Origin of the sequence: Streptomyces sp. NPDC093064 (assembly GCF_044754605.1) — a bacterium.
Lineage (GTDB): Bacteria > Actinomycetota > Actinomycetes > Streptomycetales > Streptomycetaceae > Streptomyces.
In genome coordinates this window covers 76,705-188,393 of record NZ_JBIVPK010000004.1, presented here as the reverse complement: position 1 = coordinate 188,393, position 111,689 = coordinate 76,705, and the positions used below count along the sequence as shown (strand labels likewise).

General features: G+C 72.0%; 100 protein-coding genes, 1 tRNA gene and 5 pseudogenes (1 of these 106 running past the window's edge). 41 read left to right on the top strand and 65 right to left on the bottom strand.

The genetic code is table 11. The features are described from left to right. Nucleotides 1-397, top strand: the 3' end of a protein-coding gene (locus ACIQFZ_RS07320) for a TDT family transporter (protein WP_402690797.1). 776 nt of this gene lie to the left of the window's left edge; the window shows 397 of its 1,173 coding nt (coding positions 777-1,173); its start codon lies off the left edge, out of view; its stop codon occupies nucleotides 395-397. On the opposite strand, the gene ACIQFZ_RS07315 is transcribed toward ACIQFZ_RS07320, so the two are convergent. From ACIQFZ_RS07315 to ACIQFZ_RS07300, 4 genes are all read right to left on the bottom strand, one after another. Continuing rightward, entirely contained in the window at nucleotides 309-1,028 is a 720-nt protein-coding gene (locus ACIQFZ_RS07315) for a helical backbone metal receptor (RefSeq protein ID WP_402690796.1), read from the bottom strand. The two genes, ACIQFZ_RS07320 and ACIQFZ_RS07315, sit on opposite strands and share 89 nt — an antisense overlap. Next, entirely contained in the window at nucleotides 1,028-1,594 is a 567-nt protein-coding gene (locus tag ACIQFZ_RS07310; RefSeq protein WP_365418497.1) for an XRE family transcriptional regulator, read from the bottom strand. Before ACIQFZ_RS07310 ends, ACIQFZ_RS07315 begins: the two co-directional genes overlap by 1 nt. Nucleotides 1,595-1,869: 275 nt before the next feature. Beyond that, nucleotides 1,870-4,491, bottom strand: a complete 2,622-nt coding sequence (locus ACIQFZ_RS07305; RefSeq protein ID WP_402690795.1) for an ABC transporter permease/substrate binding protein — start codon at nucleotides 4,489-4,491, stop codon at nucleotides 1,870-1,872. Then, on the bottom strand, nucleotides 4,484-5,572 hold the full coding sequence (locus ACIQFZ_RS07300) for a glycine betaine/L-proline ABC transporter ATP-binding protein (protein ID WP_365418492.1): 1,089 nt from the start codon (nucleotides 5,570-5,572) through the stop codon (nucleotides 4,484-4,486). Before ACIQFZ_RS07300 ends, ACIQFZ_RS07305 begins: the two co-directional genes overlap by 8 nt. Nucleotides 5,573-5,776: 204 nt before the next feature. On the opposite strand from ACIQFZ_RS07300, the gene ACIQFZ_RS07295 reads away from it, so the two are divergent. Next, entirely contained in the window at nucleotides 5,777-6,706 is a 930-nt protein-coding gene (locus ACIQFZ_RS07295) for a 5'-3' exonuclease H3TH domain-containing protein (RefSeq protein WP_383058831.1), read from the top strand. Between the two features lie 103 nt (nucleotides 6,707-6,809). Next, nucleotides 6,810-7,655: a siderophore-interacting protein gene (locus ACIQFZ_RS07290; protein ID WP_365418489.1), complete on the top strand. Its 846-nt coding sequence runs from the start codon at nucleotides 6,810-6,812 to the stop codon at nucleotides 7,653-7,655. A 52-nt stretch (nucleotides 7,656-7,707) separates the two neighbouring features. Here ACIQFZ_RS07290 and ACIQFZ_RS07285 read toward each other — a convergent pair whose 3' ends face one another. The 4 genes from ACIQFZ_RS07285 to ACIQFZ_RS07270 form a co-directional block, all read right to left on the bottom strand. Continuing rightward, on the bottom strand, nucleotides 7,708-8,484 hold the full coding sequence (locus ACIQFZ_RS07285; protein WP_141362569.1) for an ABC transporter permease: 777 nt from the start codon (nucleotides 8,482-8,484) through the stop codon (nucleotides 7,708-7,710). Continuing rightward, nucleotides 8,481-9,509: an ATP-binding cassette domain-containing protein gene (locus tag ACIQFZ_RS07280; protein ID WP_376651666.1), complete on the bottom strand. Its 1,029-nt coding sequence runs from the start codon at nucleotides 9,507-9,509 to the stop codon at nucleotides 8,481-8,483. Before ACIQFZ_RS07280 ends, ACIQFZ_RS07285 begins: the two co-directional genes overlap by 4 nt. A gap of 194 nt (nucleotides 9,510-9,703) precedes the next feature. After that, nucleotides 9,704-10,351, bottom strand: coding sequence for a PadR family transcriptional regulator (locus tag ACIQFZ_RS07275; protein ID WP_141362565.1), 648 nt, complete (start codon nucleotides 10,349-10,351; stop codon nucleotides 9,704-9,706). A 105-nt stretch (nucleotides 10,352-10,456) separates the two neighbouring features. Beyond that, nucleotides 10,457-11,038 (bottom strand): GNAT family N-acetyltransferase, encoded by a 582-nt coding sequence (locus ACIQFZ_RS07270; RefSeq protein WP_402690794.1) that lies wholly within the window; start codon nucleotides 11,036-11,038, stop codon nucleotides 10,457-10,459. A 78-nt stretch (nucleotides 11,039-11,116) separates the two neighbouring features. Between ACIQFZ_RS07270 and ACIQFZ_RS07265 the strand changes: the two genes are divergently transcribed. Beyond that, nucleotides 11,117-12,067, top strand: coding sequence for an RluA family pseudouridine synthase (locus ACIQFZ_RS07265; RefSeq protein ID WP_402690793.1), 951 nt, complete (start codon nucleotides 11,117-11,119; stop codon nucleotides 12,065-12,067). Nucleotides 12,068-12,885: 818 nt separating this feature from the next. Here ACIQFZ_RS07265 and ACIQFZ_RS07260 read toward each other — a convergent pair. From ACIQFZ_RS07260 to ACIQFZ_RS07205, 12 genes and pseudogenes are all read right to left on the bottom strand, one after another. Next, nucleotides 12,886-14,421 (bottom strand): annotated as a pseudogene (locus ACIQFZ_RS07260) (ATP-binding protein); the annotation flags it as partial. Nucleotides 14,422-14,677: 256 nt separating this feature from the next. After that, nucleotides 14,678-17,530: a DEAD/DEAH box helicase gene (locus ACIQFZ_RS07255; protein WP_365774368.1), complete on the bottom strand. Its 2,853-nt coding sequence runs from the start codon at nucleotides 17,528-17,530 to the stop codon at nucleotides 14,678-14,680. Between the two features lie 77 nt (nucleotides 17,531-17,607). Further along, the gene (gene tatC / locus ACIQFZ_RS07250; protein WP_383060033.1) at nucleotides 17,608-18,549 is read right to left on the bottom strand and encodes a twin-arginine translocase subunit TatC; all 942 of its coding nucleotides are present in this window, start codon (nucleotides 18,547-18,549) and stop codon (nucleotides 17,608-17,610) included. 49 nt (nucleotides 18,550-18,598) lie between these two features. After that, nucleotides 18,599-18,904 (bottom strand): Sec-independent protein translocase subunit TatA, encoded by a 306-nt coding sequence (gene tatA / locus ACIQFZ_RS07245; protein WP_365425455.1) that lies wholly within the window; start codon nucleotides 18,902-18,904, stop codon nucleotides 18,599-18,601. 258 nt (nucleotides 18,905-19,162) lie between these two features. Beyond that, nucleotides 19,163-19,357, bottom strand: a complete 195-nt coding sequence (locus ACIQFZ_RS07240; protein WP_365425453.1) for a hypothetical protein — start codon at nucleotides 19,355-19,357, stop codon at nucleotides 19,163-19,165. A 9-nt stretch (nucleotides 19,358-19,366) separates the two neighbouring features. Continuing rightward, the gene (locus ACIQFZ_RS07235) at nucleotides 19,367-19,660 is read right to left on the bottom strand and encodes a hypothetical protein (RefSeq protein ID WP_376651675.1); all 294 of its coding nucleotides are present in this window, start codon (nucleotides 19,658-19,660) and stop codon (nucleotides 19,367-19,369) included. Next, nucleotides 19,657-20,742 (bottom strand): helix-turn-helix transcriptional regulator, encoded by a 1,086-nt coding sequence (locus tag ACIQFZ_RS07230; protein WP_383060039.1) that lies wholly within the window; start codon nucleotides 20,740-20,742, stop codon nucleotides 19,657-19,659. Before ACIQFZ_RS07230 ends, ACIQFZ_RS07235 begins: the two co-directional genes overlap by 4 nt. Nucleotides 20,743-20,761: 19 nt before the next feature. Next, nucleotides 20,762-21,814 carry a helix-turn-helix transcriptional regulator gene (locus ACIQFZ_RS07225; RefSeq protein ID WP_402690792.1) on the bottom strand — a complete coding sequence of 351 codons (1,053 nt, stop codon included), beginning with the start codon at nucleotides 21,812-21,814 and terminating at the stop codon, nucleotides 20,762-20,764. A gap of 139 nt (nucleotides 21,815-21,953) precedes the next feature. Further along, nucleotides 21,954-22,325, bottom strand: coding sequence for an FKBP-type peptidyl-prolyl cis-trans isomerase (locus ACIQFZ_RS07220; RefSeq protein ID WP_361412844.1), 372 nt, complete (start codon nucleotides 22,323-22,325; stop codon nucleotides 21,954-21,956). A gap of 91 nt (nucleotides 22,326-22,416) precedes the next feature. Then, a complete protein-coding gene (locus ACIQFZ_RS07215) occupies nucleotides 22,417-23,418 on the bottom strand; it encodes an FKBP-type peptidyl-prolyl cis-trans isomerase (RefSeq protein WP_365425445.1) in 1,002 nt (333 codons plus the stop codon). A 141-nt stretch (nucleotides 23,419-23,559) separates the two neighbouring features. Next, nucleotides 23,560-24,921, bottom strand: a complete 1,362-nt coding sequence (pafA, locus tag ACIQFZ_RS07210) for a Pup--protein ligase (protein ID WP_365425443.1) — start codon at nucleotides 24,919-24,921, stop codon at nucleotides 23,560-23,562. A 9-nt stretch (nucleotides 24,922-24,930) separates the two neighbouring features. Next, the gene (locus ACIQFZ_RS07205) at nucleotides 24,931-26,199 is read right to left on the bottom strand and encodes an MFS transporter (RefSeq protein WP_365425441.1); all 1,269 of its coding nucleotides are present in this window, start codon (nucleotides 26,197-26,199) and stop codon (nucleotides 24,931-24,933) included. A 120-nt stretch (nucleotides 26,200-26,319) separates the two neighbouring features. On the opposite strand from ACIQFZ_RS07205, the gene ACIQFZ_RS07200 reads away from it, so the two are divergent. Further along, entirely contained in the window at nucleotides 26,320-27,339 is a 1,020-nt protein-coding gene (locus ACIQFZ_RS07200) for a LacI family DNA-binding transcriptional regulator (RefSeq protein ID WP_365774373.1), read from the top strand. An 82-nt stretch (nucleotides 27,340-27,421) separates the two neighbouring features. Here ACIQFZ_RS07200 and prcA read toward each other — a convergent pair whose 3' ends face one another. The 6 genes and pseudogenes from prcA to arc form a co-directional block, all read right to left on the bottom strand. Then, nucleotides 27,422-28,174 (bottom strand): proteasome subunit alpha, encoded by a 753-nt coding sequence (prcA, locus tag ACIQFZ_RS07195; protein WP_361412848.1) that lies wholly within the window; start codon nucleotides 28,172-28,174, stop codon nucleotides 27,422-27,424. A 61-nt stretch (nucleotides 28,175-28,235) separates the two neighbouring features. Continuing rightward, the gene (gene prcB / locus ACIQFZ_RS07190) at nucleotides 28,236-29,081 is read right to left on the bottom strand and encodes a proteasome subunit beta (RefSeq protein WP_365425437.1); all 846 of its coding nucleotides are present in this window, start codon (nucleotides 29,079-29,081) and stop codon (nucleotides 28,236-28,238) included. Beyond that, a pseudogene (locus tag ACIQFZ_RS07185) lies at nucleotides 29,033-29,224 on the bottom strand (endonuclease domain-containing protein); the annotation flags it as partial. The pseudogene ACIQFZ_RS07185 and the gene prcB, both read right to left, overlap by 49 nt. A 252-nt stretch (nucleotides 29,225-29,476) precedes the next feature. After that, a complete protein-coding gene (locus tag ACIQFZ_RS07180) occupies nucleotides 29,477-29,695 on the bottom strand; it encodes a ubiquitin-like protein Pup (protein ID WP_225076130.1) in 219 nt (72 codons plus the stop codon). A gap of 180 nt (nucleotides 29,696-29,875) precedes the next feature. Further along, a complete protein-coding gene (dop, locus tag ACIQFZ_RS07175; protein ID WP_365425434.1) occupies nucleotides 29,876-31,387 on the bottom strand; it encodes a depupylase/deamidase Dop in 1,512 nt (503 codons plus the stop codon). Nucleotides 31,388-31,620: 233 nt separating this feature from the next. Further along, nucleotides 31,621-33,387, bottom strand: coding sequence for a proteasome ATPase (gene arc / locus ACIQFZ_RS07170; protein WP_361412851.1), 1,767 nt, complete (start codon nucleotides 33,385-33,387; stop codon nucleotides 31,621-31,623). Nucleotides 33,388-33,630: 243 nt separating this feature from the next. Here arc and ACIQFZ_RS07165 point away from each other — a divergent pair, with 243 nt between their 5' ends. Then, nucleotides 33,631-33,936, top strand: a complete 306-nt coding sequence (locus ACIQFZ_RS07165) for a ferredoxin (protein WP_361412852.1) — start codon at nucleotides 33,631-33,633, stop codon at nucleotides 33,934-33,936. Nucleotides 33,937-33,993: 57 nt separating this feature from the next. On the opposite strand, the gene ACIQFZ_RS07160 is transcribed toward ACIQFZ_RS07165, so the two are convergent. The 3 genes from ACIQFZ_RS07160 to ACIQFZ_RS07150 form a co-directional block, all read right to left on the bottom strand. Then, on the bottom strand, nucleotides 33,994-34,572 hold the full coding sequence (locus ACIQFZ_RS07160; RefSeq protein WP_365425430.1) for a hypothetical protein: 579 nt from the start codon (nucleotides 34,570-34,572) through the stop codon (nucleotides 33,994-33,996). Nucleotides 34,573-34,746: 174 nt separating this feature from the next. Further along, on the bottom strand, nucleotides 34,747-35,649 hold the full coding sequence (locus ACIQFZ_RS07155) for a tRNA (adenine-N1)-methyltransferase (RefSeq protein WP_365434771.1): 903 nt from the start codon (nucleotides 35,647-35,649) through the stop codon (nucleotides 34,747-34,749). 50 nt (nucleotides 35,650-35,699) lie between these two features. After that, nucleotides 35,700-37,385, bottom strand: coding sequence for a site-2 protease family protein (locus tag ACIQFZ_RS07150; RefSeq protein ID WP_383060047.1), 1,686 nt, complete (start codon nucleotides 37,383-37,385; stop codon nucleotides 35,700-35,702). Nucleotides 37,386-37,928: 543 nt separating this feature from the next. Between ACIQFZ_RS07150 and ACIQFZ_RS07145 the strand changes: the two genes are divergently transcribed. After that, complete coding sequence (locus tag ACIQFZ_RS07145; RefSeq protein ID WP_365774409.1) at nucleotides 37,929-38,825, top strand: RecB family exonuclease; 897 nt, start codon at nucleotides 37,929-37,931, stop codon at nucleotides 38,823-38,825. A gap of 14 nt (nucleotides 38,826-38,839) precedes the next feature. Next, on the top strand, nucleotides 38,840-39,511 hold the full coding sequence (locus ACIQFZ_RS07140) for a response regulator transcription factor (RefSeq protein ID WP_225076125.1): 672 nt from the start codon (nucleotides 38,840-38,842) through the stop codon (nucleotides 39,509-39,511). Nucleotides 39,512-39,606: 95 nt separating this feature from the next. Here the strand turns inward: ACIQFZ_RS07140 and ACIQFZ_RS07135 are convergent, their stop codons facing one another. The 3 genes from ACIQFZ_RS07135 to metH form a co-directional block, all read right to left on the bottom strand. After that, the gene (locus ACIQFZ_RS07135) at nucleotides 39,607-41,211 is read right to left on the bottom strand and encodes an ABC transporter substrate-binding protein (protein WP_383060048.1); all 1,605 of its coding nucleotides are present in this window, start codon (nucleotides 41,209-41,211) and stop codon (nucleotides 39,607-39,609) included. Between the two features lie 420 nt (nucleotides 41,212-41,631). Then, nucleotides 41,632-42,333: an HAD family hydrolase gene (locus tag ACIQFZ_RS07130; protein WP_376651680.1), complete on the bottom strand. Its 702-nt coding sequence runs from the start codon at nucleotides 42,331-42,333 to the stop codon at nucleotides 41,632-41,634. Between the two features lie 233 nt (nucleotides 42,334-42,566). Further along, nucleotides 42,567-46,085, bottom strand: coding sequence for a methionine synthase (gene metH, locus ACIQFZ_RS07125; RefSeq protein WP_402690791.1), 3,519 nt, complete (start codon nucleotides 46,083-46,085; stop codon nucleotides 42,567-42,569). Between the two features lie 301 nt (nucleotides 46,086-46,386). Here metH and ACIQFZ_RS07120 point away from each other — a divergent pair, with 301 nt between their 5' ends. The 7 genes and pseudogenes from ACIQFZ_RS07120 (at nucleotide 46,387) to ACIQFZ_RS07090 (ending at nucleotide 54,398) form a co-directional block, all read left to right on the top strand. Beyond that, complete coding sequence (locus tag ACIQFZ_RS07120) at nucleotides 46,387-47,151, top strand: IclR family transcriptional regulator (protein WP_365432216.1); 765 nt, start codon at nucleotides 46,387-46,389, stop codon at nucleotides 47,149-47,151. Nucleotides 47,152-47,595: 444 nt separating this feature from the next. Further along, nucleotides 47,596-47,715 (top strand): annotated as a pseudogene (locus tag ACIQFZ_RS07115) (IclR family transcriptional regulator); the annotation flags it as partial. Between the two features lie 611 nt (nucleotides 47,716-48,326). Continuing rightward, complete coding sequence (locus tag ACIQFZ_RS07110) at nucleotides 48,327-49,121, top strand: MIP/aquaporin family protein (protein WP_376399200.1); 795 nt, start codon at nucleotides 48,327-48,329, stop codon at nucleotides 49,119-49,121. Between the two features lie 96 nt (nucleotides 49,122-49,217). Further along, nucleotides 49,218-50,777: a glycerol kinase GlpK gene (glpK, locus tag ACIQFZ_RS07105; RefSeq protein ID WP_365425688.1), complete on the top strand. Its 1,560-nt coding sequence runs from the start codon at nucleotides 49,218-49,220 to the stop codon at nucleotides 50,775-50,777. A 19-nt stretch (nucleotides 50,778-50,796) separates the two neighbouring features. Next, nucleotides 50,797-52,428 (top strand): glycerol-3-phosphate dehydrogenase/oxidase, encoded by a 1,632-nt coding sequence (locus ACIQFZ_RS07100; RefSeq protein ID WP_365425690.1) that lies wholly within the window; start codon nucleotides 50,797-50,799, stop codon nucleotides 52,426-52,428. Nucleotides 52,429-52,578: 150 nt separating this feature from the next. After that, nucleotides 52,579-53,228: pseudogene (locus ACIQFZ_RS07095) on the top strand (FadR/GntR family transcriptional regulator). Nucleotides 53,229-53,408: 180 nt separating this feature from the next. Beyond that, nucleotides 53,409-54,398 carry a PAC2 family protein gene (locus ACIQFZ_RS07090; protein WP_365425692.1) on the top strand — a complete coding sequence of 330 codons (990 nt, stop codon included), beginning with the start codon at nucleotides 53,409-53,411 and terminating at the stop codon, nucleotides 54,396-54,398. A gap of 61 nt (nucleotides 54,399-54,459) precedes the next feature. Here ACIQFZ_RS07090 and mshC read toward each other — a convergent pair whose 3' ends face one another. From mshC to ACIQFZ_RS07070, 4 genes are all read right to left on the bottom strand, one after another. Then, entirely contained in the window at nucleotides 54,460-55,689 is a 1,230-nt protein-coding gene (mshC, locus tag ACIQFZ_RS07085) for a cysteine--1-D-myo-inosityl 2-amino-2-deoxy-alpha-D-glucopyranoside ligase (RefSeq protein WP_402690790.1), read from the bottom strand. A 74-nt stretch (nucleotides 55,690-55,763) separates the two neighbouring features. Then, nucleotides 55,764-56,594 (bottom strand): SCO1664 family protein, encoded by an 831-nt coding sequence (locus ACIQFZ_RS07080; RefSeq protein ID WP_376651683.1) that lies wholly within the window; start codon nucleotides 56,592-56,594, stop codon nucleotides 55,764-55,766. Continuing rightward, on the bottom strand, nucleotides 56,558-57,148 hold the full coding sequence (locus ACIQFZ_RS07075; protein WP_361412867.1) for a DUF3090 domain-containing protein: 591 nt from the start codon (nucleotides 57,146-57,148) through the stop codon (nucleotides 56,558-56,560). The genes ACIQFZ_RS07080 and ACIQFZ_RS07075 overlap by 37 nt, the downstream gene beginning before the upstream one ends. Before the next feature lie 79 nt (nucleotides 57,149-57,227). After that, nucleotides 57,228-57,914 carry a histidine phosphatase family protein gene (locus ACIQFZ_RS07070; RefSeq protein WP_402690789.1) on the bottom strand — a complete coding sequence of 229 codons (687 nt, stop codon included), beginning with the start codon at nucleotides 57,912-57,914 and terminating at the stop codon, nucleotides 57,228-57,230. Between the two features lie 61 nt (nucleotides 57,915-57,975). Here ACIQFZ_RS07070 and corA point away from each other — a divergent pair, with 61 nt between their 5' ends. Beyond that, complete coding sequence (corA, locus tag ACIQFZ_RS07065) at nucleotides 57,976-58,974, top strand: magnesium/cobalt transporter CorA (RefSeq protein ID WP_402690788.1); 999 nt, start codon at nucleotides 57,976-57,978, stop codon at nucleotides 58,972-58,974. Nucleotides 58,975-58,989: 15 nt separating this feature from the next. Here the strand turns inward: corA and ACIQFZ_RS07060 are convergent, their stop codons facing one another. Next, a complete protein-coding gene (locus tag ACIQFZ_RS07060) occupies nucleotides 58,990-59,778 on the bottom strand; it encodes a ferritin-like domain-containing protein (protein WP_402690787.1) in 789 nt (262 codons plus the stop codon). A 284-nt stretch (nucleotides 59,779-60,062) separates the two neighbouring features. Further along, entirely contained in the window at nucleotides 60,063-61,118 is a 1,056-nt protein-coding gene (locus ACIQFZ_RS07055) for an LLM class F420-dependent oxidoreductase (protein ID WP_365425702.1), read from the bottom strand. Between the two features lie 176 nt (nucleotides 61,119-61,294). On the opposite strand from ACIQFZ_RS07055, the gene ACIQFZ_RS07050 reads away from it, so the two are divergent. Next, nucleotides 61,295-62,278, top strand: a complete 984-nt coding sequence (locus ACIQFZ_RS07050; RefSeq protein WP_402690786.1) for an aldo/keto reductase — start codon at nucleotides 61,295-61,297, stop codon at nucleotides 62,276-62,278. Next, nucleotides 62,275-64,806 carry a helix-hairpin-helix domain-containing protein gene (locus ACIQFZ_RS07045; RefSeq protein ID WP_402690785.1) on the top strand — a complete coding sequence of 844 codons (2,532 nt, stop codon included), beginning with the start codon at nucleotides 62,275-62,277 and terminating at the stop codon, nucleotides 64,804-64,806. The genes ACIQFZ_RS07050 and ACIQFZ_RS07045 overlap by 4 nt, the downstream gene beginning before the upstream one ends. Nucleotides 64,807-64,917: 111 nt before the next feature. Here the strand turns inward: ACIQFZ_RS07045 and ACIQFZ_RS07040 are convergent, their stop codons facing one another. Beyond that, complete coding sequence (locus tag ACIQFZ_RS07040) at nucleotides 64,918-65,637, bottom strand: hypothetical protein (protein ID WP_365437506.1); 720 nt, start codon at nucleotides 65,635-65,637, stop codon at nucleotides 64,918-64,920. 47 nt (nucleotides 65,638-65,684) lie between these two features. Between ACIQFZ_RS07040 and ACIQFZ_RS07035 the strand changes: the two genes are divergently transcribed. Beyond that, on the top strand, nucleotides 65,685-65,873 hold the full coding sequence (locus ACIQFZ_RS07035) for a DUF5703 family protein (protein WP_030244084.1): 189 nt from the start codon (nucleotides 65,685-65,687) through the stop codon (nucleotides 65,871-65,873). Between the two features lie 77 nt (nucleotides 65,874-65,950). On the opposite strand, the gene ACIQFZ_RS07030 is transcribed toward ACIQFZ_RS07035, so the two are convergent. The 3 genes from ACIQFZ_RS07030 to ACIQFZ_RS07020 all read right to left on the bottom strand — a co-directional run bounded on the left by ACIQFZ_RS07030 (nucleotide 65,951) and on the right by ACIQFZ_RS07020 (nucleotide 68,686). Beyond that, nucleotides 65,951-66,769 (bottom strand): chaplin, encoded by an 819-nt coding sequence (locus ACIQFZ_RS07030; RefSeq protein ID WP_383060062.1) that lies wholly within the window; start codon nucleotides 66,767-66,769, stop codon nucleotides 65,951-65,953. A 190-nt stretch (nucleotides 66,770-66,959) separates the two neighbouring features. Next, nucleotides 66,960-67,193, bottom strand: a complete 234-nt coding sequence (gene chpH / locus ACIQFZ_RS07025; RefSeq protein WP_365435683.1) for a chaplin ChpH — start codon at nucleotides 67,191-67,193, stop codon at nucleotides 66,960-66,962. 167 nt (nucleotides 67,194-67,360) lie between these two features. Beyond that, on the bottom strand, nucleotides 67,361-68,686 hold the full coding sequence (locus ACIQFZ_RS07020; RefSeq protein ID WP_383059410.1) for a M20/M25/M40 family metallo-hydrolase: 1,326 nt from the start codon (nucleotides 68,684-68,686) through the stop codon (nucleotides 67,361-67,363). A 227-nt stretch (nucleotides 68,687-68,913) separates the two neighbouring features. Between ACIQFZ_RS07020 and ACIQFZ_RS07015 the strand changes: the two genes are divergently transcribed. Then, nucleotides 68,914-69,001, top strand: a tRNA-Leu gene (locus tag ACIQFZ_RS07015). Between the two features lie 77 nt (nucleotides 69,002-69,078). On the opposite strand, the gene ACIQFZ_RS07010 is transcribed toward ACIQFZ_RS07015, so the two are convergent. Further along, a complete protein-coding gene (locus ACIQFZ_RS07010; RefSeq protein ID WP_402690784.1) occupies nucleotides 69,079-70,371 on the bottom strand; it encodes a phosphoribosyltransferase family protein in 1,293 nt (430 codons plus the stop codon). 12 nt (nucleotides 70,372-70,383) lie between these two features. Next, on the bottom strand, nucleotides 70,384-70,695 hold the full coding sequence (locus tag ACIQFZ_RS07005; protein ID WP_361412877.1) for a dsRBD fold-containing protein: 312 nt from the start codon (nucleotides 70,693-70,695) through the stop codon (nucleotides 70,384-70,386). Nucleotides 70,696-70,872: 177 nt separating this feature from the next. Between ACIQFZ_RS07005 and ACIQFZ_RS07000 the strand changes: the two genes are divergently transcribed. Further along, nucleotides 70,873-71,250, top strand: a complete 378-nt coding sequence (locus ACIQFZ_RS07000) for a YchJ family metal-binding protein (RefSeq protein ID WP_365774383.1) — start codon at nucleotides 70,873-70,875, stop codon at nucleotides 71,248-71,250. A 12-nt stretch (nucleotides 71,251-71,262) separates the two neighbouring features. Here ACIQFZ_RS07000 and ACIQFZ_RS06995 read toward each other — a convergent pair whose 3' ends face one another. Then, on the bottom strand, nucleotides 71,263-71,967 hold the full coding sequence (locus ACIQFZ_RS06995) for an FCD domain-containing protein (protein ID WP_365436458.1): 705 nt from the start codon (nucleotides 71,965-71,967) through the stop codon (nucleotides 71,263-71,265). 142 nt (nucleotides 71,968-72,109) lie between these two features. Here ACIQFZ_RS06995 and ACIQFZ_RS06990 point away from each other — a divergent pair, with 142 nt between their 5' ends. Together ACIQFZ_RS06990 and ACIQFZ_RS06985 are read left to right on the top strand one after the other, a co-directional pair. Further along, the gene (locus tag ACIQFZ_RS06990) at nucleotides 72,110-72,649 is read left to right on the top strand and encodes a gluconokinase (protein WP_365436461.1); all 540 of its coding nucleotides are present in this window, start codon (nucleotides 72,110-72,112) and stop codon (nucleotides 72,647-72,649) included. A 79-nt stretch (nucleotides 72,650-72,728) separates the two neighbouring features. Beyond that, nucleotides 72,729-74,126 carry a gluconate:H+ symporter gene (locus ACIQFZ_RS06985; protein ID WP_402690783.1) on the top strand — a complete coding sequence of 466 codons (1,398 nt, stop codon included), beginning with the start codon at nucleotides 72,729-72,731 and terminating at the stop codon, nucleotides 74,124-74,126. A 76-nt stretch (nucleotides 74,127-74,202) separates the two neighbouring features. On the opposite strand, the gene ACIQFZ_RS06980 is transcribed toward ACIQFZ_RS06985, so the two are convergent. From ACIQFZ_RS06980 to ACIQFZ_RS06965, 4 genes are all read right to left on the bottom strand, one after another. Continuing rightward, nucleotides 74,203-74,829, bottom strand: a complete 627-nt coding sequence (locus tag ACIQFZ_RS06980; protein WP_383059414.1) for a cytochrome b/b6 domain-containing protein — start codon at nucleotides 74,827-74,829, stop codon at nucleotides 74,203-74,205. Beyond that, complete coding sequence (locus ACIQFZ_RS06975; RefSeq protein WP_383059452.1) at nucleotides 74,813-75,502, bottom strand: molybdopterin-dependent oxidoreductase; 690 nt, start codon at nucleotides 75,500-75,502, stop codon at nucleotides 74,813-74,815. The genes ACIQFZ_RS06980 and ACIQFZ_RS06975 overlap by 17 nt, the downstream gene beginning before the upstream one ends. A gap of 141 nt (nucleotides 75,503-75,643) precedes the next feature. Next, a complete protein-coding gene (locus tag ACIQFZ_RS06970) occupies nucleotides 75,644-77,209 on the bottom strand; it encodes an APC family permease (protein ID WP_376412177.1) in 1,566 nt (521 codons plus the stop codon). Nucleotides 77,210-77,264: 55 nt separating this feature from the next. Further along, nucleotides 77,265-78,215 (bottom strand): hypothetical protein, encoded by a 951-nt coding sequence (locus ACIQFZ_RS06965; protein ID WP_365431620.1) that lies wholly within the window; start codon nucleotides 78,213-78,215, stop codon nucleotides 77,265-77,267. Between the two features lie 467 nt (nucleotides 78,216-78,682). Between ACIQFZ_RS06965 and ACIQFZ_RS06960 the strand changes: the two genes are divergently transcribed. Together ACIQFZ_RS06960 and ACIQFZ_RS06955 are read left to right on the top strand one after the other, a co-directional pair. Further along, a complete protein-coding gene (locus tag ACIQFZ_RS06960) occupies nucleotides 78,683-79,576 on the top strand; it encodes a DMT family transporter (protein ID WP_365774386.1) in 894 nt (297 codons plus the stop codon). Between the two features lie 88 nt (nucleotides 79,577-79,664). Then, a complete protein-coding gene (locus tag ACIQFZ_RS06955) occupies nucleotides 79,665-80,180 on the top strand; it encodes an NUDIX domain-containing protein (protein ID WP_365431626.1) in 516 nt (171 codons plus the stop codon). 75 nt (nucleotides 80,181-80,255) lie between these two features. Here ACIQFZ_RS06955 and ACIQFZ_RS06950 read toward each other — a convergent pair whose 3' ends face one another. Together ACIQFZ_RS06950 and ACIQFZ_RS06945 are read right to left on the bottom strand one after the other, a co-directional pair. Then, nucleotides 80,256-80,849, bottom strand: coding sequence for a TetR/AcrR family transcriptional regulator (locus ACIQFZ_RS06950; RefSeq protein WP_365431629.1), 594 nt, complete (start codon nucleotides 80,847-80,849; stop codon nucleotides 80,256-80,258). 139 nt (nucleotides 80,850-80,988) lie between these two features. Beyond that, the gene (locus ACIQFZ_RS06945; RefSeq protein WP_383059415.1) at nucleotides 80,989-81,753 is read right to left on the bottom strand and encodes an SDR family oxidoreductase; all 765 of its coding nucleotides are present in this window, start codon (nucleotides 81,751-81,753) and stop codon (nucleotides 80,989-80,991) included. Between the two features lie 192 nt (nucleotides 81,754-81,945). On the opposite strand from ACIQFZ_RS06945, the gene ACIQFZ_RS06940 reads away from it, so the two are divergent. Further along, nucleotides 81,946-83,187, top strand: coding sequence for an exo-beta-N-acetylmuramidase NamZ domain-containing protein (locus ACIQFZ_RS06940; RefSeq protein WP_402690782.1), 1,242 nt, complete (start codon nucleotides 81,946-81,948; stop codon nucleotides 83,185-83,187). 85 nt (nucleotides 83,188-83,272) lie between these two features. Further along, nucleotides 83,273-84,589, top strand: a complete 1,317-nt coding sequence (locus tag ACIQFZ_RS06935) for a serine-threonine protein kinase (RefSeq protein ID WP_402690781.1) — start codon at nucleotides 83,273-83,275, stop codon at nucleotides 84,587-84,589. A gap of 42 nt (nucleotides 84,590-84,631) precedes the next feature. Here ACIQFZ_RS06935 and ACIQFZ_RS06930 read toward each other — a convergent pair whose 3' ends face one another. Continuing rightward, on the bottom strand, nucleotides 84,632-87,445 hold the full coding sequence (locus ACIQFZ_RS06930; RefSeq protein WP_402690780.1) for a penicillin acylase family protein: 2,814 nt from the start codon (nucleotides 87,443-87,445) through the stop codon (nucleotides 84,632-84,634). Nucleotides 87,446-87,537: 92 nt separating this feature from the next. Here ACIQFZ_RS06930 and ACIQFZ_RS06925 point away from each other — a divergent pair, with 92 nt between their 5' ends. Continuing rightward, complete coding sequence (locus ACIQFZ_RS06925) at nucleotides 87,538-87,681, top strand: hypothetical protein (protein ID WP_376651695.1); 144 nt, start codon at nucleotides 87,538-87,540, stop codon at nucleotides 87,679-87,681. A gap of 15 nt (nucleotides 87,682-87,696) precedes the next feature. Then, on the top strand, nucleotides 87,697-88,299 hold the full coding sequence (locus ACIQFZ_RS06920) for a hypothetical protein (protein ID WP_361416451.1): 603 nt from the start codon (nucleotides 87,697-87,699) through the stop codon (nucleotides 88,297-88,299). A gap of 199 nt (nucleotides 88,300-88,498) precedes the next feature. Here the strand turns inward: ACIQFZ_RS06920 and soxR are convergent, their stop codons facing one another. Then, nucleotides 88,499-88,975 carry a redox-sensitive transcriptional activator SoxR gene (soxR, locus tag ACIQFZ_RS06915; RefSeq protein ID WP_361416454.1) on the bottom strand — a complete coding sequence of 159 codons (477 nt, stop codon included), beginning with the start codon at nucleotides 88,973-88,975 and terminating at the stop codon, nucleotides 88,499-88,501. A gap of 111 nt (nucleotides 88,976-89,086) precedes the next feature. Between soxR and ACIQFZ_RS06910 the strand changes: the two genes are divergently transcribed. Then, a complete protein-coding gene (locus ACIQFZ_RS06910; RefSeq protein WP_376651697.1) occupies nucleotides 89,087-89,548 on the top strand; it encodes a MaoC family dehydratase in 462 nt (153 codons plus the stop codon). Here the strand turns inward: ACIQFZ_RS06910 and ACIQFZ_RS06905 are convergent. Together ACIQFZ_RS06905 and ACIQFZ_RS06900 are read right to left on the bottom strand one after the other, a co-directional pair. Next, the gene (locus ACIQFZ_RS06905) at nucleotides 89,545-90,189 is read right to left on the bottom strand and encodes a TetR/AcrR family transcriptional regulator (RefSeq protein ID WP_365434258.1); all 645 of its coding nucleotides are present in this window, start codon (nucleotides 90,187-90,189) and stop codon (nucleotides 89,545-89,547) included. The two genes, ACIQFZ_RS06910 and ACIQFZ_RS06905, sit on opposite strands and share 4 nt — an antisense overlap. 96 nt (nucleotides 90,190-90,285) lie before the next feature. Then, complete coding sequence (locus tag ACIQFZ_RS06900) at nucleotides 90,286-90,573, bottom strand: YiaA/YiaB family inner membrane protein (protein ID WP_365434255.1); 288 nt, start codon at nucleotides 90,571-90,573, stop codon at nucleotides 90,286-90,288. Between the two features lie 150 nt (nucleotides 90,574-90,723). Here ACIQFZ_RS06900 and ACIQFZ_RS06895 point away from each other — a divergent pair, with 150 nt between their 5' ends. From ACIQFZ_RS06895 to ACIQFZ_RS06885, 3 genes are all read left to right on the top strand, one after another. Continuing rightward, nucleotides 90,724-91,365: a TetR/AcrR family transcriptional regulator gene (locus ACIQFZ_RS06895; protein ID WP_376651698.1), complete on the top strand. Its 642-nt coding sequence runs from the start codon at nucleotides 90,724-90,726 to the stop codon at nucleotides 91,363-91,365. A gap of 46 nt (nucleotides 91,366-91,411) precedes the next feature. Further along, nucleotides 91,412-92,146: an ArsR/SmtB family transcription factor gene (locus tag ACIQFZ_RS06890; protein ID WP_402690779.1), complete on the top strand. Its 735-nt coding sequence runs from the start codon at nucleotides 91,412-91,414 to the stop codon at nucleotides 92,144-92,146. A gap of 75 nt (nucleotides 92,147-92,221) precedes the next feature. Further along, a complete protein-coding gene (locus tag ACIQFZ_RS06885) occupies nucleotides 92,222-93,148 on the top strand; it encodes a DMT family transporter (protein WP_402690778.1) in 927 nt (308 codons plus the stop codon). A 21-nt stretch (nucleotides 93,149-93,169) separates the two neighbouring features. Here the strand turns inward: ACIQFZ_RS06885 and ACIQFZ_RS06880 are convergent, their stop codons facing one another. The 6 genes and pseudogenes from ACIQFZ_RS06880 to ACIQFZ_RS06855 form a co-directional block, all read right to left on the bottom strand. Beyond that, a complete protein-coding gene (locus ACIQFZ_RS06880) occupies nucleotides 93,170-94,252 on the bottom strand; it encodes a Zn-dependent alcohol dehydrogenase (RefSeq protein ID WP_365434243.1) in 1,083 nt (360 codons plus the stop codon). Between the two features lie 14 nt (nucleotides 94,253-94,266). After that, nucleotides 94,267-95,655: an aldehyde dehydrogenase family protein gene (locus tag ACIQFZ_RS06875; protein ID WP_383059420.1), complete on the bottom strand. Its 1,389-nt coding sequence runs from the start codon at nucleotides 95,653-95,655 to the stop codon at nucleotides 94,267-94,269. Nucleotides 95,656-95,806: 151 nt separating this feature from the next. After that, nucleotides 95,807-97,183, bottom strand: coding sequence for an ABC transporter ATP-binding protein (locus ACIQFZ_RS06870; RefSeq protein WP_402690777.1), 1,377 nt, complete (start codon nucleotides 97,181-97,183; stop codon nucleotides 95,807-95,809). A 187-nt stretch (nucleotides 97,184-97,370) separates the two neighbouring features. After that, nucleotides 97,371-97,538: pseudogene (locus ACIQFZ_RS06865) on the bottom strand (class F sortase); the annotation flags it as partial. 51 nt (nucleotides 97,539-97,589) lie between these two features. Then, the gene (locus ACIQFZ_RS06860) at nucleotides 97,590-98,207 is read right to left on the bottom strand and encodes a TetR/AcrR family transcriptional regulator (protein WP_365420966.1); all 618 of its coding nucleotides are present in this window, start codon (nucleotides 98,205-98,207) and stop codon (nucleotides 97,590-97,592) included. A gap of 67 nt (nucleotides 98,208-98,274) precedes the next feature. After that, complete coding sequence (locus tag ACIQFZ_RS06855; RefSeq protein WP_383059422.1) at nucleotides 98,275-98,844, bottom strand: hypothetical protein; 570 nt, start codon at nucleotides 98,842-98,844, stop codon at nucleotides 98,275-98,277. Between the two features lie 143 nt (nucleotides 98,845-98,987). Between ACIQFZ_RS06855 and hmgA the strand changes: the two genes are divergently transcribed. From hmgA to ACIQFZ_RS06840, 3 genes are read left to right on the top strand one after another with little or no spacing between them, the layout of a single operon-like run. Next, nucleotides 98,988-100,304 (top strand): homogentisate 1,2-dioxygenase, encoded by a 1,317-nt coding sequence (hmgA, locus tag ACIQFZ_RS06850; protein WP_383059423.1) that lies wholly within the window; start codon nucleotides 98,988-98,990, stop codon nucleotides 100,302-100,304. A 27-nt stretch (nucleotides 100,305-100,331) separates the two neighbouring features. Beyond that, entirely contained in the window at nucleotides 100,332-101,081 is a 750-nt protein-coding gene (locus tag ACIQFZ_RS06845; protein WP_365420974.1) for a GntR family transcriptional regulator, read from the top strand. A gap of 26 nt (nucleotides 101,082-101,107) precedes the next feature. Beyond that, the gene (locus ACIQFZ_RS06840; RefSeq protein WP_383059425.1) at nucleotides 101,108-102,280 is read left to right on the top strand and encodes a type ISP restriction/modification enzyme; all 1,173 of its coding nucleotides are present in this window, start codon (nucleotides 101,108-101,110) and stop codon (nucleotides 102,278-102,280) included. Between the two features lie 7 nt (nucleotides 102,281-102,287). Here ACIQFZ_RS06840 and ACIQFZ_RS06835 read toward each other — a convergent pair whose 3' ends face one another. After that, nucleotides 102,288-103,001 carry a TetR/AcrR family transcriptional regulator C-terminal domain-containing protein gene (locus ACIQFZ_RS06835; RefSeq protein WP_402690776.1) on the bottom strand — a complete coding sequence of 238 codons (714 nt, stop codon included), beginning with the start codon at nucleotides 102,999-103,001 and terminating at the stop codon, nucleotides 102,288-102,290. A 64-nt stretch (nucleotides 103,002-103,065) separates the two neighbouring features. On the opposite strand from ACIQFZ_RS06835, the gene ACIQFZ_RS06830 reads away from it, so the two are divergent. From ACIQFZ_RS06830 to ACIQFZ_RS06820, 3 genes are all read left to right on the top strand, one after another. Beyond that, complete coding sequence (locus ACIQFZ_RS06830) at nucleotides 103,066-104,034, top strand: ATP-binding cassette domain-containing protein (protein WP_376651706.1); 969 nt, start codon at nucleotides 103,066-103,068, stop codon at nucleotides 104,032-104,034. After that, nucleotides 104,031-104,813 (top strand): ABC transporter permease, encoded by a 783-nt coding sequence (locus ACIQFZ_RS06825; protein WP_376651707.1) that lies wholly within the window; start codon nucleotides 104,031-104,033, stop codon nucleotides 104,811-104,813. The genes ACIQFZ_RS06830 and ACIQFZ_RS06825 overlap by 4 nt, the downstream gene beginning before the upstream one ends. A gap of 377 nt (nucleotides 104,814-105,190) precedes the next feature. Further along, the gene (locus tag ACIQFZ_RS06820) at nucleotides 105,191-106,387 is read left to right on the top strand and encodes a CaiB/BaiF CoA transferase family protein (protein ID WP_402690775.1); all 1,197 of its coding nucleotides are present in this window, start codon (nucleotides 105,191-105,193) and stop codon (nucleotides 106,385-106,387) included. Nucleotides 106,388-106,429: 42 nt separating this feature from the next. Here the strand turns inward: ACIQFZ_RS06820 and ACIQFZ_RS06815 are convergent, their stop codons facing one another. From ACIQFZ_RS06815 to ACIQFZ_RS06805, 3 genes are all read right to left on the bottom strand, one after another. Further along, nucleotides 106,430-106,696 carry a hypothetical protein gene (locus ACIQFZ_RS06815; RefSeq protein ID WP_141362413.1) on the bottom strand — a complete coding sequence of 89 codons (267 nt, stop codon included), beginning with the start codon at nucleotides 106,694-106,696 and terminating at the stop codon, nucleotides 106,430-106,432. A gap of 115 nt (nucleotides 106,697-106,811) precedes the next feature. Then, entirely contained in the window at nucleotides 106,812-107,624 is an 813-nt protein-coding gene (locus tag ACIQFZ_RS06810; protein ID WP_402690774.1) for an anti-sigma factor domain-containing protein, read from the bottom strand. Then, entirely contained in the window at nucleotides 107,621-108,163 is a 543-nt protein-coding gene (locus ACIQFZ_RS06805; RefSeq protein ID WP_365420993.1) for a sigma-70 family RNA polymerase sigma factor, read from the bottom strand. The genes ACIQFZ_RS06810 and ACIQFZ_RS06805 overlap by 4 nt, the downstream gene beginning before the upstream one ends. A 208-nt stretch (nucleotides 108,164-108,371) precedes the next feature. Between ACIQFZ_RS06805 and ACIQFZ_RS06800 the strand changes: the two genes are divergently transcribed. Next, nucleotides 108,372-109,931 (top strand): DUF4331 domain-containing protein, encoded by a 1,560-nt coding sequence (locus ACIQFZ_RS06800; RefSeq protein ID WP_402690773.1) that lies wholly within the window; start codon nucleotides 108,372-108,374, stop codon nucleotides 109,929-109,931. Between the two features lie 138 nt (nucleotides 109,932-110,069). Beyond that, entirely contained in the window at nucleotides 110,070-111,650 is a 1,581-nt protein-coding gene (locus ACIQFZ_RS06795) for a tetratricopeptide repeat protein (RefSeq protein WP_402690772.1), read from the top strand. The last annotated feature ends 39 nt before the right edge of the window (nucleotides 111,651-111,689 follow it).

Genomic DNA, 111,689 nt, shown 5'->3' with positions numbered 1-111,689 from the left:
TGTCGTACCGGCCCCGTACGCCGGCGGTTTCGCCGTGCTCGCCGTGCTGTACGGCGTCCCGGTCATGGGCTTCGCGCTGATGTGGTTCGCCTTCGCCGCCGCCCATGTGCTGCGCGCCGCCCGCCAGGGCATGGGCTTCGCCATGACCTGGTGGTCGTTCACCTTCCCGGTGGGCACCTGCGTCACCGGCGCCGCGGCCCTCGCCCGGCACACCCACCTCGCCGCCTACAGCGCCCTCGCGGTCGGTCTGTACGCCGTCCTCGTGACCGCCTGGGCCGCCGCGGGCGTGCACACCGCCCGCGGGCTGATCAGCGGTGCGCTGCTCGCAGCGCCTCGCCCAGCACCCGTGGAGCCCGCGCCAGTGACGGCCCGTACCACGTCAGGTGCCGCCCGCTGACCAGCGCGCAGGGCAGTCCGGGGAAGGCCTCGGGACCGTCGTCGGCAGCGAAGCGGTACGGCTCGTCCGGCAGTACGACGACGTCCGGGGCCGCCGCCCTCAGTTCTTCCAGCGGGACACGCGGATAGCGCTCGGCGTGCCGGGCGTAGAGGTGGTCGACGCCCAACCGGGCCAGGACGTCGCCCGCGAAGGTGTCCCGGCCCAGCACCATCCAGGGCCGCCGCCAGATCGGTACGACGGCCGTCGTACGGCGCGGGGGCACGGGCGGTGACGACCAGGCCGCCTCGGCCTCGTCCAGCCAGCGGGGCCGGCCGGTCCCGCCGCACGCGCGCAGCACCCGCGCCAGTTCCAGGAAGGCCTGCGGCAGGTCCCTGATCTCGGTCACCAGGACCTCCAGGCCCGCCGCGCGCAGGGCGTCGAGGTCCGGCGCCCGGTTCTCCTCCTCGTTGGCGATCACCAGGTCGGGGGCGAGGGCGGCGATCCGGTCCACCTTGGAGTTCTTGGTGCCGCCGACCCGGGTGACGTCGAGGTCCGCCGGATGAGTGCACCAGTCGGTGGCGCCGACGAGCACACCGGGCAGGGACACGGCCACCGCCTCGGTGAGCGAGGGGACCAGCGAGACGACCCGCATCAGCGCGACCGGTCCTGTACCGCCTCGATGTGCTCGGCGACCGCGACCACGATCACCCGGGTGTAGGGCACGGTCGCCCGCCACCGGTGGCGGACCCCACCGGTGAGGTACATCGTGTCGCCGCGCACCAGCCGGTAGGCCCGGCCCTCCGCCTCGATCTCCACCGCTCCGTCGGCGACGTACATCAACTCGTCGTTGCGGTGCTGGAATTCACGGCCGGCGTCGTGGTCCCCGGTGAACTCCGAGGCGTGCAGCTGGTGGTGGCCGCGCACCAGGGAGCGCACCAGGGGTTCGGGTTCCAGCTCGGTGACCTCGGCGCGCACGACGTCGACGCTGCACGCCGGGTCGGCCGCCGCCAGCAGCTCCACGGCGGTGGTGCGCAGTGCGTCGGCGACCTTCTCCAGGGAGGTCTGGCTGGGCCGGGCCCGGTCGTTCTCGATCTGGCTCAGGAAGGGGACCGACAGGCCGCTGCGGTCGGCCACCACGGCGAGGGTGAGCCCCAGCGCGCGGCGGCGCCGCCGGACGGCCGCGCCCACTCGAAGGGGCCGCTCTTTGTTGTCGCCCATCGCTCCGGCTCCCTCCTTCGCTCGTCGGTCCGCTGCTCGTGGGCCCGGTTCCGGGCGCACTCCTTCTGATGAGTTCTCTGCACCCTATGCATGTCCGGCAAACAGTTTCCTGTCGTCGTCACGTACCTGTAAGGATCGCGCGGGCCCGGGGCGCGTGGGGGTGGCTCTGCGTGGTTGGCCGGATTCCTTCTGTGGACAAGCGTGGGCGGGCCCGTTCCACGCATCGCAGAGCGATGCGGGCGGGCCCGCCCCTTCGGCGGTTTCCGGGTCGGCGGCTACTGCGGGGTCATCCGCGCCGGGACGTCGGGGTGCTGCTTCAGCCAGGCGGTGACGGCCTCGGCCTCGTGGCCCTGACCGTGCTGGTTCATCTCGCTCTCCAGGCTGCCGAGCTCGTCCTCGCTCATCCTGAAGTTCTTGATCCACTTGGTGAGCTGCGGGTACTGCTCGGGGAACTTGGCGCTGGAGATGGTACGCACCGTGTTGCCCTCGCCGAAGAGCTTCTTGTCGTCGGCGAGCTTGGTGAGGTCGTAGCGGCTGTACGCCCAGTGCGGCGACCACAGCACCACGGCCACGGGCTGCTTCTTGGCGTACGCGCGCTTGAGCTCGGCGAGCATCGCGGGCGTGGAGCCGTCGACGACCTTGTACTCCTTGTCCAGGCCGTAGCCGGGCAGGACCTTGTCCTTCAGCAGGGTCATCTCGCCGGTGCCCGGCTCGATGCCGATGATCTTCCCGTTGAAGGTGGACGCCTTGCCCTTGAGGTCCTCCAGGGACTTCACGTCCTTGACGTAGGACGGCACGGCGATCTCCAGGGAGGTCGGCTCGTACCAGGTGCCGAGGTCCCTGAGTCTGTCCTTGTTCTTGTCCCAGTAGTTCTTCTGGGCGTAGGGCAGCCAGGCGTCGAAGTTGAGGTCGATGTCACCGCCGGCCAGGCCGGTGTAGACCGGGCCCACGTCCATCTGCTTGAGGTTCATCCGGTAGCCGCGGCGCTCCAGGACGTTCTTCCACAGATAGGTGACGGCGATGTCCTCGTCCCACGGGAACCAGGCGACGTTCAGGGTGCGCTTGGCCTCGGCCGGCTTGGCGGCCGAGTCCCCGCCGGGCAGCGGGGCGATCTTGTCGACGACGTCCGGGTTGTCCTTCAGCCAGGCGCGGACGGCGTCCTGCTGCCGGCCCTTGCCCGCCTTGTTGATCTCGGCCTCGAGGCCGGTGAGCTGCTTCTCGGCCAGCTTGAAGTTCTTCAGCCACGTGCCGACGACGGGGTCGTCGTTCGCGAAGCCCTTGCGGGCCAGCGTGTGCACGCCGTCGCCCTTGCCCCAGGAGCCCTTGGGGTCCTTCAGCTTCTTCAGATCGAAGTCGCTGTACGCCCAGTGCGGTGACCAGAGCGTGACGACGATCGGTTCCTTCTTGCTGTACGCGCGCTTGAGCTCGGCCAGCATGGCGGGCGTGGAGCTGTCGACGACCTTGTACTCCTTGTCCAGGCCGTAGTCCTTGAGGACCTTGCTCTTGAGCAGGGCCATCATGCCGGCGCTGGACTCGATGCCGGTGATCTTCCCGCCGAACTGGCCCGCCTTGCCCTTGAGGTCCTCGAGCGAGTTCACGTCCTTCATGTACGAGGGGACGGTCAGCTCCAGGGACGTCGGCCCGTACCAGGAGCCGAGGTCGTCGAGCTTGCTGCCGTACTTCTTCCAGTACTCGGCGTGGGTCGTCGGCAGCCAGGAGTCCGTCTCGAAGTCGACGTTGCCCTGGGCGAGCGCGGTGTAGAGCGGTCCGGCGTCGAACTGGCGGGCGTCGACCTGGTAGCCGCGCTGTTCGAGGACCTCCTTCCACAGGAAGGTGGACGCGACGCCCTCGTCCCACGGGATGTATCCGATGGTGATCTTCTTGCCGCGGCCGACGTCGCTGCCGTCGCCGGCGGCCGTCGCACTGCCGCCGCCCCCCGCGAAGAGGCCCATGCCGCCCGCGACCAGGGCGAGGATCACCACGCCGATGACGGCGATCTGCGGCTGCGGCCGGTAGGACCAGATCTTCAGGCCCTTGGCGGCCCGCGCCTTGGCGGCGGCGCGCCGGCCCAGCGGTGAGACCTCGGTGCCCAGGGCGCTGGTCATGCGGTCGAGGTAGATCGCGAGGATCACGATGGCGATGCCGGCCTCGGAGCCGAGGCCGACGTTGAGCTGGCCGATGGCCTCGTTGACGTCGCCGCCGAGGCCGCCGGTGCCGACCATGCCGGCGATCGCGGCCATGGACAGACCGAGCATGATCACCTGGTTGACGCCGGCCATCACGGTGGGCAGCGCCAGCGGAAGCTGGACACGCAGCAGCGTGTTGCGGGGCGTGGTGCCGAACGCCTCGGCCGCCTCGACCAGTTCCTTGTCGACCTGGCGGATGCCCAGCTCGGTCATGCGGACGCCGGGCGCGAGGGCGAAGATCAGGGTGGCGACGATGCCCGCGGAGGCGCCCGTGCCGAAGAACAGGATGGCCGGGATGAGGTAGATCATCGCGGGCAGCGTCTGCATGAAGTCCAGGACCGGCCGGACGAAGGCGCTGACCCGGTCGGAGCGGGCCGCCCAGATGCCGACCGGCACCGAGATCACCAGCGCGATGATCGTGGCGACGAGGACCAGCGACAGGGTCACCATCGCGTCCGACCACAGTTCCATGGAGTCGATGAAGGCGAACCCCACGAAGGTGAGCACTCCGGCGAAGGCGCCGCGCAGCCACCAGGCGAGCACGGCGAAGATGCCCGCGAGCAGCAGCGGCTCCGGCGCCTGGAGGACGGCGTTGATGCCGTCGTAGGTGCCGGTGAACACGGCCTTGAAGAAGTCGAAGAGCCAGGACATGTGGCCGAGCAGCCAGTCGACCGCGGAGTTGACCCAGTCGCCGAGCGGGATCCTAGGCACGGGCCACCGCCTTGTCGCCACCCTTGTCCCGCGGCGCGTCGCAGCTCACCTGGGAGCTCTGCTCGTCGCCCAGGAAGCCGACGAGGCGCTGGCGCGGAACGATGCCGACGATGTCGCGGTGCTCGTCCAGCACGGCGACCGGGTGGGGCACGCGGGCGCTGATCGCGCACAGCTCGGTGAACGGGGTGTGCGGGGTCGCGGTGTCGCAGCCGCAGTCCGCCTCGTCACCGCGTACCTCGCGGTCCATGACCGACTCGGCGGTCAGCACCCGGGACCGGTCGACGTCCTGGGTGAAGGAGGCGACGTAGTCGTCGGCGGGGCGCAGCAGGATGTCCTCGGCGGTGCCGGTCTGCACGATGCGGCCGTCGCGCATGACGGCGATCCGGTCGCCCAGGCGCATGGCCTCGTTGAGGTCGTGGGTGATGAAGACGATGGTCTTCTTGAGCGTCTTCTGGAGCTGGAGCAGCTGGTCCTGCATGTCGCGCCGGATCAGCGGGTCCAGGGCGCTGAAGGACTCGTCCATCAGCAGCAGGTCGGCGTCGGTGGCCAGGGCGCGCGCCAGGCCCACCCGCTGCTGCATGCCGCCGGAGAGCTCGTCGGGCCAGGAGGACTCCCAGCCGGCCAGACCGCACAGGGCGAGCGCCTCGTCGGCGCGGCGTTCGCGCTCGGCGCGGGGCACGCCCTGCACTTCCAGACCGTAGGCGGCGTTCTCACGGACGCTGCGGTGCGGGAAGAGCGCGAAGTGCTGGAAGACCATGCTGATCTTCCTGGAGCGGACCTCGCGCAGCTCGCGGTCGCTGAGCGCGGTCAGGTCCTGGCCATCGAAGCTGACGCAGCCGGCGGTCGGCTCCAGCAGCCCGTTCAGCATCCGCAGGAGCGTGGACTTGCCGGAACCGGACAGGCCCATGACGACGAAGATCTGGCCGGGATCGACGCTGAAGGACGCGTCGATGACGGCGGCGGTGGTGCCGTCGGCGCGCAGGTCCTCGCGGTCGGCACCCTGCCGTAGCTTTTCGACTGCCTCGTCCGGTCGTCGGCCGAACACCTTGAACAGGTGCTGGGCCTGAAGTCTTGAAGACACGCGTACCTCTTGTCTCGGGGCCAGGAACGGGATGCGGAGGGCCGCTAACAGTTGAAGAAAGCAACCACCTTCGATCCGAGGCGCGCCTGCCCAGACCCATTTGGCTCAAACCAAACGTGGCCTGCTTCACATTGCCCTCGTCTTCCGTTCACGTGGAATCCACGGTTCCCGGCCTTCCGGTGACTGTCGGTGCCGTACGGCATGATGCGAGACGTGACCGGACGACTGATGCTCCTCGACACCGCCTCCCTGTACTTCCGCGCCTATTTCGGCGTCCCGGAGTCGATCAAGGCCCCCGACGGCACGCCGGTGAACGCCGTGCGCGGGCTGCTCGACTTCATCGACCGGCTGGTCAAGGACCACCGGCCCGATCACCTGGTGGCCTGTATGGACGCCGACTGGCGGCCGGCCTGGCGGGTGGAGCTGATCCCCTCCTACAAGGCGCACCGGGTGGCCGTGGAGCACACCGGCGGTCCGGACGAGGAGGAGGTGCCGGACACCCTGTCCCCGCAGGTCCCGGTGATCGAGTCCGTCCTGGACGCGGTGGGCATCGCGCGCGTGGGCGTCGCGGGGTACGAGGCGGACGACGTGATCGGCACGTTCACCGCGCGGGCGATGGGCCCGGTCGACATCGTCACCGGCGACCGGGACCTGTACCAGCTGGTGGACGACGCCCGCGGGATCCGGGTGCTGTACCCGGTCAAGGGCGTCGGCACGCTCCAGGCCACCGACGAGGCGGCGCTGCGGGAGAAGTATGGGGTCGACGGCCCGGGGTACGCGGATCTGGCGCTGCTGCGCGGCGACCCGAGCGACGGACTGCCGGGCGTGCCCGGCATCGGGGAGAAGACGGCGGCCAGGCTGCTCGCCGAGTTCGGCGACCTGGCCGGGATCATGGCGGCCGTCGACGACCCGAAAGCGAAGCTCACGCCGTCGCAGCGCAGGCGGCTCGACGAGGCGCGGCCGTATCTCGCGGTGGCGCCGAAGGTCGTGCGCGTCGCCGCCGACGTCCCGGTGCCGGACGTGGACACGGCGCTGCCGCGCGCCCCGCGCGATCCGGCGGCGCTCGAGGAACTGGCGGCCCGCTGGGGCCTGGGAGGTTCGCTTCAGCGGCTGCTCGCCACGTTGCCGGCGTGACGGCTGTGGCGACGCGCGCGGGCGGCGGCCGGACGGGAGAGGAACTCACCGGGGCGAGGTGTTAGCTTAGGTAAACCTAAGCGAGGGGAACAGGGAGGCCGTCATGGCAGAACGTCCGGCGCGCAAGCCGCGCAGGACCCACTCCGCGCAGGTCGTCCGGACCGAACGGCTGACCCCGCACATGCAGCGCGTGGTGCTCGGCGGGGAGGGCCTGGCCGGCTTCTCGGCGGACACCTGCACGGACCACTACGTCAAGCTGCTGTTCCCTCCCGACGGGGTCACCTATCCGGAACCCTTCGACCTTCAGGGGATCCGCGAGGAGTTGCCGCGCGAGCAGTGGCCGGTGACCCGGACGTACACGGTGCGCGCCTGGGACCCCGGCCACCGCGAGCTGACCCTGGACTTCGTCATCCACGGCGACGAGGGGCTGGCCGGCCCCTGGTCGCTGCTGGCGCGGCCGGGCGAGACCGTGCACTTCCTGGGTCCGGGCGGCGCCTACGTCCCGGACGCGAGCGCCGACTGGCATCTGCTGGCCGGTGACGAGAGCGCCCTGCCGGCGATCGCGCGCTCCCTGGAGGCACTGCCCGAGGGTGCGACGGCCCACGCCTTCATCGAGGTAGCCGGTCCCGAGGAGGAGCAGAAGATCGACTCCGACGTGGAGGTGGTCTGGCTGCACCGCGGCGAGCGGCCCGTCGGCCGGGCGCTGGTGGAGGCCGTACGGGCGCTGCCGTTCCCCGAGGGCCGGGTGCACGCGTTCGTGCACGGCGAGGCCGGGTTCGTGAAGGAGCTGCGCCGGCTGCTGCGGGTCGAGCACGCCGTGCCCCGCGAGGACCTGTCGATCTCCGGCTACTGGCGGCTCGGCCACGACGAGGACGGCTGGCAGGCCTCCAAGCGCGACTGGAACGCCCGGATCGAGGCGGAGCAGGAGGGCTCGGCGCCGGCCGCGTGAGCGACGTACGAAAGCGGCGGTACCCGGGTCGGTACCGCCGCTTCCGCGTGGCTCAGACCGACCGCTGGTAGGAGCGGAACGTCCGTATCGACAGCCACACCGCGGCCACCGCCAGGGCCAGCAGCGCGCCGCCCCGGCTCCCCACGACACTCCAGTCGGGATGCGCGGACATCGCGGAACGGCCCGCCACCATCGCCCAGTTGAGCGGGTTGAAGTCGGCGATGTGGCGCATCCAGGCAGGCATCTGCGCGGGCGCCATGAAGGCGGAGGACAGGAACGTCAGCGGCAGCAGCAGGAAGGTGTTGATTCCGATGATGGACTCCCGCTCCTGCACCAGCATGCCGAGCGCGTTGGACAGTGCCCCGAAGACCGTGCCCAGCAGGACCGAGGCGAGCACCAGGATCAGGACACCGCCGACGCCGCCGGGGTAGTCGGCCCCGCCCAGCAGGCCGAGCAGCACGATGACGACCGACTGCAGGGCGGTGACCAGGCCGTTGTGGACCACGTTGCCGTTCATCAGGGCGGCCCGGCTGACCGGGGTGGTCAGGAACCGGTTGAGCGTGCCGCGCTGGATCTCCTCCAACGTGCCCATACCGGCCCACATGTTGGAGCTGAGCGCGCTCATCACCACCACGCCCGGCACCAGGTAGTCCAGGTACGAGGTGGTGCCGAAGCCGCCGAGCTCGACGACCTTCCTGAAGAGGTTGCCGAACAGGAACAGCCAGATCACCGGTTGGATCAGTGTGATGACCGCGTAGGCCGGCTGGCGCGCGAACACCATCAGCTGACGCTGGGTCATGTACCAGGTCTGGGAGATCGCGGTGCTCATCGCGCACCTCCGGCGAGGGCAAGGGCCTCGGTGCCGGGGGCTGTGCTCTCGGCTTCCGCCTCGGCGTAACGTCGGCCCGCGTAGCGGAGGTAGACGTCGTCGAGGGAGGGGCGGGCCACGGTCGCCGCGGTCACGGTGACCCCGGCGCGCTCCAGCCCTGCGAGGAGCGCGGGCATGGCGGCGGCTCCGTCGTCGGCACGGGCGCTGATCCGGCGCCCGTCGATCAGCACCTCGTGCACGCCGGGCAGGGCGCCCAGGGCGCTGCCGAGCACCGTACGCCCGGCCTCGCCGACCGCCTCGCGCAGTTCCACGTGGACCGCGTCGCCGCGCAGTTCGCCCTTGAGGGAGTCCGGGGTGCCCTCGACGACGACCCGGCCGCGGTCGACGATGGCGATGCGCTCGGCGAGCCGGTCGGCCTCCTCCAGGTAGTGCGTGGTGAGCAGGATGGTCAGGCCCTCCTCGCCGGCCAGGCGGCCGATCTCGTCCCACATCGCCGTACGGGCCTCCGGGTCGAGGCCGGTGGTGGGCTCGTCGAGGAAGAGGACCTCGGGCCGGTGCACCAGTCCGAGCGCGACGTCCAGGCGCCGCCGCATACCGCCGGAGTAGCCCTTGACGGGGCGGCGCGCGGCGTCGGCGAGGCTGAACCGCTCCAGCAGTCCGTCGACCCGCCGGTCCAGGCCGGCGCCCTTCAGTCCGTAGAGCCTGCCCTGGAGCCTGAGGTTCTCGCGCCCGGTGGCGACCGGGTCGGCGCCCGAGCTCTGCGCGACCACGCCGATGGCACGCCGCACCCGGTCCGGGTGGCGCAGCACGTCGTGGCCGGCCACGGTCGCCTCGCCGGAGTCGGGGCGGGCCAGGGTGGTGAGGATCTTGACGGTGGTGGACTTGCCGGCGCCGTTCGGGCCGAGGAGACCGAAGACGGTGCCCGGCTCGACGGTGATGTCCATACCGTTCAGGGCGGTGACGTCACCGGGATAGGTCTTGGTCAGCCGGCGTGCCTCGACGGCGGGCGCACGTGTGGGACTCATGGCGAAGCTCTCCTGGATGCGTGGATGCGGATGGGTGGCGAAGATCGCCGAATGATCCACGTGAGAGCGCCGGGCTATCCTGGGTGTGCCGCACCTCGATCGCCCAAAGAAGCCTCACGGTGGATTCGGCTCGGGGTTCGAGACCCTGGCGGGGCTGCTGCAACAGCCCTGCCGGGGTCTGTCTCATTGACGGTTCACTTCTGGTAGTGGCGTTCCTCGGCTTCCTTGAACTCCGCGGGGATCTCCCCCGTCTCGTGGAACCGGCGCCAGCTCTCGACGCCCGGCAGCGAGCCCTCGCGGATCTCGCGGGCGAAACCGCGGACCCACTCCGTCTCCGCCTCGGCCATGTGCTGGTGGTACTCGACCTCGACGAGGAACAGGCGCGGCAGCGTCTCGTAGAGCTTGTCCAGCACCGCCCGTCCGCTCGCCACCCGCATTTCCAGGGCGGTCAGCCGCTCCTCCAGCAGCCGCACGACGTCGTCCGGGGGCAGCGCCCCCAGCAGCGAGAGCGCGGTCTCGAAGATCGGGTACTCCTTGGCCGGTACGGCGACGAGGTCCGACAGCCACCGCGTCATCTCCTCGCGGCCGGACTCGGTGAGCGCGTAGATCGTGCGCTCGGGGCGGTTGCCCCGCCGCTCCACGTCGACCACCTCGACGAAGCCGCGCTCCTCGAGGTTCTGCACGACCGTGTAGAGCGAGCCGTAGTTGATCTTGGTGCTGGCGTCCTTGCCCTGGCGGCGCAGGGTCTGCGCGATCTCGTACGGGTGCATGGGCTTCTGCCAGAGCGTGGTCATCACGGTCAGAGCGAGCGGATTACTCAACTTTCTGCGCCCGCCGGCCATGTCCAATCACCTCGCTTCCGAATATCCGTAGCCGAACATATCGCGACTCGGCCGCCTCCGTCAATACACGCGATATATCGTGGCTTCGGGGGCGGGAACTCCGCCTCAGTCCCCGCGGACGCGCGCGTGCAGATGCATGTCGTGCCAGCCGTCCGCGTGGAGGCCCGAACTGCGCTTGGTGCCCTCCAGGGCGAAGCCGGTCCTCGTGGCGACGCGGCAGGAGGCGCCGTTGCGCACGGAGTGCAGGAGTTCCAGGCGGTGGAACCCGGTGTCCTCGAACGCCCAGTGGACGAGGGCCGCGGTGGCGCGCGAGGCCACGCCCCGGCCACGGGCCGCCGGAGCGGTCCAGTACGCCACCTCCGCCGCACCGTCCTCGAACCGCACCTCGCGCAGCGCGACCCGCCCCACCGGGCGGCCGGTGTCCGCGTCGGCGACCGCCCACTGGGCCTCCCGGTCAGCGGCCCAGGCGGCACGCCACTCCTCGATCCAGCGGGCCGCCTCGGCCTCGGACTCGGCGGCCCTGGCGTGCCACTGGTGCATGACCGGGTCCTGGAAGACGTCGTGGACGACGGGCGCGTCCTCGGCCGTCCAGGGCCGCAGGAGGAGACCGTCACCGGTGGGAAGGGTGGGCTGCGCGGTGCGCGCGAAGGTGCCGGCGGGAAGTACCGGGCTGGTGAGAAGAGGCATGGCCCGTATCCTGCCCAGGCGCGGGCCACCGGCGCAGTGGTTTTCCCAGGCCGCGGGCGGCCTCGTAGGCTTCGGTCGATGCGACGCAAGACCCATACCCCGCCCTCTCCCCTGCCCCAGCGCCACGGGGTGGACGCGGTGCGGGTGCGGCTGCCCGCCGCGGGGACCTGGACCACCGTGCGGGCGTATCTGGTGGAGCGGCTGTCGGGGGCCGGGCCCGGCGTGGTCGGGGCCATGGTCGACGCGGGCCGGGTCGTCGGGGCCGACGGACGGGCGGTGGCGCCCGACGCGCCGTACGAGCCGGGGATGTACGTGTGGTTCCACCGGGAGCTGCCCGAGGAGGTGCCGGTGCCGTTCCCGCTTCGGGTCGTGCACCGCGACGAACACCTCGTCGTCGTCGACAAACCGCACTTCCTCGCCACCACCCCGCGCGGCTCGCACGTCACCGAGACGGCGCTGGCACGGCTGCGACGGGAGCTGGGGATCCCCGCGCTGAGCGCCGCGCACCGCCTGGACCGGCTCACCGCCGGGCTGGTGCTGTTCACGGTGCGGCCCGAGGAGCGCGGCGCCTACCAGACGCTGTTCCGCGACCGGCTGGTGCGCAAGGAGTACGAGGCGGTGGCTCCGTACGACCCGGCACTGGTCCTGCCGCGGACCGTGCGCAGCCGGATCGTGAAGGAGCGCGGGGTGCAGGCCGCCCGCGAGGTGGCGGGCGAGCCGAACGCCGTCACACGCGTGGAACTCGCCGAGCACCGCGGGGACGGGCTCGGGCGGTACCGGCTGGTGCCCGCCACCGGGCAGACGCACCAACTGCGGGTGCACATGAACGCGTTGGGCGTGCCGATCCTGGGCGACCCGCTCTACCCGGTGGTGACCGCCCCCGTGCCGGCCGGCGACTTCCGGCGCCCGCTGCAACTGCTCGCGCGGACGCTGGAGTTCACGGATCCGGTCACGGGGGCGGAGCACCGGTTCACCAGCGGGCGAGTGCTCCAGGCCTGGTCCGACTTCGCCGGGTGGGCCGGTCAGTAACCGCGCCACCAGCGCAGGAAGCGCTGCCAGGCGCCCTGGGGGCGGGCCGCGTCGGCGGCCGGTGCGGTGTCCGGCTCCCCGGCGCCCGGCGGCTCCTGCACCGCCGCGGGCGTGGGCTGCGACTCGGAGGACGGCACGGATGACGGCTCGGGCGGCGACTCGGGTGACGACACAGATGACGGCCCGGGCCGCTGCCGGGCGGTCGCGGTGCCGACCTCCCAGGCCGGGCGCGGCGGCGTAACCGGGTGCGGGGTGTGGCTCGGCTTCGATCTCTCGTCCTGCTGCGGCCGCGGAGTGAAGCGCACCGGCAGCTCCACCAGATGGCGGGAGGCGATCGACTCCGTCCAGCGCAGCTCCGCCTCGTCGCAGTCGAGCCGGACGTCCGGCAGCCGGGTCAGCAGCATGTCGACGCCGACGTCGGCGATGGCGCGTCCGACGTCCTGGCCCGGGCACTCGTGCGGGCCGCCGCCGAAGGCGAGATGGGAGCGGTTGCCCTGCATGTCCGCCGTCGGGCCCGGCCGCACCCGGGGATCGACGTTGCCCGGCGCGATGCCCAGCAGCAGCCCGTCGCCCCGGCGGATGCGCCGGCCACCGAGTTCCGTGTCCTGCTTGGCGAAGTAGCCGAAGATGGTGCTGAACGGCGGCTCGTCCCACAGGGACTGCTCGACCGCCTCCGGCACCGTCATCTGGCCGCCGTTGAGCTGGGCCCGGAAGCCGGGCTCGGTCAGGACCCGGCGCACGGTGTTGGCGAGCAGGTTGGCGGTGGCCTCGTAGGTGCCGATGAGCACGACGCGCAGGTGCTGGCCGACCTCCTCGTCGGTCAGGCCCGTCGGGTCCGGGCCCGGGTTGTCCTTCTTCAGCCCGTCCCAGAACGCCTCGACCCACAGGCCCGGTTCGGAGTCTTTCCTCGTGGGCGCGGGCCCGGGTCCGGGCACGGCCCGCACCGTCCCGCCCTCCCGCTCGGCACCCTCGGCGGCCTGCTCGGCGACGCGCCGGCTCAGCGGGGTCCTGGCCCGGCTGCGGCGCTGCGGCAGGCCGCCCGCCGTCCACTCGGTGACCTCGGGGGCCTCGTCGTCCGCCAGGGACACCGCGGCGGGGACGTGGGGGCTGGTGGGGCGGCGCCTCTTCGGGGCGCGCTCGGGGCCCGCCACCGCGCCCTCCCCCGGAGCCGGGACGGAGGTCGCGCCGATGCCGTGGGCGAGTCCCGGAGCGGGATCGGTGGTCGTCATGTCGCCGGGCACGACGAGGACCGCGCGGACACCGCCGTACGCGGAGGCCCGCAGGGAGACCTGCATCTTGTGCTTCGCGCACAGCCGCCCCACGACCGCGAGGCCCAGGCGGGGAGTGTCGCTGAGGTCCAGCGGGTCGACCCCGGCCCTGGCCGCCTCGAGCAGCCGCTCGATCCGGGCGCGGGTCTCCTCGTTCAGGCTGACGCCGCCGTCCTCGATCTCGATGGCGACGCCGGTCTGCACCTCGACGGCCGTGACGTGGACCTTGGTCTGCGGCGGCGAGTAGCGGGTGGCGTTGTCGAGGAGTTCGGCCGCGGCGTGGATGACGGGCTCGACGTCGACGCCCTTGATGTTGACCTTGGCGATGGAGTGCAGTTCGATGCGCCGGTACTCCAGGATCCGGGACATGGCACCGCGCAGCACGCTGTAGAGCGTGACCGGGTTGGGCCACTGCCGGCCGGGGCGGCCGCCGCCGATGACGGAGACGGAGTCCGCCAGGCGGCCGATCAGCGCGGTGCCGTGGTCGATGCGCAGCAGGTCGTCGAAGACCTCGGGGCTGCGGCCGTGGTCCTCCTCCATCTCCCTGAGTTCCCTGGCCTGTTGGTGCACGATCGCCTGGACGCGCCGGGCGATGCTGACGAAGGCGCGCTGGGTGGAGTCGCGGATGTTCTCCTCGTCGTCCACGATCTTGAGGATCATGCGCACCACCGCGCGCTGCGACTCGGGGATCCGGCGCCACTCGGGGTGGCCGTCGACGATGTCGCGCATCACCTCGGAAGGTGTGTGGCTGCCGCGCAGGTGGTCGATGGCGGCGGGGAGGATGTCGGAGGCGAGACGGTGGATCTCCCGGTCGTGGGCGGCCAGGCGCCCCTCCAGGTCCGCGGTGCGCCGGGTGTGCTCCGCCCGCTGGTCCCGGATGGCACGTCCGCGGCGCACCGCTTCGGCGCCCGTGCCGAGCACCAGCAGGGTGGCGACGGCACCGCAGCAGGCGACGGCGAGGCGGGCCGAGTCCGTCACCAGGGCGACAGCGGCCCCGGTGGCCGCCGCCATCACCAGGGTGGGCAGCAACAACACGCGCGCGTAGGGAAGTTCACGGCCACCGGGGGGCGATTGAACACTCACCATGTAAGCACGCTTGGGAGCAAGCTCACGAACAACCTCAACTCGCTGCGCCGCGGGCGAGCATAATCCGGTCGGATCATCGCTATGTCATATTCGGCAAGGGCCTGAAACGGGGCGCACGGCAGGAGTACGCTCGGGGGATTTGCACGCCCCGGATCGATTCGAACACGCACGGTGACGCAGTGCGGGCATAGGAAAACCACATGGCCCCGGCGGCAGCCACCGGGACCATGTGATCAATGCGATCGTCCGGCTCCGCCTACCCGACCGAGGAGTAGGCCACGACCCCCCGCAGCAGCCCGTCCACGGCCTTGCGCGCGTTCCTGGCCACCGAGGAGTCCTCCACCGGAGCCGCCGCCGAGATCTGGCCCAGCACGTCGATCACCTGCTTGCACCAGCGCACGAAGTCGCCCGCCGGCATCTCCGCCTCGCGCAGCACCTCGTCCAGGCCCTTGCCGGAGGCCCACATGTACGCGGCCCAGGCGAAGCCGAGGTCGGGCTCGCGTTGGCCGACCCCCTCGCTCTGGTTGATGCGGAAGTCCTCCTCCAGGGCGTCCAGCCGGCCCCAGATCCGCACCATCTCGCCCAGCGCCGCCTTCGCCTTCCCGGAGGGCAGCTTGGGTGCCATGGCGTCGTCACTGACCCGCGCCTCATACACCAACGCGGAGACACAGGCGGCGAGTTCGGCCGGGCCCAGGCCCTCCCAGACGCGCTCGCGCAGGCATTCGCTGGCCAGCAGGTCGAGTTCGCCGTACAGCCGGGCGAGCCGCTTGCCGTGCTCGGTGACCTCGTCGCCGCGCAGGTAGTCGAGCTCGGTCAGTAGCGCGACGATCCGGTCGAAGGTGCGCGCGATGGTGTTCGTACGGCCCTCGATGCGGTGCTCCAGCTGCTTGGTGTCGCGCAGCAGCCGGTGGTAGCGCTCGGCCCAACGGGCATGGTCCTCGCGTTCGTCGCACCCGTGGCAGGGGTGGGCGCGGAGCGCGGTGCGCAGCCGGGCGATCTCGCGGTCGTCGGCCGCCTGGGAGCGCCGCTTGCGGTGCCGCTCCGCCGGGATGTGCCCGGCCTTGGTGCGCAGCGCGGAGGCGAGGTCGCGGCGGGACTGCGGGGAGCGCGGGTTGAACGACTTCGGGATGCGCATCCGCTCCAGTGGCTCCACGGGCACCGGGAAGTCGATGGCCGCCAGCCGCTTGACCTGACGCTCGGCGGTCAGCACCAGCGGGCGCGGGCCGTCGTGGTGCTCCAGGCCGCGGTGGCCGTTGGAACGGCCCGCGGGCAGTCCTGGGTCCAGCACCAGCGCCAGACCCGCGAACTTGCCGGTGGGGACGTGGATGACATCGCCCGGCTTGAGCTTCTCCAGGGCGACGGCGGCCTCGGCACGCCGCTGGACCGCGCCCTGCCGGGCCAGATCCGTCTCGCGGTCCTTCAGTTCCCTGCGCAGCCGCGCGTACTCCGTGAAGTCGCCGAGGTGGCAGGTCATGGAGGCCTTGTAGCCGTCGAGGCCCTCCTCGTTGCGCTGCACCTGCCGGGAGATCCCGACGACCGACCTGTCGGCCTGGAACTGCGCGAAGGAGGTCTCCAGCAGCTCGCGCGAGCGGTGCCGCCCGAACTGCTCGACCAGGTTGACCGCCATGTTGTACGACGGCTTGAAGCTGGAGCGCAGCGGGTAGGTGCGGGTGCCGGCCAGGCCCGCCAGGTGGTCGGGGTTCATGGCGCGCTGCCACAGCACCACCGCGTGGCCCTCGACGTCGATGCCGCGGCGGCCGGCGCGACCGGTGAGCTGGGTGTACTCGCCGGGGGTGATGTCGGCGTGCTGCTCGCCGTTCCACTTCACGAGCTTTTCCAGCACCACCGAGCGGGCCGGCATGTTGATGCCGAGGGCGAGGGTCTCGGTGGCGAAGACCGCCTTGACCAGACCGCGCACGAACAGCTCCTCGACGACCTCCTTGAAGGTCGGCAGCATGCCCGCGTGGTGGGCGGCGATACCGCGCTCCAGGCCCTCCAGCCACTCGTAGTAGCCGAGGACGTGCAGGTCCTCGGTCGGGATGGCGGCGGTGCGCTCCTCGACCAGGGCGCGGACCCGCTCGCGCGCCGCCTCGTCGTTGAGCCTCAGGCCCGCGTACAGGCACTGCTGGACGGCGGCCTCGCAGGCGGCGCGGCTGAAGATGAAGGTGATCGCGGGCAGCAGGCCCTCGGCGTCCAGGCGCTCGATGACCTCGGGACGGCTCGGCGTCCAGATCCGGGACCGCTGTCTGCGCTCCCGCTCGCGGTCGGCCTCGCGCATCGCGCGGCCGCGCCGGCGGTCCTGGAGCGAGGGGCGGCTGGCCTCCATGCGGGCCATGCGCGTGAGGTCGGGGTTGACGGCCTTCCGGTGGCCCTCGCCCTCCTCGAACAGGTCGTACATCCGGCGCCCGGCCAGCACGTGCTGGAACAGCGGAACGGGCCGGTGCTCGGAGACGATCACCTCGGTGTCGCCGCGGACGGTGTCCAGCCAGTCGCCGAACTCCTCGGCGTTGGACACGGTCGCCGACAGGGACACCAGGGTCACCGACTCGGGCAGGTGGATGATCACTTCCTCCCACACGGCGCCGCGGAAGCGGTCGGAGAGGTAGTGCACCTCGTCCATGACCACATAGCCGAGGCCGAGCAGGGTCTGGGAACCGGCGTAGAGCATGTTCCGCAGCACCTCGGTGGTCATCACGACCACCGGGGCCTCGGAATTGAGGCTGTTGTCGCCGGTCAGGAGGCCGACCTTGCCGCTGCCGTAGCGGCGGCACAGGTCGGCGTACTTCTGGTTGGACAGCGCCTTGATCGGCGTCGTGTAGAAGCACTTCCTGCCCTGCTGGAGGGCGAGGTGGACGGCGAACTCGCCCACGATCGTCTTGCCGGAGCCGGTGGGCGCGGCGACCAGTACGCCCTTGCCCGCCTCGAGCGCCTGGCAGGCCTCGATCTGGAACGGGTCGAGGCCGAAGTCGTACATCTCGCGGAATCCCGCGAGCGCGGTGGCCTGCTCGGCAGCTCGCCTGCGCGCTGCCGCGTACCGCTCGGCCGGTGAGAGGTCCTCTGTCATCGTGCTTTCGAGCGTACCGGGCCGCACCGACAACAGGACGATCATTATCCCGATCGTCCCGGGCGCGGAAAAAGCCGGCCGCTCGCGGTGCGAGCGGCCGGCTGGGAAACCTGCAGTGGTGATCAGGTCGCGTCGTCGTACCCGTTGACCCGGTCCGTCTGCTCGGGCAGGGCGCGGCGGGTGGTGACGGGCTCGACCTCGCCGATCTCCTCGGGAGTGAGGTCGAGTTCGGAGGCCTCGTCGTCCGACGGCCCCAGGGCCGCCAGGCGACCCTTTCGGCGATCGTTGAACAGGGCGATGATCACCGCGATGAAGTACAGCCCGCAGATCGGCGCCGCCAGCGCCAGCATCGTCAGGGGGTCGGCGCTCGGCGTGGCCACCGCCGCGAACGCCGTGATGCCGACGACCATGCCGCGCCACCAGCCGAGCATGCGCTTCCCGGACAGGATGCCGGTGAGGTTGAGCATGACGAGCAGGAGCGGCATCTCGAACGAGAGGCCGAAGACGACCACCATGCGCGAGACGAGGTCCAGCAGGTCGTCCAGCGGCAGCAGGTTGTCGACGCCCGAGGGGGTGAAGCCGATCAGCACCTTGGCGGTGGTGGGCAGCACGTTGTAGGCGAGGAAGCCGCCCCCGAGGAAGAGCGGCACGCCCGCGCCGACGAAGGCGTAGGCGTACTTCCGCTCGTGCCTGTGCAGGCCGGGGGCGACGAACGCCCACAGCTGATAGAGCCAGACCGGCGAGGCCAGCACCACGCCGGCCATCAGCGACACCTTCAGTGCCAGGGTGAAGGGCGCCAGCAGACCGTTGATCGTGAGGTGTGCGCAGGTGGTGCTGTTACCCGATTTGGCCAGTTCCTCGAAGGACTGCCCACACCCCACCGAGCTCAGCACCGGCTTGGTGATGAAGTTGACGATGTCCTTGTAGAAGAAGGCGGCGACGATCGTCACGACCAGGATCGCCAGGACACCTTTTCCGAGCCGGTTGCGCAGCTCACGGAGGTGATCCGCGAGCGACATCCGCCCCTCGGGGTCCTTCTCCTTCTTGCGGGCGGACTTGAGCAACCCACATCCTCATCTCGTGCAGCGGACCGGAAGGGCTCCGGTCCTCCCGTCAGCGCTGAGTCGTGTCCGTCGGCTCGTTGACCGGGCGCGAGCTGGTCACGTCACCGGGCGCGGCCTGGATGGTGCGCTGGGCCGGGGACTGCTGAGACTGCTGCTCCTCACCCGCCGGAGTCGCCGAGTTGGCCGCGGTGTTCGACTTCGCTTCGTCCTTCATCGCCTTGGCCTCGCTCTTCAGGATGCGCGCGGACTTGCCGAGCGAGCGCGCCATGTCCGGAAGCTTCTTCGACCCGAAGACCAGGACGATAACCAGAACCAGGAGCACCAGATGCCACGGCTCAAGTGCGTTGCGGAACATAAAGTCTTCACCTTCTCACTGAGGCGGGGCGTCGGGCATGTCCGACCACTCGGACAGGTGTCTGACCATCGTGCTGGCAGCGATCGTAACGCCCGAGGGTGAACGCTGAGCAATCCCCGTGCGTACTCCTGCTGGGCGACCCGTGCCTCTTAGTGCGGGCCATGACCAGCAGCGTACCCGGCGACAGGGGCTGGATGGCAGGGCGAGACGATCGAAAGCGCACGATGTTCGGGACTTCCCGGACTTTCCCGGCAGGACTCACCGCGACTCCAGCGACCGGGCGGCGCTCAGGCTCGCCCGCTCCAGGTCCTCGGCTGCCCGGTTGATCCGCCGCGCCGACTCCGTGACCTGCCGGCCGAGGCGCTGCGCCTCGACGAAGACCCGCACGGCGAGCACTCCGAGGACGGCCATCCCCACGAACCCCGCGGCCACCGCGAACATCGCCCAGAACATGAGCCGAGCCTAGAGGGTCGAGTGCAGGCGCAGCGTGCTGACCCCGCCGCCGGTGAGCAGTTCGACGATCCGCTCGCCGGCCGGCTTGCGGACCGCGGCCCCGCAGTCGGGGCAGGTGAACGAGTAGAAGGTGGTGCGGCTGCTGGCGCCGACGACCAGGCGCAGCGCGCTCGCGGCGAGCTCGAAGCGGCCCCGGCAGTCGGGGCAGCCCGCCCGGAACACCACGGGAGTCACGCTCCGCATCCCGGCGAACGCCGCCGCCACCGACATCTCGCGCACCCCAGCCGTCGCCGACTCGCTCAAAGCCCCTGCTCCTGCCTGTCGTACCGACCGTCGTGAACCACGTCCGCACCCCGGAGCTCTCCCGCCGCCACGGCGTCCGCGGGGGCCCCGGCCCCGTCGTTCGCCGACTCGTAGGCCTCCAGGGCCTCACGAGCCGCCTGCCGGGCGCTGTCGGCCAGCTCCCGCGGGGCGACGATCCGGCCGTCCCGGCCCAGGCGCAGCGCCAGCCGCCTGAGCGACGCCGGATCGGGCGTGCGCAGAGTGATACGCAGCCCGCCGTCGGGAAGCTCATCGGCGCTGTCGTGCGGGTAGTACTCGGCGACCCAGCGGCCGCCGGGACCGACTTCGACGACCACCTCCGGATCCTCCGCGGCCGGCTGCACCAGGGCCTGCGACAGGTCGCGCAGCTCCATCTCCGGCGGCACCGAGGGCTCGTCGAGGATCTTGATCTCGGCGACCCGGTCGAGCCGGAAGGTGCGCCGCGCCTCGGAGCGGCGGCACCAGGCCTCCACATAGGTGTGCCCGACGCTGACCAGGCGGATGGGGTCGATCTCGCGCTCGGTGAGCTCGTCGCGGGCCGGCGAGTAGTAGCGGATCCACAGCCGGCGGCGCTCGGAGATCGCCCGGTCCACGTCGGCGAAGACCCCGCCCTCGGACTCGAAGGTCACCGACAGCCGGGAACTGGCCCCGGCGGCCTCGCCGGCCGCGGCCTCCACCTTGGCCGTGGCCCGCAGCAGGGCCTGCCGGTCGCTCTCCCGCAGTCCGGGCAGCGTGGCCACCGCGCGGGCCGCCACCAGCAGCGCGGTCGCCTCGTCGGCGGCCAGCCGCAGCGGCTCCGCCGCCTCCGCCCCGAGCGCGGCGGCGTTGTGCCACCAGATGCGCTCGCCGTCGGTGTCGATGTCGAGCAGATCGCCGCCGCGGAAACTCGTACCGCACATGGGCAGTACGTCGAGGTCGGAGACCAGCTCGTCCTCGGTGATGCCGAAGGCGCGCGCCACGTCCTCGATCCGGGCGCCGGGGCGCTCCCTGAGATACGTCACCAGGGAGAGCATCCGCCGGGTCTGGTCGATGGCGCTCGCGGGCCTGACCGGTTTGCCTGCCACAGTGTCGCTCCGCTCCCCCTCAGCCCCCGGCCACGGCACGCAGCCGGTCCAGCACGTCCGCCCGCAGCTCGGCCGGCTCCAGGACCACCACGTCCGGTCCGAACTCCACCAGCCAGGCGTCCAGCCCGTGCCCGTACGGGATGTCCAACTCGTCCCAGCCGTTTCCGAGTTCCCGCACGGCGGTGGCCTTCGCCCGAAGGGGGTACCCGGCATCCGCGCGCAGCCGGATCCGCGCGGAGCGGTCGGCGCTCTCGCCCGCCCAGCTCGCCACGGTCTCGCGGACGGTGACGACGTCCGGGACCGGCGCGGTGAAGCCGCTGCCCCGGGGGCGGACCCTGCCAGTGATCCTGGAGAGCCGGAAGACCCGCTCGGCGCCGCGGTCGCGGTCGAAGCCGGCCAGGTACCAGTGGCCGCGCCAGCACTCCAGCGCCCACGGCTCGACGTGCCGGGTCCCGGGCTGGGCTGCGTTGGCCTTTCGGTAGTCGAAGACGACCGGCCGGCGGTCGCGGCAGGCCAGCATCAGCGGCTCGAAGGCGGCCTCGTGCACCGGGATGCGCGGCTCCAGCGCGCCGTGCGCCTCGTAGGGGTCGACGTCCTCGGGCAGCCCGGCGGCGCGCAGCTTCTGCAGGGCGCCGCTGGCCGCCCCGGCCAGCCGGGCCTGCTGCCAGACCTTGGCGGCCAGACCGAGCGCGGCGGCCTCCTCGGCGTCCAGGGTGATGGGCGGCAGCCGGTTGCTGTCCCGGCGGGCCAGGTAGCCGACCTCGCCGTCCAGGCTCTCGACGGTCTCGATGACCAGCCCGAGCTCACGCAGATCGTCCTTGTCCCGCTCGAACATGCGGTTGAAGGAGTCGTCGGACGCCGCGGCGGCACCCTTCTCCGACCCGGAGGCCGCACCCCTGTCCCGGCCTGAGGCCGCGCTTCTGTCGCGGCCGGAGGCCGCACCCCTGTCCCGGCCAGAGGCCTCGACGTAGGCCTCGATGGACTCCCGCAGCTCGCGCTTGCTCAGCGGCCGCCGCGTCCCGAGCAGGCACAGCGCCAGGTTCATCAGCCGCTCGGCCTTGGCAATGGCCATCGACGCCCTTCACCTTCCGAATGGTCCTTACGACCGATGACCGTACCGCCCCGCAGCGTACGGACAAAAGCCGAGGCCCATACCCGGACAGGCATGGGCCACGGATGATCGGATCCCGCACGGATCCGATGCGCGACGATCAGACCGCGACCAGGTCGCAGACGAAGATCAGCGTCTCGCCCGGCTTGATCCGGCCACCCGCGCCGCGGTCGCCGTAGGCGAGGTGCGGCGGGATGGTCAGCTGGCGGCGCCCGCCGACCTTCATGCCCTGCACACCCTGGTCCCAGCCGGCGATGACCTGGCCGACACCCAGCTGGAAGCGGAGCGGCGTACCGCGGTTCCAGGAGGCGTCGAACTCCTCGCCGCTGGAGAAGGCCACGCCGACGTAGTGGACGGCGACGGTGTCGCCGGCCTTGGCCACCGGCCCGTCGCCCTCCCAGATCTCCTTGATCTCGAGATCCGCCGGGGGCTCGCCGCCCGGGAAGTCGATCTCGGGCTTCTCGATGCTCACGTGTTTCTCCTGCTCATCTACGACAAGGCAACCTGGACAGTCTTACATCCCCGCCGAGTGCGCGCCCGCGCCGGGAGACCGTGGCGCGGCGCTACATCGCCGCCAGGATGTCCACCGTGAAGACCAGCACCGAGTCCTTCTTGATGCCGCTGTTGGGGGGCGGGTTGTCGCCGTAGCCCAGGGCCGGCGGGACGACGATCAGGACCCGGCTGCCGACCTTCTTGCCGGCCAGTCCGTCGGCCCAGCCCTTGACGACCTGCTGGAGGGAGAACGAGGTCAGCGCATCGCGCTTGTACGTCGAGTCGAACTCCTTGCCGCCGTCCCACAGCACGCCCTTGTACTGGACGAGCACGGTGTTCTCCGGCTTGACCACGGGGCCGTCGCCCTCGATCACGTAGTCGGCCACGAGCTTCTTGGGCGCGGCCGTCTTGGGCACGGTGACGGACGGGGCCGCGCCGTCGGTGTTGGTGCCGACCTTCGGCAGGTCGGCGTTGTCCTGGGCGACCGTCTTGCCCTTGGCCGAGCTCTTGGAGTTGAAGGTGTCCTGGAGGTCGACGACGAACACCAGCGTGTCGGTGCCCTTGATCCCGGCCTGGGCGTTGCCCTGCGTGCCGTATCCCCAGGTGGGCGGCACGGAGAACAGGACGCGGCTGCCCACCTTCTTGCCCGCGAGGGCATAGCGCCAGCCGTCGATGATCGTGCCCTGGGCGAGCTGGATGACCAGGGGGGCCTTGCGGTCGTAGGAGTTGTCGAAGAGTTTGGCCGTGTTCCAGATCTGGCCCAGGTAGTGCGCCTGGACGTAGTCGTTCTCCGCGATGGTGCGGCCGCCGCCCGCGATCACCGTCTTGACGGCGATGTCCTTCGACGGGTCACCACTGCCCTTGGCGACGGTCGGCTTCTCGCCGAACTTCGTGCCCGCGGTGATCGCCGGCAGCGGCCCGGAGACGATCTTCGGCGAGGGCGCCGCGGACGGCTCGGAGGGCGACGGCGACGCGCTCTCGCTGGCCTTGCTCGAATCGGCCTTGTCGTTGCCGCAGGCGGCCAGGGTGACAAGTCCCGCGGGTACGGAAAGAAGAAGTGAGCGTCGGCGCACGGTGGGAGCCTCGTAATCGGTCGATCTTCTGATGGCGTGCGCGCAACTCTACGTCGTGAGCGGGGCGCCGTACGGTGAACGTACGGCGCCCGTGTGGCGTTCCGGTTCTCGTGCCGAACCGCCGTCCTCGTCCCGCCGGGCTCACATTCCGGCGATCAGCTTCTCCACCCGGTCGTCCACCGAACGGAACGGGTCCTTGCACAACACCGTCCGTTGTGCCTGGTCGTTGAGCTTGAGGTGCACCCAGTCGACGGTGAAGTCCCTGCGCTGCTCCTGCGCCCGCCGGATGAAGTCGCCGCGCAGCCGTGCCCGAGTGGTCTGCGGGGGGACCGACTTGCCCTCGAAGATCTTCAAGTCGTTGCAGATCCGGGTGGTTTGGCCCTTCTTCTCCAGCAGGTAGTACAGGCCACGACGGCGGTGGATGTCGTGGTAGGCGAGGTCTATCTGGGCGACCCGCGGGTTCGACATGGTCATGTTGTGCTTGGCCCGGTACCGCTCGATGAGCTTGTACTTCATCACCCAGTCGATCTCGGTGCCGATGCGGTCGAGGTCCTCGGCCTCGATCGCGTCCAGCGTACGGCCCCACAGCTCCAGCACCTGCTCCACCGTGCCGGTGCGGATGCCGCGCCGCTCGCAGAAGTCCACGGCCTTCTCGTAGTACTCCCGCTGCACCTCAAGCGCGGAGGCCTCCCGGCCGCTGGCCAGGCGCACCTTGCGGCGGCCCGTGATGTCGTGGCTGACCTCGCGGATCGCCCGGATCGGGTTCTCCAGGGTCAGGTCGCGCATCACCGTGCCCGCCTCGATCATGCGCAGCACCAGATCGGTCGCGCCCACCTTGAGCAGCATCGTCGTCTCGGACATGTTGGAGTCGCCGACGATGACGTGCAGCCGCCGGTAGCGCTCCGCGTCCGCGTGCGGCTCGTCGCGGGTGTTGATGATGGGCCGCGAACGGGTGGTCGCCGAGGAGACGCCCTCCCAGATGTGCTCGGCCCGCTGGCTCACGCAGTACACCGCCCCGCGCGGGGTCTGCAGTACCTTGCCCGCCCCGCAGAGCAGCTGCCTCGTGACCAGGAACGGGATGAGGATGTCCGCGAGACGCGAGAACTCTCCGTGCCGTGCCACCAGATAGTTCTCGTGGCAGCCGTAGGAGTTGCCCGCCGAGTCGGTGTTGTTCTTGAAAAGGTAGACGTCGCCCGCGATTCCCTCCTCGTGCAGGCGTCGTTCCGCGTCCACCAGGAGTCCTTCGAGAATGCGCTCGCCGGCCTTGTCGTGGGTGACCAGTTCGATCACATTGTCACACTCGGGTGTCGCGTATTCCGGGTGTGACCCCACATCGAGATAGAGCCGGGCGCCGTTTCGCAGAAAGACATTGCTGCTGCGGCCCCATGACACGACACGGCGGAAGAGGTACCGCGCCACCTCGTCAGGCGACAGGCGGCGCTGTCCCCTGAACGTGCACGTGACGCCGTACTCGTTCTCCAGCCCGAAAATGCGGCGGTCCATGACTGAACATTACGCCCGATCCTCTGCGCTCAAACGGGGTTCGGCAGCACGATTTGGATCATTTTCCGATGAAGCGGCAACCACCGCCCGTCCAGCGGGAGCTGTGAGGACCCGTCCGGTGACCAGCAACACCAGCAGCGACACGGCCCCGGCGGCGCCCGGCACCGCGAAGCCCCAGAGCGCGCCGCCCTCCTCGACCACCGGGCCCGCCGCACCCGTTCCGACGGACGCGCCCACGGTGAACGTCGTCACCAGCCAGGAGAAGGCCTCCGTCACCGTGCCGGCCGGCGCGTGCCGGTCCACGATGATGAACGCGCAGGCGATGCACGGCGCCAGGAACACCCCGGCCAGCACCGTCAGCGCCACCATGGCCACCGCCCCGGGCATCAGCAGCAGCGGCAGGTAACACACCGCCAGAAGACCCACCAGCAGGCGCAGTCGCCGCTCGGGAGCGCCCGCCCACTGGCGCGCGCCGTAGACGGCACCGCCGACCAGCGCGCCCAGCCCCAGAGCGGCCATCAGCCAGCCGTACACCGCGTCACCGCCGTGGTCGTCGGCATAGGGCACCGCCGCCACCGTGATGGAGCCCATGGCGACACCGACGAAGAGGAACGCGCCCAGCAGCGCCAGCAGACCGGGCGAGCGCAGCGCGCCCAGCCAGTGCGCCTCCCGGGGCGCCGAACGCCAGGCCCGCGAGGGCGGCGAGACGACCACGGACAGCGCGCCCAGCACGCCGACGGCGTTCAGCACCACCAGCGCCGCCTGCGCCGACCACAGCGAGACGCAGAGGGTCACGAGCAACGGGCCCACGGTGAACATCACTTCCTGCGCCACGGCGTCCATCGCGTACGCCGTGTGCACCTGGCCCTCCCTGCGCAGCACCGAGGGCCACAGCGCCCGCAGCCCGCCCTCCAGCGGCGGGGTGAAGAGCCCGGCCGCCGCCACGGCCGTGTACGCCACGGCGGGCGGCTGGGTGCCGTTCAGGGCGAAGACCGTCATCGCCAGCGCCGCGGCGAGCGCGGCGGGCAACTGGACGCGGGGCTGCCCGTACAGGTCCACCAGGCGCCCGAGCACGGGCTGGCCCACCGCGTTGGCCACGCCGTACACCGCCGCCAGCGCCCCCGCGAGGCTGTACGTGCCGCCCTCCGCGCGGACGAACAGCACGATGGCGATCGCCGCGGTGGCGTTGGGCAGCCGCCCCACGAGGGTGCCGGTCAGCAGCCGGGCGGCGTGCCTCGCTCTGAGGATCTCCAGGTAACCCCCGAATCCCACGGCCATCGCCTGCCTTCCACTGGTTCGCCCGAGGTGCTGGAGCAACCTCTGGTGTTACGTATAACGTCCTCGGCCATACGTACCATGTGCGCTGTTCACCAGTCCAGACGAAGGAGCGTCCCCGCGGTGGCACGAAGCAGCACGCGCCCCACCAGCCGTGACGTCGCGCACGCCGCCGGGGTGTCCCAGGCCGCCGTCTCCCTGGTCCTCGGCGACAAGTGGCGCGGCCGGGTGTCGCAGGCGACCGCCGAACGGGTGCGCCGGGCCGCCGAGGAACTCGGCTACCGGCCCAACCTCGCCGCCCGCAATCTGCGGCTCGGCCGCACCCGGACCGTGCTCCTGGTCGTCCCCGCGCTGACCACCGAGTTCTTCGCCGGCGTCTACACCGGCGCCGCCCGCGTCGCCGCCGAGCACGGCTTCGGCGTCGTCCTCTACCCGTCCCCCGAGGGCATCGGCCCGGCCCGGAACCCGTTCGCCTCGGCCCAGGCGGCGCTGGACGGCGTGATCGCCTCCTCCATGGCCGCCGACGCGCTCAACGCCATCCGCGGCGACCAGCTGCCGCTGGTCATGCTGGACAGCGACCCCGCGGGCAGCCTGGGCGCCGCGACCGTCAATCTGGACATCGCCGACGGCATACGCCAGGTCGCCGACCATCTGCTCGGGCTCGGTCACCGGCGCTTCCTGCACCTCGCGGCGGACGTGGCCTCCTGGACCTTCGAGGTGCGGGCGAGGGAGCTCGGCGCCCGGGTGGGCGCGGTGCCCGGCACATCGGTGCGCACCGCCCGCGCCCCCATCTCCATCGAGGACGCAAGGGCCGCCACCGAGGCCGCCCTGAGCGCCCCCGGGCCCCGGCCCACCGCGCTCGTCTGCGACGACGACAAGCTCGCCGCCGGCGCCTACAAGGCCCTGCGCCGCCTCGGCCTGCGCGTGCCCGACGACGTCTCCGTCACCGGCCTCGACGATCTCGCCCTGGCCACCGCCATCGACCCCGAGCTCACCACCGTGCGGCTGGACGCCGAGCTGTTCGGCGAACGGGGCATGCACGCCCTGCTGGCCGTCCTGGAGGGCCGCGCTCCCGCCGGCGGGGACATCCCCGTGGAACTCGTGGTACGAGGCTCCACGGCGCCGCCACCCTGCCCCTCCTGAAACCGCCCAGCCCCCTGAAAACGCCCGGTGCCCCGACCTTCCAGCAGGCCGGGGCACCCGGGAACGGGGCTGCGGAACGGGACTACTTCTCCTCGGAACCGTCCTCCTCGGCGCTCTCCGCCTCGGTCGCCGCGCCGTCGGCCTCGAGCAGCCTGCCCAGCTGACGGCCCACGATCCGCTTGAACTTGCGCTTCTGCGGACGCGTACGGTCCAGCACCGCCACCTCCAGGCGCTCGGCGGGGATCTCCCGCTCGCTGCCGTTGGTGTCGCGGGACAGGGCCTGCACGGCCAGCTTCAGCGCCTCGGCCAGCGACATGCCGTCCTGGTGGCGCTGGTCCAGGTAGCCGCTGATCTGCTCGGCGTTGCCGCCGACCGCGACCGAGCCGTGCTCGTCCACGATCGAGCCGTCGTGCGGCAGCCGGTAGATCTGGTCGCCGTCGGGGGTCTCCCCCACCTCGGCGACCACCAACTCCACCTCGTACGGCTTCTCGGCGGCGCTGGAGAAGATCGTGCCCAGCGTCTGGGCGTACACGTTCGCCAGGCCGCGGGCGGTCACGTCGTCCCGGTCGTAGGTGTAACCGCGCAGGTCGGCGTAGCGGACGCCGCCGATGCGCAGGTTCTCGTACTCGTTGTACTTGCCGGCGGCCGCGAACGCGATCCGGTCGTAGATCTCGCTGAACTTGTGCAGCGCGCGGGACGGGTTCTCACCGACGAACACGATTCCGTCGGCGTACTGCAGCACGACCAGGCTGCGGCCACGCGCGATGCCCTTGCGGGCGTACTCCGCCCGGTCGGCCATGGCCTGCTGAGGTGAGACATAGAACGGCGTCGACACCGGTTATCCGTCCCTTTCTGTAGAAGTCACTGGATGACCCCGAACAAGAACCGGGCGCCGGCTACAGCAGCGCGGCCCGCGGGCCGTCCGGCTGCTCCAGGCGCCGCTGGAGCACCGAGCGAGCGATCTCCGAGGACTCGTCCTCGGTCAGCCGGCGGAATCCGTCCTCGGTGATCACGGTGACGATCGGATAGATCCGGCGGGCGACATCGGGACCACCGGTCGCCGAGTCGTCGTCTGCCGCGTCGTACAGGGCCTGGACCACCAGCGTCGCGGCCTCGGCCTCGGTCAGGTCCTCCCGGAAGAGCTTCTTCATGGCGCCGCGCGCGAAGATCGAGCCGGAGCCGGTGGCCGCGTAGCCGTGCTCCTCGGAACGGCCGCCCGTCACGTCGTAGGAGAAGATCCGGCCCTTCTCGCGGTCCAGGTCGTACCCCGCGAAGAGCGGGACCACGGCCAGTCCCTGCATGGCCATGCCCAGGTTGGAGCGGATCATGGTCGACAGCCGGTTCGCCTTGCCCTCCAGCGAGAGCTGCGTCCCCTCGACCTTCTCGAAGTGCTCCAGCTCCAGCTGGAACAGCTTCACCATCTCCACCGCCAGACCGGCGGTGCCGGCGATACCGACGGCCGAGTACTCGTCCGCCGGGAACACCTTCTCGATGTCCCGCTGCGCGATCACGTTCCCCATCGTCGCCCGCCGGTCACCGGCCAGGACGACGCCGCCCGGGAAGGCCGTCGCCACGATGGTGGTGCCGTGCGGCGCCTCGACCACCCCCTGGGTCGGCGGCAGCTGCCGCTTCCCCGGCAGCAGCTCCGGCTGGTGCTCGGCGAGAAAGTCCATGAACGAGGCGGACCCAGGCGTCAGGAAGGCGGCCGGTAGACGCCCGGTGCTACGAGTGTTGGCTTCCACGCGTTTCCTTCCGGGTAGTCGGCAGCTCGGTCCACCGCTTCGGGATCGTCCCTCAACAGGCCGAGGCCGGAGTTGCAGTTGATGCACAGTACGCCACGGACCCTACCCGCCTCGCGGCGGTGATCCACATGATCGGCGGAAGCCCTGAAGCGGCTCCCGCGGAGCCCTCACCGAGTTCCCGCGCGGGCGGCCGGCGCGGGAACGAAGGCCGCGCGCGGTACGGCCTCACCGCACCGCACGCAGCTCCTCGCCAACCGGCTCGTTCGCCACCGCTCCACGCGCCTTCCTTTCGATTCTTCGACCCCGGGAGAACCAGGGAATCAAAGGGACCCGGGAAATCCAAGGACGCGGAGGAATCGAAGGGAGAAGCGGCTTACTGACCGCTTATCGGGCGTTTACTGACCACCCTTTTGCACGAAGGACCGCACGAAGTCCTCTGCGTTCTCCTCGAGGACGTCGTCGATCTCGTCGAGGACGGAGTCCACGTCGTCGCTCAGCTTCTCGTGGCGTTCCTTGAGGTCGTCCGTGGCCTGCGCGTCCTGGGACTGTTCCTCGATCTCCTCGGTGGAACGCGTGGCCTTCTGCTGTCCGCCGCCGGTGTCCTTCGTTGCCATAACCCTCACCCCGCTCAGTTCGCCCGACATGGTCGGCATTACGGCCGATCGGTGATGTTCCGACCCTACAAGCCGGGTCCGACATCGGCCCCGCACTTTCTCCAACGTACGAGGGCCACCTCGATGATTCCCGGCGCCGGGGATTTCCACCCTGGAAGACCCGTCCGGTCCGGGATCCGCTCAGCCGCCGGAGAGCACCCTGACCAGGTCTTCGGCGGTACGGCAGCGGTCGAGGAGCTCCTTGACGTGATTACGCGTTCCGCGAAGCGGTTCCAGGGTTGGGACGCGCTGGAGCGAGTCCCGGCCCGGCAGATCGAAGATCACCGAGTCCCAGGAGGCCGCGGCGACGTCGTCGGCGTACTGCTCCAGGCAGCGGCCGCGGAAGTACGCGCGCGTGTCCTCCGGCGGCTTCCTGCGGGCCCGGTCCACCTCGGTCTCGTCCAGCAGGCGCTTGATGCGGCCCCGGGCCACCAGGCGGTTGTACAGGCCCTTGTCGGGGCGTACGTCCGCGTACTGGAGGTCGACGAGGTGCAGGCGGGCGGCGTCCCAGTCGAGGCCGTCACGGCGCCGGTAGCCCTCCATGAGCTCCCGCTTGGCGACCCAGTCCAGCTCGCCGGCCAGGCTCATGGGGTCGTTCTCGAGCCGGTTGAGGGTGTCCTCCCAGCGGGACAGGACGTCCTTGGTCTGCTTGTCGGCGTCCGCGCCGAACCGCTCCTCCACGTACTTGCGCGACAGCTCGTAGTACTCCATCTGGAGCTGCACCGCGGTGAGTGTCCGGCCGCTGCGCAGTGTGATCAGGCGCTTGAGGCCCGGGTCGTGCGAGACCTGGTGGAGCGTGCGTACGGGCTGGTCGACGGCCAGGTCCACGGCGATGAAGCCGTCCTCGATCATGGACAGGACCAGGGCGGTCGTGCCCAGCTTGAGGTAGGTGGAGATCTCGGAGAGGTTGGCGTCGCCGATGATCACATGCAGGCGCCGGTACTTCTCCGCGTCGGCGTGGGGCTCGTCGCGCGTGTTGATGATCGGCCGCTTGAGTGTGGTCTCCAGACCGACCTCGACCTCGAAGTAGTCCGCGCGCTGGCTGAGCTGGAAGCCGTGCTCGTGGCCGTCCTGGCCGATGCCGACGCGGCCGGCGCCCGTGATGACCTGGCGGGAGACGAAGAAGGGCGTGAGGTGGCGCACGATGTCGGAGAAGGCGGTCTCCCGCTTCATCAGGTAGTTCTCGTGCGTGCCGTAGGAGGCGCCCTTGTTGTCGGTGTTGTTCTTGTAGAGGTGGATCGGCTGGGCGCCGGGCAGCTGGGCCGCCCGCTCCGCGGCCTCGGCCATGATCCGTTCGCCGGCCTTGTCCCACAGGACGGCGTCGCGCGGGTTGGTGACCTCGGGCGCGCTGTACTCCGGGTGGGCATGGTCGACATAGAGCCGTGCGCCATTGGTGAGGATGACGTTGGCCAGGCCGATGTCCTCGTCGGTGAGCTGGCTGGCGTCGGCCGCCTCGCGGGCGAGGTCGAAGCCCCGGGCGTCCCGCAGCGGGTTCTCCTCCTCGAAGTCCCAGCGGGCCCGGCGCGCCCGGTGCATGGCAGCCGCGTAGGCGTTGACGATCTGGGATGAGGTGAGCATGGCATTGGCATTGGGGTGGCCGGGGACGGAGATCCCGTACTCCGTCTCGATGCCCATTACTCGCCGTACGGTCATGCGGCCCTCCTTGCCCGGCGGCACCCTCGGTCGTGGGCGTCGCTCAAGTACCGCTGATGCCCGGGTGCCTGTGCGGTGCCCGTCCCCGCACTGCGCAACCCGGCGGTACGAAAGAGCCTAGAACGCCTTTGCGCTGGTGGGGAGATCATTTGCGTCATTGCCTGCTCCATGCGGTGGCCCGGAAACACCGGACTGCGGGTACCCCGTGGAGGGCACCCGCAGCCACCCTGCCTTTACAGGTACTGACCGGTGTTCGCCACCGTGTCGATGGAGCGTCCGGTGTCCGCGCCCTGCTTTCCGGTGATGAGGGTGCGGATGTAGACGATCCGCTCGCCCTTCTTTCCGGAGATCCGGGCCCAGTCGTCCGGGTTGGTGGTGTTGGGCAGGTCCTCGTTCTCCTTGAACTCGTCCACGCAGGCCTGGAGCAGGTGGGAGACGCGGAGACCCTTCTGGTTCTTCTCGAGGAAGTCCTTGATCGCCATCTTCTTGGCGCGCCCGACGATGTTCTCGATCATGGCGCCGGAGTTGAAGTCCTTGAAGTAGAGGACTTCCTTGTCACCGTTGGCGTAGGTGACCTCCAGGAAGCGGTTCTCCTCGGTTTCGGCGTACATGTGCTCCACCGCGGTCTGGATCATGCCCTGGACCGTGGCATCCTTGGCGCCGCCGTGTTCCGCGAGGTCGTCCGAGTGCAGCGGGAGGCGCTCGGTGAGGTACTTGCCGAAGATGTCCTTCGCCGCCTCGGCGTCCGGACGCTCGATCTTGATCTTCACGTCGAGGCGGCCGGGCCGCAGGATCGCCGGGTCGATCATGTCCTCGCGGTTGGAGGCGCCGATCACGACCACGTTCTGCAGGCCTTCCACACCGTCGATCTCGGCGAGCAGCTGGGGGACGATGGTGTTCTCCACGTCCGAGCTGACACCGGAGCCGCGGGTGCGGAAGAGGGACTCCATCTCGTCGAAGAAGACGATCACGGGGGTGCCCTCGCCGGCCTTCTCACGGGCACGCTGGAAGACGAGACGGATCTGCCGCTCGGTCTCGCCGACGTACTTGTTCAGCAGCTCCGGGCCCTTGATGTTGAGGAAGAAGCTCTTGCCCGCCGCCTGCCCGGTGACCTCGGCGACCTTCTTGGCGAGCGAGTTCGCGACGGCCTTGGCGATGAGCGTCTTGCCGCATCCGGGGGGCCCGTAGAGCAGGACGCCCTTCGGCGGGCGCAGCTCGTGCTCCTTGAACAGGTCCGGGTAGAGGTACGGCAGCTCCACGGCGTCGCGGATGGCCTCGATCTGGTTGCCGAGGCCGCCGATCTGCTCGTAGCCGATGTCGGGCACCTCTTCGAGGACGAGTTCCTCGACCTCGCTCTTGGGCACGACCTCGTAGACGTAGCCGGACCTGGGTTCGAGCAGGAGCGCGTCGCCGGGGCGGATGGTGACGTCCAGCAGCGGCTCGGCGAGCCGTACCACCCGCTCCTCGTCGGTGTGCCCGAGCACCAGGGCCCGCTCGCCGTCCTCGAGGATCTCCTTGAGGGTGACGATGTCGCCGACGCGCTCGAACTCCATGGCCTCGACCACGTTGAGCGCTTCGTTGAGCATCAGTTCCTGGCCGCGCCTGAGCTCGTCGAGCTCGACGCTGGGGCTGACGTTCACCCGGAGCTTGCGGCCGCCGGTGAAGATGTCGGCGGTGCCGTCCTCGTTGGCCTGGAGGAAGACGCCGAAGCCGGCCGGCGGCTGGGCGAGCCGGTCGACCTCTTCCTTGAGGGCCACGATCTGGTCGCGGGCCTCGCGGAGCGTGTTCGCGAGGCGTTCGTTCTGCGCGGACACGCCGGCCAGGTTGGTCTGCAACTCGACGATCCGCTCTTCGAGAATCCTCGTGTGACGCGGAGAGTCGGCGAGCTTGCGGCGCAGGACGGCGATCTCCTGCTCAAGGTAGGCGATCTGCCCGGCCGGGTCGTCGGACCCGCGTCCCGGGCGGATGCCGCGGTTCATGTCGTCGTCGTGGGCTGCCACGGTCCTCACCTCCTCCAAGGGGAGCTGGACGCTTCCAGACCCTACCTGGGTGGGTGTCGATTGAAACCCCTAGATCACAAAGACTGTCGGGGTGTGTCCGATCTTCACCCTTGCGCTCTCCCTCACGCCAGGGGAATACCCACCGAACATGATTGGAAAGCGGGCAGAGGTAGGGTCGACACGTTCAACACCCGTCAGAGCTGGCCGGATTCCCGTACGGCTCGACGTGATACGGCAGGAGAGATGACCGTGCAGCAGCGGACCTCGGACGGTGGCGAGGCACTGGAGGTCTGGATCGACCAGGACCTGTGTACCGGCGACGGCATCTGCGCGCAATACGCGCCGGAGGTCTTCGAGCTGGACATCGACGGCCTGGCCTATGTGAAGACCCCGGAGGACGAGCTCCTTCAGGAGGCGGGAGCGGCAACGCCCGTGCCGCTTCCGCTTCTCACGGACGTGGTGGACTCGGCCAAGGAGTGCCCTGGCGAGTGCATCCACGTGCGCCGCGTTTCGGACAGGGTCGAGGTGTACGGACCTGACGCGGAGTGACGGCTTCGGCGCGACGCGTCACCATTGTCTGTTTTCTCACATTTTCAGGGAGCGTGGTCAGACACCGCGCGCCCCGGCGTCCGCGGAGCGGACGAACGCGCCGTTCTGCCACCGCCACTTCACGCTGTCCTTGAGGTCGGGGCAGCAATTGGGCACGTCGGGCGAGGAGTAGCCGAGCAGGGTTGCGGTCACGGCGCCGTCGCGGACGGCGAAGTCCGTGACCGAGTACCGGTCCTTGACCTCGACGAGGGTGGCGACCACGCGGGGCTCGGCGGCGCCGGGGGCCTGGGTGAGGACATAGACGGCGTCGGGCGGGGTGCCCATGGGGGCGTCGCAGTGCACGACGGCCACGGTCTCCGGTCTGCCGTCCCCGTCAAGGTCACCGGAGGCCTTCTTCGCCACCACGGCCCGCACCGGGCCGCAGTCGATCGGGAAGGTCACGCCGGTGGTGCTCGGGGCCGGCGCGGTGGCAGGGGCGGAGTTCGCGCGGGTGCCCTGTGGCTGGGCGGCCGTGGCCGAGCCGGGCTGCACGAGCGAGGAGAGGGCGACCACACCGGCGACCGCGGTGGCGGTGGCCATCCAGTGGATGGGGCGGGTATGCGTGTGGGCCAGTTCCGGAACGGCGGATTGCTGCACTAGGAGCATCTCCTGCGAGGGCTGTGCCGGTGGGGGTGGCCAGCATCGTGCCACACGTCACAGTGCGGGGGAACGGCGGGGTGGGGATCAACGTGAGGGCGCCGTGGCGGAGTTCCCCGTGGTGGTCGGGAACTCCGCCACGGCGCCCGTGTGTTGCGTGCGTGGCGGGACGCGTCAGCGGGCGGCGCCGCCGTCGGCGTTGGGGCCCTCGTAGTCCTCACCGTAGGCGCCCTTGGCGGGCCGGCGGCGGCGCATGGGCGGCTCGACGCCGTCCGCGAGCCGGCGGGCGGTGAGCAGGAAGCCGGTGTGGCCGATCATGCGGTGGTCCGGGCGGACGGCCAGGCCCTCGATGTGCCAGTTGCGGATCATCGTCTCCCAGGCGGTCGGCTCGTTGAAGCAGCCGATCTCGCGGATGGACTCCACGGTCCGGGCGAGCTGGGTGGTGGTCGCGACGTAGCAGCACAGGATGCCGCCGGGGACGAGCGCCTTGGAGACGGCCTCCAGGCACTCCCAGGGGGCGAGCATGTCGAGGATGACGCGGTCGACGTCGGTGTCGGAGAGGTTGTCCTGGAGGTCTCCGACCGTGAGCTGCCAGGCGGGGTGCGGGCCGCCGAAGTAGCGCTCCACGTTCGCCTGGGCGATCTCGGCGAAGTCGGCGCGGCGCTCGTAGCTGTGCAGCATGCCCTGGTCGCCGATGGCCCGCAGCAGGAAGCTGCTGAGCGAACCGGAGCCGACGCCGGCCTCCACGACGCGCGCGCCGGGGAAGATGTCGGCGAAGGCGAGGATCTGCCCCGCGTCCTTGGGGTAGACGACGGCTGCCCCGCGGGGCATGGACAGGACGTAGTCGGGGAGCAGGGGGCGCAGCGCGAGATAGGCGACGTTGCCGGTGGTGCGGACAACGCTGCCCTCGGGTGCGCCGATCAGTTCGTCGTGCGGGAAGGACCCCTTGTGGGTGTGGAAGTTCTTCCCTGCTTCGAGCGTGAACGTGTAGTGGCGGCCCTTGGGGTCGGTCAGCTGTACCTGGTCCCCGACCTTGAAGGGCCCGCGGCGGCGGGCGGCACCGGTCGGTTCGGACATGTGACCAGCCTACCGGTCCCCGGCGGGCCCTCCGACCACGCTGACGGGCCCTACGCGGAGGCCGACGGGCGGGCCATGGCCTTCACGAAGGCGCGCTCCACGTCGGCCGCGGACAACACGCCGTAGATCTCTCCGGTCTCCTCCACCACGAGGTACTCGGTCGCCGGGGTGGCGCGCAGCACGTCCAGGAGGTCCTCTCCGGCGAGTTCGACGGAGACGCGCATGCCCTCGGTGAGCTCCTGGGCGAGTTCGCTGGCGTAGACCCAGGGGCGGCGGTGCTCGGGTACGCCGACGATGGCGGACTCGCGGACGAGGGAGAGCGGCTCGCCGTGGCCGTCGACGACGACCAGGGCGCGGGCGCCGGCGGCGTTGGCGCGGCGCAGGGCCTCGGCCAGGGAGGTGTTGCCCTCGACCGGGACGGCGCGGCGAGTGAGGGCGCGGGCGCGCAGTTCGGGGAGGTGCTCGCGCAGCCGGGCCATGCGCAGGCTGTTGCCGGCGCCGGTCCAGATGATCGCGGCCAGGATGGCGGCGAGCAGGGCGTTGGTGACGGTGCCCATGCCGACGCTGTCCTCGGCGGTGGGGCCGAGGGCGCCGGACTGGGTGACCAGGGGCAGTCCGATCAGGACGGCGACCGCGAGCGCGCGGCCGACCCAGGCGGCGGCGATGGTGCCGCTCATCGGCCTGCCGGTGATCTTCCAGACGACGGCGCGGAGCATGCGGCCGCCGTCGAGGGGCAGGCCGGGCAGCAGGTTGAAGGCGGCGACGATGAGGTTCGAGATCATCAGGCCGGCCAGCAGGACACCGGCGACCGTGCCGCGCTCGAGGGGCCGCAGGGCGGCGTAGAAGACACCGGCGAGGATCAGCGACAGCAGCGGGCCGACGAAGGCGAGCACGAACTCGCGGCCGGGGGTTTCGGCCTCCTTCTCGATCTCGGAGACGCCGCCGAAGAACTGGAGCTGGATGCGCCGGACCGGGAGCTTGAAGCGGAGGGCTGCGATGGTGTGGGCGAGCTCGTGGACGAGGACGGAGCCGTAGAAGGCGACCGCGAAGAACAGGGCGACGAGGTAGCGGGCGGCACCGAGTTCGGGCAGCACCCGGTCGAGCTGTCCGCCGAACACCCAGGTGATCAGCGCGGCCACGAGGAACCAGCTGGGCGCCACGTACACGGGCACCCCGAAGGGCCGCCCCATGAGGAGCCCGCCCCTGGGGTCGCTCGGGCGCCGCGGCGGCTCCTGTCCGGCCCCGGAACGGGCGAGAGCGCGGTCGGGGTGGGACTCGGGGCGCGTGCGGTCGCCGGGGGCGGGGGCGGAGCCCTCGGTACGGGTACCGGCTTCGTGCCCGGCGGCCGGTTCACCGCCGTGGGCGTAACCGCGCTCGGGGTGGGCGTCGGGGCGGACGTCTTCGGTGGCGGGGGGCTCCTGCGAAGTGTCGTCGGGGCGGACGTCTTCGGCGGCGGGCGGCTCCTGCGAAGTGTCGCCGGGACGGTCCCGTTCCTCCGTCTCCTCTGGCTCCTTCGCCTCCTCGGCCCGCTCCGTCTCCTCCGTCGGCTCCTCCGTCCCGCCCTCTGCTTCGGGGGCAGGGGTGGCGGTCGGCGAGGCCGGCTCGGGCGGGGCCGCGTCGGCAGGCTCGGCGCCCGGGCCCACGGAGTCGGGGGCCGGGTCCACCGGGCCCGTGCGGCGATCTGCCGACTCGTCCTTGCCGGAACGCGGCTGTCCGCTCCCGCCGCTCACGTCCACGGTGTCCCCTCGTTCGAAGCACGTCTTCCGTGCCTGACGGCCGGAAGGTCTCGGGTCGATGGTATGCGGCCGTGCCGAGCGGTCACGCCCGGCACCCCAATGTGTTTTCCCCTCTTCGCGCACAACATGACCGTCCCTGGGTCACTGTCAGTGGTGGGCCGTAGGGTCTGGGGCATGGAGACGAGCACGGAGGGCGAGCCCGGCACCCCGCACGACGCCGCCGGACCGGCCCGGTCACGCCACAGCGCGCCGCGGGCCGCCGAGTTGCAGCCCGCGCCGGAGTCGGCTCAGTCGCCGGACGCGGCGAGGACGACGGTCCCCGCACAGGCGGGTGTCGCCGATCTCGTGGCTGCGGACAGCCCAGGAGCCGACGGGGCCGTCACGACTGGTCCGGGCACGGGTGACGTGGGCGCTCACGGAGCCGCCGCGCAAGCTGCGGCGACCGGCGGGGGCGACGCGGGCCCTGTGGCTGCGGGCGGTGCGGGCGGTCCCGACGGCGGTGAAGCGGATGTGCGCGAGGCGGCTGCGGCGCCGGGTGCGGATGTGCCGGGTGGCGACGGGGGCTCGGGCGTGGAGGCCCGTCGGGCTGTCGTACCGCCCGGTTCGCTGTCTCCCTCGCGGGCCGGGGACTTCATGCAGTGTCCGTTGCTGTACCGGTTCCGGGTGATCGACCGGTTGCCGGAGAAGCCGAGTGAGGCCGCGACGCGGGGCACGCTGGTGCACGCCGTGCTGGAGCGGCTGTTCGACGCGCCCGCCGCGGAGCGGACCGCGCCACGGGCCAAGGGACTGGTCCCGGGCCAGTGGCAGCGGCTGCGCGAGGCGCGGCCCGAGCTGGTGGAGCTGTTCGCCGACGACACCGACGGCGAGCGGCTGGCGCGCTGGCTGGCGGAGGCGGAGCGGCTGGTGGAGCGCTGGTTCACGCTGGAGGACCCGACCCGGCTGGAACCCGCCGAGCGGGAGCTGTTCGTCGAGGCGGAGCTGGACTCGGGGCTGACGCTGCGCGGGATCATCGACCGGGTGGACGTGGCGCCCACGGGCGAGGTGCGGATCGTCGACTACAAGACGGGCAAGGCACCCCGCCCCGAGTACGCCGAGGGCGCGCTGTTCCAGATGAAGTTCTACGCCCTGGTGGTGTGGCGGCTGAAGAGGGTCCTCCCGCGGCGGCTGCAACTGGTGTACCTGGGCAGCGGCGACGTACTGACCTACGACCCGGTCCTCGCCGACCTGGAGCGGGTGGAGCGCAAGCTGCAGGCGCTGTGGGAGGCGATCCGGCTGGCCACCGAGACCGGTGACTGGCGGCCGCGCCCCACCAAGCTGTGCGGCTGGTGCGACCACCAGGCCCACTGCCCGGAGTTCGGCGGCACTCCCCCGCCCTACCCGCTGCCGGTGAGGGCGCCGGAGTCCGGCACAACGGCGCAGGGCAGAATGGGGCCGGACTAGCGAAGGAGACTCACGTGGCCATCCGCGTCCTACTGGTCGACGACCAGCCGCTGCTGCGCACCGGGTTCCGGATGATTCTGGAGGCCGAGCAGGACATCGCGGTCGTGGGCGAGGCCGGAGACGGCCTGCAGGCCCTGGACCAGGTGCGGGCCCTTCAGCCCGACGTGGTGCTGATGGACATCCGCATGCCGCGGATGGACGGCGTGGAGGCGACCCGGCAGATCACCGGACCGGAGCGGAACGGTCCGGCGAAGGTGCTGGTGCTGACCACCTTCGACCTCGACGAGTACGTGGTGGAGGCGCTGCGCGCCGGCGCGAGCGGCTTCCTGCTCAAGGACGCGCCCGCCAACGAGCTGGTGCAGGCGATCCGGGTGGTCGCGGCCGGCGAGGCGATGCTGGCGCCGAGCATCACGCGCCGGCTGCTGGACAAGTACGCCACGCATCTGCCCTCCGGGGAGGAGCCGGTACCGGACACGCTGCACACCCTCACCGACCGTGAGGTGGAGGTGCTGAAGCTGGTGGCGCGCGGCTTGTCCAACGCGGAGATCGCCGCCGATCTGTTCGTCAGCGAGACGACGGTCAAGACGCATGTCGGGCACGTGCTGACGAAGCTGGGGCTGCGCGACCGTGTGCAGGCCGCGGTGTATGCGTACGAGAGCGGACTGGTACGCCCCGGCGCGCAGTAGCGGCGGCCGCCCCCGCGGCGCGACGCGACGCAACGGCGAAGGGCGCCCCTCCCGGACTTCCGGGAGGGGCGCCCTTCGCCGTCGGTGGTGGCGGATCAGCCGCTCACACCGCGGCCGAGCTCCCAGAGCTGAAGCGTCGCGGAGGAGTTGAGGGCGTACGCGGTGCCCGTGATGTTGTCGCGGGCGGCGACGTACTGCTTGCCCTGCCAGAGCGGGATCAGCGGAGCGTCGCTGGCGATGATGTCCTGAATCTTCGTCAGGCTCGCTGACGCGGAGAGCCGGTCGGCCTGGCGGCGGGAGTCCGGGATCAGCTCGTCGCGGATGTCCTTGTTGGCGTAGGGGGTGTTGAGGGTGTTGCCCTTGTCGAGGAACGGTGCCAGGTAGTTGTCGGCGTCCGGGAAGTCAGGGAACCAGCCCATGCCGTAGACGTCGTACTGGCCCTTCTTCTCCGCCGGGCGGAAGGTGTCCCAGGGGGTGCCCTGGATGTCGACGTCGAACAGGCCGCTGCTGTTGAGCTGCTGCCGAAGGATCTCGAACTCCTTCTTGGTGGCAGGCCCGTAGTGGTCCGTCGTGTAGTGCATCGTCAGCTTCACCGGGGTGGTGACACCGGCCTTCTCCAGCAGAGAACGGGCGTTGGCCACGCTGGGGTCGCCGTACCGGTTGAAGAAGGAGTTGGAGTGACCGGTAATGGTGGCCGGGACCATCGAGTACAGCGGCTCGGCCTGGGTGCCGTAGACCTCGGAGACCAGTTCGCTGCGGTTGATGATCTGGGCCATGGCCTCACGGACGGCCTTGGACTTCACCGTCGGGGCGTCGGTGTTGAAGGCCAGGTAGCGGATCTCCAGGCCGGCCGTCTCGACGATACCGACCTTGCTGTCCTTGGCGGCCGACAGTGTGCGGATCTGCTCGGGCGACATGCTGCGGGTCATGACGTCGATGCCGCCCTTGTCCAGCGCGTCACCCATGGCGTCGGCGTCCGCGAAGGAACGCATCTGCACCTTGTCGTTGTTGAGCTTCAACGTCCCCTGGTAGTTGGGGTTCTTGGTGAAGACCCCGTCGACCATCTCGCCGTTCTTGACGTTGGCCTTCAGGGTGTACGGGCCGGAGCCGTCCACGGCGAAGCCGTCGCGGAGCTTGTCCTTCTCGTAGTCCTTGGGGTTGACGATGCCCGCGACGGGCGTCGACAGCTTGTACGGGAAGGTGGCGTCGGCCGTGTTGAGGTGGAAGATGACCTCGCGGTCGCCCTGGGTCTCCACGGTGTCCACGGTGGAGAGCAGGCCGGACACACCGCTGTCGGCGTTGATGGAGAGGGCGCGGTCGACGGAGAACTTCACGTCGGCCGCGGTGATGGGCTCGCCGCTGGCGAACTTCAGGCCCTCACGCAGGGTGCAGGCGTAGCGCTCGTTGCCGCTGTCCGTGAAGCCGCACTTCTCGGCCGCCTCCGGGACGGGGTCGCCGTCGCCCTTGGGCTGGATCATCAGGGTCTGCACGGTCTGGCGCAGGATGTTCCAGGTGCCGACGTCGTAGGCGTACGCCGGGTCCATGGGCGCGGGGGCGTCCTTCGAAGCGGTGAACCGGTCCGTGGTGCCGACGACGATGGCGTCGCCGCTCTTGCTGCCGCTGTCGGAACCGCCGCACGCGGCGAGTACCGGCGCGAGCAGACCGACCACGGCCGGCAGCACCAAAGTCTTGCGGTTCATGCTCGAGTTTCTCCAGAGCTGTCTTGTCCGTGTATCCGGCATGCAGGGTGTTGCTACGGATCACGGGGGCAGGGTCGATGTTCTCGCGACGAGATTAGTCCTCCCCCGCAGGACCGTTCGCGGCCACCGGAGTTGAGCTCCCATCACGCAGCGGAACCGGGCGCGGACGGACCGGAAACCCGTCACCGGAAGGATTCGTGCAGCGTTCCACCAAACGGGACACAAGGGCGCGCGCACGGCATCCGAGAGGAGGCGGGCAGCACGCCCCTGACCCGTTGTCGACCCCTCGGGGAGTGGGGAACGTCACACGCGCAAGTAGGGGAACAGCTGCCGGAATTCAGCCATACGGCGAGCTTTGAATTCGCTCGGACATCCGGTTCGGGGGCCTTTTCCGCGGGACTTGGCACGCTGGGTGAACGGTTAGCGCATTTCTGTCATCAGGCCGCGCAGAAATGGCAGGTCCACGTCTTCGAGGGTGGGGACGACGGTCCGCCGGAAGGCCGGAGGGATGGGGGCGACCGAGGGGATGGCGACGACCCGGCAGCCGGCGGCCTCCGCCGCGGCGACTCCGGTGACGGTGTCCTCGATCACGGCGCACCGGGTGGGATCCGCCCCGAGGCCCGCGGCGGCCAGCAGGTAGGGGTCGGGGTGCGGCTTGGTGCGGGAGACCTCGTCGCCGGCCACGGACAGGGCGAAGTGCTGGGGGCCGAGCGAGGTCAGGACCCGGTCGATGATGCGGCGGTGGGAGGCGGAGACCAGGGCGGTGGGGATCCGCTGCTCGGACAGTTCGGCCAGCAGCCGTGCGGCGCCCGGCATCAGGGGCAGCGCGCCGTCGATACGGGCCTCGAAGCCCTCGTTCAGCAGGGTGGTGACCTCGGCGAGGCTGACGGCGGCGCCGGTGGCCTCGATGAGGAAACCCGCGCTGCGGGTCATGGGGCCGCCGACGACGACGTGTCTCCAGGAGTCGTCGAGCCTGTGTCCGAGGGCGGCGAACACCTCCACCTCGACGTCCCACCAGAAGCCCTCGGTATCCACCAGGGTTCCGTCCATGTCCAGGAGCACGGCCTGCAAGGCTGAGCCTTCGGCCATACGGGTTCCGAGCGCCGGTACCGTGCTTGTCATCCGCGCATACCTCCTTGAGGGACGATCAGGCCGGTTCCCACACGGGGAACCGGCCTGCGATGGACCGACAATTGTACGACGCCCACAACCGAAACGCCCGCACGAACCGCCCACACCGGCATCATCGGCGCACAACGGCACCGGGGCTGCGGGCCGGGACGGCCGGTCCGCTGCCCCTCCGCACAAGCCCGCAGGCCCTCTCGACCGCGCCGGTGACCAGGGGAAACCCCGGGTCAGCGGGCGTTGAAGTACTTGGCCTCCGGGTGGTGGATGACGATGGCGTCGGTGGACTGTTCGGGGTGGAGCTGGAACTCCTCGGACAGATGGACGCCGATCCGCTCGGGGCGGAGGAGGTCGGCGATCTTGGCGCGGTCCTCCAGGTCGGGGCAGGCGCCGTAGCCGAGGGAGAAGCGGGCGCCCCGGTACTTCAGGGCGAACATGTCCTCGATGTCGGCGGGGTCCTCACCGGCGAAGCCCAGCTCGGCGCGCACCCGGGCGTGCCAGTACTCGGCGAGCGCCTCGGCCAGCTGCACGGACAGCCCGTGCAGCTCCAGATAGTCGCGGTAGGAGTCGGCGGCGAACAGCCGCGCGGTCTCCTCGCCGATCCGGGAGCCGACGGTGACGACCTGGAAGCCGACCACGTCCCTCTCCCCCGACTCCTCCGGGCGGAAGAAGTCCGCCAGGCACAGCCGGCGGCCGCGGCGCTGGCGCGGGAAGGTGAAGCGGGTGCGCTCGTTGCCCTGGTCGTCCAGGATGATCAGGTCGTCGTCCTTGGACACGCAGGGGAAGTAGCCGTGGACCACCGCGGCCTCCAGCAGGCCGTCCGTCTGGAGCCGCTCCAGCAGGCCGCGCAGCCGGGGCCGGCCCTCGCGCTCGACGAGTTCCTCGTAGGTGGGCCCGGCACCGGTGCGGGCCTGCTTGAGCCCCCACTGGCCCTTGAACAGGGCACCCTCGTCCAGCCAGGACGCGTATTCCTTGAGCTGGATGCCCTTGATCACCCGCGTGCCCCAGAACGGCGGCTCGGGGACCGGGTTGTCGGTGGCCACGTCGGAGCGGACGTGCCCCTCCTCCGGCCGCTGCTCCTCGGCCACCTGTGCGGTGGCGGCCCGCACCCGGCGCTGCCGGAGCTCGGGCAGCTTCGCTCCGGGCACGCCCCGCTTGACCCCGATCAGGGCGTCCATCAGGCGCAGGCCCTCGAACGCGTCGCGGGCGTAGCGGACCTCCCCGTCGTACAGCTCGTGCAGGTCCTGCTCGACATAGGCACGGGTCAGGGCGGCGCCGCCGAGGATGACCGGGTAGCCGGTCGCCAGGCCGCGGGCGTTGAGCTCCTCCAGGTTCTCCTTCATGATCACCGTGGACTTCACCAGCAGCCCGGACATGCCGATCACGTCGGCGCGGTGCTCCTCGGCCGCCTCCAGGATCGCCGAGACCGGCTGCTTGATGCCCAGGTTGACCACGTTGTAGCCGTTGTTGGACAGGATGATGTCGACGAGGTTCTTGCCGATGTCGTGCACATCACCGCGTACGGTCGCCAGCACGATCGTGCCCTTGCCCGCCTCGTCGGTCTTCTCCATGTGCGGCTCCAGGTGGGCGACCGCGTTCTTCATCACCTCGGCCGACTGGAGCACGAACGGCAGCTGCATCTGCCCGGAGCCGAACAGCTCGCCGACCACCTTCATGCCGTCCAGCAGGGTGTCGTTGACGATGTCCAGGGCCTTGCGCGTCCGCAGTGCCTCGTCCAGGTCCTGCTCCAGGCCGTTCTTCTCGCCGTCGATGATCCGCCGCTTCAGCCGCTCCTCCAGCGGCAGCGCGGCCAGCTCCTCGGCCTTGCCCGCCTTCAGCGACTTCGCCGTGGCGCCCTCGAACAGCTGCATGAGCTTCTGCAGCGGGTCGTAGCCCTCGCGGCGGCGGTCGTGGATCAGGTCGAGCGCGGTGGTGACCTGCTCCTCGTCGAAGCGGGCGATCGGCAGGATCTTGCTGGCGTGCACGATCGCCGAGTCCAGGCCCGCCTTGACGCACTCGTCCAGGAACACGCTGTTCAGCAGGATCCGGGCGGCCGGGTTCAGACCGAAGGAGATGTTCGACAGGCCCAGTGTGGTCTGCACGTCCGGGTGCCGCCGCTTCAGCTCCCGGATGCCCTCGATGGTGGCCACACCGTCGCCCCGGGACTCCTCCTGGCCGGTGCAGATGGTGAAGGTCAGGCAGTCGACGAGGATGTCCTCCTCACGGATGCCCCAGTTACCGGTCAGGTCCGCGATCAGCCGCTCGGCGATCTCCACCTTCTTCTCGGCGGTACGGGCCTGGCCCTCCTCGTCGATGGTCAGCGCGATCAGCGCCGCCCCGTGCTCCCGCGCCAGCGCCGTCACCCGCGCGAACCGCGACTCGGGTCCGTCGCCGTCCTCGTAGTTCACCGAGTTGATCACCGCGCGGCCGCCCAGCTGCTCCAGCCCGGCCCGGATCACGTCCACCTCGGTGGAGTCCAGCACGATCGGCAGCGTCGAGGCCGTGGCGAACCGGCCCGCCAGCTCCCGCATGTCCGCGACCCCGTCCCGGCCGACATAGTCCACGCACAGATCGAGCATGTGCGCGCCCTCGCGGATCTGCTCGCGCGCCAGCTCCACGCAGTCGTCCCAGCGGCCCTCGAGCATGGCCTCACGGAACTTCTTGGACCCGTTGGCGTTCGTCCGCTCGCCGATCGCCAGGTACGAGGTGTCCTGGCGGAAGGGCACGGTCTGGTACAGGGAGGCCGCGCCCGGCTCCGGGCGCGGGCTGCGCTCCACCGGGGACAGGTCCCGCACCCGCTCGACCACCTGGCGCAGGTGCTCCGGCGTGGTGCCGCAGCAGCCGCCCACCAGGGACAGTCCGTAGTCGCGGACGAAGTGGCCCTGCGCGTCGGCCAGCTCCGGCGCCGTCAGGGGGTAGTGCGCGCCGTCCTTGGTGAGCACGGGGAGACCGGCGTTCGGCATACACGACAGCGGGACGCGCGCGTGCCGGGACAGGTAGCGCAGGTGCTCGCTCATCTCGGCGGGGCCGGTCGCGCAGTTCAGGCCGATCATGTCGATGCCCAGCGGCTCGAGCGCCGTCAGCGCGGCGCCGATCTCCGAGCCCAGCAGCATGGTGCCGGTCGTCTCCACCGTCACCGACACGATCAGCGGGACCTCGTACCCGGCGGTCTCCATCGCGCGGCGGGCCGCGATGACGGAGGCCTTGGTCTGGAGCAGGTCCTGGGTGGTCTCCACCAGCAGCGCGTCCGCGCCTCCGGCGAGCAGGCCCTCGGCGTTCTGCCGGTAGGCGTCGCGGATGGCGGCGAAGGTGGTGTGGCCGAGCGTCGGCAGCTTCGTGCCCGGGCCCATGGAACCCAGCACCCAGCGGGGGCGGCCGTCCTCGGCGGTGAACGCGTCCGCCGCCTCACGGGCGATACGGGCGCCGGCCTCGGACAGCTCGGCGACCCGCTCGGCGATGTCGTACTCGCCCAGGGCGGTCAGGTTGGCCCCGAACGTGTTGGTCTCCACGCAGTCCACTCCGACCTCGAAGTAGGCGGAGTGGACCGAACGGACGATGTCGGGGCGGGTGACGTTCAGGACCTCGTTGCAGCCCTCCAGCTGCTGGAAGTCGTCCAGCGAGGGCTCCTGGGCCTGGAGCATGGTGCCCATCGCTCCGTCGGCTACCACCACACGGGTGGCGAGTGCCTCGCGCAGAGCGGACGCACGGGTCCGGCTGTCGGCGGAAGGGGTCGGCGGCAACGAGGCCATGAAGGGGCTCCCTTGGGCTGCGACGGCTGTCGGCTTTGCGCGTTCCCGGGAGGCGAGCACAGCGCTGCCCGGGCGAGGCGCACGCCGCCAGGGTAGCCGGGACCGGCCCCTGACGGTCACGGCGTCCACCAAGCGGACGAGGATGACGGTCGGAACACCCCGGGTGGCGGGGTTCGCGCGACAGGCGACGGCCGACCATTGGCGGGGGATCGGCACGGACCGGTAGTGTTCGGCATTGCCGAACGGGCGTCACGACGAGAGTCGTCCGCCGGCGGTCGAAGGGGACGGAGGCAGGACGGCGATGGCACGGAACATCCAGTCGCTCGAGCGGGCGGCCGCGATGCTGCGGTTGCTGGCGGGCGGTGAGCGGCGGCTGGGCCTGTCGGACATCGCCTCCTCACTGGGCCTCGCCAAAGGCACCGCCCACGGCATCCTGCGCACCCTCCAGCACGAGGGCTTCGTCGAACAGGACGAGGCCTCCGGGCGGTACCAGCTGGGCGCGGAGCTGCTGCGCCTGGGCACCACCTACCTCGACGTGCACGAACTGCGGGCCCGCGCGCTGGTGTGGACGGACGACCTGGCCCGGTCCAGCGGGGAGAGCGTGTACCTGGGCGTACTGCACCAGCACGGCGTGCTGATCGTGCACCACGTCTTCCGCCCGGACGACAGCCGGCAGGTGCTGGAGATCGGGGCGATGCAGCCGCTGCACTGCACGGCTCTGGGCAAGGTGCTGGCAGCGTACGACCCGGTGGCGCACAGCGAGGCGGTCGAGGCCGACCGCAAGGCGTTCACGGACCGGACCGTGTGCGGGATCGACGACTTCGAGCACATCCTCGACCTCACGCGCGCGCGTGGCTACGCCGCCGACGTCGAGGAGACGTGGGAGGGCGTCGCCTCCATCGCCGCGCCCATCCACGACCGGCGGCGGATGCCGGTCGGCGCGGTCGGCATCACCGGCGCCGTGGAGCGGGTGTGCCGGGACGGCGAGCTCCGCCACGAACTCGTCGCGGCGGTCCGGGACTGCGCCCGCGCGGTCTCCCGGGACCTGGGCGCCGGACGCTTCTGACCCCCACAGGAAGCCTCGGGCCCGCTGGGCCCATCCCGTGCGACCGGGCGCGGGGCCTCTGAGCACCTCCCGTGCGACCGGGCGCGGGGCCGCTACGCGCCGCCCGTGCGACCGGGCCGGTACGCCTCGGGGCGCACCGGCCTTCGCCGTGCCCGCGTGGCCGGCCACCGCGCCCGCCGACCGGCATCACCAGCCCCGTGGCACGGGTCTGCCGAGAGGGCGGGCTCCGCCACGAATCGTCACGGCGGTCCGGGACCGGCCCCGCGCGGTCCCGGAGGACCTCGGCGCCGAGCGCTTCTGACCGCCGCACAAAGCCGCGGGTCCGCTGGGCCCATCCCGTGCGACCGGGCGCGGGGCCGCTGAGCACCTCCCGTCCAACCAGGCCGGCACGCCTCGGGGCGCACCGGCCTTCGGCCTGCCCGCACGACCGATCGCCATGCCCACGCAGCCAGCATCGCCCGTGCCGTGGAGCGGGAGCGCCGAGAGCGCGAGCTGCGCCAAGAACTCGTCGCGGCGGCCCGGGACCGCGCCCGCGCGGTCCCGCGAGACCTCGGCGCCAGACGCCTCTACCCCCCGCACAAAGCCACGGGACCACTGCGCGCGTCCCATGCGACCTGGCCGGTACGCCTTCGGGTGCACCGGCCTTCGGCCTGCCCGCTCGGCTGCCGCCGTGCCCGCGCAGCCAGCATCGCTGGTGCCATGGAACGGGGAACGCCGGAGGGCGCGCTGCGCCACGAACTCGTCGCGGCGGTCCGGGACCGGCCCCGCGCGGTCTCCCGGGACCTGGGGCCACGGGGCCGCTGCGCGCGTCCCATGCGGCCGGGCGCGGGCCCACTGCGCGCCTCGACGCCTCCAGAGGCACCGGCCTTCGCCATGCCCGCGCGGCCCGCCATTGCCCTCGCGATCCGCCACCGTGCCCGCTCAGCCGACCGCCATCCCGGTCGCCCGGCGCGATCAGTAACGATCGCGGTTTCGGTACCGGGGCCCTTGACGCCTGCGTGGTGCGAAGCGAGACTCCCGTCCAACGGTCGGCATTGTCGAACACCTTGCGGTAATACGCGCTAGAGTGTGACAACGCCAAGGGCCGACATCGCCCTCACCCCCGAGGGCGCGAGCTCCCGGACGGAGGGACCCGGGGTTCGGCTACCTCTGGACGAAGGACAAAGGAGTCGCGGGTGTCCAGCTCCGACATCTTCATCGGCGAGACCATCGGTACCGCCGTACTCATCCTGCTCGGCGGCGGCGTCTGCGCCGCGGTGACGCTGAAGGGTTCCAAGGCCCGCAACACCGGCTGGCTCGCCATCGCCTTCGGGTGGGGTTTCGCCGTGATGACGGCCGTGTACATCTCGGGCCCGCTCTCCGGTGCGCACCTCAACCCGGCCGTGACGGTCGCCCTGGCCATCAAGAACAGCGACTGGAGCAACGTGCCGACCTACCTCGGCGGCCAGATGCTCGGCGCCATGATCGGCGCGACCCTGGTCTGGGTCGCCTACTACGGCCAGTTCCACGCGCACCTCACCGACCGGGAGATCGTCGGCGGCCCCGGCGCCCAGACCACCGCCGCCAAGGCGGTCGAGGCCCAGGAGAAGGGCGCGGGCCCCGTCCTCGGCATCTTCTCCACCGGCCCCGAGATCCGGCACGCGGCGCAGAACCTCGCCACGGAGATCGTCGGCACCGTCGTGCTGATCCTCGCGGTCCTCACCCAGGGCCTGAACGACCAGGGCAACGGCCTCGGCGTCCTCGGGGGCCTGATCACCGCCCTCGTCGTGGTCTCCATCGGCCTCTCCCTCGGCGGTCCCACGGGCTACGCCATCAACCCGGCCCGCGACCTCGGCCCCCGCATCGTCCACGCCCTGCTTCCCCTGCCCAACAAGGGCGGCTCCGACTGGGGCTACGCCTGGATCCCGGTGGTCGGCCCGCTCATCGGCGGCGCCATCGGCGCGGGCATCTACAACGCCGCCTTCGCCTGACGGCCACCGCTCTCCGCGCCCTCGCGCGCAGCGCACCGCGCCGCACCCCGAACGCCGTACCCCCGCCCCATCGACCACGGACCCCAGGAGCAGACAGTGACGGACGCCCACACCGCCGGCCTCGCATCCCACGGCCAAGGGCCCTTCATCGCCGCCATCGACCAGGGCACCACCTCGAGCCGCTGCATCGTCTTCGACCGGGACGGCCGGATCGTCTCCGTCGACCAGAAGGAACACGAGCAGATCTTCCCCAAGCCGGGCTGGGTCGAACACAACGCCACCGAGATCTGGACCAACGTGCAGGAGGTCGTCGCCGGAGCCATCGCGAAGGCCGGCATCACCCGCGACGACATCAAGGCCATCGGCATCACCAACCAGCGCGAGACCACCGTGCTGTGGGACCGGAACACCGGTGAGCCCGTCCACAACGCCATCGTCTGGCAGGACACCCGCACCGACGCCCTGTGCAAGGAACTGGGCCGCAACGTCGGCCAGGACCGCTTCCGCCGCGAGACCGGCCTCCCCCTCGCCTCCTACTTCGCCGGTCCCAAGGCCCGCTGGCTGCTCGACAACGTCGAGGGACTGCGCGAGCGCGCCGAGGCGGGCGACCTGCTGTTCGGGACCATGGACACCTGGGTCATCTGGAACCTGACCGGCGGCACGGACGGCGGCAAGCACGTCACCGACGTCACCAACGCCTCCCGGACCCTCCTGATGAACCTGCACACCATGGAGTGGGACCAGAAGATCGCCGAGTCGATCGGCGTACCGACGCGGATCCTGCCCGAGATCCGCTCCTCCGCCGAGGTCTACGGCGAGATCAAGGGCGGCAAGCTGGGCGACCTGCTCGGCGGCATCCCGGTCGCCTCCGCGCTCGGCGACCAGCAGGCGGCCCTGTTCGGCCAGACCTGCTTCTCCGAGGGCGAGACCAAGTCGACGTACGGCACCGGCACCTTCATGGTGATGAACACCGGCGACAAGATCATCAACTCGTACAGCGGGCTGCTGACCACCGTCGGCTACCGGATCGGCGACGACAAGCCGGTCTACGCCCTCGAGGGCTCGATCGCCGTCACCGGCTCCCTGGTGCAGTGGATGCGCGACCAGATGGGCCTCATCTCCACCGCCGCCGAGATCGAGACACTCGCGCTGTCGGTCGAGGACAACGGCGGCGCCTACTTCGTGCCGGCCTTCTCCGGCCTGTTCGCCCCGTACTGGCGCTCCGACGCCCGCGGTGTGATCGCCGGCCTGACCCGGTACGTGACCAAGGCGCACCTCGCGCGCGCCGTCCTGGAGGCCACCGCCTGGCAGACGCGGGAGATCGCGGACGCCATGACCAAGGACTCCGGTGTCGAGCTGACGGCGCTGAAGGTCGACGGCGGTATGACCTCCAACAACCTGCTGATGCAGATGCTCGCGGACTTCCTGGACGCCCCCGTGGTGCGCCCGATGGTCGCCGAGACCACCTGCCTCGGTGCCGCCTACGCCGCCGGTCTCGCCGTCGGCTTCTGGAACAGCACCGACGACCTGCGCGCCAACTGGCGCCGGGCCGCCGAATGGACCCCCCGCATGGACGCGGACATCCGCGACCGTGAGTACAAGAACTGGCTCAAGGCCGTCGAGCGGACCATGGGCTGGCTCGACGACGAGAGCTGACGAGGAGCAAGAACAAGCGATGACCGGTCAGTCCACCCTGCAGTCAGTGCCCGCCCTGGGGACGGTTCCGTCCTTCGGCCCGAACCCGAGCCGTGCCGAGACCCGGGAGCAGCTCTCGAAGGCGGCCTACGACCTCCTCGTGATCGGCGGCGGCATCCTGGGCATCTCCACCGCCTGGCACGCCGCGCAGTCCGGTCTCAGGGTGGCCCTGGTCGACGCCGGCGACTTCGCCGGCGCCACCTCCTCCGCCTCCTCCAAGCTGCTCCACGGCGGTCTGCGCTACCTGCAGACCGGCGCGGTGAAGCTGGTGGCGGAGAACCACTTCGAGCGCCGTGCGGTCTCCCGCCAAGTGGCTCCCCATCTGGCGAACCCGCTCACCTTCTACCTCCCCGTGTACAAGGGCGGGCCGCACGGCGCGGCGAAGCTCGGGGCGGGCGTGTTCGCCTACTCCGCGCTGTCCGCCTTCGGCGACGGCGTGGGCCACCTGCTCAGCCCGGCGAGGGCGGCGCAGGACGTGCCGGAGCTGCGCACCGAGAACCTCAGGGCGGTGGCCGTCTACGGCGACGACCAGATGAACGACGCGCGCATGGCGCTGATGACGGTCCGCGCCGCCGTCGAGTCGGGCGCGGTCGTCCTCAACCACGCCGAGGTGACCGGTCTGCGCTTCACCCGGGGCCGGGTCACCGGCGCCGAGCTGAGGGACCGGCTGTCCGGCGAGGAGTTCGGGGTGGACGCCCGTCTGGTGCTGAACGCGACCGGCCCCTGGGTCGACCACCTGCGCAGGATGGAGGACCCGAACGCGGCGCCGTCGATCCGCCTGTCCAAGGGCGCGCACCTGGTGCTCAAGCGCACCTCCCCGTGGAAGGCCGCGCTGGCCACGCCGATCGACAAGTACCGCATCACCTTCGCCCTCCCCTGGGAGGACATGCTGCTGCTCGGCACGACCGACGAGGAGTACGAGGGCGACCCGGCCGATGTCGCGGTCGACGACAAGGACATCGCCCAGATACTCGACGAGGCCGCTTTCTCCGTACGCGGCCGGCAGCTCGACCGCGACCTGATCACGTACGCGTTCGCCGGGCTGCGGGTGCTGCCGGGCGGCCCCGGGGACACCGCCAAGGCCAAGCGCGAGACGGTGGTGACGGAGGGCAGGGGCGGCATGCTGTCGGTGGCGGGCGGCAAGTGGACCACCTTCCGACACATCGGCCGGACCGTGATGAAGAAGCTGGAGTCCCTGCCGAGCGCCCCGCTGGGCGAGGACTTCGAGCCGATCTCCTCGCTGCCCAAGAGGCTGCCGCTGCCCGGCATCGCCAACCCGCGGGCGGTCGCCCACCGGCTCCTCGTGGACCGTCCGGCGCCCGGTCCGCGCATGGCGGCCGACACCGCCAAGCACCTGGCCACGCACTACGGTTCGCTGGCCTTCGACATCGCCCGGCTGGCCAACGAGAACCCGGAGCTCGGCGAGCGGGTCCACCCCGACGCCCCGGAGATCTGGGCGCAGGTCGTCTGGGCCCGGGACCACGAGTGGGCCCAGACGGCGGACGACGTGCTGCGCCGGCGTACGACGCTGACGATCCGCGGCCTGGCCACGGACGAGGTACGGGCGAAGGTGCGGGACCTGCTCGACCGGAGGCAACCTGGCGGGCAGTGAGCGAAGCCACCGGGCCGGCACCGCGGCCGGCTCCCCCCGCAAGGGTGCCGGCCGCGGGGCTGAGCTGCGCGTTTTCCTCCCGGGCCGGTCCGGGGAACCTCCATAATGGGCCGAGACATCCGATGTCTGAGCGGACCGGGGAGGCCGGTCATGGCGGTGACCGACGAGGCGATCGAGAAGATCAAGGGGATGATCGTCTCCGGTGCGCTGTGCCCCGGCGACCGGCTGCCCAAGGAGAGCGAACTCGCCGCCGAGCTAGGGCTGTCGCGCAACTCGCTGCGGGAGGCCGTGCGGGCGCTGTCCCTGATCCGGATCCTGGACGTACGGCAGGGCGACGGCACCTACGTCACCAGCCTGGATCCCCAACTGCTCCTGGAGGCACTGGGTTTCGTCGTGGACTTCCACCGCGACGACACGGTGCTGGAGTTCCTGGCGGTGCGCCGCATCCTGGAGCCGGCCGCGACCGCGATGGCGGCGTCCCGCATCGGCGAGGAGCAACTGGACGCGCTCGGCGACGATCCCTCGGTGGAGGAGCTGGTCGCCTGCGATCTGGAGTTCCACCGGGGCATCGCGCGGGGCTGCGGCAACTCGGTGCTGTGCTCCCTGCTCGACGGGCTGTCCGGGCCCACCACCGGGGTCGCGTCTGGCGCGGGCTGGCCCGGCGGGACGCGGTCGGCCGTACCCTGCGCGAGCACCGCGCGACCCTCGGTGCGCTGCGCGACCGGGACGCGGAGGCGGCGCGGTCGTGGGCGACGGTGCACATCGCGAGCGTGGAGCAATGGCTGCGCTCGGCCCGGTGACCCATCGGAGGTGTGGACCGGCGGACGGCGGGGCCGCCGGGGGCGGCGATCATGGGTGTTCGAAGGACTCGGACGGGGCAGTGATCCGTTCACTCCCCCGTGCAAGGGGGCTGCGGGCGCCCCCGCAGAACGCCGTAAGGTTGGTGGGTCAGGCGAGGGCACGTCGGAAGGAGGCGCTGGGTGATCGAGCTCGAGGGGGTTCCCGAGCTGATCGACCCGGTCATGGTGGCCGCGTTCGAGGGCTGGAACGATGCCGGCGACGCCGCCTCCACCGCGGTCGCGCATCTGGAGAAGGAGTGGAAGGGCGAGGTGTTCGCGGCGCTGGACGCCGAGGACTACTACGACTTCCAGGTCAACCGCCCCACCGTGTTCATGGACGGCGGCGTGCGCAAGATCACCTGGCCGACGACGAGGTTGTCGGTGGTCCGGGTCGGCGGGGAGAAGCCGCGTGACCTGGTGCTGGTCCGCGGCATCGAACCGTCGATGCGCTGGCGCTCGTTCTGCAACGAGCTGCTCGGCTTCGCGCACGAGCTGGGCGTGGAGCTGGTGGTCATCCTGGGCGCCCTGCTCGGCGACACCCCGCACACGCGTCCGGTCCCGATCAGCGGGACCACGTCGGACACGGATCTGGCCCGCCGCATGGACCTGGAGGAGACCAAGTACGAGGGGCCGACAGGCATCGTCGGGATCCTCCAGGAGGCCTGCACGCACGCGGGTGTCCCGGCCGTCTCGCTGTGGGCGGCGGTCCCGCACTATGTGTCGCAGCCGCCGAACCCGAAGGCCACGCTGGCCCTCCTCAACCGTCTGGAGGACCTGCTGGACCTGCGCATTCCGCTGGGCGAGCTGCCGGAGGACGCGCGTGCCTGGCAGGTGGGCGTGGACCAGCTGGCCGCCGAGGACAGCGAGGTCGCGGAGTACGTCCAGACGCTGGAGGAGGCCCGGGACACCGCCGAGCTGCCGGAGGCGTCGGGCGAGGCGATCGCCCGCGAGTTCGAGCGGTATCTGCGGCGCCGGGACGGCGGCGGCCCGCCGGGCGGCCACGCCACGGCGGACGGCGGCGACGGTGGCTCGTATCTGCGGGACGGCCCCGGTGGCCGGCCCCGGCCGCCGCGACCGCCGAAGGCGGAGTCGGACGACGGGGACGCCGGGAGCGAAGCCTCGGAGGAGTGAACGGATCAGGGGCGGTGCGCGTGACGCGCACCGCCCCTGATGCCGTGTCCGGCCGGATGGGTCAGAGAGCCACGCCCAGGAGGGCGTCCACGGCGCGCGAGACGAGGCCGGGGGCGCCGATGTCCTCGCCGCCGCGCTCCTGCTGGAGGGCCACCCAACGGTCGACCGCGGCAAGGGCCGCCGGGGCGTTCAGGTCGTCGGCGAGAGCGTCGCGGATCTCCTCGACGAGCGCGTCCGCGGAGGGGCCGTCGGGACGGGAGACGGCCGCGCGCCAGCGGCCCAGACGCTCGACCGCTTCCTGGAGCACCAGGTCGGTCCACTCCCAGTCGGAGCGGTAGTGGTGGGCGAGGAGCGCGAGGCGGATGGCGGCGGGGTCGACGCCGTCACGCCTGAGCTGCGAGACGAAGACCAGGTTGCCCTTGGACTTCGACATCTTCTCGCCGTCGAGCGCGACCATGCCGGCGTGGACGTACGCCTTGGCCATGGGGAACTCGCCGGTGAGCACCTGGGCGTGCGAGGCGCCCATCTCGTGGTGCGGGAAGGCGAGGTCGGAGCCGCCGCCCTGTACCTCGAAGCCCATGCCGAGGTGGTCCAGGGCGATGGCCACGCACTCGATGTGCCAGCCGGGCCGACCGCGGCCGAGGGAGCCCCCGTCCCAGCTCGGCTCGCCGTCCCGGGCGGCCATCCACAGCATCGGGTCGAGCGGGTTCTTCTTGCCCTGGCGGTCCGGGTCGCCGCCGCGCTCGGCGGACAGCAGCCGCATGGCCGCCGCGTCGAGGCGGGACACCTCGCCGAAATGGGGGTCGGACTCGACGGAGAAGTACACGTCCCCGTCGAGCTCGTACGCCGCCCCCAGGTCGCGCAGTCTTTCGACCAGCGGGACGATGCCGGGTATGGCCTCCACGGCGCCGATGTAGTGCCGGGGCGGCAGCATCCGCAGGGCCGTCATGTCCTCACGGAACAGGGCCGTCTCCTGCTCGGCCAGCTCCACCCAGTCGACGTCGTCGCGCTGCGCCCGCTCCAGCAGGGGATCGTCGACGTCGGTCACGTTCTGGACGTAGTGCACCTGGCGCTTGGTGTCGAGCCACACGCGCTGCACGAGGTCGAACGCGTTGTAGGTCGCCGCGTGCCCCATGTGGGTCGCGTCGTACGGCGTGATGCCGCAGACATAGATACGGGCGACGGGACCTGGGTCGAGAGTGACAGGGCCACCGGTCGCGGTGTCGTGGATCCTGAGGTCGCGGCCCTCACCAGGCAGGGCGGGGACCTCGGAAGCGGGCCAGGCATGCATGTCATGAGCGTAACCGGACCGCGGTCCCATCTACGAACCGGACCACCCCGGATGGCCGGTTCACCCCTGTGCTCTCAGACAGGCGGCCACGGGATCGCCGGCCACTCCCCGCTCGGCTCGGGGTGTGTGCCGGAGGTGAGCAGCGTGGTCACGCGTGCGCGGGTGGCATCGAGTTCGGCCGGGGTGATCAGGGCGGCCAGCCGGGCAGCGAGGGGGGCGCCGTCGCGGAGGGTGTCCTTCAGGGCCTTCAGGACGGCCAGGACCTCCGGCGGGAGCGGTTCGCCCGCCCAGCCCCACAGGAGCGTGCGCAGCTTGTTCTCGACGTTGAAGGTGACGCCGTGGTCGATGCCGTAGAGGTGCCCCTCCGGCGTCGGCAGCAGGTGGCCGCCCTTGCGGTCGGCGTTGTTGATCACCGCGTCCAGCACGGCCATCCGGCGCAGCCGCTCGTCGTCGGCGTGCACCAGCAGCGCCGTGCGCCCCTCACCGACCTCGGCGAAGCCGATCGCCTTCCAGCCCGGGCCGGGTTCCTCGGCGTCCAGCAGCGCGAGCAGTTCGACTTCCGGGGTCGCCTCGATCCACAGTTGGACCATGCCCTCGCCGTACGGGCCGTCGCGCAGCACGGTGGGCGGCACCAGGGACCAGCCGGTCGCCTCGGAGACCTCGTACGCCGCCACCTCACGGGCGGCAAGGGTGCCGTCGGGGAAGTCCCACAGCGGCCGCTCCCCGGCGACCGGCTTGTACACGCAGGACGCCTCCAGGCCGTCGTAGGCGACCGTGCAGAACAGCGCCGCGTTGGAGGCCTCGCGGATGCGGCCGCGCACGGTCAGCTCACCCTGGGCAAGCAGTTCGGCGGACTCGGCGCCGGGCTTCACGCTCCGCGGCGGTATCCGTTCTGGCGCGGACATACGTGTCCTTCCGGATCGAGCGGGAGGCTGCACAGCGGGCACGGCGGCCGCCCGGCGTTGACGACGTCGAGGGCGCGTTTGGCGAAGGCCCTCGCCTGCGCGCCGGTGAGGCGGACCCGCAGCATCGGGGGACCGTTCTCCTCGTCCTGGAGCAGCCGCTCCTCGGCCTCGGCGAGGTCCTCCTCGGACTCCGCGTCGAGCTCGACGAGGGCCTGCGCCTCGACGATCATGCGCTGTTCCTCGCCGTCCCAGGCGAGCGCCATGGTGCCCACCCGGAACTCCTCCTCGATGGGAGTGTCCAGCGGGCCGGTGTCGGAGATCTCGCTGGGCGCCATGGCGGGCACGGCGGCGCTGCCGCCGCTGCGGCGCAGTACCTCGTCCAGCAGTTCGTCCATGCGCTCGGCGAGCGCGGCGACCTGGGTCTTCTCCAGGGCCACGCTGGTCACCCGGGGGCCTGCGGTGGCCTGGAGGAAGAACGTACGGCGCCCGGGCAGTCCGACCGTGCCGGCCACGAAGCGGTCCGGGGGGTCGTAGAGGAACACCTGACGGGACACGTCCTGTCTCCATGGGAATCGTGAGAACGTTTGAATCGAGAAGTCGAGAGCGACCGCTTCACCCTACTGCGGCCGACGATCACGGTGCGCCCGCGCCGCCCCCGACCGGTGCGTCGTCGCCTTCCGGCTCCTCGCGCGGCGCCAGGGACGCGAAGTCCCCGGTGTCGCCGAGCCGTACCAGGAAGGGCCGCAACCTGGTGTAGCGGATCGCGGTGACGGAACAGGGTTCGACGGAGATCCTCTGGAAGAGGTCCAGATGAAGGCCGAGCGCGTCCGCGACGAGGGACTTGATGATGTCACCGTGGGAGCACATCAGGTAGACGGCGTCGGCGCCGTGGTCGCGCTCCACGCGCGCGTTCCACTCGCGCACCGCCTCGGCGGCGCGGGTCTGCATCGCGCGCATGGACTCGCCCCCCGGGAACGCGGCCGCCGAGGGGTGCGCCTGCACCACCTCCATCAGCGGCTCGTCCTTGAGCTCGGCGAGCTTGCGGCCGGACCAGTCGCCGTAGTGGCACTCGCCGATCCGCTCGTCCGTGTGCACGGTCAGTTCCGGCCGGGCGTCCAGCAGCGGTCGTACGGTTTCCCGGCAGCGCTGCAGCGGACTGGTGACGACTTCGGCGATCGGCAGTCCGTCGAGCCGCCCCGGCAGCGCCGCGGCCTGCGCGGTGCCGCGTTCTTCCAGGGCGACCCCGGGGGTCCAGCCGGCGAGCAGCCCGGCGGTGTTGGCGGTGGAGCGTCCGTGCCTGACGAGGATCAGCGTGGGCATGCGGCCAGGGTAGGCGTACGAACGCTTCGGGTGGCGACCGGATGAAGGGAGAACACACTCTGTGATCGTCGACTGCGTCGTCTACCGTGACGGCCACCGCACACCGGGCTTCGCCGACCTCTCCGACGCCCTGGCCGCGGCGCGGGCCGCCGAGGGTTTCGTGTGGGTGGGGCTGCACGAGCCGAGCGAGGAGGAGTTCGACCTGGTCACCGAGGAGTTCGCGCTGCATCCCCTGGCGGTCGAGGACGCCCTGAAGGCGCATCAGCGGCCCAAGCTGGAGGTCTACGACGACTCGCTGTTCGTGGTGCTCAAGCCCGTGGTGTACGAGCCGCGCAGCGACGCCGTCTCCACCGGCGAGATCATGATCTTCCTGGGCGACTCGTTCGTGGTGACGGTCCGCCACGGCGAGGGCGACGGGCTTGCCGCCGTACGGCGCCGTCTCGAACAGGAGCCGGAGATGCTCGGCCACGGCCCGACCTCCGTGCTGTACGCCATCGCCGACACCGCCGTCGACCACTACCTGGACGTGGCCGCCGAGCTCCAGACGGACCTGGAGGAGCTGGAGGCGGAGGTCTTCTCGCCGGACGGCGGCTCGCGGAACTCCGCCGCACGGATCTACGGCTTCAAACGCCGGATCACGGAGTTCCGGCGGGCGACGGGCCCGCTGGCGCTGCCGATGTCCCGCCTGGGCGGCACCGGCACGAGCCTGTTCACCCCGGCCGTGCCCTTCGTGGACGACAAGGCGCGGCCCTTCTTCCGGGACGTCAGCGACCATCTGACCCGGGTCAACGACTCGGTGGAGAGCCTGGACCGGCTGGTGTCGGACATCCTGTCGGCGCACCTCGCGCAGACCGGCGTCCAGCAGAACGACGACATGCGGAAGATCTCCGCGTGGGCGGCCATGGCCGCGGTGCCCACGATGATCGCCGGTATCTACGGCATGAACTTCGCGCACATGCCGGAGCTCCACTGGCTGTGGTCCTACCCGGCGGTGATCCTGCTGATGGCCGCTCTGGAGATGCTGCTGTACCGGCTGTTCAAGCGGCGGGGCTGGCTGTAGGTCCCGCGCCGCCCGTCAGGCGAACTCGGGCGCCGGGCCGGCGGGCCCGCCGAGGGCGGCGCGGCGCTCGGGCATGCGCAGGGTCACCATCCGGCGCCGGCCCACCAGCCGCTCGTAGGCGTACACGGCGTGGATGCCGGCCGCGAGGAGCGCCGACCTGGCCGCGGACCAGCCGAGGATGCGGCCCATCCGGGACATGACGGCGAGGCTGACGTCGCGGTGGACGCGGATCTCGGCGAGCGCGCACGCGTGCAGCGTCCGCTGGATGGTCCGGCCGTACCCGGCGGCGGCGAGGCGCAGCAGTTCCTCGGGGCAGTAGGCGAGGTGGTTGTCCTCGTCGTCGGCGATCATCCGCACCGTCCGCCCGATGCCGGGGTGGTCGCCGAAGTGCCTGCACAGCAGCCTCATCTGCTCGCAGGCGCGCTGTTCGGTGACCCGGCTGTGGGCCAGGTAGACGACGAGGTCCTCCACGGTGAGCGGCTCGTCGGTGCGGAGCCGGTCGTGCGGGAGCCCGATGCCCCGCCGCTCCAGGAGCATCGTGTAGTCCGTCTCCGGGGGCACCGGCACGGGTTCCAGACCGCGCTTGCGCAGCAGGGCGCGGAAGATCCGGCCGTGCTTGTCCTCGTCCGCCCCGTGGCGGGCGATCTTCGGGGCGAGGCCGCGCTCGCGGGGCGGTACGAGCGCCGCGATCCGGCCGTTCTCCCAGCCGCCCTGCGCCTCCCCGCCGGCCGCGATGGAGCAGAACAGCCGGAAGGTCTCGTCGTGGTCGACGATCTCCTGGAACAGGCTTCTGGGCGAAAGCACCGCGGGCCACCTCCCTGCCTGACTGCCGCGCAGCACGAGTCAAATGCGACCGCGCGGCTGCCGCAACATGGGTGCGGGCGCACTACGCCGAACGGAGGAGCGCGCGTCGGGCGGCGGGGCGATCGGAACGGGGCCGGACACGGGCGTAACCGCGCGGCGGCGGGCGCGTTGTTCTCCGTGACGGCCGTGGCGGGGAAGACCCCCGAGCCCCCACCACGGCCGCGAAAAGCCACCAACGTACCGCCCGCCGCCTGCCGTGTCGCGGCGGGCGGTCACGTCAGCCCTCACGCCAGCCCGGCGCGCTCCAGGGCGTCGGTGCCGGCCCGCAGCGAGGCCAGCCGCTCCTCCAGCGTGAAGCCCGCGGGGGCGAGGGTCAGCGTGGTCACCCCGGCCGCCGCGTAGGCCTTCATGCGGTCCGCGATCCGGTCGACGGAGCCGAGCAGTGTGGTCTGGTCGATGAGCTGCTGCGGTACGGCGGCCGCGGCGCCCTGCTTGTCGCCGGACAGGTACTTGTCCTGGATCTCCGCGGCCTCTTTCTCATAGCCCATGCGGCGGGCGAGTTGGTTGTAGAAGTTCTGCTTGCGGCTGCCCATGCCGCCGACGTACAGCGCGGTGTAGGGGCGGAAGGTGTCGGCGAGGCGGGGCACGTCCTTGTCGTCGCCGACGGCCAGCGGCAGAGTCGGGCAGACGTCGAAGCCGTCCAGGGTCATGCCGGCCTTCTCGCGGCCCGCGCGCAGGTACTTGACCGCCGTCTCCTCGAGGTGGTCGGCGGAGGGGAAGATGAGCAGCGCCCCGTCGGCGATCTCACCGGTCTGCTCCAGGTTCTTCGGGCCGATGGCGGCGATGTAGAGCGGGATGTGCTCGCGCTGAGGGTGCACGGTGAGCTTGATCGGCTTGCCGGGGCCGCCCGGCAGGGGCAGCGTCCAGTGCTCGCCGTCGTACGTCAGCCGCTCCCGCGTCATCGCCCTGCGGACGATCTCGACGTACTCGCGGGTGCGGGCCAGCGGCTTGTCGAACTTCACGCCGTACCAGCCCTCGGACACCTGCGGGCCGGAGACGCCGAGGCCGAGCCGGAAGCGGCCGCCGGACAGCGAGTCCAGCGTGGCGGCCGTCATCGCCGTCATCGCCGGCTGCCGGGCGGGGATCTGGAAGATGGCCGAGCCCACGTCGATGCGCTCGGTCTGCGCGGCGACCCAGGTGAGCACCGTGGCCGCGTCCGAGCCGTAGGCCTCGGCGGCCCAGCACACGGCGTATCCGAGCCGGTCCGCCTCCTGCGCGACGGCCAGGTTGTCCGCGTCCATGCCGGCACCCCAGTAGCCGAGGTTGATCCCGAGCTGCATGCCGTTCCCCTTACCGATCAGTAACGTCCGTTGTGCGGGGAACACTAACGCGGCCCCGCGGCACATGGCAGTGCACGACGTGCGGAACGGCCGGTTCGCGGCGCCGCCCAGGCGGCGGAGACCGGGTTGTCCACAGGTCACCCACGTACCTGCCGTGGCCAGTAATGTCGGCGACCATGGAGCAGAGGCATCTCGGCCGTACGGGCCTGCGCGTGTCCCGCATCGGCCTCGGCACCCTCACCTGGGGCCGGGACACCGGCGAGCACGACGCCGCGGACATGCTGAAGGTGTTCTGGGAGGCGGGCGGCACCCTCGTGGACACAGCGGACGTGTACGGCGACGGAGAGGCCGAGTACCTGCTCGGGCGGCTCATGGACGGCCTCGTGCCCCGCCGTGACCTGGTCGTCTCGACCAAGGCGGGCAGCGTGCCGGACCCGGACCGGCGCTTCGACGGCTCCCGCGGCCATCTGCTGGCCGCGCTGGACGCCTCCCTCGCCCGCCTCGGCACGGACTACGTCGACGTGTGGCACGTCCACGCCTTCGACCCGCACACGCCGCTGGAGGAGACCCTCCACGCGGTCGACCTCGCCGTCGGCAGCGGCCGGGTGCGCTACGCGGGCGTCTCCAACTTCTGCGGCTGGCAGCTGGCCAAGGCGACGACCTGGCAGCTCGCGGCGCCCGGCGCCCGGACGCGGCTGGCGAGCACGCAGATGGAGTACTCGCTGCTGCAACGCGGCGTGGAGCGCGAGGTGCTGCCCGCCGCGCTGGACCTGGGCGTCGGCCTGCTGCCGTCCTCACCGCTGGGCCGCGGCGTGCTGACCGGCAAGTACCGCAACGGGACGCCGCCGGACTCCCGGGGCGCCTCGGAGCACCTGGCGCCGTTCGTCGAGCCGTACCTGGACGACGCGGCGGGCCGCATCGTGGACGCGGTGTCCACGGCGGCGGACGGGCTGGCGGTGACCCCGCTCGAGGTGGCGCTGGCCTGGGTCCGCGACCGGCCGGGCGTGGCGGCGCCGATCGTCGGTACCCGCAACGCGCAGCAGCTCACGGCGGTGCTGTCAGTGGAGGCGCTTAGTCTTCCTGACGAGATCTGCCGGGCGCTCGACGACGTGTCGGAGCCCGTGCACCGCTATCCCGATCACGACTGGAGCACGCTGTGAGCACGGAGCCGGAGACCACGGAACAGACGGGGCCTGGCACCCCGGACCCCGGGGCGGACGACGGCCTCCGCCACGACGAGCCGGTCGGGGAGGGCGGTACGTCGGGGGGCGGTACGTCGGGGAACAGCGCGCCGGAAGGCGGGGCGGCTGCGGAGGGGGACGCCTCCGGGGCCGGAAGGAGCGCGGGGGGTGGCGCCTCGGAAGGCGATGGGGCCGCGGAAGGCGACACCTCGGACGGCGGGACGGCCTCGCGAGGCGGCGCCTCGGAAAGCGGGGCGAGCAAGGAAGACGGCGCCTCCGAAGCCGGAACGACCGCGGCGGACGGCGCCTCCGAGGCCGGTGCGGCCTCGGGTGGGGGCGTCGCTCCGGATGCGGGCGGCGACCCTGAGGACGGCGCGGGCGCCAGTGGCGCGGGGGCGGAGACCTCGGACGGCTCGGACGACTTGGGCGGCTCGGACGACTCCGACGCGGGCGAGAAGTCCGAGGCCGAGGCCGAGTTGGCGGCTCAGCGGGTCGAGCGGGAACGGATCGAGCAGCGGAAGGCCGAGCGGAAGGGGCCGATCGCGAGCGGCGGCAAGCTCAGCGGCAAGGCGGCCGACCTGCTGGCCGCCGTGCGGGCCGTGGAGAGCGGTGAGAAACCCTCGGCCACCGTCTTCGCCGAGCCCGAGCCCGCACCGCGCCGTCCCGCCCCCGAACCGGCACCGCGGCCGAGGACCATGGCACCCGAGGCTGCCCCCGCGCCCGCCGGGCCTGCGCCTGAGACCGTCCAGGCGGTGGGCCGGGTGCTGGCCCAAGGCGGCGCACCGGAGACGCTCGCCCCCCAGGTCGCCGCGGCCCTCGGCGAGGCCGCGGAGGAGCGGCTGCGCGCCGACCCCTGGCAGTTGCTGCACGTCACCGGCGTACGGCCGGAGCAGGCCGACGGATTCGCGCGCGCCCTGCTCGGCGCGGAGTGCGGCCCCGACGACGAGCGCCGCGGCCGGGCGTTGACCGTGTGGCTGCTGGAGCAGGCCGCCCTCGCCGGGCACACGGCCCTGGAAGCCCCGGCCCTGACCGCCGCCCTGGCCCAGCGGGCGGTGCCCGACCCCGAAGCGGCCCTGAACGGCACGCTGACGGAGGGCGAGGCCCTGGTGTTCCAGGACGCCCTGGAGGACGCCCCGGCCACCGAGGAGGCGGACGAGGACGGCGAGCGTCCGGTGCGCGTCCTCGTCGGACTGGAGAGGTACGCGCTCGCCGAGGAGAGTCTGGCCGACGGATTCGCCCGCCTGATCAACTCCGCGCCGAAGGAAGGCGGTTCCGCGTCGGACTGGGAGCGGGCCGCCGCCTCCGCCGAGGGCTCCGCCGCCGAGTTGCTCCGGGCCGTGGCCGGGCACGGACTGGTGCTGCACACCGGCGGGGAGGCGTCCCGCGTCGAGCCCGCGCGGCTGCTGGGCGAGGCGGGTCGTCTCGGGCTGCGCGCCTGGGCCGCCGCCCACAGCCCGCTCGGCCGGGACGGCTTCGGGCAGCTACTACGGCGGCTCCCGCGGGCGCAGGAGCCCTCGGAGGCGCCCGCGCCCCCCGTCGCCACTGTGGCCGGACTGCTGTCCGGCGCCGAGGGCCCCGGCCGGGACGAGGACGGTTCGCTCGCGCTGGACCTCCTCGTCGTGCTCGACGCGCCCCAACTGGACGTGGAGACGGCGGCCCTGCTGGTCGAGTCGCTGCCGGACGGGGCGCGGCTGGTGCTGGCCGGGGATCCGGCGGTGCTGTGGTCCGTGGGGCCTGGACGGGTGTTCGCGGATCTGCTGGCGGCGCGGGTGTGCCCGCAGATCGCCTCGCGCCTGCCGGATCCGGGCCCGCTGGGCGAGCTGGTCTCCGGTATCGGCGCCGGCGAGCTGAACCAGGTGGCGGCGCCCGGCAAGGAGGTCGTGATCGTCCCGGTGCGGGACGCGGGCGAGGCCGTGCACCGGACCGTGCAGCTCGTCGCGGACTCGGTGCCGCGGGCGATCGGCGTCCCGGCCGAGCAGACCGTGGTGATCACCCCAGGCCACGGCGGCGCGGCCGGCACGCGGGCGCTGAACGCGGCACTGAAGGAGCGGCTCAACCCGGGCCCCGGCCGCTTCGGCGGTTTCGACCCCGGCGACCGGATCGCCTACTCCCCCGCTCCGGGCCGTACGCTGCCCGGTCAGGTGATGAAGGCCGACGTCGAGGGACTGCACCTGTCCTGCTCGGGCGCCGACGTGGTGGTCCCGAAGGAACGGGTGGAGACGCAGCTGCGGCACGGGTGGGCGCTGACCGCGCACCAGGCCGTGGGCGGCCGGTGGCCCGCGGTGGTCGTCGTGCTGCCCGGCGACGCGGCGCAGGCGCTCAGCCGCCCGTGGGTCTACACGGCGTTCAGCCGGGCCGCCCGGCATCTGTCCGTGGTGCACGGCGTGGAGCAAGCACTGCCCCGTGCCGTCGCCGAGATCCCGGCCAGGCCCCGTACGACCCGTCTGCCCGCCCTGCTCCAGCCGCCGGCGCAGGACCCCGGGACACAGGAGCGGACGGCCGGCTGACATCCCGGCATTCCTGGAACTCCCAGAACTCCGGGAACGCACGCCTCGGCCGCCGCGGATCCGCCCGGCGTGCGACCGGGCGGACCGGCGAGTGCCGGTCCGCCCACGGCGTCAACGGTCGTTCGCGTCCAGCGGTTCCAGGTCCTCGTCGTCGAGCGGCGCGTTGAAGTCGTCCTCGTCGAGATCCTCGTCCTCGTCGAGGTCGTCGTCCAGCTCGTCGTCCTCGTCGTCGAAGACCGCGCTGACGTCGAAGCGGCACACGACCCGCTCCGGGTCGACGTGCTCGAAGGGGGCGTCCAGCCAGTCGCCCGGGTCGGCGGGCTCGTCCGCGGCGGTGACCCACAATGTGGAGTCACCCTCCTCCAGGCCGAACTCCTTGTGCCGGGAGGCGATCTCGTCCGGTTCGAACTCGCCGAACAGGATGCTGATCGCCCCGTGCACCGTGCCGGAGGCGCCCTCTGCGGTGCCCAGGACGGCCTCCGAGTCCGCGGCCTCCACCCGCTGGGCCTGAGCCAGCAGCCGCTGCGGCTCGGCCACGGCGTAGTCGCGGCGGATCAGCACGCTGATCGCGTTCGGCTCCTCGGGACCCGTGTACGGCGGCAGCGAGTCGTCACCGGGGATCTCGAAGGGCGTGACCTCGTCGTGGCGGTCGTAGAGCAGTTCGTCGTACGCCTCCGCCGCCGCGGCCAGCTGGTTGAACGCCTCGTAGACGGCCGGGTCTTCGTCCCCCGACCTGCGTTCGACCGCGGCCAGGTGGCGGTCGAGCGCGGTCTTGACCGCCTCGGCGGCGGCGCGTACCTCGGCAGCGGTGGGCTGCGCAGCATCAGACATAGTGCAGACGCTATCCGTACCGGGCCCCAGCCCGCACAATAGATGCGATGCCGGAATACGAATTTGTCGACGTGTACGTCCCGCGTGGGGTGTCCCGCAAGGAGACGGCACGTCTGCTGACGGACCACGCCGAGTACGGACACTGGGAGTTGTACCGTCTGAGCCTGCTGCGCGACGGCAGCCGCAGGGTGCGGTTGCGCCGGCGGATCATTCGCCAGGTGCGCGCCACGTGGTGAGCTGAGGCGGCCGACCCAGCCACAGCGGGCCCCGCCGACGCGGGGCCCGCTCTGTCATGCGCATCGCCGTTTTCGGGCTACCTGGCGGAGGCCCGTGCCTTGCGGTACAGCACCGCACCCGCGAGCAGCGCGCCCGCGCCCACCGGCAGGACGGTGCCCATCGGCAGTTCGCTGCCGGTGTGGGCGAGCTGCGCACGGCTGCTGGTCGCGGCGACGGACTGCGCCTCCGGCTGGTTCACCCGCGTCGAACCACCGGGGGTGCTGCCGCCGCCCTGGGAGGGCGGCGTGGCCGGGGTAACGGGGGTGCCAGGAGTGCCCGGTGTGCCAGGTGTGCCGGGCTGACCCGGAGTACCCGGGTGACTGGGCGTGACGGGCGTACCCGGGTGGACCGGATGACCCGGGCGGCCCGGGTGCCTCGGTGTGCCGGGCGGGTTCTCCCGGTCGCCGCCCGGAGGCGTGGTGCGGCTCCCGCCGCCGTTGGCGCAGTGGTTGCCCATGGCCGGGTTGGCCACACCGATCACGTCGACGCTGTTACCGCAGACGTTGACGGGGATGTCGACCGGCACCTGCACCGTGTTGCCGGAGCCGACGCCCGGCGAGCCGCTGGTGCGCCCCTCGGCGTGGGAGCCTCCGTTGTTCCCGGACGCGCTGCCGCCGTGCTGGGCGCAGGTGTTGCCCGCTGCCGGGTTGAGCAGCCCGACGACGTTAATCGTGTTGCCGCAGACGTTCACCGGCACGTGCACCGGCACCTGCACCGTGTTGCCGGACAGCACGCCCGGTGAGCCGGCCGCGGCGCCGGACGCGCCCGCGTCGGCGTGGGCGTAGCCGCTCGCCGCGGCGATCACGCCAGTGGCTGCGGCCACCGTCATCAGGCCCTTGCGGGTGACCTGTCGCATTTTCTGAATCCCTGCCTTCGACCTTCTCGAACCTTCCGGAACGCGCGGTCGCATCCGTCGGAATTCCGCCGTCGCGACCGCGCCGATAAACCGGTCGGCCCCGGAGCGCATGGCGGGCGCTCCGGGGCCGACGGGTTCAGACCCCCCACGGAGTCGATGGAGTCAGACCCTCACGGGGCGGGGCACAACGTCAGCGGTTGCCGCAGGTGTTGCCGAAGGCGGGGTTCAGCAGCCCGATCACCGAGATCGTGTTGCCGCACACGTTCACCGGCACGTGAACGGGCACCTGGATGACGTTGCCGGAAAGAACGCCCGGGGACTGCACGGCAGCACCCTGGGCGCCCGAGTCGGCGGCGGCCATCCCGGCGCCCGCGAGAACCAGTCCACCGGTGGCGACCGCGGCAGCGACGACCTTCTTGATCATTATTCCTCCTCGTTGACAAAGGCGATCTCATGTTGCTGATCGCATCACCTGTAACGAGAAGGAACTAATCGGGATACGAGCTTATGGTCGCATTCACTCTTCCGGTCATTCCCGCACGCCCGGTCGATTACCGGGGTCAATCCGTTGATGACGAATCCGGGCGGATCTCAGGACGCGTCGATGAACCGGTCGAGCACGCGCACGCCGAACTTCAGGCCGTCCACCGGCACTCGCTCGTCCACGCCGTGGAACATGCCCGCGAAGTCCAGCTCCGGCGGCAGCTTCAGCGGCGCGAAGCCGAAGCCCCGGATGCCCAGGTCGTCGAAGGACTTGGCGTCGGTGCCTCCGGAGAGCATGTAGGGGATGGCCTTCGCGGCCGGGTCCTCGGCCACCAGCGCGGACTGCATCGCCTCCACCAGGGCCCCGTCGAAGCTGGTCTCGACGGCCTTGTCGGAGTGCACGTCCTCGCGCTTGACCTTCGGTCCCAGGATCCGGTCGAGGTCGGCGAGGAACTCCTCCTCGAAGCCGGGCAGGAACCGCCCGTCGACGTGCGCGGTGGCCTCGCCCGGGATGACGTTGACCTTGTAACCGGCGCCCAGCTGCGTGGGGTTGGCGGTGTTGCTCAGGGTGGCGCCGATGAGCTTGGCGATGCCGCCGAGCTTCGCGATCGTGCCGTCCATGTCCTCCGGGTCGAGCTTGGTGCCGAGCGCGTCGCCGAGCTCGTCCAGGAAGGCGCGGGTGGTCTTGGTCACCCGCACCGGGAACCTGTGACGGCCGAGCCGGGCGACGGCCTCCGACAGCTCGGTGATCGCGTTGTCCCGGTGGATCATCGAGCCGTGCCCCGCGGTGCCGGCCACGCTCAGCTTCATCCAGTGCATGCCCTTCTCGGCCGTCTGGATCAGGTACAGCCGCCGCTGTTCGCTGACGGTGAAGGAGAACCCGCCGACCTCGCTGATCGCCTCGTTGACCCCCTCGAACAGGTCCGGGTGGTTGTCCACCAGGTACCGGGCGCCGTACGTGCCGCCGGCCTCCTCGTCGGCGAGGAAGGCGAGCACGATGTCCCGCGGGGGCCTGCGGCCGCTGCGCAGCCGGTCGCGCACGACCGCCAGCGTCATCGCGTCCATGTCCTTCATGTCGACCGCGCCGCGGCCCCACACGCACCCGTCCGCGACCTCCCCGGAGAAGGGGTGGTGGGTCCAGTCGTCGGCGTTGGCCGGTACGACGTCGGTGTGGCCGTGGATCAGCAGCGCCGGCCGGGAGGGGTCCTCGCCCTCGATGCGGGCCACCGTCGAGGCCCGGCCCGGGTGCGACTCGAAGATCTTCGGCTCCAGGCCCACCTCGGCGAGCTTCTCGGCGACGTACTCGGCCGCCCTGCGCTCACCCGGTCCCGAGTGGTCGCCGTAGTTGCTGGTGTCGATCTGGATCAGCTCGCGGCAGAGGTCCACGACCTCGTCCTCGCCGGTGACGCCCCTGGCCGTGCCCGTCTCGCTCACGCTGCTTCCTCCCGCTGTGTGCTGGTGGCCACCCCGTGTGCCGGTGGTCCACTCATCCTCCCCCTCCCCCGCGCCAACCCCAAGAGAGCCTCGGGCCCCGCCCGCCGCCGCCCGCTCCCGGCTCGCCCGCGCGCGGCCTCCTGGGACGGGACGGGTGATCGGGCCTGGCCGAAAGCCTGGTAATGTTTCCTTCGTCGCCGCGGGAGAGCCTGCACGACACACACCCCGTCCGGGTGGCGGAATGGCAGACGCGCTAGCTTGAGGTGCTAGTGCCCTTTATCGGGCGTGGGGGTTCAAGTCCCCCCTCGGACACCACCGGAAAACGGTGTCGACCAGTATCGGTCGGCACCGTTTTTTCGCGTTCCCACCGCACGTCGCACGGCGCCCCGGGGCTACACGTGCGCCGCCGCCATGTGGTCCGTGAACCAGTCCCGGGCCAGGTCGGTCACCGTCTCCAGGGCTCCGGGCTCCTCGAAGAGATGGGTGGCGCCGGGGACGACGCCGAGGTGGCTCTCGCAGCGCAGACGGGCCTGCGCCTGGCGGTTGAGGTCGAGGACGACGGTGTCGGCACCGCCGACGATGAGCAGGGTGGGGGCGGTCACGTCCGGCAGGCGCGGCCCTGCGAGGTCCGGACGGCCGCCTCGGGAGACCACGGCGGCTATGTGCGCGCCGGGTTCCGCCGCGGCCCAGAGGGCGGCGGCCGCGCCGGTGCTGGCGCCGAAGTAGCCGACCGCCATCCGCTCGACGCCGGGTCGGCCGCGCAGCCAGCCGGTGGCTGCGGTGAGCCGGGCGGCCAGCAGGGTGGTGTCGAACACGTTGGCCCGCTCCCGCGCCTCCTCCTCGGTGAGCAGGTCGAACAGGAGGGTGCCGAGGCCGGCCCGGTTCAGGCCCTCGGCGACGAAGCGGTTGCGCGGGCTGTGCCGTCCGCTGCCGCTGCCGTGGGCGAAGACCACGATGCCGACGGCCTCGGGGGGCACCGTCAGATGGCCGTCGAGCCGCACGGCACCGGCCGCCACCTCCACCTCGCGGTCGACGGGGAACCGGTGCGAGCGGCCCGCCGCCCGGCGAAGGCAGGCGACGACGTCCTCGTCGTCGAGCTGGGCGAAGTCGGCGTAGAACTGTCCGACCGCGAAGAAGTCCGGCGGGGTGGCCAGGCACACCAGCTCGTCGGCCTCGCCGCCCAGCCGGTGCGTCCAGTCCGGCGGTGCGACGGGGACCGCCAGCACGGTCCGCGTCGCACCGCGGGCGCGTACCGTCCGGCAGGCCGCCCGCGCGGTCGAGCCGGTGGCCACGCCGTCGTCCACGACCACGACGGTCCGGCCCGCGACGGCGACCGGTGGCCGTTCGCCCCGGTAGCGCTCGGCACGCCGCTGGAGCTCGTCGCGTTCGCGCTCCTCGACGCGCGCGAGTTCCCCGGGTGTGACGCGTGCCTCGCGCAGCACGTCCTCGCCGAGTACGCGTACGCCGTCCTCGCCGATCGCCCCCATGCCCAGCTCCGGGTGGAAGGGCACGCCCAGTTTCCGTACCAGGCACACGTCCAGCGGGGCGCCGAGCGCCTCCGCGACGACCTCGGCCACGGGAACGCCGCCGCGGGGCAGACCGAGCACCACGACGTCCTGGCCGGTGAGGTGTTCCAGGCGGGCGGCCAGCCGCCGTCCCGCGTCGAGACGGTCCGTGAAGAGCACCGTTCGGCTCCTTCACTCCCTCGATGTCCACAGGGGGACGGGAGGCGTCGCCTCCGGCGCTCCCACCGCGTCGATGTCGCCCGCGGCGGCGCGCAGCAGCTCGCGGCCCAGCGCGATCAGCGCACGGCCGGCCGCGAGTTCGTCGCCGATCTCGGGCACCGCCATGTCGTACGGATTGCGGCGGGCCTCCGCCCGGGTCTCCAGGACGTTGTCGCCTGTGTCCAAAACGATCCGGGCCGTGGTGTCCGGATCGTGTTCGGACAGATACAGATTGAGCCGCCACTCCTTGACGGACGGAGGCCGGCTGCCGACGGGTCGAGTCATCGTCCGAGTCTCCTCAACTCCGGTGGGAGGCAAGGCCACACTGTCGCGGCGACGAGTGACCTGCGTGGCCTCCGTCTTCCACTGTGCCCCCGTCGCGCCCGTGCCGCACGGGCGCGACGGGGGGGCGCGGGCGTACCGGGGGCGGGCGGGTGCGCCGCCGCGGGCAGAATGGGGGGCATGACCACGCGTTCCTGCCCGTGCGGGCTGCCCGAGCCGTACGAGAGGTGCTGCGGCCGCTACCACGGTGGCGCCGCCGCCGCGCCGACCGCCGAAGCGCTGATGCGGTCCCGGTACTGCGCCTTCGTGCGGCGGGACGCGGGGTATCTGCTGCGGACCTGGCACCCGCGGACCCGGCCGGCGCGGCTCGATCTGGATCCCGGGATGCGCTGGACAGGGCTGGAGATCCTCGGCGCGACGGACGGTTCGGCGTTCCACGGCACCGGGACGGTGACGTTCCGGGCGTCCTACCGGGGTGGCTCGCTGCTCGAGCGCAGCCGGTTCGAGCGGGTCGACGGGGCGTGGGTGTACGTGGACGGGGACTTCCCCGAGCAGTGAAGACGCGCCGAGCTACGGCGCCAGGACGTCCAGTTCCTGGAGGGCCCCGACGGTGATCTCGCGGGTCAGCCGCTCGGCCTGGTCCGCGTCGCGGGCCCGGACCGCCTCGGCGAGCTGGACGTGGAGGGTGACGGCGGCGGGGTCGGGCTCCTCGAACATGACCTCGTGGTGGGTGCGGCCCGCCAGGACCTCGGCGACGACGTCGCCGAGGCGGGCGAACATCTCGTTCCCGGAGGCGCTGAGGATCACCCGGTGGAAGGCGATGTCGTGGACCAGGTACGCCTGAAGCCGGTGGTGGCCGCGTGAGTTGGCCACCATGCCGAGGGCGCACCCGGTGAGTTCGGCGCACTGCTCGGGGGTGGCGAGCCGGGCGGCCAGACCCGCGGCGGCCGGTTCGACGGCGGAGCGCAGCACGGTCAGCGACCGCAGCTGCCGGGGCCGGTCGGCGCCCGCCAGGCGCCAGCGGATGACCTGCGGGTCGTAGACGTTCCACTCGGCCTGGGGGAGCACGGTCACGCCGACGCGGCGGCGTGAGGCGACCAGGTGCATGGACTCCAGGACGCGGACCGCCTCGCGCATCACGGAGCGTGACACGTCGAAGCGCTGCGCCAGTTCGTCGGTGCGCAGCACGCTGCCCGGCGGATACTCGCCCGCGGTGATGGCGGGGCCGAGGGTGTCCAGTACGCGGCCGTGCAGCCCTCGGCCCGGTGTGCTCATGCACTCAGCGTACGGGGCGGATCACGATCTCAAAAAGTCAGACTTATATGTCACAGACCCTTGAATTAGTCGTACCTATGGGTTTCAGTGTGGCGAACGCCGGATGTCGGCGTCCCATGTCGAGGAAGACAGCGAGGCAGTGATGCGCACCCCCCACGTCGTCGTGGTGATGGGCGTCGCCGGCACGGGCAAGACCACGATCGGTCCCCTGCTCGCCGCCCGGCTCGGCGTCCCGTACGCCGAGGGCGACGACTTCCACCCGCAGGCCAACATCGCCAAGATGACGGCCGGGATCCCGCTCGGCGACGAGGACCGGTGGCCGTGGCTCGACGCCATCGGCGCCTGGGCCCACGGGCGGGCGGGGCTGGGCGGGGTGGTGAGCAGCTCGGCGCTGAAGCGGTCGTACCGCGACCGGCTGCGGGCCGCGGCTCCCGGCGTCGCCTTCGTGCACCTCACGGGCGACCGGAAGCTCATCGAGGACCGGATGGCGCACCGTCAGGGTCACTTCATGCCGACGGCGCTGCTGGATTCCCAGTTCGCCACGCTGCAGCCGCTCCAGCGGGACGAGCGGGGCGTCGCGGTCGACGTCTCCGGGTCGCCCGAGGAGATCACCGCACGCGCGGTGGCCGCGCTGGACGGCCTCGACAGCTCCACGCAGTCCTCCGAGGAGCCGCGGCCGTGAGCCCCGGCGCCTCTCCCCCACGCTCGCCGGCTGCGGCACACCTCTCCCCACCGTCCCTCTTCACCTGCAAGGGAACACCGTGACCAGACTCAGCGTCGAGATGCTGGCAGCGGACGCGCCCCCGCCGATCACCTCGGCCGGCCACGCCCAGCTCGGCATCGCCGTCCTCGCGGGCATCGCCGTCATCGTCCTGCTCATCACCAGGTTCAAGCTGCACGCCTTCCTGTCCCTGACCATCGGATCGCTGGTGCTCGGCGCGGTCGCCGGGGCACCGCTCGACAAGGCGATCGCCAGCTTCACCACCGGCCTGGGCTCCACCGTCGCCGGCGTGGGCGTGCTGATCGCCCTCGGCGCGATCCTCGGCAAGCTGCTCGCCGACTCCGGCGGCGCCGACCAGGTCGTCGACACGATCCTGGCGAAGGCCAAGGGCCGGGCGATGCCGTGGGCGATGGTGCTGATCGCCTCCGTGATCGGTCTGCCGCTGTTCTTCGAGGTCGGCATCGTGCTGCTGATCCCGGTCGTGCTGATGGTGGCCAAGCGCGGCAACTACTCCCTGATGCGCATCGGGGTGCCGGCGCTGGCCGGTCTGTCCGTGATGCACGGCCTGATCCCGCCGCACCCCGGCCCGCTGGTCGCCATCGACGCGGTCAAGGCCAACCTGGGCGTGACGCTGGCGCTCGGCATCCTCGTCGCCATACCGACGGTGATCATCGCCGGTCCGCTGTTCGCCAAGGTCGCGGCCCGCTGGGTGGACGTCCCCGTTCCGGAGCGGATGCTGCCGCAGCGCCCGTCGGAGGAACTCGAGCGTCGTCCGGGCTTCGGCGCCACGCTGGCCACGGTGCTGCTCCCGGTGGTGCTGATGCTGGCCAAGGCCCTGGTCGACATCGTCGTGGACGACCCGGCGAACATGGCCCAGCGTGTCTTCGACGTCATCGGCTCCCCGATGATCGCGCTGCTCGCCGCCGTGCTCGTCGGCGTCTTCACGCTGGGGATGCCGGCCGGGTTCAGCAAGGAGCGGATCTCCTCGACCGTCGAGAAGGGCCTCATGCCCATCGCCGGCATCCTGCTGATCGTGGGCGCGGGCGGCGGCTTCAAGCAGACGCTGATCGACGCCGGGGTGGGCCAGATGGTCCTGGACATCTCCAAGGACTGGTCGATACCGGCGCTGCTACTGGCCTGGCTGATCGCGGTGGCGATCCGGCTCGCGACCGGTTCGGCGACCGTGGCGACCATCTCGGCGGCCGGTCTGGTCGCCCCGCTCGCGGCCGACATGTCGACCACCCACGCCGCCCTGCTGGTGCTGGCCGTCGGCGCCGGCTCGCTGTTCTTCAGCCATGTCAACGACGCCGGGTTCTGGCTGGTGAAGGAGTACTTCGGGCTGAGCGTCGGCCAGACGATCAAGAGCTGGTCGGTCATGGAAACGATCATCTCGGTGGTGGCGGGCGCCCTGGTCCTGCTGCTGTCCCTGGTGATCTAGCGGTACGCCATCGACGGTGGCCGTGGCCGGGCACCACCCGGTCACGGCCGCCGCGTCCGTGCCCCCGCCGGTGGGCCTACGGGCGCCACAGCGGGTGTTCCCCGGCCGCCCACTCACGGGTCACCAGGCCGGTGCGCAGGCCGCGACGGGCCTCCGGGTCGCCGAAGGCCATGCCGATGTGGCCGGCCAGGACGACGCCGATGGTCAGGGCGAGCCAGTCGTGGACGAAGGTCGCGCTGGTGCGCCAGGCCACCGGGGTGAGGTGGGTGAACCACATCAGCAGGCCCGTGCCGAGCATGACCAGGCCGGCGCCGGCGATCCAGGCGGCGTAGATCTTCTGGCCGGCGTTGAACTTTCCGGCCGGGCGGGAGGCGGGCCGGCGGTCGCGGCGCAGGGCGGCGCGCAGCCAGACCCGGTCGTGCCGGCCGAAGCGGTTGAGGCGGCGCAGGTCGGCGCGGAAGGCGCGGGAGGCCAGGCCCAGCAGGACCGGTACGGGCAGGGCGAGGCCCGCGCACTCGTGGACGCGGACGACCAGTTCGCGCCGGCCGACCAGTTCGGCGAGCTGGGGGATGTAGAGGCAGGCCGCCGTCACCACGCACACGCCCATGAGCGCGGCCGTGGTCCGGTGCACCCACCGCTCGGCCCGGGTGAAGCGGCGGACGCGGGTGCCGGGCGGGGCCGGGGTGTCAGCTCGTAGGGACATCGGTGCGTCCGTTCGAACGGCCGACCCAGGCGTCGACGTCGTAGCCGAGCTTCTCCCAGTAGCCGGGCTCGACGCGGTCGGTGACGGTGATGCCGGAGAGCCACTTGGCCGACTTGTAGAAGTACATGGGGGCCACGTACAGGCGGACCGGCCCGCCGTGCGCGTGGGTCAGGTCCTTGTCCTGCATGCGCAGCGCGACCAGCACGTCGGGGCGGCGGGCCTGGGCGAGGGTGAGGCTCTCGGTGTAGGTGCCGTCGAAGCAGGTGAAGCGGACGGCTCTGGCGCCCGTCCGCACTCCGGCCGCGTCGAGCAGCCGGGAGAGCCGTACGCCCTCGAAGGGTGTGCCGGGCACCCGCCAGCCGGTGACGCACTGGACGTCGCGGACCATGCGGGTGCGGGGCATGGCCCTGAGGTCGGCCAGCGTGTAGGCGGCGGGGTGGTCGACGAGGCCGTCGACGGTGAGGCGGTAGTCCGTGGCGTCCTCGTGCGGGACCGAGGCGGCGACCGAGTAGTAGCGGAAACCGCCGCCGTTCGGCAGCAGGCCGGTCAGGCCGGTGGGGTCCTTGCCGGACACCGCGCCGAGGAGGCCCTCCATGCCGCGTTGCAGCGTGGGCGCGGTGGCCACGCCGAGGGCGCCGAGGCCGAGGGTGGCGAGGAAGATGCGGCGGCCCATGGGGCGGCCTTCCTCCTCGGGCCGTCCCTCCTCATCGGGGAGTTCGGGGTTCACATCTTCATTCGAGCACCCGCGCCCCCGGGCGGGCCAGGGATCGCGGGTGCTCGTCAGACTTCCGTCACTGTTTCCCGTACCCGGGGCTCAGGGCGCCGTCTCCGCGGTCTCCGCCGCCTCCGCGGCCTTCTCCAGCTGGAAGGCCTCGTTGCCCAGCCCGATGCGGGCATGTGCCTCCGGCCGGCGGGAGCGCAGTACGGCGCCCTGGACCAGGCCGACGACGAGGGCGAGGCCGATGATGCCGGGCAGCACCCGGCTCAGGGCCGAGCCGGGGCCGGCGTCGACCAGGACGTCGAAGTCCTTGACGGTGTAGGTGGCGATCACCAGCAGGGCCAGGCCGGCCACGGCGGAGGTGACCAGTCGCCAGGCCTGCGCGGCCGCCGCGCCGCGCCGTACGAAGAAGACGATCACCGAGACGCTGGCGGCCGCCATCAGCACGATCACGCCGAGCGCGCCGAGGTTGCCGAACCAGGTGAACAGGTGCAGCACGGGCGCGGTCGGGTCGCCGGTCGGCTTGTCGTCGGTGACGGCGAAGGCGATCACGATGACCAGTGAGACGACGGTCTGCGAGAGGGATCCGGTCGCGGGCGCGCCGCTGGAGCTGGACGTGCGCCCGAAGGCGGCCGGCAGCAGGCCCTCGCGGCCCATGGCGAAGGCGTACCGGGCGACGACGTTGTGGAAGCTCAGCATGGCCGCGAACATGCCGGTGACGAACAGGACGTGCAGGACGTCGGTGAAGGTGCCGCCGAGCCGCGACTCGGTCAGGGTGAACAGCAGCCCGGCGCTCTCCTTCTGCGCCGTGCCGATGATCGCCGAGGGGCCGGTGGCGACGGTGAGGGCCCAGCTGCTGACCGCGAAGAAGACGGCGACGCCGGCGACGGCGAGGAACATCACGCGCGGGACCAGGACGTGCGGGCGGCTGGTCTCCTCCGCGTACACCGGGGCCTGCTCGAAGCCGAGGAAGGCCGCGATGCAGAAGCACAGCGCGGTGCCGATGCCGGCGCCGGCGAGGGTGTCCGGGTTGAAGGCGTGCAGGGACAGGCCCTCCTTGGCGGGGTCGGCGATCGCCGCCACGTCGAAGATCACGACGAGTACGACCTCGATGACCAGCAGCACGCCGAGCACGCGCGCGTTGACGTCGATCTTCAGCCAGCCGAGCGCGCCGACGACGGCCGCGGCCGCGAGCGCGGGGATCCACCAGGCGACGGTGACGTCGGCGTAGGTGGCGAACAGGTTGGAGACCTCGAAGCCGAAGATCCCGTAGATGCCGGCCTGGAGCGCGTTGTAGGCGACGAGGGCGACGAGCGCCGCGCCGGCGCCCGCCGTGCCGCCGAGGCCCCGGGAGATGTAGGCGTAGAAGGCACCCGCGTTGTGGACGTGGCGGCTCATCTCGGCGTACCCGAAGCTGAAGAGGATCAGCACGGTGCCGAGGACCACGAAGAGCAGCGGCTGTCCGACGATCCCCATCACCGCGAATGTGGTGGGCATGACACCCGCGACCACCATGAGCGGGGCGGTCGCCGCGAGCACGGAGAGCAGCAGACCCCCCGTGCCGAGGCGGTCGGCGCGCAGGGCGCGCTCCTGTCCCTTGAACGTACTGATGCCGCCGCCGTCGGCGGTGGTTCTGCTCGTGCTCGAACTGCCCGTCGTCATCGGGGGTTCGTCCTTTCGGGCGTCGTGGTCGTGGTGCGTACGGGGTTGCGGGGCACTACACCGCACCGAGCGCGCCGGCGCGCGCGATGCGGAAGGCGGTGTACGGATCTCGGTCGGGGTACGCCCACGGCGCCTGGGTGGGATGGTCGCCGATGCGGTGGAACAGGGCGGCGGCCTCGGCACCCCGGCCCTCGCAGTGCTTGGCGTGGGCGAGGAAGTTCAGATCGACCAGGCGGCGGGGATGGTCCTCCTGCTCCCACTCCAGCCACCAGTCGAAGGCGGCCTTCATCACCTGGCGGGCCCGGCGGCCGGTCCAGTGCCCGGAGGCGGCCGGGTCGGCCTGTGCGTGGCCGGCGCCGGCCAGGACGCGGTAGCGCTCGGCGTGCGCGACCACCGGGAGCATGGCCAGCGGTGAGTCGGCGGGCGCCCGCTCGGCGGCCCAGTTGGCGAAGTCGTAGACCTCGTGCAGCGGGTCCGGGCCGGCGTCGGCGTGCCGCTCGGCCAGTTGGGCCACCATCAGGTGGTGGGCGTGGTGGTGGTCGGGATGGCGGTGGTGGACCTTGTCGAAGAGGCGGACCACCTCCTCCTCGTCGCCCAGGCCCCGCTCCAGCAGGAGCAGGCCGAGCCACGGCGTGGGGTCCTCGGGCGCCAGCTCGGCCGCCGCCCGGCAGGCCTCGCGGGCCCGGTCGGGCTTCTCCCTGCCGCACAGGGCACCCTGCACCAGGGACATGCCGAGCAGGACGGAGGCGTCGGCGGACTCGGGCTCGGCGAGCAGCCAGTCACGGGTCCAGGCCGCGGTGTGGGACTCCTCGGCGAGGACGGTGACGCGATGCCCCCGGCGGTCCCAGTCGTCGTTGGTGCGCACGAGCAGCGAGCGCACCGCCTGCCACCGGCCCTGCGCCAACGCCATGCGCGCGTCACGGAGTTCGGTGTCGTCGAGAGCGGTGTCGAAGGCCTGGGCCGCTCGCTTGCGGCCGCGTCCGAGGGGAGGCGGGGGTGGGGACACCGCGGGACTTCCTCACGCGCTCTTTGTTTCGTGGCCCGGTACGCCCGGGGAGCGGCCCCCCGTTCGGCCCACCGGCCTCGGCTTGCTCGTCGGTCATCGGCTTGCCATCGGCTGATCACGGACAGCAAACCCCCAGCCAATGCGCTCCGTCAAGGGTCGCCCTCGCGTTACACGCGTCAACTTCCCTTACACAGGAGGTACTTGTGAAGATGTCCGGTCGCCGGGCCGGGACGGCGGCCCGGCCCGGCCCGTCCCGCGGGAGGGTCACTCCTGTGGCGTACGCCATGGCGCGGCGGTGCCGCGGGTTCCACCATGGTCCAGGGCCGCGCCGTCGCCCCGGCCACGGGGCGCCGTGACCGGGCGGACCGCCCGAAATCCGGGTCATCCCGGCAGCGGGCCGGGCCCCGGGACGCTACAGTCGGCCACTACGCACCCCGTGGCCCGGCCGGATGATCGAGGTACGCAGCGTGTCGGTTCTGGTTGTGATTCTCGCCGTGAGCGCCGCCTGCTGCCTGGGCTTCGGATTCGTGCTCCAGCAGAACGCGGCCCAGCGGGCACCACTCGGCGACTTCCTCTCGCCCCGGCTGCTGCTGGACCTGATGAAGGTGCCGCGCTGGCTGGGCGGTCTGGGGCTGATGATCGGCGGCATGGTGCTGGGCGCCTTCGCCCTGGGACGGGGCGAGATCTCGCTGGTGGAACCACTGCTGGCCACGAACCTGCTGTTCGCCCTCGCCTTGTCCCGACGGCAGACCAGACAGCCGCTGGGCCGCCAGGGCTGGGCGGGGCTCGGCCTGCTGGCCGGCGGCGTGACCGCGTTCATCGTGGCGGGCCGGCCGCGTGCCGGCAGCGCCGTCACCGACCCGCTGCGGCACTGGCTGATCATCGGCGTGATGGTGGGCGTGGCCCTGCTGCTGACGGCGTACGCCAAGCGCTCGCGGCTGAGCTGGGGACCGGTCCTGCTGGCGGTGGCCGCCGGGCTGCTCTACGGCGTGCAGGACGCGTTGACCCGGGTGAGCGGGCAGCGGTTCTCGGCGGGCGGCTGGACGGAGCTGTTCACCGGCTGGCAGCCGTACGGCCTGCTGGTGATCGGCGTCACCGGGCTGATCCTGATGCAGAGCGCGTTCGAGACGGCGCCGCTGCGCATGTCCCTGCCGGCCCTGACCGCGGCCGAGCCGCTGGCCGGGATCGCCTGCGGAGTGGGCTTCCTCGGCGACCGGCTGCGCACCGACACCGGAGCGCTGGCCTGGGAGGCGTCGGGCCTCGCGGCGATCGTGGCGGGCATCGTCCTGCTCGGCCTGCACCCGGCGATGCCGTACGGGGCGGCGGTGCCCGAGCGGAAACACGACCTGCAACCACGCTGAGCCGGACCGGGCCCGCGGCCACGCGGACGGTGGCGGCCGCCCACCCGGACGGCGGCCGACTGGCACCGCGGCCTGCTTGGATGGCGGCATGAGCGCTGAAGACGAGATCCTCGACATCGTCGACGAACAGGACCGGGTCGTCGGGCGGTCCCCGCGCGGCGAGGCGTACGCCAAGGGGCTGCGCCACCGCTGCGTCTTCGTCCAGGCCCGGGACGCGGAGGGCCGCCTCTTCGTCCACCGGCGCACCTCCACCAAGCTGGTCTTCCCCTCCCTCCACGACATGTTCGTCGGCGGGGTGGTCGGCGCGGGCGAGGCCTACGACGACGCGGCCCTGCGCGAGGCCGAGGAGGAACTGGGGGTGACGGGACTGCCACGCCCCGAGTACCTCTTCAAGTTCCTGTACGACGACGGCGCCGGCCGCACCTGGTGGTCGGCGGTCTACCAGGTCCGCTGCGACCTGCCGGTGCGGCCGCAGGCCGAGGAGGTCGCCTGGCACGACTTCCTGCCCGAGGACGAGGTGGAACGCCGCCTGGGCGAGTGGGAGTGGGTACCGGACGGCCTGGCCGCCTACGAACGGCTGAAGGCACACCGGTCACAGGGGTGAACCGGCCCCGGTGGCGGCACGACGGGGGCGGCCCCCAGCACCCGCTCGGACGCGGACCGCGCGTACGAACGCCGGCTACGGCCGCAGCGCACGCAGCAGCAGGTCGGCCAGGTGGTCGGCGACCTGCTGGGGGCCCATCGGGCCGTCGGGCCGGTACCAGGTCGACAGGTGGTGGACGGAGCCGAAGTGGTAGTCGACCACCAGGTCCGCAGGGGTCGCCGTGGAGAAGACGCCGGCCCGCTGGCCCTCTTCGATGAGCGCGCGGAAGCGTTCGTGGTAGCGCCGGCGCTCGGCGCGCACCTGCTTGTTCTTCTCCGGGCTGAGATGGTGCATCGAGCGGAAGAAGATCATGGCGTCGTCGAGGTTCTCGATGGTGGTGACCACCACGTCCGCCGCCGCGTCCCGCAGCCGCTTCTCGACCGGTTCGTCGGCGTCCGCGAAGGCGTCGAGGCGCTCCTGCTGGACGCGCAGCACGCGCGCGTACACCTCGTGCAGGAGGTCGTCCTTGGAGCCGAAGTAGTGGTAGAGCGCCCCTTTGGTGACGCCGGCCGCCTCGACGATCTCCTGCACCGAGGTGCGGTCATAGCCCTGCTCGGCGAAGAGCCGGGTGGCGGCGGCCAGGAGCCGCTGCGGCACCGGAGTACCGCCTGAGTCCGTAGTCCTGGGCACCTGCCGCCACCTGCCTTCCGTGTTCGTGCTTGCTGTGCTGCCTACGGGAACGCAGTTCCCGACGGAGGATCTTCCCATTTGCCGTCCTCGGCAAGTCCGGCAGGATCTCGGTCGGCCCCGGTCGCCCCCGCCCCCGGTGTCAGCGGGTCTCCTCCCATTTCCGCTGGATGTGGTTCATGTTCGTCAGCCAGCGGTCGGGGTCCGCGGCCCGGGCCCGGTAGAACCCGGCGACCTCGGGGTGCGGCAGGATCAGGAAGCGGTCCTCGGCGATGCCCTCGAGCAGGGCGTCGGCCACGTCCTCCGGCTCGATCGCGGTGGGCTGGAGCACCAGGTCGCCGGCGCTGCCGGTGGCGGCCAGCATGTCGGTGCGCACGCCCTGAGGGCAGATCGCGTGCACCTTGATCCCGCGGTGGCGATAGGTCAGCGACAGCCACTCGGCGAAGGCGTACGCACCGTGCTTGGTGACGCTGTACGGGGCCGCGCCGATCATGGTGAGCAGCCCGGCCGCGGACACGGTGGAGACGAACCGGCCGCTGCCGCGTTCCAGCCAGGCGGGGAGCAGCGCCTCGGCGGCGCGGACGTGGGCCATGACGTTGACGTCCCAGGCCTGTGCCCACACCTCCTCGCCGACCGCCTCCGAACCGCCCGAGCCGAGGCCCGCGTTGGCGCAGTAGACGTCGACCGTGCCGCCGAGCGCGTCACGGGCCGCGGCGACGGCCTCGGAGGCGTCGCCCGGGACCGCGATGCCGCCGATCTCCCCGGCCACGGACGCGGCCCGGTCGGCGTCGAGGTCGTTGACGACGACCCGGGCGCCCTCGGCGGCGAACCGGCGGGCCAGCGCGGCGCCGATTCCGCCCCCGGCCCCGGTGACGACCACTCCCGCACCCTGCACGGCTTGCACCATCGGTCTCCTTCGGCATGGCTCCGACACGACACGACACGGATCGACTCGACTCCGCCGCCTCAGACTAACCAGTCGGTATGTGGTATTGGAAGGAATGTTCCGCAGGAGGCGCCGTCCGCTCCGTTCCCTGGCGGGCGGGCGCAGGCTAGCGTGCGTGAGCATGACACCCGCCGCGATCACGGAGGTCACTGTATGAAGCTGTCCAGACGGAGCCTGCTCGCCACCACCGCCGCCGCGGCGGCCTCCGGAGCCGTGGCGGCCCCGGCCCAGGCCGCCCCCGGGGGCAACCGCCCGCTGCGCACCGGTTTCGAGCGCCTCGACGCCGAGGGCTACGCCTCGCTGCGCGGGCAGCGCATCGGGATCGTCACCAACCCGACCGGCGTCACCCGCGACGTGCGGCACATCGTGGACGTGATGCACGCCGACCGCCGGGTGGACCTGGTGGCCGTCTTCGGCCCCGAGCACGGCTTCCGCGGCACCGCGCAGGCGGGCGGCTCCGAGGGCCGCTACGACGACCCGGCCACCGGGCTGCCGGTGTACGACACGTACCTCAAGAGCGGGCAGCCGCTCGCCGACGTCTTCACGGCCTCCGGCGTGGACACGGTCGTCTTCGACATCCAGGACGCGGGCGCCCGCTTCTACACCTACATCTGGACGCTCTACGACTGCATGGAGGCCGCGGCCCTCGCCGGCAAGCGGTTCGTGGTGCTCGACCGGCCCAACCCGATGACCGGCCGGGAGGCCCTGGGGCCGGTGATGCACCCGGAGTTCGCGACCTTCGTCGGACGGAAGGCGATCGCGCAGGCGCACGGCATGACCGTCGCCGAGCTGGCGCGGCTGTTCAACGGCGAGTTCCTGACCACGCCGGTTCCGCTGGAGACCGTCCTGATGACCGGCTGGAGGCGTTCGGACTTCTACGACGCCTCCGGGCTGCCCTGGGTGCCGCCGAGCCCGAACATGCCGACGCCCGACACCGCCCTGGTCTACTCCGGAACGTGCCTGTTCGAGGGCACCAACCTGTCGGAGGGACGGGGCACCACCCGCCCCTTCGAACTGCTCGGCGCGGCGGGCGTCGACGGGCGCTGGGCGGCCGCGGCCAACGCGCTGCGCCTGCCGGGCGTGCACTTCCGGGAGGCGTACTTCACGCCCACCTTCTCCAAGTTCCAGAACACGACCGTCGGCGGGGTGCAGATCCACGTGCACAACCGGGACGCCTTCGATCCGGTGCGGACCGGGATCGCACTGCTCGTGACCGCCAAGCGGGTCTGGAGCGGGTTCGCCTGGCGCTCGGACAACTGGATCGACAAGCTCACCGGTTCCACCCAGGTGCGCACGATGATCGACGCCGGGGCGGACACCGACGAGGTGGTGGCGGCGTGGCGGCAGGAGCTGGCCGCGTTCCGGAAGACCCGGAAGGAATACCTCCTCTACTGACGGGCCGTGACCCCTGGCCGGCCCGGCCCGTTGGCAGGACGATGCGCGACACATCGCTCCGCTTCCGGGGATGAAGGGGTCGGTCATGGCGGTACCGGACATCAGCGTGGCTCCCTACTGGGAACTGACCTTCGACGCCGACGGGGACGTGGACGGCGCCGAGCGGGACCGGCTGCTCGCCGGAGTCGAGCGGCGGGACGTGCGCGACCTGATCGTCTTCGCGCACGGCTGGAACAACGACCGTTCGGGCGCGACCCGGCTCTACAGCAGCTTCTTCGCGCCCGTCCCGCGGCTCGCCCCGGCGGCCCGGATCGGGTACGTCGGGGTGGTGTGGCCGTCGATGCGGTTCTGTGACGAGCCCATTCCCGACTTCCCCCGGTCCACCGCCGCCGGGCCGGTGCCGTCGGCGGCGCTCGACAAGGACACCCGGAAGGCACTGCGGGACACCTTCCCCGGGCGGGCCGCGGTGGTCGGCACACTCGCGCGGATGCTGGACGGCCCCGCGCGCGAACCGGCCGCGCTGGAGGAGTTCGGACGGCTGGTGCGGCGGCTGGTCGAGGACGTGTCGCCGGGGCCGTGGGCCCGCTTCGCGGCGGACACCGTGACGGAGGGCGTGCCGCAGCGCGAGCCGGCGATGTTCGCTCGGCCCGCGGCGGAGGTCTGCGCCGAGTTCGCCGGGGCCCTCGCCGGGCTCGGGGACCCGGGCGGGCAGCGGTCGTTCGCGCTGCCGAACCCGTGGGACGGGGCGAAGGAGCTGCTGCGGCAGGCGACGTACTACACGATGAAGCGGCGCGCGGGCACCGTCGGCGAGCGGGGGCTCGGCCCGGTGGTCGGACGGCTCGCGCAGGCGGCGCCCGGGGTGCGGGTCCATCTGGTGGGCCACAGTTTCGGCGGGCGGCTGGTGTCGTTCGCGCTGAGCGGGCTGCCCGAGGGCGTGCGGACGGTGAAGTCCGTGACGCTGCTCCAAGGGGCCTTCTCCCACTACGCGTTCGCGCCCCGGCTGCCGGGCGATCCGGGCGCGGGCGGGGTGCTGCGGGGCAGGGAGCGCCGTGTCGACGGCCCCCTGGTGTGCTGCCACTCCCGCTTCGACACGGCCCTCGGCACGCTGTATCCGCTGGCCTCGCGGATGGCGGACGACGACCGGTCGGTGCTCGGCCTCGACGTGGGCGCCCTGCTCGGGGCCCGCTGGGGTGCGATGGGGCATGACGGCGTGCAGGCGGTGCCCGGCACACGCGCGTGCACCCTCTCCGCGGCCCTGGCCGCGCCGTTCCCGGCGTCGGGATGCGTCAACGTGGACGCGGCCGAGGTGGTCAGGCGCGGCGGCCCGCCGTCCGGCGCGCACAGCGACATCGTGCACCCGGAGCTGGCGCGGGTGGTGCTGGCGGCGGGCCGTGTCCACTGACACCGGCCCGCCGCCCCGGTCGAGCCGCCGGTTCGGAAGGACCTACCGGTGGCCGGTGTACTCCACGACCTGCTGGAAGGTCGGGCGGTTCTGCCAGCTGATCTTCCCGTGCTTGATGCCGCCCAGGGCGCGCTGGACGATCGAGTCTGCGCACCACTGGTCACCCGCGGAGCACTGGTCGTCGCCGGGGTAGACCTGGGCCGCCTTCGCTCCCGCCGCCTGCTTCAGGGTGCCGATCAGGGTGTCCCGGCACGCGCTCAGGCTGCCGCCGCCGCAGAACGTCCGGCCCAGTGGGCCTTGCACCGACTCGCCGAGCACCGTCCGAATGTCCTTGTCGACATAGCTCCACCAGCCGTACTGGAAGGCGCTTCCGGCGTGCGAGCCGGTCGGGCCGTGCCCGGCCGACGGGGACTCGTCTACCGGCAGGTTGGCGGTGAAGGCGCTGTACAGATCGCTGCCGAGCCCCGGTTCGAACTCGGCCTTCACCAGCAGCGGCCACCAGGCGTCCAGGATCCGGATGGCCTCGGCGTTGGCGTAGGTCTTGGAGCCCGTCGAGGTCTCGGTGCGCTTGGCGCCCGCGGACAGCCATGTCTGGAGCTTGCCCACCGCCGCCGCGGCCGCGGAGTCGGTCACCGGCGAGCCGTTGATCACCTTCAGCAGGTTCGGCAGCACGTCCTCGGCCCTGAGGTCGGCCACGGCAGCGTCCGCCATCGCCTTCACCAGTGAGGCACGGGTCACCCCGCCGGCCGCGACCAGCTTCCTCACCCGATCCTCCAGCAGGTCGCCGCGGTGCACGGAGCCGTTGCCCCAGGAGGCCGCGGAGTAGTCCAGGGCCTGCTTGTTGTTCCAGGAGACGTAGTAGTCCTGGTCGACGGAGGCGGGGTGGGCGGAGGGCGGGGTGTAGTCCGCGGTGTTGACCCCCGGGTCCCAGTTCCGCCACTCGTACGCCGGCTGCGCCCACACCGGGAACTCGGCGTCCACGCCGTTCGCCCGCACCGGGTTGTCGCCGCTGTTGTAGTACGCGGTGTGCCGGGAGTCGGCGTAGAACCAGTTGAACGTGTAGTTGATGTGCTGCGCGGCCTTCTGGAAGTCCTCGGGGCCCTTCACGAAGTCGGGGTCGTTGAGCATCTGGAAACCGATGATCGAGTCGGCCTCGTGCAGGAAGGAGGAGCGCAGGGTGGTGTAGGCGACCTTCTTGCCGCCGACGGTGGCGCGGTACTCGACCGGGCCGTACTTCGTACGCCACACACGCATGGTGTAGGAGCCGGCCGCCGTTCCGTCGGCGACGGTGGGCTTCCAGGAGTTGGTCTGCTCGACCTTGTCCATGGCCGTGCAGGTGCCGCGGTACAGGTAGTGGAAGTCGTCCTGGCACAGTTCGACGGCGTAGGTGTCGATGATGTCCTGGCCGGACGTCGTGGCGCTCCACGAGTAGTCCTGACCGCGGCCGAGTTCGACGTACATGCTCAGGCCGGCGAAGGAGGCGCCGCGGGCGCTGATGCCCGGGCCCTGGATCTCCTGGAGCATCAGCAACTGGGGCGCGAAATAGCCGGTCTGCGGGCCGAAGACGGCGACCGGGTGGCCGCTCGCGGTGTGCTCGCCGCCGACGACGAGGGCGTTGGACATGCCGCGCCGGGCGGAGGTCAGGGCGCTCTTCGCGGCCGAGGAGGTGGCGCCCCGCGCGGCCGCGGTCGCCGCGCTGCCGGTGCGGCCGTACACCAGCGGCTCCTGGGCCGCCGAGCCGGCGTCGGGCAGGGCCCGGCCCCTGGGGTCGTCGGGTTTCGTCGCGTACGGGTAGCTCTTGCCGTCGTGCACGGTCAGGACGGCCTCGGGGTCGTTGCGCTCACGGAAGGACTCCCAGATCCTGGTGCCCTCCTCGACGCCGAACTTGGACTGGGCGGCCAGTAGGGACAGCGCGTTGTCCACCTCGCCGCCGCCACCCGAGCCGAACAGGGCGCCGACCACGGAGGCCAGCGCGACCAGGTCGGTGACCTTGAAGTGGGCGACGGTGCCGGCGTTGGTGATCGAGTCCTTGTGGCCGGTCAGGACGTACTCGCCGGGGAAGTAGCGGCCGGAGTCGGAGGCGTCGATGTAGGAGTTGATGCCGTCGAGGTAGGCGTTCACGTCGGCGAGGGCCTGCTGCCCGCGGGCGCCGTTGCCGGCCACGGCGCGGTCGATCTGCGCCTGGAGGTCGACCTCGGTGTACGGGGCGTTGCGCCAGAACTCCTGCTCCAGGCCCTGGTTGGCGGCCGCGCCGCCAGCGAAGGAGGTCAGCTGCCCGCGGCCGACGTGCCGGAAGACGTCCATGAGCCACAGCCGGTCCTGGGCGGCGGCGTATCCGGCGCCGAACTCGGTGCCGTAGCGGGTGGTGCCCGTGATGTGCGGCACACCGGTCTTCTTGTCGCGGACGATCGTCACGTCACTGCGGCCCGCGGGTTTCTCGGTGGAGGCGATCTGCCCGGAGGCGACGCCGAACGAGGCGTCGTTGAAGAAGGAGTTGATCTTCGCGTCGGTGAGCGCCGGGTAGCCCGTGGCCAGGTTGGCGTACGGGCCGAGCTGGTCCTCCGCGTGGCTCGGCTGGGTGCCGAAGGCCTGGTTGAGGAGGATCTGGGCGAGGGTGGCGTTGCCGTTCTCGCCGGGCGGCAGGATGTCGGAGCACTGGCCGCCGCAGTAGTCGTTCGAGGCCGCGGCGGTCACGGCGGCGGCGGCGCCGGCCGGCGTCCCGGCCGCGGCCGCTTGGGAAAAGGGTGACAAAAGACCGGCAATGAGGACGCATACCGATGCGGTCTTCAGGAACCCGGGGAATCTGCGGGGAGTTCTCAGTCTGGCAAGCGCGAAGTGTGGGGTGCGCCGGTGCATGGCAGCTCCTCCCGACGGGGGTGGTGCCGGGACGTTACCGCCGGTATCACCCAGGGGGAAGATGAACATGCGTCACTTTTTGAGGCCACCTCGTGGAGGTCAACCAGGGCGGCGTTATGGCGGGCATCGGAAAACGGATGGAGCCGGATCGGATGTCGGCACGTCTATCCGGCGGAGCCGTCACGACGGCTCCGTACGACGACGCCGCAGTGACCGAAGTGCGGATGCAGGTGTGACGGAGGTGCAGGGCGATGGCCGGTTTCCGGAGTCTGGCGAGACAGGTGAGGGACCCGCGGTGCGATCTGGCGCTGCGGCGTTACTCGCTGCGCAAGTGCCTCGAGCGGTTCGCTCCCTATGGGCACAGGGCGACCTGGGACCATCTGTGCTCCCGGGCCGGGTTCGGACCCGAGGACAGGTCCCCCGATCCAGTGCGGCTCGTGGCCGCACTGGACGAACTCGAAGAAGCGCGTTCGGTGTGGCTCGACTACGAGGCCGGGTTCGCCAGGCGCCGCAAGCAGGAGAAGCACGACGGGCTGCGCAGGCCGGGCAGCGTGGACGACTGGCACCGGATGACCTGGGGCGGCTTCGGGGTCGCCTGGTGCGACGACCCGCGGGTGCACCCGCGGGAACCGCTGGCCGAGGTGCTGCGCCGACTGATCGCCGCGCTGGAGCGCGAACCGGGCGCGGCGTGCCCGGTGTGCGGCGGTGAGCGGCTGGCCTGGACGTACGACCTGGATCACGAGCCGTCGTCCGGCCCGGTCTGCGCGGTCTGCGGGATCCTGGTCCCGCTGCCCGTCCTCACGCCCGAGGCCCTGGCGTACGCCAGGCGGGGGCGGCTGCTGATGTCCGCCTGACCACGACGTCAGGCCCTTGAGGTGAGGTGCGCCGGTCCTGCCGGACGAATGACGGGGCGCCTCGGAGCCCGCCCGGCGGCCGGGGGACCGCCGGCGCCTGTCGGCACGGGGCGGACCGGCGCGTCTCGTAGGGCGGTCCGGGAGTTCGGCGCGGCGGTGGCCGGTTCCGCCGGGATGCGCCGGCGCCCACCGCGGGGGACTACGCGCGGCCGGCGCCGCTCCCCCGTTCCGCCATCAGGCGCGAGCCCGTCAGGCGTTCACCGAAGACGTCGTCCGGGTTGGACAGCACGCAGGTGTCCAGGGACAGGCAGCCGCAGCCGATGCAGTCGGTGAGGTGGTCGCGCAGGCGGTTGAGCTGCCTGATGCGCTCGTCGAGTTCGGAGCGCCAGGCCTCGGAGAGGCGGGCCCAGTCCTCCCGGGTGGGGGTGCGCTCCTCGGGGAGCCGGGCGAGCGCCTCACGGATCGTGGCGAGCGGGATGCCCACGCGCTGCGCCGCCCGGACGAAGGCGACCCGGCGCAGCGTGTCGCGGGAGTAGCGGCGCTGGTTGCCCGTTGTGCGGCGGCTGCTGATCAGACCCTTGGACTCGTAGAAGTGCAGGGCGGAGACGGCGGCGCCGCTGCGGGCCGACAGCTGGCCGACGGTCAGCTCGTGGATCTTCTCGGGGATCTGGGGCACCTCTCAGAGCCTACCCACCGCGCCACCCGCCCGGTCCGTTGACAGGGGCCCCGCACACGACCATGCTAAGCAGTTGCTTAGACTTCGACCGTGAGGCGGGAGGCCGGACACATGGCAGAGCCGAGGATCTTCACGTCCCCTGACGAACTCAGGGCGGCGGTGGGTGAGCGGCTGGGGTACACCGACTGGCTGGAGATCGACCAGAAGCGGATCGACCTGTTCGCCGACGCGACCGGCGATCACCAGTGGATCCACGTGGACCCGGAGAAGGCCGCCGCGGGCCCCTTCGGCACCACCATCGCCCACGGCTATCTGACCCTGTCGCTGCTCCCGCTCTTCGGTCCGCAGCTGATCGCGGTCGAGGGCGTGCGGATGGGCGTCAACTACGGCACCAACAAGGTCCGTTTCCCCGCCCCCGTCCCGGTCGGCTCACGGCTGCGGTCCACCGCGGCGATCGCCGGCGTGGACGACGTGCCGGAAGGGGTTCAGGTGACCGTCGCCTTCACCGTGGAGCGCGAGGGCGGCGACAAGCCGGTGTGCGTGGCGGAGTCGGTGGTGCGCTACTACTTCTAGGGCGTCTCGGGAAGGTTCCGGCCGGCCCCGACCATCCGCAGCACGAGGTCGGCGTACAGCGCGCCGACCTCCTCGGGGGTGCGGGGGCCGTCGAGGTTGAACCAGCGGGCGACGTCGATGCACAGGGAGAGCACCGCCAGCGTGGTGCCGCGCACGTCCGGCACGTCGAACTCGCCCGAGGCGACGCCGTCCTCGATGATCCCGCGTACCTCGGCGTCGACCTGGCGGCGCAGTGCGAGGATCTCCGCGCGGGCGTCCGGACCGAGCGAGTCCAGTTCGTACTGCACGACCCGGGCGGTGGTGCGACCGCCCGCGTGCCAGCGCACGAAGGAGCTGACGGCGTCGGCGAGCCGCTCGGTCGCGCCGCCCTCGCGCCGGGCGGCGGTGCGCAGGATCTCCAGCGCCTTCTCGTGGCCGATCCGGCTGATGCGGTGGAGCAGTTCTTCCTTGGTCCGGTAGTGGATGTAGAGGGCGGCCGGGCTCATTCCGGCCCGGCCCGCGATGTCGCGGGTCGTCGTCGCGTGGTAGCCCCGTTCGGCGAAGGCCTCCACGGCGGCCACGAGCAGCCGCCGGGCCGCGTCCGGGGTGACCTCGCCCCACGGCTGCGGGTCACCGCCGGCCGTCTCCTCCGCCGTAGTCATCGCTCGCCCCTCTTTCGCGTCAGGGCGTCCACCATACCGCCGAGGGTGAGCGCTCGCTTAGCCTGCTCGGCCGGCGGTGTAGGGCGGCCCGCGGCCTCACAGCTTCTCGAAGGGATCGTGCTCGGAGAGCAGCTTCTCCAGTCGTGCCTGGTCGACCCGGCTGACGATCCGGCCGGCCTCCTGGCGGTCCCTGATCACCTTGGCGAGCGTGAACGCGGAGGTGACAAGGTACAGGACGGCGATGGCGAGGAAGGCGCGCACCCAGGCGTCGGCGTTCAGTCGGAAGATGCCGATGGTGGTGGCCGCCATGGCGATGCCGAAGGAGGCGACCGCCTGGCCGTAGAAGGCGGCGGTGCTCTGCTGCTTGACCGGTGTGTCACTCATGGCGACCAGCGTCGGCCCACGGGCCCGCCGCCGCATCCGCCGGGATACTCAGCTCGCGTACTCAGAAACTCCGGCCACCGGCGCCGGGGCCCGGAACGCCCGCCCGCGCGGGCGCCGCCTGTTCGATCCCGCGGCTCTACGATGTGCGCCATGGCCCGCCCCCGCACCCCCCTCCTCAGCACCGGCCGCATCGTCGCGACGGCGCGGGAACTCGTGGACGCGGAGGGCCTGGCGGCCGTCTCCACCCGCCGGCTCGCCGCCGAGCTGGGCGTGAGCGGGCCCTCGCTCTACAACCACTTCCGGACCAAGGACGAGATCCTGGAGGCGGTCGCGGACTCGGTGAGCGCCCAGGTCGACCTGTCGATGTTCGAGGACGGCCGGGACTGGCGGACCGCGCTGCACGACTGGGCCGTTTCCTACCGGGCCGCCCTGCGCAACCATCCGAACATCGTTCCGGTCCTCGCCCGCGGCCCCGGCCGCCGTCCCGCCGCGCTGCGGCTGGCCGACGCGGTCTACGGCGCGATGACCGACGCGGGCTGGCCGCCGGCGCAGGCGACCTCCATCGGCGCACTGATGCGGTACTTCGTCATGGGCTCCGCGCTCGGCTCCTTCGCCGGGGGCTTCGTGGACGACGCCGGCGCCTACGACCCGGCCGACTACCCGCGTCTCGGGCAGGCCCATCTGCTGGCCGAGCAGCAGGAGAAGATCGACGAACGGGCCTTCGAAACCGGTCTCGCGGCCCTGCTGGACGGGCTGGCGCGGCAGTACGAGCAGGTAGGGCGGAACGCGTGAGCACACTTCGGCGCGCGCCGAAGCGTCCGTGTCCCATGCTGGCCTCATGAGCACCGGAGAACGGGTACGGACCCGGCGCGCGGACCCCGTGGCACCACCGCTGGCCGCGCTCGCCGGGCAGATCGCCGACGAGACACGGGCCGCGTGCCTGCTGGCGCTGCTCGACGGGCGGGCATGGACGGCCGGCGAGCTGGCCCGGCACGCGGGCGTCGCCGCCTCCACGCTCAGCGAGCACCTGGGCAAGCTCGTCGCGGGCGGGCTGCTCACCGAGGAGCGGCAGGGCCGGCACCGGTACGTACGCCTGGCCGACGCGCGGGTCGCCCAGCTCGTGGAGGATCTGGCCGCCCAGGCCGCCCCGCGGGCCGCGCGCCGGCCGCGCACGCTGCGGGAGTCGAGCGCCGGGTCGGCGATGGCTCGCGGGCGCACCTGCTACGACCATCTCGCCGGGCGGCTCGGCATCGCGCTCGCCGACGCGCTCACCGCGCGCGGGCTGCTGCGCCAGGACCTCGGCTTCGCGCTCACGGACGCCGGGCTGAACTGGTTCGGCACGCTGGGCATCGGCCTGGACCGCACGGGGCGGCGACCCCTGGTCCGGGCCTGCCTCGACTGGACGGAACGGCGCCCCCATCTCGCGGGGGCCGCCGGCGCGGCCCTGTGCCGGTACGCCTTCGACGCGGGCTGGTGCGTGCGCATCGGCTCGGAGCGCGCCGTCGGGGTCACCCCGGCCGGCGAGCGCGCCCTGTCCGACCTGCTGGGGATCAAGACGGCGGCGCTGCGCTGAACGCACCGCCGGCCGGTCCTGGCCGTCCGAAATCCGCGAGCCCCGCACACCCTTGCCCGCCTAGTCTCAGGAAGCATGATGAACGTCTCCCCGTCCCGTCTGGCCGCAGCGGCCGCCACGGTCACCGTGGTGCTGTGGGCCTCCGCCTTCGTCTCGATCCGCAGCGCGGGTGCCGCGTACTCGCCGGGCGCGCTGGCCCTCGGGCGGTTGCTGGCCGGAGCCCTGACGCTGGGCGCGATCTGCCTGGTTCGGCGGGAGGGGTGGCCGCCGCGGGCGGCCTGGCGCGGGATCGCGATATCCGGGCTGCTGTGGTTCGGCTTCTACATGGTGGCCCTGAACTGGGGCGAGCAGCAGGTGGACGCCGGTACCGCGGCGCTGGTGGTCAATGTCGGCCCGCTGCTGATCGCGCTGCTCGGGGCGCGGCTGCTGGGGGATCCGATGCCGCCTCGGCTGCTGGCGGGCATGGCGGTGTCGTTCGCGGGGGCGGTGACCGTCGGCCTGTCGATGTCGGGCGGGGGCGGTTCCTCGGTGCTGGGCGTGGTGCTGTGCCTGCTGGCGGCGGTCGCGTACGCCTCCGGGGTCGTCGCCCAGAAGCCGGCTCTGGGCCGGGCGAGCGTGTTGCAGGTGACGACGTTCGGGTGCCTGGTCGGCGCGGTCGTCTGCCTCCCCTTCACCGGCCAACTGCTCCACGAGGCCGCCCGCGCCCCGCTGCCGGCCACGCTCAACATGGTCTACCTGGGCGTGTTCCCGACCGCGCTCGCCTTCACGACCTGGGGCTACGCGCTGTCCCGCACGACCGCGAGCCGGATGGGCGCGACGACGTACGCCGTACCGGCCCTGGTCGTGGTGATGTCGTGGCTTGCGCTGGGTGAGGTGCCGGGGCCGGTGACCCTGGTGGGCGGGGCCCTGTGCCTGGCCGGAGTGGCGGTCTCCCGCTCCCGTCCGCACCGCAGGACCTCCCGGACGGCGCGCGAGGAGCCCCGGCCGGAACGCGTGTCCTGACCCCGGGACGAGCGGCGGGCCTCAGAACACCACCAGCGCCCGGCCGCCCTTGCCGGCCAGCATGTTCTCGAAGGCGGCCGGGATGTCGTCCAGGGAGATCCGGTCGGTGACCAGGGTGGTCAGGTCCAGCCGGCCGGCGCGGACGTGTTCGGCGAGCACGGGCAGGTCCCTGGCCGGGTCCGAGTTGCCGTAGACGCAGCCGGTCAGGGTGCGGCCCCAGTGGAAAAGCTCCAGGGCGTTGAAGGTGACCTGCTCGTCCTTGCCGCCGATGCCGACGACCGTCGTGCGGCCGCCACGGCGGGTGGACTCCCAGGCGGCGCGGATGGTGACCGCGCGGCCCACGCACTCCACGGCGGCGTCGACCCCCTGTTTCCCGGTGAGGGCGCGGATCTCGCGGGGGGTGTCCCCGGTGGCCGGGAGGAAGTCGGTGGCGCCCGCCCGGCGGGCGAGTTCCTCCTTCTCCGGGGAGACGTCCACGGCGACGATCCTCTCGGCGCCGGCGATCCGGGCGGCCTGGAGAGTGGCGAGGCCCACCCCGCCGACGCCGAACACCGCGACCGTCTCACCGGGGCGCACCTTCGCCGCGTGGTGGACGGCGCCGTAGCCGGTCAGGACGGCGCAGCCGAGGAGCGCGGCGTCGGTGACCGGGATGCCGTCCGGGAGGGGCAGCACGCAAGAGGCGGCGACCACCGTCTCCTCGGCGAAGGCGGCGACGTTCAGACCGGGGTGCAGTTCGGTGCCGTCGGCGGTGCGGGCGTGCACGTCGGCGGCGCCGTTCATCGCGTTGGCGCACAGCCAGACCTCGCCGAGCAAGCAGGCGTGGCAGTTCCCGCAGGACGGCGCCCAGTTGAGCACCACCGCGTCGCCCGGCGCGACCCGGGTGACGCCTTCGCCGACCGCGACGACGGTCCCCGCGCCCTCATGGCCGAGGACGGCGGGCACCGGCACCCGCAGAGTGCCGTTCGTCAGGGACAGATCGGAGTGGCAGACCCCGGCGGCGGCGAGCCGGACACGGACCCGGCCGGGCCCGGGCTCCGGCAACTCGATCCCGGTGATCTCCAGCGGGGAGCCGATGGCGGGCAGGACGGCGGCACGTACGGCCATGACACGTGACTCCCTTAGAACTGGAGGGACTTGGTCTGGAGGTATTCGGTGAGGCCGTGGGCGCCGAGTTCGCGGCCGACGCCGGACTGCTTGTAGCCGCCGAAGGGGGCGAGGGGGTTGAAGCGGCCGCCGTTGATGTCGACCTGGCCGGTGTCCATCCGGCGGGCGAAGGCCACCGCCTCCGCCTCGTCGCCCGCCCAGACGGCCCCGGCGAGGCCGTAGACCGTGCCGTTGGCGATGCGCAGGGCGTCCTCCTCGTCGTCGTAGCGGAGGATGGAGAGGACCGGGCCGAAGATCTCCTCCTGGGCGACGGTCATCTCGGGCGTGACGTCGGCGAGGACGGTGGGGCTGACGAAGTAGCCCCGTTCGCGCGGGGATTCGGGGCCGCCCGCGACGAGGCGGGCGCCCTCGGCGACACCCTTCTCGATGTAACCGCGCACGCGTGCCACCTGCTTGGCGTTCACCACGGGACCGATGCGCTCGCCGTACTTGGCGGCGGCCGTCGCGGCCAGGGCGACCGCCTCCTCGTACTGGTCGCGGTGGACCAGCATGCGGGTCCAGGCGCTGCACGTCTGGCCGGAGTTGGACATCACGTTGGCGACGCCGACGTTCACCGCCCTGGCGAGGTCGGCGCTGGGCAGGATGACGTTGGCGGACTTGCCGCCCAGTTCCAGGGCGACCTTCTTGACGGCGGCACCCGCGATCGCGCCGATCCGCCTGCCGACGGCCGTGGAGCCGGTGAAGGAGACCAGGTCCACGTCCGGGCGCTCGGCGAGCGCCTGCCCGGCGACCGGGCCGAGGCCGGTGACCAGGTTGAACACGCCCGCCGGCAGCCCGGCCTCGTCGACCGCGCCGGCGAACAGCCGGGCGGTGAGCGGGGTGTCCTCGGCGGGCTTGAGGACGACGGTGCAGCCGGCGGCCAGCGCGGGTGCGGCCTTGGCGACGATCTGGTGCAGCGGGTAGTTCCAGGGGGTGATCGCGCCGACCACGCCGACCGGCTCGTGGTACACGGTGGAGTTGCCGACCTTCTCCTCGAAGGCGTACGTCGCCGCGAGGTCGGCGTAGGAGCCGGCGACCGCGATCGGCACGCCCGCGTGGACCGTCCGGGAGAAGGCGAGCGGCGAGCCGAGTTCGGCGGTGACGGTCTCGGCGATCTCCTCCTCGCGGGCCGCCAGCACGTCCCGCAGGGCGGCCAGGCGGGCGGCCCGCTCGGCGGGCGCGGTCGCGGACCAGCCGGGCAGGGCGGCGCGGGCCGCGCGTACGGCCGCGTCGACGTCCTCGGCGGTGCCCGCGGGCACGGTGCCGATCACCCGCTCGTCGGCCGGGTTCACCACCTCGATGACGTCCCGGCCCTCGGCGGGACGCCAGGCGCCGTCGATGTACATGCCGTCGTGTGCCTTCATCGTGTTCCTCCGGGGCGGGGGCCGTCGTCGGTCTCGTCCGCGTGAACAAGCTTCCGCGTGAACAAGCTACTGACAGCCCATAAACTAGCGCCGGTAGCTTTCGGTCGCCGCACGCCCCTCACCCGGCCGGCCCGCGGCCTGCCGGGGCCCTTCACTCCTCCAGGTCGGGCAGGCGGTCCGGGGCCGGGCAGATGCGCTCGCCGCGCTGGTCGAAGACGAACAGGCGGGCGATGTCGACCAGGAGCGGCACCTGCATGCCGTGCCGCAGGTCGATGTCCGGCGTGGTCCGCACGACCAGGTCGCCGGGCAGGCGCGGCTCGGGCGCGGCGACCGGTTCCGGCGCGGGTCCGGCGGGGTGCTCCAGCACCACCAGGGGTCCCGCGCGCAAGGCGCCCGCCCGGTCCCGCAGCCGGTTCAGGACCGTGCCCTCGCGCCGGCGCCGCCGGATCGGGCGCCGGGTGGGACGCGGGGCCTCCAGATCGGGTACGACGGCGGGGCGGGAGCCGGTGTTGAAGTGGACGAGAACCTCGTGGCCCTGGAACTCCATGTGCTCCACCAGCCCGGTGATCGCCACCTCCCCGGGCCGCGCAGCGGGCGCGGGGGCTCCCGTCCGCCGGGACGAGGCCGAGAACTTGGGGTCGATCCGAACGGCCTCCGAGCGCAGCCCCACAATCACCTCGCGACCCTGCTGCACGCGCAGCAACTGGTGATCCAGGGACAGGGGTTCGGGCAGGCGCAGGAACTGCTTGCCCAGGCTGATGGTCATGGCGCCGTCGAGCGGGGCGCGGACCAGGCCGCGCAGCAGGTTGATGCGCGGGGTGCCGATGAAGGCCGCCACGAAGACGTTACGGGGCAGGGCGTACACCGCGCGCGGGGTGTCCACCTGCTGGAGGACGCCGCCGCGCAGGACGGCGACCCGGTCGCCCAGGGACATGGCCTCGGACTGGTCATGGGTGACGTAGACCGTGGTGACGCCCAACTCCCGGGTCAGCTTCGATATTTCGGCGCGCAGATGGTTGCGGAGCTTGGCGTCGAGGTTGGACAGCGGCTCGTCCATCAGGAAGGCGGAGGGATGCCGGGAGATCGCGCGGCCCATGGCGACCCGCTGGCGTTCGCCGCCGGAGAGCTGGCTCGGGAAGCGGTCGAGGAGGTCCTCGATGCCCAGCATCCGGGCGGTGGCGTCGACGCGGCCGGCCGGATTCGCGCCGGGCGACTCGATGCGCAGCGGGAAGCCGATGTTGTCGCGGCTGGTCATGTTCGGGTAGAGGGCGAAGTTCTGGAAGACCATCGCCATGTCCCGGCCGGAGGGCGGCAGATCGTTGCCGTACTCGCCGTCGAGCAGCAACTGCCCGTCGGTGATCTCCTCCAGCCCGGCGATCATCCTGAGCACGGTGGACTTCCCGCAACCGGAGGGCCCGAGCAGCACCAGGAACTCGCCGGGCGCGATGTCGAGCGAGAGGCGGTCCACCACACGGACGCCCTTGGCGTAGGCCTTGCTCACGTCGTACAGAGAGATGGCGCGTGTCATGAGGCATTCCCCGGGACTCACCAGAGCACTGAGGCTCCGCGGGTCGAACGCCTCGTGCGGGTCGTACGGGGCGTATGAGTCACGGAAGTTAACGGAATGTGCGCGCCGGGGGGAAGGGACCGGGCAGGATCGGGCGCCGCCGTCCGCCGGGCGAGAAAGCGGACGATCGCGTTCAGGGCGGGCGGTGTCAGGTCGTCGAGGTCAGGTGGGCGAAGACGACGACGTCGCTGGAGTAGCCGGCTCGGTGGGTGTAGAGGCCGCCGCAGGTGATCACGCGGAGTTCGGAGCGGCGGGACGTGCCGTACACCTCCTTGTCCGGGAAGCGGGCCTTGTCGAAGACCCGTACCTTGTCGACTTCCCGGCGGCGGCGCGGGCCACACCGACCCGCTGGGGCTCGCGGACGGCCTCAGTCCAGCACCCGCTCCAGGTAGGCACGCAGCATCCGCCGCATCTCCTCGATGATCCGCTCGTCGCCCTGCGCGTCGACACGGAAGGCGAGTTGGACCAGGGTGTCAGCGGTCTCGACGGCGATCAGGAAGGTGCGGCGCAGGTCGTCGTCGGGCGGGCGGCGCAGGTAGCCGGACAGGAGGTCGGTGAGCCGGTCGGCGACGCGGTGGTTGGGTTCGGCGTGGCCGGCGCCGACGGGGATCTGGTTGCCGAAGTCGACGAGGGAGAATCCGGGGGCGGTCCGCTTCATGGCCAGGTACTCGTCCAGGACGGCGTCCATGGCGGCACGCCATCCGCCGGTCCCCGTCTTCTTCGCCTTCTTCAGCCGCTCATTGACGCGCTCGGTGTACCGGTCGAGGTTGCGCTGGGCGAGCGCGTCCGCCATCGCCCGCTTGTTGCCGAAGAACCGGTAGACCGAGCCGATGGGCACACCGGCGCGCTCCGCGACGGCACGCGTGGTCAGCGCGTCGTAGCCGACCTCGTCGAGGAGATCGGCGCAGGCGTCGAGGATCCTGGTCAGCCGTTCGGCGCTGCGTCGCTGCACGGGTGCACGGCGAAGCGGGGTCGGGTGGGGCACGGCTTCATCATGCCTTCCCCCGGCGAGCGGGTGAAGCGCGCCTCCCGGCAGGCCGGGCCGCGCCCCGCTACGGCTTCAAAAACGCGGCCTGGGCAGGCTCCTTCGGAGACACGGCCTGGGACGACTCCGGCGACTCAGGGGGCGCGGCCGTGATGTCGGCCGTGCTCTGGACCGGATGGCCCGTGACCGCCCAGACCGTGCCGTCGTCGGCGTAGAGGCGGACGGTGACGTGATGGGTGCCGTGGGGGACGAACCGGCCGGAGAGGCGGTACTCCGAGGCGCGCAGGCGGACGACGAGCCGGCCGTCCACCAGCAGTTGGGCGAGGCCGCGCCCGGCCGCCGCCCGGGCCGCCGTGCCGGCCGGGGAGAAGCGGAAGCGGCGCACGGCCAGCCGTACGTCCCAGTCGCCGTCGGCGTCCGGCCGCACCTCGACACGCACCTCGGGCGCGGTCTTCCGGTCCACCTCGCGGTAGCGCCGGCCCTCCTCGTCGGTGTGGTCGAGGAGCTTGCCCACGGGCTCGACCGGTTTCCCGTCCACCGGCCCGTGCGCGCCTTTTGGTCCACAGCCCGCCGGCCCGGCGAACAGCAGGGCACAGACCGCGAGCGCAGCGAGTGATCCCCGCGTCCACGACGACATGACTGGGGAGCGTAGAGCAGCGGCCGGACCCGCCGGATCCCCCTGAGGTCGGGTTCCGGCCTCCGCCCGGAGTAGGGGGTCTTGCGCCCCGGAATACCCAATCCTACGGTGTCCCATAGGAATCAGGTTGCAAGGGAGCGATCATGAGCGGGGACGCACGCAAGACCGCCGAGAAACTGACCTACCTCTCCGGGTTCGGCAACGAGCACGGTTCCGAGGCGGTTCCGGGCGCGCTGCCCGAGGGCCGCAACTCCCCGCAACGCGCCCCCCTCGGGCTGTACGCGGAGCAGCTCAGCGGTACGGCGTTCACCGAGCCGCGGGCCCACAACCGCCGCTCGTGGCTGTACCGGATCCGCCCGTCGGCCGCGCACCCGGCGTTCACCCGGACCGGCAACGGCACGATCCGCACGGCGCCGTTCACCGAGACGGTGCCCGACCCGAACCGGCTGCGCTGGAACCCGCTGCCGGAGCCCGCCCGCGGCACGGACTTCCTCGCCGGACTGTGGACGCTGGGCGGCAACGGCGACGCCACCCAGCGCACGGGCGTGGCCGTGCACCTCTACCACGCCGACTCCTCGATGGAGCGCGTCTTCAGCGACGCGGACGGCGAGCTGCTGATCGTGCCGGAGCACGGCGGGCTGCTGCTGCACACCGAGTTCGGGATGCTGCACGCCGAACCGGGCGAGGTGGCGCTCATCCCGCGCGGGGTGCGCTTCCGCGTGGAGCTTCTCGACGCCACCGCCCGCGGCTACGTCTGCGAGAACTACGGCGCCCCCTTCCGCCTCCCCGACCTCGGCCCCATCGGAGCCAACGGCCTCGCCAACGCCCGCGACTTCCGCGCTCCGGTCGCCGCCTACGAGGACGCCGAGGGCCCGGTGGAGGTGGTGAACAAGTTCTGCGGCAACCTGTGGACCGCCACCTACGACCACTCCCCGCTGGACGTGGTGGCCTGGCACGGCAACCTCGTGCCGTACGTCTACGACCTGCGCCGCTTCAATGTGATCGGCACGATCTCGTACGACCACCCGGACCCGTCGATCTTCACGGTGCTGACCTCGCCCTCCGACACCCCGGGCCTGGCCGGCGTGGACTTCGTCGTCTTCGCGCCGCGCTGGCTGGTCGGCGAGGACACCTTCCGGCCGCCGTACTTCCACCGGAACGTGATGAGCGAGTACATGGGCCTGATCGAGGGCGCCTACGACGCCAAGGCGGAGGGCTTCGTCCCGGGCGGCGGCTCGCTGCACAACATGATGTCGGCGCACGGGCCTGACCGGGAGACCTTCGACAGGGCGAGCGCGGCGGAGCTGAGGCCGCACAAGGTGGACGACGGGCTGGCGTTCATGTTCGAGACGCGCTGGCCGCTGACACTCACGCCGCACGCGGCCGGGGCCGAGCACCTTCAGCGTCGGTACGACGACGTGTGGCAGGGGCTCGAGCGGCACTTCCGCCCCTTGCCCTGATCGATTCCCTACCGGTACGGATGAACCGTGACCTCCTTCGCCCCGGATTCGATCGTCCTGAACCGCAAGTTGCCGCTGTGGTACCAGGTGTCGCAGTCGCTGCGCGCCTCGATCCTCGGCCGCTCGCCCCAGGACCCGCTGCGCCTGCCCACCGAGGAGCAACTGGCGGGGCACTACGGCGTGAGCGTGCTGACCATGCGGCAGGCGCTGAAGGAGCTGGAGGACGAGGGGCTGATCACCCGGCACCGGCGGCGCGGCACGTTCATCGAGCCCGGCGCCCGGCGGGCCGCCCCGGTGCGGCTGCTGGGCTCGGTGGACGCCATCGTGGCCCAGCAGTCCGGAATGACCACCGAGCTGCTGGCCCACGGTACGGAGGCGGTGCCCGCCGAACTGGCCGAGTTCTTCCCGGATCTCGGCGAGGTGGCGACGTACCACCGGCTGCGCGGCGACGAGAAGACCGGTGAGCCGACCAACCACGCCCGCAACTACGTCCGTCCGGAGCTGGCCCGCCGGATGGCGCCGGAGGATCTGGTGCGGTGGCCGATGACCAAGGTGCTGCGGGACGTGGTGGGCGCGGACATCAGCCGGATCACGGACACCGTGCAGGCCCGGCTGGCCGATCCGGAGACGGCGCGGCTGCTGCAGGTCCCGCTGCTCAGCCCGATCCTGCACTACACGGGGATCACCTACGACGCGGCGGGGCGGCCGCTGGACGTGGCGGTGATCCACTACCGGGGGGATCGTTTCTCCTTCACGGTCACCCTCGACGCCACCTGACCCGGCCGTCCGGGTCAGGTCGTACGATGCCCGGCGTGACGCACGACGACGCTCCGCCGCTGGCCGACCTCATGCCGTGGTCCGTCGCACCGCCGCGGCTGGGCCGGGGGTGGCCGATGGCTCCCGACGCGGGCTGCCTCAGGGCCCGCTGGGCGGCCCTGCTGAAGGCCGAGGGCCCCGACCGGGAGGCCCTGTTCGAGCCGACGCGCTCGCGCACGCCGTACACGGCCGTCGGGCAGCTGCCGGGCCGGACCGGCGGCACCGAGAGGCTGATCCGCGCCTCGGGCCCCTGTCCGGAGCCGGTGCGGGTGCTCGTGGCGCCGTTCGACGAGCAGTGGCTGATCCCCGACCACCGCCTGATCGACGCGGCCCGCCCCGAGTTGTGGCGGGTGGCGGACGCCCGGCAGGTCTTCGTGGCGGAGACGGCCGCCGCGCCCGGCACCGGACCGCCCCTGCTGGCGACGTCCCTGCTGCCCGTCCTGCGTCCGGGACGCATCCGGCCCCTGTACCGCCGCCCGGCGGCCGCGGAACCGAACCTGGCGCCCGGCCTCCTGGACCACCTGGCCGCCCGCCTCGGGCACCGCCCCGCCCCGGAGGACGTCCTCGCCTGGACGCTCGCGGCGGCGCGCCCCGGCCCGGACGGCCCGGCGGTCCCGCTCACCGGGGACGCCGGGGCCTGGGCGGCCGGAGTGGAGCTGGGCCGCCGGACGCTGTGGCTGATGCGCCGCGGGGGCGAGCGCCCCAAGCTCCCGGGAGGCCGCCGCCCCTATGTCCGCGCCCCGCTGCCCGCACGCCCGCTGACCCTGCGCTACGACCGCGACGAGGAGACCCTGCACCTCGACGAGGGCCGCGTCTCCCCCGTGCCGCCGCAGGCCTGGGACTTCGAGGCCGGCTCGGGGCGGGTCCTGGAACAGTGGTTCGCCACGCGGACCGCGCAGGGCGAACCGGGCACCCTGGCGGCCGTCCGCCCGGCGACCTGGCCGCAGGCGTGGACGTCCGAGCTCCTGGAGTTGATCACGGTCCTCGCCCTGCTGGCGGAACTGGGGCCGCGGCGCGAGGCGTTGGAGGTGACGGCCCCGATCACCGCGACCGATCTGCGGTCCGCGGGGATCCTGCCGGTCCCGGACGCGGCCCGCCGGCCGGCCTCGGTCCTCGATCACCTCGAAGAGGGTCCGGAGGGTCAGTTCGCCCTGATCTGAGGACGCCTCAGCCGCGCGGCGCGAACGCGTCGAGGACCCGCCCCAGCGCTCGATCGAACACCGCCTCCAGGTCGATCGGCCCGGCGTCCTCCGTGAAGGCCGCCGCCATCCGCGGATACTCACCCGTGGCAATCCGCCCGCCGAGATAGGCGATCCGCACCGCGTGCTCCTGCTCCTCCGACCAGGGCAACGACCGGGCGCGTTCGGCGGTGGCCAGCTCGTTCGCCACGTACATGGTCACCACACTGTTGACCATCGCGACCAGTTCCATCTTGGTGCTGTAGGACGCCTCGAGCGGGTCGAGGCAGGCCAGGCAGTGCTCCAGATACCGCAGGGCGTTGGGGCTGAAGCCGTAGATGCCCGACATCAGGCGCGGCAGCCAGGGGTGGCGTCGCATGAGGCCGCGGGTCTGGTGGGCGACCCGCAGCATGTCGGCGTGCCAGTCGCCCGAGGGCTCCCACAGTTCGTGCTCACCGCTGACGGCGTCGACCATCAGCTCGTACAGGTCCTCCTTGCGGAGGACGTAGTTGTACAGCGACATGGTGCCGCAGCCCAGTTCGGCCGCCACGTGCCGCATGGAGACCGCGTCCAGGCCTCCGGCGTCGGCGATCCGCACCGCGGCGGCCGCGATGTCGGCACGGCTGTACGCCGGCCTCGGCCCCCGGCCCGCCCGCTCGGGACGGGCCCAGATCACTTCGGGTACGGCCGCTCGGCCAGTCATTGATCATCACCTCGCCCCACCATCGTAGTTACGTACACCGTACGTAGTGCGCTATCGTCGACACATGACTACTACGTACGGTGTACTTAGTGAGGGGCTGGAGAGGCGCTTCGGGGAGGTCCACGCCCTGCGCGGGCTGGACCTGGCCGTGCCACAGGGCACCGTCTGCGGGCTGCTCGGACCGAACGGGGCGGGCAAGACCACGGCCGTTCGGCTGCTGACCACGCTGCTGCGTCCGGACGCGGGGTCGGCACGGGTCGCGGGGCACGACCTCGTCCGGGAGGCGGCGGCGGTGCGCCGCAGGATCGGTGTCACCGGGCAGTACGCGTCGGTCGACGGGGACCTCACCGGGCGCCAGAACCTGCGGCTGTTCGCGCGGCTGCACCGGGTCGGGAACGCGGCCGCGCGGGCCGACGAACTGCTGGAGCGGTTCGGCCTCGCCGAGGCGGCCGACCGGACCGCGTCCACCTACTCCGGCGGAATGCGACGCCGCCTCGACCTGGCGGCCAGCCTGATCCGCCGCCCGGACGTGCTGTTCCTGGACGAGCCGACCACCGGGCTCGACCCGGCCAGCCGCAACCGCATCCGGGACGCCGTACGCGACCTGAAGCAGCAGGGGACGACGGTGCTGCTGACCACCCAGTATCTGGAGGAGGCCGACCAACTCGCCGACGAGGTCGCCCTGATGGACCGGGGCCGGGTCGCGCACACCGGATCGCCCGCCCAGCTCAAGTCGCTGATCGGCTCCTACGCGGAAGTCGTCGTCGCGCAGGCCGAGGCGATGGAGCGGGCCGCGGGCGTCCTCGACCGGCTCACCGGCTCCGCGCCGGCGTTCGACCACGAACGGCACACCGTCGGCGCGGTCACCACCGATGCGACGCTCACTCTCCCCCGCCTGGTGCGCGAACTCGACTCGGCCGGTGTGCCGTTGCTCGACGCGAGCCTCAGGCCGCCGACCCTCGACGACGTCTTCCTCCGGCTGACCGGGCAGTCCCCCGGCACCTCCCCCGACACCAAGGAGCTCGTGGCATGAGCGCGTTGACGTACGACGGCATGGCGATGGTGGGCCGGCAGCTGCGCCGGGTCCGCAACAGTCCGGGACTGGCGATCCTGACCCAGGTCATGCCGATCAACATGCTGCTGTTCTTCGGCTACGTCTTCGGCAGCGCGCTGGCGATGCCCGGCCGGGAGTACCGCTCCTTCCTGGTGCCGGGGCTGCTGGTGGCGACCGCCGCGGGCGGGATCATGACCGGGATGTTCCAGGCGGCCCAGGACACGCACCGGGGCGTGATGGACCGCTTCCGCACGATGCCGGTGAGCCGGGCGGCGGTGCCGCTCGGGCAGGCGGTGGCGGACCTCGTCGTCACGGCCGCCGGAACGGTGCCCCTGCTGCTGGTCGGGCTCGCGGTGGGCTGGCGGGTCGAGGGGTCGGCGCCCGAAGCGCTGGGCGCCGTGGGCCTGTTGCTGCTGTTCCGGTTCGCGTGCACCTGGATCGGGATCCTCCTCGGGCTGCTCACCCGCAGCGAGGAGGCCGCCGGGCAGCTCGGCGCCGCCACCTTCGTGCTGCCGCTGCTGTCCAACGCCTACATTCCGACCGACAACCTGGCGGGCTGGCTGCGCACGACGGCCGAATGGAACCCGATCAGCGCGGTGACCACCGCCCTGCGGGACCTCTTCGGCAACGCACCCGTGCCCGAGGGCGCCGCCTGGCCGGTGGCCCACCCCGTCGCCGGGTCGCTGGCCTGGTGCGCGCTCCTGATCGCCCTGTGCGGACCCCTCGCCGTCCGGCGGTACGCCCGCAAAGAGGGCTGACAGTGGGCGCCGGACTGCCCTGACCTCCGGCAGGAAGTGCGCGGCCGCCCGCGGTGGCCGCCCGCCGCCCGGCGCGGCGCCCCCGACGCCGGATCCGTCGATCCACCGGGAGACCGGGGCCCGCCGCCGGGTCCGTCGACCGCCGGTCAGCGGCGCCACGGTCGGCAGCGCCCGCCGGAGCCCGCGCCCCCAGCCGGCACCCCCGCCTCGGCATCCCCGTCCCGAGCCCCGGCCCGCGCCCCCAGCCGGCACCCGGGCCTGCACGCCCCGGCCTGCGCCCCCGGCCGGCTCGACGAGCCGCCCGACGCGGTGACCCGTCGGTGGCCGGCCACGCCCGCTGCTGACAAACCCACTGGGCGCGGGTCATGATCCGGGGCATGGATCAGCTTCCGCCGCCCCTGGAGGGCGTCACCGTGGTCGCTGTCGAGCAGGCCGTGTCGGCGCCGTTCGCCACCCGGCAGCTCGCCGACCTCGGGGCTCGGGTCATCAAGGTCGAGCGGGTGGACGGGGGTGACTTCGCGCGGGGATACGACACCGCGGCGGGCGGACTCGCCTCGCACTTCGTGTGGTGCAACCGGGGCAAGGAATCCGTGGCGCTGGACCTGAAGGACCCACGGGGTCTGGACGTCGTACGGCAGCTGATCGCCCGCGCGGACGTGTTCGTGCAGAACCTCGCCCAGGGCGCGGCGGCCCGGCTCGGCCTGGACGCGGCGACGCTGTGCGCCGGGCATCCGCGGCTGATCGCCGTCGACATCTCGGGCTACGGGTCGGGCGGTCCGTACGCGCACAAGCGGGCCTACGACATGCTCGTGCAGTGCGAGGCGGGGCTGGTGTCCGTGACCGGCACGCCGGAGCAGCCGGTGAAGGCGGGGATCCCGGCGGCGGACATCGCGGCGGCCATGTACGCGTTCTCGGGCGTGCTGGCCGCGCTGGTGCGGCGCGGCACGACGGGGCGCGGCGGTCCGGTGGAGGTGTCGATGCTGGAGGCGCTGGCCGAGTGGCTGGGGCATCCGCTGCACCACGCGATGCACGGCGGGACCGCCCCGGCGCGCACCGGCCTCGCGCACGCCGTCATCGCCCCCTACGACGCCTTTCCGACCGCGGACGGCGGACGGGTGCTGCTGTCGGTGCAGAACGACCGGGAGTGGCGCCGGCTCGCCGAACACGTGCTGCGGCAGCCGGAGTCGGGGGACGATCCGATGTTCGCGACGAACGCGGCACGGGTCGCGCACCGGGAACACACCGACGAACTGGTCGGCAAGGCGCTCGGCGCGCTGGACACCGACGAAGCGCTGGCCCGGCTGGAGGACGCGGGCATCGCCTGCGCACGGCTGAGGGACGTGCACGAGCTCGCGGAGCATCCGCAGCTCGCGGCCCGGGAGCGGTGGCGGGAGGTGGGTACGCCGGCCGGCCCGCTCAGGGCGCTGCTGCCGCCGATCACGCTGCCGGGCGGGACCGGGCCGAGCATGGGGGACGTACCCGCGCTCGGACAGCACACCGGGGCGCTGCTGCGTGCCGTGGGAATGACGGACGGCGAGATCGCGGCGCTGCGCCGGGACGGCGTGGTGGCCTGAGCGCGGGTCGGATGAACGGGCCGAGGAGACGCCGGTCGGGACTCAGCGCGCGCCGAACAGCGAGCGGCGCAGCCTGCGCAGCGGCGCGAACAGCGACACGCGGTGGACCCGGGCGCGCCTGCCCGTGCGGTCGTGCGGGCCACGTGCGGTCAGCTCGCGCATCAGCGACGTCGCCTCGGCCGTCTCCCGCTGCGGCACGGCGGGACCGGCCAGCACCGACAGATGGCGGTCGAGACGCGAGCTGGTCGCGCTGCTCCCGCAGGTGATCGCAGGGACCCTGGCCCTGCTGCGCACTGTTATCTGCTCCATGTCACTCCCCACCCGTACGAGTCCACCCGGCCCGGGCAGAGTAACCCTATCGCCCCGTTGGGGCACTCGTGTATCGCGGTGGCAGGATTCACCTTCCCTGGAGGGGTGTTGACGACTACTCTCCGAATCCGACAGATTCCAAGGCGAGTTGAACAATTGGTTGCGTAGTGGGCTGACGTGACCCCCCGTCGGGTTCGACGGTCACGGCGAGTGATGTAGCCGACCGGGTGAGACCCGATACGACCAGGGGCGCGTCCTCCGCGAACAGGCCGAGGGAGCGCGGCGGTGCGCCGGGGCGCATGAGCCACAGCTGACGCACCCGGCCACTGGGCGGGTCCGCGTACCCGCCCAGGGTCACCACGGCCTGCTCCCGGGAGGCGGAAGCGATCACTCCGATACTGCGGCCCTCCGCGTCCCGGCTGGTGGCGGCCCGGGTGTCCGGGGCGGCGAGAACGTGGGCCATCTCACGTGCCCGGTCCCGCTGGGCCGCCAGCGCGTCCTGGGTCCGGTTCGCCTGGACGGCGAAGAGCGCGGCGACCACGAGGGCCGCGGCGGCGGTCACGGTGGCGAACGGCACGAACAGGGGGCGCGGCCGGGGCGCACGGGTGCGCGCGGGCGGCGGCCGGGTGCCCCAGACGTGCGGGGGCAGTTGGGGCGTGTGCTCACGCGCCGGGGCGGGATCCTGAGGGGTGTCGCGTATCGCGGCCAGCACCCGCTCGCGCAGCGCGGCGGGCGCCGGGGTGGCGGCGGACCAGGCCAGACGCACCGCGTCCTCGGCCAGGGCACGCACCTGGGCGGCGCACGCGGAGCAGTTCCTCAGGTGCTTGTCGAAGCGGACCCGTTCGGCGGGCTCCAGGGCGTGGAGGGCGTAGGGCGCGGCGAGGGAGTGCGGGTCCTCGCGGCGCAGCAGGCGGTCGAGCAGGCTCATGCGGCACATCCCAGGCACTCGCGCAGCCGGATGAGCCCGTCGCGCATCCGCGTCTTGACCGTGCCCAGCGGCAGGGACAGCCGCTCGGCCACTTCACGGTAGGTGTAGCCGTCGTAGTAGGCGAGGGTGACCGACTGGCGCTGCAGGGCGGTGAGGCGGTCCAGGCAGCGCCGTACCCACTCGCGTTCCAGGCCCGCCTCGACCTCCTCGGCGACGTGGTCGAAGGCGGGCGAGGCGGCGCGCACCGCCTCGCGCCGCTCCCGCTCGCCGGCGGCGCGGACGCTGCGCACCCGGTCGACGGCGCGGCGGTGGGCGAGGGTGAGCACCCAGGACAGGGCGCTGCCCCGCCCTGGGTCGAACCTCGGGGCGGAGCGCCACACTTCGAGCAGCACCTCCTGGGTGACCTCCTCGGACTGGGCCGGGTCGCGCACCACGCGCCGCACCAGCCCGTAGATGGGCCCGGACACCAGCCCGTACAGCTCCTCGAACGCCTTGTGGTCGCCCCCCGCCACGAGCACCAGAAGCTCGTCCGCCTCCACCCGCCGCCCCCTCTCCCCCGGCCGCCGTGGGCCCGTCCTCACGCACGCGGGGCGCGCGGCGTGCGCGCCCTTCGGATGAGGTACGGATCCGCGGGCCGAAAACGCGGGTCGAGCGGCGGGAAAAGAAATCCGCCGGCGGACCGATCCGTCCCGGCCCGGTCTCCGAATCCCCGTACGACAGGCAAGTCGGCACTGAGGACGGATCGGCATGACACCTTTCTCCAGTCTCTCCAAGCGCGGCGGGGGCACCCCCAGACGTTCGGCTCCCGGGGAGGGACGCAGAGGCCTCGCCTCCCTCGTCTGCGGCGCGCTGGCCGCCGGGGGACTCGCGGCCGCCGGCACGGCCGTGCTCGAACCCGGGCGGGCCGCCGCCTCCAGCCACCGGGAGGCGCCGCTCGTCTCGGGCGCCCCGCAGTACGACAACACGGACCTGTACGCGTTCGTCAGCCCGGACAAGCCCGACACCACGACCCTGGTGGCGAACTGGATACCGTTCGAGGAACCGGCCGGGGGTCCGAACTTCTACACGTTCGCGGACGACGCCCAGTACGACCTGCACATCGACAACGACGGTGACGCGCGGAACGACCTGGTCTTCCGATACACGTTCAGGACGCACGTCAAGAACAAGAACACGTTCCTCTACAACACGGGTCCGGTGCACAGCCTGGACGACCCGAACCTGAACGTGACCCAGACGTACGACGTCGACCTGATCAGGCTGCGCCACGGGCGGGAGGTGTCCACGACGCGGCTCGCGGACGGTGTGCCGGTGGCGCCGTCGAACGTCGGCAAGGCGTCGATGCCGGACTACGGCGCACTGCGGAAGCAGGCCGTCCACCGGACGCCGGGCGGTGCGGCGACGTTCGCCGGGCAGGCCGACGACCCGTTCTTCGCGGACCTGCGCGTCTTCGACCTGCTGTACGGCGGGGACCTCTCCGAGGTCGGCAACGACACGCTCAAGGGCTACAACGTCAACACGATCGCCCTCCAGGTGCCGAACGACCTGATCCGCGATTCGGCCGGGCAGCCCGTCGTGGGCATCTGGTCGACCACGCAGCGCAAGAACGCCCGCGGCGGCTTCACGCAGGTCTCGCGCCTGGGCAACCCGCTCGTCAACGAGGTCGTCAACCCGCAGAAGGACAAGGACGGGTTCAACGCCTCCTCGCCCTACGGCGACGCGCAGTTCCTCCGGAACGTCACCCATCCCGAACTGCCGAAGCTCGTCGAGCAGATCTACAAGATCAAGGCGCCCGCCGAGCCGCGCGACGATCTCGTGGAGGTGTTCCTCAAGGGCGTGAAGGACCTCAACCAGCCGCCGTACGTGCGGCCTTCGGAGCAGCTGCGGCTGAACACCTCGATCGCGCCGAGTCCGCATCCCAAGCGGCTGGGTGTCCTCGACGGCGACAACGCGGGCTTCCCGAACGGCCGCAGGCTCACCGACGACGTGATCGACGCGGCGCTCCAGGTGATGGAGGGCGCGCTGCTCGGCGCGAAAAACAACCTGGGCGACGCGGTCGACGCGAACGACAAGGAGTTCGAGAGCTCGTTCCCGTACGTGGCCGAGCCGACGTCCGGTTCACGCGGACGGGCCGCCGAGAGCACGGGCGCGGACGTGCGCAGCGGGCTGGGCGACGCGTTGCGGCCGGCGGGCGCCTCCGGGGACACGACGCTGATGGCCGGTTCGGCGGCCGCGGGAGCGGCCGGGGTCCTGCTGATCGGCACGGGCCTGTCCTGGTGGCGCCGCCGCTCGCAGCGCCCGTACTGACCCCGTACCGACTCACGCCCCCACCGGCCGGCGCGGCCCGCGTTCCACCCATCCCCCACGACGCGGGCCGCGCCACCCCACGCGAACCCGGCCGTACCGGCGGTACGGCCCGAACACCCAGGCGACCAAGGAGAGGGCATGGCCCGGCGCGACGAACCCACCCCACCTGACCGCGGACACCACGCCACCGGTCCCGCGACGCCCTCGGAAGACCGCCCCGCCGAGCCCGAACACGGCCCGGCGGACCCACCGAGGGAACACCACCGCGAACACCCGCACGACGACACCCCCGCGGCCCCGGCGGCGCGCGAGGCCGACGGCCCGCAGGACGGCACCGGCGAGGGTGTCGACGGAGCCGTCGCGGACGGGCGCGTCGCCGCGACGGGGCGCCGTCGGCGGCGGGGGCCGCTCGCCGGGCTCGTGGTGCTGCTCGCCGTGGCGATGACCGGGGGTGCCCTGGCCGTGGGGGCGGGGCGGGACGGCCACGAGGCGGCCGGCCTCACGGGCGGGGCCGTGGCGCCGGAGCTGCTCGCCGGGGGAAGTCCGGGCACCGACATCACGTCGCTCCAGGCGCGTCTGCGGGTGCGGCCGAAGGACCACGCCGGCTGGGCCGCCCTCGGACTCGCCTACGTCGAGGAGGCGCGGACCAAGGGCGATCCCTCGCGGTACCCGCAGGCCGAGAGGGTGCTGGCGCGGTCGCTGAAGCTGGCGCCCGGAAACGACCAGGCCCTCGCCGGCCGCGCCGCGCTCGCCGCCGCCCGGCACGACTTCGCAGGCACCCTGACCCACGCGGACCAGGCCCTGGAGCAGAACCCCTACAGCGAGCGCGCCCTGTCCTCCCGGATCGACGCCCTCGTCGAACTCGGCCGGTACGACGAGGCGTCCGAGGCCGCCGACACCGCCGACGCCCGGCGCCCGGGCGTGCCGGTCTTCACGCGCTACGCCTACGTGCGCGAACTGCGCGGCGACGTCACCACCGCCCACCGCGTCCTCGAACAGGCGCTCGCCGCCGCCACCTCCCGCGGCGACATCGCCTACGTCGCCACCCAGATCGGCCAACTCACCTGGAACCAGGGGGACTACAAGGCCGCCCTCGGCCACTACGCGCGGGCTCTGGCCGCCGACGACGGCTACCTGCCCGCCCTGGAGGGCCGCGCCCGCGCCCGGGCGGCGAGCGGTGACCTCACCGGCGCCGTACGGGACTTGGAGGACGTCGTCTCCCGCTACCCTCTGCCCGGACCGCTCGTCGCGCTCGGGGAGCTGTACGAGGTCCGCGCCGCCGTCGGCGACCGGGCGAAGGCGCGGAACCAGTACGCGCTCGTCGACGCCTGGATCGCGCTCGCCCGCGCGGGCGGTGTCAACGCCGACCTCGACATGGCGCTCGCCGCCGCCGACCACGGCGACGCCGGGGCGGCGCTGCGCGCGGCCCGCGCCGAGTGGGCCCGCCGGCACACCGTGCACACCGCGGACGCGCTCGCCTGGGCGCTGTACAGGAACGACCGCGCCCGGGAGGCCCTCCCCTACGCCCGGCAGGCCACGGCCACCAGCTACCGCAACGCCGCGTTCCTCTACCACCGCGGCATGATCGAGCACGCCACCGGCCACACCGACGCCGCCCGCACCCACCTCACCGCCGCCCTGAAGCTGAACCCCGGCTTCTCTCCCCTCGGCGCCCGCACGGCACGCACGACCCTGAAGTGCCTGGAGACAGCCCGGTGAAGCACCTCCATCCACTCCCCGCCACCACGGCCGCCCTCG

What these genes read in the sequence shown, in the direction of transcription:
- ACIQFZ_RS06945 (WP_383059415.1), bottom strand. Translation starts at nt 81,753, where the DNA reads ATGGTGCAAGCCGTGCAGGGTGCGGGAGTGGTCGTCACCGGGGCCGGG.
- ACIQFZ_RS07315 (WP_402690796.1), bottom strand. Translation starts at nt 1,028, where the DNA reads ATGCGGGTCGTCTCGCTGGTCCCCTCGCTCACCGAGGCGGTGGCCGTG.
- ACIQFZ_RS07000 (WP_365774383.1), top strand. Translation starts at nt 70,873, where the DNA reads ATGACCACGCGTTCCTGCCCGTGCGGGCTGCCCGAGCCGTACGAGAGG.
- dop (WP_365425434.1), bottom strand. Translation starts at nt 31,387, where the DNA reads ATGACCGTACGGCGAGTAATGGGCATCGAGACGGAGTACGGGATCTCC.
- ACIQFZ_RS06800 (WP_402690773.1), top strand. Translation starts at nt 108,372, where the DNA reads ATGACACCTTTCTCCAGTCTCTCCAAGCGCGGCGGGGGCACCCCCAGA.
- ACIQFZ_RS06820 (WP_402690775.1), top strand. Translation starts at nt 105,191, where the DNA reads ATGGATCAGCTTCCGCCGCCCCTGGAGGGCGTCACCGTGGTCGCTGTC.
- ACIQFZ_RS07225 (WP_402690792.1), bottom strand. Translation starts at nt 21,814, where the DNA reads ATGGCCATTGCCAAGGCCGAGCGGCTGATGAACCTGGCGCTGTGCCTG.
- ACIQFZ_RS07100 (WP_365425690.1), top strand. Translation starts at nt 50,797, where the DNA reads ATGACCGGTCAGTCCACCCTGCAGTCAGTGCCCGCCCTGGGGACGGTT.
- ACIQFZ_RS07120 (WP_365432216.1), top strand. Translation starts at nt 46,387, where the DNA reads ATGGCACGGAACATCCAGTCGCTCGAGCGGGCGGCCGCGATGCTGCGG.
- ACIQFZ_RS06875 (WP_383059420.1), bottom strand. Translation starts at nt 95,655, where the DNA reads ATGAAGGCACACGACGGCATGTACATCGACGGCGCCTGGCGTCCCGCC.
- ACIQFZ_RS06920 (WP_361416451.1), top strand. Translation starts at nt 87,697, where the DNA reads ATGGCCGGTTTCCGGAGTCTGGCGAGACAGGTGAGGGACCCGCGGTGC.
- ACIQFZ_RS07240 (WP_365425453.1), bottom strand. Translation starts at nt 19,357, where the DNA reads ATGTTCTGGGCGATGTTCGCGGTGGCCGCGGGGTTCGTGGGGATGGCC.
- ACIQFZ_RS07285 (WP_141362569.1), bottom strand. Translation starts at nt 8,484, where the DNA reads ATGAGCACCGCGATCTCCCAGACCTGGTACATGACCCAGCGTCAGCTG.
- ACIQFZ_RS07030 (WP_383060062.1), bottom strand. Translation starts at nt 66,769, where the DNA reads ATGCGACAGGTCACCCGCAAGGGCCTGATGACGGTGGCCGCAGCCACT.
- ACIQFZ_RS06895 (WP_376651698.1), top strand. Translation starts at nt 90,724, where the DNA reads ATGGCCCGCCCCCGCACCCCCCTCCTCAGCACCGGCCGCATCGTCGCG.
- ACIQFZ_RS06795 (WP_402690772.1), top strand. Translation starts at nt 110,070, where the DNA reads ATGGCCCGGCGCGACGAACCCACCCCACCTGACCGCGGACACCACGCC.
- ACIQFZ_RS07155 (WP_365434771.1), bottom strand. Translation starts at nt 35,649, where the DNA reads ATGTCCGAACCGACCGGTGCCGCCCGCCGCCGCGGGCCCTTCAAGGTC.
- metH (WP_402690791.1), bottom strand. Translation starts at nt 46,085, where the DNA reads ATGGCCTCGTTGCCGCCGACCCCTTCCGCCGACAGCCGGACCCGTGCG.
- ACIQFZ_RS07180 (WP_225076130.1), bottom strand. Translation starts at nt 29,695, where the DNA reads ATGGCAACGAAGGACACCGGCGGCGGACAGCAGAAGGCCACGCGTTCC.
- pafA (WP_365425443.1), bottom strand. Translation starts at nt 24,921, where the DNA reads ATGGACCGCCGCATTTTCGGGCTGGAGAACGAGTACGGCGTCACGTGC.
- ACIQFZ_RS06910 (WP_376651697.1), top strand. Translation starts at nt 89,087, where the DNA reads ATGGCAGAGCCGAGGATCTTCACGTCCCCTGACGAACTCAGGGCGGCG.
- ACIQFZ_RS06890 (WP_402690779.1), top strand. Translation starts at nt 91,412, where the DNA reads ATGAGCACCGGAGAACGGGTACGGACCCGGCGCGCGGACCCCGTGGCA.
- ACIQFZ_RS06870 (WP_402690777.1), bottom strand. Translation starts at nt 97,183, where the DNA reads ATGACACGCGCCATCTCTCTGTACGACGTGAGCAAGGCCTACGCCAAG.
- ACIQFZ_RS06990 (WP_365436461.1), top strand. Translation starts at nt 72,110, where the DNA reads ATGCGCACCCCCCACGTCGTCGTGGTGATGGGCGTCGCCGGCACGGGC.
- ACIQFZ_RS07165 (WP_361412852.1), top strand. Translation starts at nt 33,631, where the DNA reads ATGACCGTGCAGCAGCGGACCTCGGACGGTGGCGAGGCACTGGAGGTC.
- ACIQFZ_RS07290 (WP_365418489.1), top strand. Translation starts at nt 6,810, where the DNA reads ATGGCAGAACGTCCGGCGCGCAAGCCGCGCAGGACCCACTCCGCGCAG.
- ACIQFZ_RS06955 (WP_365431626.1), top strand. Translation starts at nt 79,665, where the DNA reads ATGAGCGCTGAAGACGAGATCCTCGACATCGTCGACGAACAGGACCGG.
- mshC (WP_402690790.1), bottom strand. Translation starts at nt 55,689, where the DNA reads ATGCATGCCTGGCCCGCTTCCGAGGTCCCCGCCCTGCCTGGTGAGGGC.
- ACIQFZ_RS07295 (WP_383058831.1), top strand. Translation starts at nt 5,777, where the DNA reads ATGCGAGACGTGACCGGACGACTGATGCTCCTCGACACCGCCTCCCTG.
- ACIQFZ_RS06930 (WP_402690780.1), bottom strand. Translation starts at nt 87,445, where the DNA reads ATGCACCGGCGCACCCCACACTTCGCGCTTGCCAGACTGAGAACTCCC.
- ACIQFZ_RS06900 (WP_365434255.1), bottom strand. Translation starts at nt 90,573, where the DNA reads ATGAGTGACACACCGGTCAAGCAGCAGAGCACCGCCGCCTTCTACGGC.
- tatA (WP_365425455.1), bottom strand. Translation starts at nt 18,904, where the DNA reads ATGTTCCGCAACGCACTTGAGCCGTGGCATCTGGTGCTCCTGGTTCTG.
- ACIQFZ_RS07205 (WP_365425441.1), bottom strand. Translation starts at nt 26,199, where the DNA reads ATGGCCGTGGGATTCGGGGGTTACCTGGAGATCCTCAGAGCGAGGCAC.
- ACIQFZ_RS07280 (WP_376651666.1), bottom strand. Translation starts at nt 9,509, where the DNA reads ATGAGTCCCACACGTGCGCCCGCCGTCGAGGCACGCCGGCTGACCAAG.
- ACIQFZ_RS07255 (WP_365774368.1), bottom strand. Translation starts at nt 17,530, where the DNA reads ATGATCGTCCTGTTGTCGGTGCGGCCCGGTACGCTCGAAAGCACGATG.
- ACIQFZ_RS07055 (WP_365425702.1), bottom strand. Translation starts at nt 61,118, where the DNA reads ATGCAGCTCGGGATCAACCTCGGCTACTGGGGTGCCGGCATGGACGCG.
- ACIQFZ_RS06975 (WP_383059452.1), bottom strand. Translation starts at nt 75,502, where the DNA reads ATGGGCCGCCGCATCTTCCTCGCCACCCTCGGCCTCGGCGCCCTCGGC.
- ACIQFZ_RS06840 (WP_383059425.1), top strand. Translation starts at nt 101,108, where the DNA reads ATGCCCGGCGTGACGCACGACGACGCTCCGCCGCTGGCCGACCTCATG.
- chpH (WP_365435683.1), bottom strand. Translation starts at nt 67,193, where the DNA reads ATGATCAAGAAGGTCGTCGCTGCCGCGGTCGCCACCGGTGGACTGGTT.
- ACIQFZ_RS07005 (WP_361412877.1), bottom strand. Translation starts at nt 70,695, where the DNA reads ATGACTCGACCCGTCGGCAGCCGGCCTCCGTCCGTCAAGGAGTGGCGG.
- ACIQFZ_RS07275 (WP_141362565.1), bottom strand. Translation starts at nt 10,351, where the DNA reads ATGGCCGGCGGGCGCAGAAAGTTGAGTAATCCGCTCGCTCTGACCGTG.
- ACIQFZ_RS07265 (WP_402690793.1), top strand. Translation starts at nt 11,117, where the DNA reads ATGCGACGCAAGACCCATACCCCGCCCTCTCCCCTGCCCCAGCGCCAC.
- ACIQFZ_RS06940 (WP_402690782.1), top strand. Translation starts at nt 81,946, where the DNA reads ATGAAGCTGTCCAGACGGAGCCTGCTCGCCACCACCGCCGCCGCGGCG.
- ACIQFZ_RS06815 (WP_141362413.1), bottom strand. Translation starts at nt 106,696, where the DNA reads ATGGAGCAGATAACAGTGCGCAGCAGGGCCAGGGTCCCTGCGATCACC.
- ACIQFZ_RS06855 (WP_383059422.1), bottom strand. Translation starts at nt 98,844, where the DNA reads ATGTCGTCGTGGACGCGGGGATCACTCGCTGCGCTCGCGGTCTGTGCC.
- ACIQFZ_RS06980 (WP_383059414.1), bottom strand. Translation starts at nt 74,829, where the DNA reads ATGTCCCTACGAGCTGACACCCCGGCCCCGCCCGGCACCCGCGTCCGC.
- ACIQFZ_RS06935 (WP_402690781.1), top strand. Translation starts at nt 83,273, where the DNA reads ATGGCGGTACCGGACATCAGCGTGGCTCCCTACTGGGAACTGACCTTC.
- ACIQFZ_RS07270 (WP_402690794.1), bottom strand. Translation starts at nt 11,038, where the DNA reads ATGCCTCTTCTCACCAGCCCGGTACTTCCCGCCGGCACCTTCGCGCGC.
- ACIQFZ_RS07070 (WP_402690789.1), bottom strand. Translation starts at nt 57,914, where the DNA reads ATGCCCACGCTGATCCTCGTCAGGCACGGACGCTCCACCGCCAACACC.
- ACIQFZ_RS06885 (WP_402690778.1), top strand. Translation starts at nt 92,222, where the DNA reads ATGATGAACGTCTCCCCGTCCCGTCTGGCCGCAGCGGCCGCCACGGTC.
- ACIQFZ_RS07135 (WP_383060048.1), bottom strand. Translation starts at nt 41,211, where the DNA reads ATGAACCGCAAGACTTTGGTGCTGCCGGCCGTGGTCGGTCTGCTCGCG.
- ACIQFZ_RS06880 (WP_365434243.1), bottom strand. Translation starts at nt 94,252, where the DNA reads ATGGCCGTACGTGCCGCCGTCCTGCCCGCCATCGGCTCCCCGCTGGAG.
- ACIQFZ_RS07310 (WP_365418497.1), bottom strand. Translation starts at nt 1,594, where the DNA reads ATGGGCGACAACAAAGAGCGGCCCCTTCGAGTGGGCGCGGCCGTCCGG.
- ACIQFZ_RS06995 (WP_365436458.1), bottom strand. Translation starts at nt 71,967, where the DNA reads ATGAGCACACCGGGCCGAGGGCTGCACGGCCGCGTACTGGACACCCTC.
- ACIQFZ_RS06825 (WP_376651707.1), top strand. Translation starts at nt 104,031, where the DNA reads ATGAGCGCGTTGACGTACGACGGCATGGCGATGGTGGGCCGGCAGCTG.
- ACIQFZ_RS07035 (WP_030244084.1), top strand. Translation starts at nt 65,685, where the DNA reads ATGCCGGAATACGAATTTGTCGACGTGTACGTCCCGCGTGGGGTGTCC.
- ACIQFZ_RS07050 (WP_402690786.1), top strand. Translation starts at nt 61,295, where the DNA reads ATGGAGCAGAGGCATCTCGGCCGTACGGGCCTGCGCGTGTCCCGCATC.
- ACIQFZ_RS07080 (WP_376651683.1), bottom strand. Translation starts at nt 56,594, where the DNA reads ATGTCCGCGCCAGAACGGATACCGCCGCGGAGCGTGAAGCCCGGCGCC.
- ACIQFZ_RS07130 (WP_376651680.1), bottom strand. Translation starts at nt 42,333, where the DNA reads ATGACAAGCACGGTACCGGCGCTCGGAACCCGTATGGCCGAAGGCTCA.
- ACIQFZ_RS06835 (WP_402690776.1), bottom strand. Translation starts at nt 103,001, where the DNA reads ATGACTGGCCGAGCGGCCGTACCCGAAGTGATCTGGGCCCGTCCCGAG.
- ACIQFZ_RS07040 (WP_365437506.1), bottom strand. Translation starts at nt 65,637, where the DNA reads ATGTCTGATGCTGCGCAGCCCACCGCTGCCGAGGTACGCGCCGCCGCC.
- ACIQFZ_RS06830 (WP_376651706.1), top strand. Translation starts at nt 103,066, where the DNA reads ATGACTACTACGTACGGTGTACTTAGTGAGGGGCTGGAGAGGCGCTTC.
- ACIQFZ_RS06905 (WP_365434258.1), bottom strand. Translation starts at nt 90,189, where the DNA reads ATGACTACGGCGGAGGAGACGGCCGGCGGTGACCCGCAGCCGTGGGGC.
- ACIQFZ_RS06970 (WP_376412177.1), bottom strand. Translation starts at nt 77,209, where the DNA reads ATGACGACGGGCAGTTCGAGCACGAGCAGAACCACCGCCGACGGCGGC.
- hmgA (WP_383059423.1), top strand. Translation starts at nt 98,988, where the DNA reads ATGAGCGGGGACGCACGCAAGACCGCCGAGAAACTGACCTACCTCTCC.
- ACIQFZ_RS06810 (WP_402690774.1), bottom strand. Translation starts at nt 107,624, where the DNA reads ATGAGCCTGCTCGACCGCCTGCTGCGCCGCGAGGACCCGCACTCCCTC.